General features: G+C 56.7%; 100 protein-coding genes, 3 tRNA genes and 1 pseudogene (1 of these 104 running past the window's edge). 64 read left to right on the top strand and 40 right to left on the bottom strand.

All coding sequences use genetic code 11. From position 1 onward, the window contains the following. The coding region (locus JHC09_RS06190) for an IS3 family transposase (protein ID WP_199530998.1) at positions 1-97 on the top strand (97 nt) is incomplete at its 5' end. A gap of 2 nt (positions 98-99) precedes the next feature. Next, a complete protein-coding gene (locus tag JHC09_RS06185; protein WP_199531228.1) occupies positions 100-951 on the top strand; it encodes a DUF3987 domain-containing protein in 852 nt (283 codons plus the stop codon). 37 nt (positions 952-988) lie between these two features. Here JHC09_RS06185 and JHC09_RS06180 read toward each other — a convergent pair whose 3' ends face one another. From JHC09_RS06180 to JHC09_RS06165, 4 genes are all read right to left on the bottom strand, one after another. Continuing rightward, positions 989-1,951 carry a 3'-5' exonuclease gene (locus JHC09_RS06180; protein WP_199531227.1) on the bottom strand — a complete coding sequence of 321 codons (963 nt, stop codon included), beginning with the start codon at positions 1,949-1,951 and terminating at the stop codon, positions 989-991. A 4-nt stretch (positions 1,952-1,955) separates the two neighbouring features. Next, entirely contained in the window at positions 1,956-8,936 is a 6,981-nt protein-coding gene (locus JHC09_RS06175; RefSeq protein WP_248308901.1) for a reverse transcriptase domain-containing protein, read from the bottom strand. 1,197 nt (positions 8,937-10,133) lie between these two features. Beyond that, positions 10,134-13,274: an SIR2 family protein gene (locus JHC09_RS06170; protein ID WP_199531225.1), complete on the bottom strand. Its 3,141-nt coding sequence runs from the start codon at positions 13,272-13,274 to the stop codon at positions 10,134-10,136. Positions 13,275-13,391: 117 nt separating this feature from the next. Beyond that, on the bottom strand, positions 13,392-14,015 hold the full coding sequence (locus tag JHC09_RS06165) for a recombinase family protein (RefSeq protein ID WP_199531224.1): 624 nt from the start codon (positions 14,013-14,015) through the stop codon (positions 13,392-13,394). Between the two features lie 307 nt (positions 14,016-14,322). On the opposite strand from JHC09_RS06165, the gene JHC09_RS06160 reads away from it, so the two are divergent. Next, entirely contained in the window at positions 14,323-15,093 is a 771-nt protein-coding gene (locus JHC09_RS06160; protein ID WP_199531223.1) for a hypothetical protein, read from the top strand. Between the two features lie 298 nt (positions 15,094-15,391). Here the strand turns inward: JHC09_RS06160 and JHC09_RS06155 are convergent, their stop codons facing one another. Beyond that, entirely contained in the window at positions 15,392-17,143 is a 1,752-nt protein-coding gene (locus JHC09_RS06155) for a site-specific integrase (protein WP_199531222.1), read from the bottom strand. A 90-nt stretch (positions 17,144-17,233) separates the two neighbouring features. Continuing rightward, a tRNA-Ser gene (locus tag JHC09_RS06150) sits at positions 17,234-17,323 on the bottom strand. Positions 17,324-17,548: 225 nt separating this feature from the next. On the opposite strand from JHC09_RS06150, the gene JHC09_RS06145 reads away from it, so the two are divergent. The 3 genes from JHC09_RS06145 to JHC09_RS06135 all read left to right on the top strand — a co-directional run bounded on the left by JHC09_RS06145 (position 17,549) and on the right by JHC09_RS06135 (position 19,049). Next, complete coding sequence (locus JHC09_RS06145) at positions 17,549-17,872, top strand: hypothetical protein (RefSeq protein ID WP_169194203.1); 324 nt, start codon at positions 17,549-17,551, stop codon at positions 17,870-17,872. Positions 17,873-17,948: 76 nt separating this feature from the next. Beyond that, the gene (gene msrA, locus JHC09_RS06140) at positions 17,949-18,599 is read left to right on the top strand and encodes a peptide-methionine (S)-S-oxide reductase MsrA (protein ID WP_199531221.1); all 651 of its coding nucleotides are present in this window, start codon (positions 17,949-17,951) and stop codon (positions 18,597-18,599) included. A 78-nt stretch (positions 18,600-18,677) separates the two neighbouring features. Further along, entirely contained in the window at positions 18,678-19,049 is a 372-nt protein-coding gene (locus tag JHC09_RS06135; protein ID WP_199531220.1) for an MmcQ/YjbR family DNA-binding protein, read from the top strand. Here JHC09_RS06135 and JHC09_RS06130 read toward each other — a convergent pair. Then, positions 19,033-20,820, bottom strand: a complete 1,788-nt coding sequence (locus tag JHC09_RS06130) for a hypothetical protein (RefSeq protein WP_199531219.1) — start codon at positions 20,818-20,820, stop codon at positions 19,033-19,035. The two genes, JHC09_RS06135 and JHC09_RS06130, sit on opposite strands and share 17 nt — an antisense overlap. Positions 20,821-20,944: 124 nt before the next feature. Further along, positions 20,945-22,009: a nucleotidyltransferase family protein gene (locus JHC09_RS06125; RefSeq protein WP_199531218.1), complete on the bottom strand. Its 1,065-nt coding sequence runs from the start codon at positions 22,007-22,009 to the stop codon at positions 20,945-20,947. A gap of 174 nt (positions 22,010-22,183) precedes the next feature. On the opposite strand from JHC09_RS06125, the gene JHC09_RS06120 reads away from it, so the two are divergent. Beyond that, positions 22,184-23,434 (top strand): glycosyltransferase family A protein, encoded by a 1,251-nt coding sequence (locus JHC09_RS06120; RefSeq protein WP_199531217.1) that lies wholly within the window; start codon positions 22,184-22,186, stop codon positions 23,432-23,434. On the opposite strand, the gene JHC09_RS06115 is transcribed toward JHC09_RS06120, so the two are convergent. Next, complete coding sequence (locus JHC09_RS06115) at positions 23,424-24,533, bottom strand: hypothetical protein (protein ID WP_199531216.1); 1,110 nt, start codon at positions 24,531-24,533, stop codon at positions 23,424-23,426. The two genes, JHC09_RS06120 and JHC09_RS06115, sit on opposite strands and share 11 nt — an antisense overlap. Before the next feature lie 178 nt (positions 24,534-24,711). Here JHC09_RS06115 and JHC09_RS06110 point away from each other — a divergent pair, with 178 nt between their 5' ends. From JHC09_RS06110 to JHC09_RS06090, 5 genes are read left to right on the top strand one after another with little or no spacing between them, the layout of a single operon-like run. Then, the gene (locus tag JHC09_RS06110) at positions 24,712-25,554 is read left to right on the top strand and encodes a hypothetical protein (RefSeq protein ID WP_210338112.1); all 843 of its coding nucleotides are present in this window, start codon (positions 24,712-24,714) and stop codon (positions 25,552-25,554) included. Positions 25,555-25,607: 53 nt separating this feature from the next. After that, entirely contained in the window at positions 25,608-26,303 is a 696-nt protein-coding gene (locus JHC09_RS06105) for a glycosyltransferase (protein WP_199531214.1), read from the top strand. Next, positions 26,300-27,019 carry a glycosyltransferase family 2 protein gene (locus tag JHC09_RS06100; protein ID WP_199531213.1) on the top strand — a complete coding sequence of 240 codons (720 nt, stop codon included), beginning with the start codon at positions 26,300-26,302 and terminating at the stop codon, positions 27,017-27,019. The genes JHC09_RS06105 and JHC09_RS06100 overlap by 4 nt, the downstream gene beginning before the upstream one ends. Positions 27,020-27,062: 43 nt before the next feature. Then, on the top strand, positions 27,063-27,482 hold the full coding sequence (locus JHC09_RS06095) for a PqqD family protein (protein WP_199531212.1): 420 nt from the start codon (positions 27,063-27,065) through the stop codon (positions 27,480-27,482). Beyond that, entirely contained in the window at positions 27,436-28,557 is a 1,122-nt protein-coding gene (locus tag JHC09_RS06090; RefSeq protein WP_199531211.1) for a nucleotidyltransferase family protein, read from the top strand. The genes JHC09_RS06095 and JHC09_RS06090 overlap by 47 nt, the downstream gene beginning before the upstream one ends. 27 nt (positions 28,558-28,584) lie before the next feature. Here JHC09_RS06090 and JHC09_RS06085 read toward each other — a convergent pair whose 3' ends face one another. Beyond that, positions 28,585-29,250 carry a TetR family transcriptional regulator C-terminal domain-containing protein gene (locus tag JHC09_RS06085; protein WP_199531243.1) on the bottom strand — a complete coding sequence of 222 codons (666 nt, stop codon included), beginning with the start codon at positions 29,248-29,250 and terminating at the stop codon, positions 28,585-28,587. A 230-nt stretch (positions 29,251-29,480) separates the two neighbouring features. Here JHC09_RS06085 and JHC09_RS06080 point away from each other — a divergent pair, with 230 nt between their 5' ends. From JHC09_RS06080 to JHC09_RS06035, 10 genes are all read left to right on the top strand, one after another. Beyond that, positions 29,481-30,761, top strand: a complete 1,281-nt coding sequence (locus JHC09_RS06080; protein ID WP_169194505.1) for an aspartate aminotransferase family protein — start codon at positions 29,481-29,483, stop codon at positions 30,759-30,761. Between the two features lie 59 nt (positions 30,762-30,820). Then, complete coding sequence (locus JHC09_RS06075) at positions 30,821-32,317, top strand: CoA-acylating methylmalonate-semialdehyde dehydrogenase (protein ID WP_199531210.1); 1,497 nt, start codon at positions 30,821-30,823, stop codon at positions 32,315-32,317. Between the two features lie 157 nt (positions 32,318-32,474). After that, complete coding sequence (locus JHC09_RS06070) at positions 32,475-33,725, top strand: Zn-dependent hydrolase (RefSeq protein WP_199531209.1); 1,251 nt, start codon at positions 32,475-32,477, stop codon at positions 33,723-33,725. Between the two features lie 82 nt (positions 33,726-33,807). After that, the gene (locus JHC09_RS06065; RefSeq protein ID WP_199531208.1) at positions 33,808-34,224 is read left to right on the top strand and encodes an endonuclease domain-containing protein; all 417 of its coding nucleotides are present in this window, start codon (positions 33,808-33,810) and stop codon (positions 34,222-34,224) included. A gap of 63 nt (positions 34,225-34,287) precedes the next feature. Beyond that, positions 34,288-35,739: a dihydropyrimidinase gene (hydA, locus tag JHC09_RS06060; RefSeq protein WP_199531207.1), complete on the top strand. Its 1,452-nt coding sequence runs from the start codon at positions 34,288-34,290 to the stop codon at positions 35,737-35,739. A gap of 154 nt (positions 35,740-35,893) precedes the next feature. Continuing rightward, the gene (locus JHC09_RS06055) at positions 35,894-36,682 is read left to right on the top strand and encodes an ABC transporter ATP-binding protein (protein WP_199531206.1); all 789 of its coding nucleotides are present in this window, start codon (positions 35,894-35,896) and stop codon (positions 36,680-36,682) included. A 151-nt stretch (positions 36,683-36,833) separates the two neighbouring features. Continuing rightward, positions 36,834-37,703 (top strand): ABC transporter permease, encoded by an 870-nt coding sequence (locus JHC09_RS06050; RefSeq protein WP_199531205.1) that lies wholly within the window; start codon positions 36,834-36,836, stop codon positions 37,701-37,703. 20 nt (positions 37,704-37,723) lie between these two features. Beyond that, positions 37,724-38,812 (top strand): ABC transporter permease, encoded by a 1,089-nt coding sequence (locus JHC09_RS06045; RefSeq protein WP_248308910.1) that lies wholly within the window; start codon positions 37,724-37,726, stop codon positions 38,810-38,812. Positions 38,813-38,833: 21 nt separating this feature from the next. Beyond that, positions 38,834-39,811 carry an ABC transporter substrate-binding protein gene (locus tag JHC09_RS06040; protein ID WP_169194220.1) on the top strand — a complete coding sequence of 326 codons (978 nt, stop codon included), beginning with the start codon at positions 38,834-38,836 and terminating at the stop codon, positions 39,809-39,811. 240 nt (positions 39,812-40,051) lie between these two features. Beyond that, the gene (locus JHC09_RS06035; protein WP_199531203.1) at positions 40,052-40,927 is read left to right on the top strand and encodes a hypothetical protein; all 876 of its coding nucleotides are present in this window, start codon (positions 40,052-40,054) and stop codon (positions 40,925-40,927) included. 133 nt (positions 40,928-41,060) lie between these two features. On the opposite strand, the gene JHC09_RS06030 is transcribed toward JHC09_RS06035, so the two are convergent. Beyond that, a complete protein-coding gene (locus JHC09_RS06030) occupies positions 41,061-42,125 on the bottom strand; it encodes a DUF4037 domain-containing protein (RefSeq protein ID WP_199531202.1) in 1,065 nt (354 codons plus the stop codon). Positions 42,126-42,310: 185 nt separating this feature from the next. Here JHC09_RS06030 and JHC09_RS06025 point away from each other — a divergent pair, with 185 nt between their 5' ends. From JHC09_RS06025 to JHC09_RS06015, 3 genes are all read left to right on the top strand, one after another. Then, positions 42,311-43,438, top strand: coding sequence for a Gfo/Idh/MocA family oxidoreductase (locus JHC09_RS06025; RefSeq protein ID WP_199531201.1), 1,128 nt, complete (start codon positions 42,311-42,313; stop codon positions 43,436-43,438). Between the two features lie 110 nt (positions 43,439-43,548). Further along, positions 43,549-43,983: an Rrf2 family transcriptional regulator gene (locus tag JHC09_RS06020; protein ID WP_169194224.1), complete on the top strand. Its 435-nt coding sequence runs from the start codon at positions 43,549-43,551 to the stop codon at positions 43,981-43,983. Positions 43,984-44,012: 29 nt separating this feature from the next. Beyond that, positions 44,013-44,909: an NAD(P)/FAD-dependent oxidoreductase gene (locus JHC09_RS06015; RefSeq protein ID WP_199531200.1), complete on the top strand. Its 897-nt coding sequence runs from the start codon at positions 44,013-44,015 to the stop codon at positions 44,907-44,909. Between the two features lie 12 nt (positions 44,910-44,921). Here the strand turns inward: JHC09_RS06015 and JHC09_RS06010 are convergent, their stop codons facing one another. Next, positions 44,922-45,833, bottom strand: a complete 912-nt coding sequence (locus JHC09_RS06010) for an HNH endonuclease (RefSeq protein ID WP_199531199.1) — start codon at positions 45,831-45,833, stop codon at positions 44,922-44,924. Positions 45,834-45,962: 129 nt separating this feature from the next. Here JHC09_RS06010 and JHC09_RS06005 point away from each other — a divergent pair, with 129 nt between their 5' ends. The 6 genes and pseudogenes from JHC09_RS06005 to JHC09_RS05985 all read left to right on the top strand — a co-directional run bounded on the left by JHC09_RS06005 (position 45,963) and on the right by JHC09_RS05985 (position 48,758). Next, on the top strand, positions 45,963-46,265 hold the full coding sequence (locus JHC09_RS06005; RefSeq protein ID WP_199531198.1) for a SelT/SelW/SelH family protein: 303 nt from the start codon (positions 45,963-45,965) through the stop codon (positions 46,263-46,265). A gap of 58 nt (positions 46,266-46,323) precedes the next feature. Then, positions 46,324-46,506: pseudogene (locus tag JHC09_RS16875) on the top strand (DUF1508 domain-containing protein); the annotation flags it as partial. Then, complete coding sequence (locus tag JHC09_RS16870; protein WP_248305898.1) at positions 46,492-46,689, top strand: DUF1508 domain-containing protein; 198 nt, start codon at positions 46,492-46,494, stop codon at positions 46,687-46,689. The pseudogene JHC09_RS16875 and the gene JHC09_RS16870, both read left to right, overlap by 15 nt. Positions 46,690-46,885: 196 nt before the next feature. Next, positions 46,886-48,139 carry an FAD-binding oxidoreductase gene (locus JHC09_RS05995; RefSeq protein WP_199531242.1) on the top strand — a complete coding sequence of 418 codons (1,254 nt, stop codon included), beginning with the start codon at positions 46,886-46,888 and terminating at the stop codon, positions 48,137-48,139. Positions 48,140-48,192: 53 nt separating this feature from the next. Then, entirely contained in the window at positions 48,193-48,450 is a 258-nt protein-coding gene (locus JHC09_RS05990; protein ID WP_199531197.1) for a ribbon-helix-helix protein, CopG family, read from the top strand. Then, positions 48,450-48,758, top strand: a complete 309-nt coding sequence (locus tag JHC09_RS05985) for a type II toxin-antitoxin system RelE/ParE family toxin (RefSeq protein ID WP_199531196.1) — start codon at positions 48,450-48,452, stop codon at positions 48,756-48,758. The genes JHC09_RS05990 and JHC09_RS05985 overlap by 1 nt, the downstream gene beginning before the upstream one ends. 35 nt (positions 48,759-48,793) lie before the next feature. Here JHC09_RS05985 and JHC09_RS05980 read toward each other — a convergent pair whose 3' ends face one another. From JHC09_RS05980 to JHC09_RS05970, 3 genes are read right to left on the bottom strand one after another with little or no spacing between them, the layout of a single operon-like run. After that, a complete protein-coding gene (locus JHC09_RS05980) occupies positions 48,794-49,387 on the bottom strand; it encodes an SCO family protein (protein ID WP_199531195.1) in 594 nt (197 codons plus the stop codon). Then, a complete protein-coding gene (locus JHC09_RS05975; RefSeq protein ID WP_199531194.1) occupies positions 49,387-49,929 on the bottom strand; it encodes a copper chaperone PCu(A)C in 543 nt (180 codons plus the stop codon). Before JHC09_RS05975 ends, JHC09_RS05980 begins: the two co-directional genes overlap by 1 nt. 48 nt (positions 49,930-49,977) lie before the next feature. After that, complete coding sequence (locus tag JHC09_RS05970; protein WP_199531193.1) at positions 49,978-50,412, bottom strand: hypothetical protein; 435 nt, start codon at positions 50,410-50,412, stop codon at positions 49,978-49,980. Positions 50,413-50,483: 71 nt separating this feature from the next. Between JHC09_RS05970 and mbfA the strand changes: the two genes are divergently transcribed. Further along, the gene (gene mbfA / locus JHC09_RS05965; protein WP_199531192.1) at positions 50,484-51,464 is read left to right on the top strand and encodes an iron exporter MbfA; all 981 of its coding nucleotides are present in this window, start codon (positions 50,484-50,486) and stop codon (positions 51,462-51,464) included. Here mbfA and JHC09_RS05960 read toward each other — a convergent pair. Next, the gene (locus tag JHC09_RS05960; RefSeq protein WP_199531191.1) at positions 51,461-51,964 is read right to left on the bottom strand and encodes a DUF2306 domain-containing protein; all 504 of its coding nucleotides are present in this window, start codon (positions 51,962-51,964) and stop codon (positions 51,461-51,463) included. The genes mbfA and JHC09_RS05960 overlap by 4 nt on opposite strands. An 88-nt stretch (positions 51,965-52,052) precedes the next feature. Between JHC09_RS05960 and JHC09_RS17165 the strand changes: the two genes are divergently transcribed. Continuing rightward, positions 52,053-52,817: a LytTR family DNA-binding domain-containing protein gene (locus JHC09_RS17165; protein ID WP_199531190.1), complete on the top strand. Its 765-nt coding sequence runs from the start codon at positions 52,053-52,055 to the stop codon at positions 52,815-52,817. A 53-nt stretch (positions 52,818-52,870) separates the two neighbouring features. Here JHC09_RS17165 and JHC09_RS05950 read toward each other — a convergent pair whose 3' ends face one another. After that, positions 52,871-53,896 carry a rhodanese-related sulfurtransferase gene (locus JHC09_RS05950; RefSeq protein ID WP_349236513.1) on the bottom strand — a complete coding sequence of 342 codons (1,026 nt, stop codon included), beginning with the start codon at positions 53,894-53,896 and terminating at the stop codon, positions 52,871-52,873. 99 nt (positions 53,897-53,995) lie between these two features. Between JHC09_RS05950 and JHC09_RS05945 the strand changes: the two genes are divergently transcribed. Further along, the gene (locus JHC09_RS05945) at positions 53,996-55,018 is read left to right on the top strand and encodes an aldo/keto reductase (protein ID WP_199531188.1); all 1,023 of its coding nucleotides are present in this window, start codon (positions 53,996-53,998) and stop codon (positions 55,016-55,018) included. Between the two features lie 582 nt (positions 55,019-55,600). Further along, on the top strand, positions 55,601-56,155 hold the full coding sequence (locus tag JHC09_RS05940; RefSeq protein WP_199531187.1) for a transglutaminase-like cysteine peptidase: 555 nt from the start codon (positions 55,601-55,603) through the stop codon (positions 56,153-56,155). A gap of 87 nt (positions 56,156-56,242) precedes the next feature. Here the strand turns inward: JHC09_RS05940 and lepA are convergent, their stop codons facing one another. Continuing rightward, positions 56,243-58,048 (bottom strand): translation elongation factor 4, encoded by a 1,806-nt coding sequence (gene lepA, locus JHC09_RS05935; protein ID WP_182394656.1) that lies wholly within the window; start codon positions 58,046-58,048, stop codon positions 56,243-56,245. A 102-nt stretch (positions 58,049-58,150) separates the two neighbouring features. Here lepA and JHC09_RS05930 point away from each other — a divergent pair, with 102 nt between their 5' ends. Next, complete coding sequence (locus JHC09_RS05930; protein ID WP_199531186.1) at positions 58,151-58,945, top strand: extensin family protein; 795 nt, start codon at positions 58,151-58,153, stop codon at positions 58,943-58,945. A 1-nt stretch (position 58,946) separates the two neighbouring features. Here the strand turns inward: JHC09_RS05930 and JHC09_RS17055 are convergent, their stop codons facing one another. After that, positions 58,947-59,078 carry a hypothetical protein gene (locus tag JHC09_RS17055; protein ID WP_282567661.1) on the bottom strand — a complete coding sequence of 44 codons (132 nt, stop codon included), beginning with the start codon at positions 59,076-59,078 and terminating at the stop codon, positions 58,947-58,949. A 95-nt stretch (positions 59,079-59,173) separates the two neighbouring features. Here JHC09_RS17055 and JHC09_RS05925 point away from each other — a divergent pair, with 95 nt between their 5' ends. The 9 genes from JHC09_RS05925 to JHC09_RS05885 all read left to right on the top strand — a co-directional run bounded on the left by JHC09_RS05925 (position 59,174) and on the right by JHC09_RS05885 (position 67,083). Further along, a complete protein-coding gene (locus JHC09_RS05925) occupies positions 59,174-60,055 on the top strand; it encodes a LysR substrate-binding domain-containing protein (RefSeq protein WP_199531185.1) in 882 nt (293 codons plus the stop codon). Positions 60,056-60,200: 145 nt separating this feature from the next. Next, the gene (locus tag JHC09_RS05920) at positions 60,201-60,995 is read left to right on the top strand and encodes a transporter substrate-binding domain-containing protein (protein WP_169194243.1); all 795 of its coding nucleotides are present in this window, start codon (positions 60,201-60,203) and stop codon (positions 60,993-60,995) included. A gap of 102 nt (positions 60,996-61,097) precedes the next feature. After that, the gene (locus tag JHC09_RS05915) at positions 61,098-61,916 is read left to right on the top strand and encodes an amino acid ABC transporter permease (protein WP_199531184.1); all 819 of its coding nucleotides are present in this window, start codon (positions 61,098-61,100) and stop codon (positions 61,914-61,916) included. A gap of 76 nt (positions 61,917-61,992) precedes the next feature. Continuing rightward, a complete protein-coding gene (locus JHC09_RS05910; RefSeq protein WP_349236517.1) occupies positions 61,993-62,514 on the top strand; it encodes a CreA family protein in 522 nt (173 codons plus the stop codon). A 159-nt stretch (positions 62,515-62,673) separates the two neighbouring features. Continuing rightward, a complete protein-coding gene (locus JHC09_RS05905) occupies positions 62,674-63,309 on the top strand; it encodes a peroxiredoxin (RefSeq protein WP_169194245.1) in 636 nt (211 codons plus the stop codon). A 459-nt stretch (positions 63,310-63,768) separates the two neighbouring features. Continuing rightward, the gene (locus tag JHC09_RS05900) at positions 63,769-64,122 is read left to right on the top strand and encodes a septal ring lytic transglycosylase RlpA family protein (protein ID WP_169194246.1); all 354 of its coding nucleotides are present in this window, start codon (positions 63,769-63,771) and stop codon (positions 64,120-64,122) included. A gap of 148 nt (positions 64,123-64,270) precedes the next feature. After that, positions 64,271-65,440 (top strand): MFS transporter, encoded by a 1,170-nt coding sequence (locus JHC09_RS05895; protein ID WP_199531241.1) that lies wholly within the window; start codon positions 64,271-64,273, stop codon positions 65,438-65,440. Beyond that, positions 65,437-66,597 (top strand): MFS transporter, encoded by a 1,161-nt coding sequence (locus JHC09_RS05890; protein ID WP_199531182.1) that lies wholly within the window; start codon positions 65,437-65,439, stop codon positions 66,595-66,597. Before JHC09_RS05895 ends, JHC09_RS05890 begins: the two co-directional genes overlap by 4 nt. A gap of 9 nt (positions 66,598-66,606) precedes the next feature. Next, positions 66,607-67,083, top strand: a complete 477-nt coding sequence (locus JHC09_RS05885; protein ID WP_199531181.1) for an MmcB family DNA repair protein — start codon at positions 66,607-66,609, stop codon at positions 67,081-67,083. Here the strand turns inward: JHC09_RS05885 and truB are convergent. The 4 genes from truB to JHC09_RS05865 all read right to left on the bottom strand — a co-directional run bounded on the left by truB (position 67,080) and on the right by JHC09_RS05865 (position 70,273). Then, on the bottom strand, positions 67,080-67,988 hold the full coding sequence (gene truB, locus JHC09_RS05880) for a tRNA pseudouridine(55) synthase TruB (protein ID WP_169194249.1): 909 nt from the start codon (positions 67,986-67,988) through the stop codon (positions 67,080-67,082). The two genes, JHC09_RS05885 and truB, sit on opposite strands and share 4 nt — an antisense overlap. A 3-nt stretch (positions 67,989-67,991) precedes the next feature. Continuing rightward, on the bottom strand, positions 67,992-68,402 hold the full coding sequence (gene rbfA / locus JHC09_RS05875; protein ID WP_169194250.1) for a 30S ribosome-binding factor RbfA: 411 nt from the start codon (positions 68,400-68,402) through the stop codon (positions 67,992-67,994). Positions 68,403-68,434: 32 nt separating this feature from the next. After that, complete coding sequence (locus JHC09_RS05870) at positions 68,435-69,085, bottom strand: hypothetical protein (protein WP_199531180.1); 651 nt, start codon at positions 69,083-69,085, stop codon at positions 68,435-68,437. Positions 69,086-69,250: 165 nt separating this feature from the next. Further along, positions 69,251-70,273, bottom strand: a complete 1,023-nt coding sequence (locus JHC09_RS05865) for a D-glycerate dehydrogenase (protein WP_199531179.1) — start codon at positions 70,271-70,273, stop codon at positions 69,251-69,253. A gap of 184 nt (positions 70,274-70,457) precedes the next feature. On the opposite strand from JHC09_RS05865, the gene JHC09_RS05860 reads away from it, so the two are divergent. Continuing rightward, on the top strand, positions 70,458-70,937 hold the full coding sequence (locus tag JHC09_RS05860) for an SH3 domain-containing protein (RefSeq protein ID WP_248305889.1): 480 nt from the start codon (positions 70,458-70,460) through the stop codon (positions 70,935-70,937). Here JHC09_RS05860 and JHC09_RS05855 read toward each other — a convergent pair. Beyond that, entirely contained in the window at positions 70,934-71,728 is a 795-nt protein-coding gene (locus JHC09_RS05855; RefSeq protein WP_199531178.1) for a siderophore ferric iron reductase, read from the bottom strand. The two genes, JHC09_RS05860 and JHC09_RS05855, sit on opposite strands and share 4 nt — an antisense overlap. A gap of 173 nt (positions 71,729-71,901) precedes the next feature. Between JHC09_RS05855 and JHC09_RS05850 the strand changes: the two genes are divergently transcribed. The 5 genes from JHC09_RS05850 (at position 71,902) to JHC09_RS05830 (ending at position 76,787) form a co-directional block, all read left to right on the top strand. Further along, on the top strand, positions 71,902-72,330 hold the full coding sequence (locus tag JHC09_RS05850) for a TadE/TadG family type IV pilus assembly protein (protein WP_169194254.1): 429 nt from the start codon (positions 71,902-71,904) through the stop codon (positions 72,328-72,330). Continuing rightward, complete coding sequence (locus JHC09_RS05845; protein ID WP_199531177.1) at positions 72,331-73,983, top strand: pilus assembly protein TadG-related protein; 1,653 nt, start codon at positions 72,331-72,333, stop codon at positions 73,981-73,983. A 122-nt stretch (positions 73,984-74,105) separates the two neighbouring features. Continuing rightward, positions 74,106-75,005, top strand: a complete 900-nt coding sequence (locus JHC09_RS05840) for an ABC transporter ATP-binding protein (RefSeq protein WP_199531176.1) — start codon at positions 74,106-74,108, stop codon at positions 75,003-75,005. After that, positions 75,002-75,892 carry a hypothetical protein gene (locus JHC09_RS05835; RefSeq protein ID WP_182394648.1) on the top strand — a complete coding sequence of 297 codons (891 nt, stop codon included), beginning with the start codon at positions 75,002-75,004 and terminating at the stop codon, positions 75,890-75,892. The genes JHC09_RS05840 and JHC09_RS05835 overlap by 4 nt, the downstream gene beginning before the upstream one ends. Positions 75,893-75,980: 88 nt before the next feature. Further along, positions 75,981-76,787, top strand: coding sequence for a hypothetical protein (locus JHC09_RS05830; RefSeq protein WP_199531175.1), 807 nt, complete (start codon positions 75,981-75,983; stop codon positions 76,785-76,787). 3 nt (positions 76,788-76,790) lie between these two features. Here JHC09_RS05830 and JHC09_RS05825 read toward each other — a convergent pair whose 3' ends face one another. The 4 genes from JHC09_RS05825 to JHC09_RS05810 form a co-directional block, all read right to left on the bottom strand. Further along, positions 76,791-77,660 (bottom strand): glycosyltransferase family 8 protein, encoded by an 870-nt coding sequence (locus JHC09_RS05825; protein WP_199531174.1) that lies wholly within the window; start codon positions 77,658-77,660, stop codon positions 76,791-76,793. Between the two features lie 70 nt (positions 77,661-77,730). Then, the gene (locus JHC09_RS05820) at positions 77,731-78,609 is read right to left on the bottom strand and encodes a glycosyltransferase family 8 protein (RefSeq protein WP_199531173.1); all 879 of its coding nucleotides are present in this window, start codon (positions 78,607-78,609) and stop codon (positions 77,731-77,733) included. A 230-nt stretch (positions 78,610-78,839) separates the two neighbouring features. After that, a tRNA-Glu gene (locus JHC09_RS05815) sits at positions 78,840-78,914 on the bottom strand. A 58-nt stretch (positions 78,915-78,972) separates the two neighbouring features. Next, positions 78,973-79,047: transfer RNA gene (locus JHC09_RS05810), tRNA-Glu, on the bottom strand. 155 nt (positions 79,048-79,202) lie between these two features. Here JHC09_RS05810 and JHC09_RS05805 point away from each other — a divergent pair. From JHC09_RS05805 to JHC09_RS05790, 4 genes are read left to right on the top strand one after another with little or no spacing between them, the layout of a single operon-like run. After that, positions 79,203-80,093 carry a metal ABC transporter substrate-binding protein gene (locus tag JHC09_RS05805; RefSeq protein ID WP_248308899.1) on the top strand — a complete coding sequence of 297 codons (891 nt, stop codon included), beginning with the start codon at positions 79,203-79,205 and terminating at the stop codon, positions 80,091-80,093. Beyond that, the gene (locus JHC09_RS05800; protein ID WP_199531171.1) at positions 80,090-80,959 is read left to right on the top strand and encodes a manganese/iron ABC transporter ATP-binding protein; all 870 of its coding nucleotides are present in this window, start codon (positions 80,090-80,092) and stop codon (positions 80,957-80,959) included. The genes JHC09_RS05805 and JHC09_RS05800 overlap by 4 nt, the downstream gene beginning before the upstream one ends. Then, the gene (locus JHC09_RS05795) at positions 80,956-81,807 is read left to right on the top strand and encodes a metal ABC transporter permease (protein ID WP_199531170.1); all 852 of its coding nucleotides are present in this window, start codon (positions 80,956-80,958) and stop codon (positions 81,805-81,807) included. The genes JHC09_RS05800 and JHC09_RS05795 overlap by 4 nt, the downstream gene beginning before the upstream one ends. Next, positions 81,807-82,637, top strand: a complete 831-nt coding sequence (locus tag JHC09_RS05790; RefSeq protein WP_199531169.1) for a metal ABC transporter permease — start codon at positions 81,807-81,809, stop codon at positions 82,635-82,637. Before JHC09_RS05795 ends, JHC09_RS05790 begins: the two co-directional genes overlap by 1 nt. 53 nt (positions 82,638-82,690) lie before the next feature. Here JHC09_RS05790 and JHC09_RS05785 read toward each other — a convergent pair whose 3' ends face one another. Together JHC09_RS05785 and JHC09_RS05780 are read right to left on the bottom strand one after the other, a co-directional pair. Beyond that, entirely contained in the window at positions 82,691-83,242 is a 552-nt protein-coding gene (locus JHC09_RS05785) for an ActR/PrrA/RegA family redox response regulator transcription factor (RefSeq protein WP_169194266.1), read from the bottom strand. A gap of 47 nt (positions 83,243-83,289) precedes the next feature. Further along, positions 83,290-84,603, bottom strand: coding sequence for an ActS/PrrB/RegB family redox-sensitive histidine kinase (locus tag JHC09_RS05780; RefSeq protein ID WP_169194267.1), 1,314 nt, complete (start codon positions 84,601-84,603; stop codon positions 83,290-83,292). Positions 84,604-84,738: 135 nt separating this feature from the next. On the opposite strand from JHC09_RS05780, the gene JHC09_RS05775 reads away from it, so the two are divergent. From JHC09_RS05775 to JHC09_RS05760, 4 genes are all read left to right on the top strand, one after another. After that, positions 84,739-85,164 carry a DUF2852 domain-containing protein gene (locus tag JHC09_RS05775; RefSeq protein WP_169194268.1) on the top strand — a complete coding sequence of 142 codons (426 nt, stop codon included), beginning with the start codon at positions 84,739-84,741 and terminating at the stop codon, positions 85,162-85,164. A gap of 112 nt (positions 85,165-85,276) precedes the next feature. Next, entirely contained in the window at positions 85,277-86,008 is a 732-nt protein-coding gene (locus JHC09_RS05770; protein ID WP_199531168.1) for a SprT family zinc-dependent metalloprotease, read from the top strand. Positions 86,009-86,069: 61 nt separating this feature from the next. Beyond that, on the top strand, positions 86,070-86,420 hold the full coding sequence (locus JHC09_RS05765; RefSeq protein ID WP_169194270.1) for a hypothetical protein: 351 nt from the start codon (positions 86,070-86,072) through the stop codon (positions 86,418-86,420). Positions 86,421-86,479: 59 nt separating this feature from the next. Next, positions 86,480-87,160, top strand: coding sequence for a L,D-transpeptidase (locus JHC09_RS05760; protein WP_169194271.1), 681 nt, complete (start codon positions 86,480-86,482; stop codon positions 87,158-87,160). Between the two features lie 73 nt (positions 87,161-87,233). Here the strand turns inward: JHC09_RS05760 and JHC09_RS05755 are convergent, their stop codons facing one another. Beyond that, the gene (locus tag JHC09_RS05755; protein ID WP_199531167.1) at positions 87,234-89,978 is read right to left on the bottom strand and encodes a PBP1A family penicillin-binding protein; all 2,745 of its coding nucleotides are present in this window, start codon (positions 89,976-89,978) and stop codon (positions 87,234-87,236) included. Between the two features lie 280 nt (positions 89,979-90,258). Here JHC09_RS05755 and JHC09_RS05750 point away from each other — a divergent pair, with 280 nt between their 5' ends. After that, complete coding sequence (locus JHC09_RS05750; protein WP_199531166.1) at positions 90,259-91,077, top strand: alpha/beta hydrolase; 819 nt, start codon at positions 90,259-90,261, stop codon at positions 91,075-91,077. Between the two features lie 37 nt (positions 91,078-91,114). Then, on the top strand, positions 91,115-91,636 hold the full coding sequence (locus JHC09_RS05745; protein ID WP_199531165.1) for a hypothetical protein: 522 nt from the start codon (positions 91,115-91,117) through the stop codon (positions 91,634-91,636). Between the two features lie 4 nt (positions 91,637-91,640). Here the strand turns inward: JHC09_RS05745 and JHC09_RS05740 are convergent, their stop codons facing one another. From JHC09_RS05740 to mutM, 9 genes are all read right to left on the bottom strand, one after another. Then, entirely contained in the window at positions 91,641-91,934 is a 294-nt protein-coding gene (locus tag JHC09_RS05740; protein WP_199531164.1) for a type II toxin-antitoxin system HicB family antitoxin, read from the bottom strand. Next, a complete protein-coding gene (locus JHC09_RS05735) occupies positions 91,921-92,121 on the bottom strand; it encodes a type II toxin-antitoxin system HicA family toxin (RefSeq protein ID WP_199531240.1) in 201 nt (66 codons plus the stop codon). The genes JHC09_RS05740 and JHC09_RS05735 overlap by 14 nt, the downstream gene beginning before the upstream one ends. A gap of 107 nt (positions 92,122-92,228) precedes the next feature. Further along, positions 92,229-93,251, bottom strand: a complete 1,023-nt coding sequence (locus JHC09_RS05730) for an LLM class flavin-dependent oxidoreductase (RefSeq protein ID WP_199531163.1) — start codon at positions 93,249-93,251, stop codon at positions 92,229-92,231. Positions 93,252-93,428: 177 nt separating this feature from the next. Next, a complete protein-coding gene (gene gyrB / locus JHC09_RS05725; protein ID WP_182394634.1) occupies positions 93,429-95,858 on the bottom strand; it encodes a DNA topoisomerase (ATP-hydrolyzing) subunit B in 2,430 nt (809 codons plus the stop codon). A gap of 128 nt (positions 95,859-95,986) precedes the next feature. Next, positions 95,987-97,105: a DNA replication/repair protein RecF gene (recF, locus tag JHC09_RS05720; RefSeq protein WP_199531162.1), complete on the bottom strand. Its 1,119-nt coding sequence runs from the start codon at positions 97,103-97,105 to the stop codon at positions 95,987-95,989. Positions 97,106-97,202: 97 nt separating this feature from the next. Further along, the gene (dnaN, locus tag JHC09_RS05715; RefSeq protein ID WP_199531161.1) at positions 97,203-98,324 is read right to left on the bottom strand and encodes a DNA polymerase III subunit beta; all 1,122 of its coding nucleotides are present in this window, start codon (positions 98,322-98,324) and stop codon (positions 97,203-97,205) included. Positions 98,325-98,526: 202 nt separating this feature from the next. Beyond that, positions 98,527-99,999, bottom strand: a complete 1,473-nt coding sequence (gene dnaA / locus JHC09_RS05710; RefSeq protein WP_169194279.1) for a chromosomal replication initiator protein DnaA — start codon at positions 99,997-99,999, stop codon at positions 98,527-98,529. Between the two features lie 892 nt (positions 100,000-100,891). Then, positions 100,892-101,158, bottom strand: coding sequence for a 30S ribosomal protein S20 (gene rpsT, locus JHC09_RS05705; protein WP_169194280.1), 267 nt, complete (start codon positions 101,156-101,158; stop codon positions 100,892-100,894). A 177-nt stretch (positions 101,159-101,335) separates the two neighbouring features. Continuing rightward, a complete protein-coding gene (gene mutM, locus JHC09_RS05700) occupies positions 101,336-102,223 on the bottom strand; it encodes a bifunctional DNA-formamidopyrimidine glycosylase/DNA-(apurinic or apyrimidinic site) lyase (RefSeq protein WP_199531160.1) in 888 nt (295 codons plus the stop codon). A 96-nt stretch (positions 102,224-102,319) separates the two neighbouring features. Here mutM and ubiE point away from each other — a divergent pair, with 96 nt between their 5' ends. The 3 genes from ubiE to JHC09_RS05685 form a co-directional block, all read left to right on the top strand. Then, a complete protein-coding gene (gene ubiE / locus JHC09_RS05695) occupies positions 102,320-103,084 on the top strand; it encodes a bifunctional demethylmenaquinone methyltransferase/2-methoxy-6-polyprenyl-1,4-benzoquinol methylase UbiE (RefSeq protein ID WP_199531159.1) in 765 nt (254 codons plus the stop codon). A gap of 2 nt (positions 103,085-103,086) precedes the next feature. Continuing rightward, the gene (ubiB, locus tag JHC09_RS05690) at positions 103,087-104,625 is read left to right on the top strand and encodes a 2-polyprenylphenol 6-hydroxylase (RefSeq protein ID WP_199531158.1); all 1,539 of its coding nucleotides are present in this window, start codon (positions 103,087-103,089) and stop codon (positions 104,623-104,625) included. An 84-nt stretch (positions 104,626-104,709) separates the two neighbouring features. Then, positions 104,710-104,993: the start of a hypothetical protein gene (locus JHC09_RS05685; protein WP_199531157.1), read on the top strand. It continues 343 nt past the right edge of the window; 284 of the gene's 627 nt are visible here — the first part of the coding sequence; it begins with the start codon at positions 104,710-104,712; its stop codon lies beyond the right edge, outside the window.

Below are 104,993 nucleotides of genomic sequence, written 5' to 3'. Positions count from 1 at the left end.
CGACTATATCGAGCGCTTCTATAACCCGAGGCGCCGGCACTCTACACTGGGTTATCTGAGCCCCGTAGACTACGAAGAAAAAGCTAAGTTAGCCTAACCGTGGGTCCACCGAACCGGCAGCAGCTCATATCTCAGCTATGGAACGGTGATCCGATAAACAGAATTCGTGCTGGAGATGGTATTTCGAGTTACTTCGGGCGACGCCTATCTATGCACCTAATGGCCCAGCCAGCGGTACTAGCAAACTTGCTAGAAGATGGACTTGCTGTTGAGCAGGGGTTTCTCGCGAGAGCTCTAATCTGTCAGCCCACGAGCACGATCGGCACGCGGCTATACCGGCTCGCCGGGCCCGAAAGTCATGCCGCTCTTGGCCTTTTCAACGCGCAACTGAGGCGAACCCTAGCGCAGCCATTGCCGACAGATGGAGATCGTCAACAGTTAGAGCCCCGAACCCTCACGTTATCGCATAGGGCGGAAGTTAGTTTGAGGGCTTTTCACGACGAGCTTGAGTTCGACCAAGCTCCAGGTGGTAAATTCGAACTTGTGCGCAGCTTTGCGTCAAAGGCCCCGGAACAGGCTGTACGAATTGCAGCGGTACTCACACTGTGGAGCGATATCAAGGCCCAAAGAGTTGGCGATCAAGCCATGGAATGGGGCATCGAGCTGGCCAGATACTACATGGGTGAGGCGGCTAGAGTAGTAGCGCCTGCGCGTGTGTCGATAGGGATCAAGAATGCAGAAAAACTAAGCCAATGGCTCAACGTCGAGTGGCAACACACCACGATAACCCCGCGTGAGATCCAACAAAGCGGGCCAAATGCTCTACGTAATTCTGCGACAATCCAAAAAACGATCCAGATTTTGGAAGAATATGGTCACTTAAGCCTGTTGCCAGAAGGGACCATGGTCCGCGGCGTACGAAGAAAAACGGCCTACCAGATTGTAAAATAGCTCTCAGCACAGCAGCTACTTCCGCTACAAAGAGACCTCACGGTAGCGGAAGTAGCGGGGTTGCGTGCTCTGGGAAGATGTCACTGCGTTCTGAATAGCGAGCAGTAAATCGATCAAGGGCGCTCAACCGCCGCACATCAAGTTGAACTGAGTTACACAATAGCTGCGCTTCCATAAATTCTCTCTCTGAGTTGAGTGCCTCCTCGCGCAGCTCTATCCACCACCCCTTAGGACCGAATGTTGTGTCCGCATTCCAGCGATAGCCACGATCCACGAACGTCGTCCTGTTCGAATATGGCACTCCCATGGCAAAGACACGCCAGGTAGCTTGCCGAGCGTTCTCTAGCGCGAGGCTGAGGAGACATTCGTTCGACGAGTTAGCCTTTTGAGCAAGGAGCGCAACTCCTGCCTCGCAATCATCTATAGCTCGGTGGGCATCAAAAAACAGTTTGTAAGCCGCAAGAAGATCGCTCAGCCGGCGGCTAGTAAGCCCCTCTCTATTCCAATCGATATCAGTCATGGAGCAAACCCAGGGCATCACTGAAAACTTTGCGCAATACCGTTCTGCCATTGGTCGATCAAACGCTGCATTGTGCGCGATAACTACGGCGGCCTCATCTAGAATTGATGTCAAGATTTCAGGGTCTAAGCGGTGGCCCTTGACCATTTCGTTGGTGATACCCGTTAATTGGGTAATCTTTGTTGATATAGGGCTATCGGGCTCATTCAAATATGATTGTGGCTCGCCTATCGCAACGATTGTGCCATCAATCTGATACTCAAACGGCAAGATCCCAATTTCGATCAGCTCTGACTGTCCAACATCCAATCCTGTACTCTCGATATCGACAAAGACCGCCTTTCGCGTGGGCAGGGCGGCGCGCGGTAGAAGGCAGCGGCTCAAGTCGACCCGCCGATAAATCCGGTAACGCCCACTCTCTTCCAGCTCTCGAACAGCGGCTTCTTCATCCGAAACGGAGATCAGATTCGTTCTCGACATAGGTTCAGCGCGAAAATTTCGTAGTTGAGCTATCCCGAGGAACGGCAATCACAGCTTGATCAATCGTAAGCGGGTGACTGTCAGAAGGCAACTCAGCACTGTGCCGCCACTCATCGTCGATGTATAACCAGTCAACAAGCGCAGGTAAAACATCAGGCGCCACAAATCGCCACCGATTGTTCTTAAAGGCCTCCGTACGCTTATTAAGCCAATGCCGGTTATCTGCGAAATCCTCGAGAACTTTCAGCGCTTCAACTGTTAGCTGTACCGCCTCCTGTCGCTCCGCCTCGACATCATCTGAACTATGGCGATAGGCAAGTTCGTCTCTCCAACTATTTTTGCGCTGCAAAACTCTGTCAAATATTTCAGCTGCCTCTGCAAAGCTTTTAGAGCTCGGATCATCTGAACGTTTTCTTTGAATTCTCCTCCCACCGCGCGATGACGGCTTAGTCGAAAATATGAGTGGTAGATGCGCCACTAGCTCTAATGACCTACCTTGATAGTGCGGACGAGGCTTCAAATCCGTTGTGTGTAGGGGATCTACGTCGGCGATAACCATCGCCGCCTCATTCGGCTTCAGGGGGCCAGTGTGGTCCGAAGACACGATGAATATTCCAGGCGCAATAGAGCCGTACGGTGTGTCCGCCTCTCCAGCTTGTTTCCAGCCATCAAGGCCAATGAACGCACTACCTCCACAACCGTATCCCGGCTCAACTGCGTTACAAAAGACAGTGACTAACCCGGCAGCAAGATACTGGTTTTGGCCAAAAATGTGGTAATCCGCAGATCTAGAAGTCATAGCAGGCAAAATGATGATACTGCGTTGCATCGCTTCTGACCGATACAATTCTTTAGCCGCAGCAATATTTCTATAAGAGGTCCACTTCGCGAAATCACGTATATCTGCGTACAGATCTTTCACTGCGCGATCCATAGAAAATTGCAACGCATATTTGGAACAAAGCTCCCCAACTTCGTCCAGAATACCCATAAAGTTAGCACTGCTCGCGTGAGCAAACATCTCAGAGCACACAAGGTCAACTGTGTAGGCCCCCAACCGAAACGGATTTCGCTCATTGTGAAGTAGAGGCACCCATGGCTCCCCTGGATGGGGGACGATAGCTTCTTTCGATGCTGCAGACGGGTAGCGTTTGGGCCGCAAATAAACGTCGACCTTTGCCTTATCACCAACATTACTGGCATCCAGACAGGTTAATAGCGCAGCATGTGCGCGCCACGGCGTAAGCCCGACAGCATCGTCACCGTCAGCCCGATGGAGAAAAGGCTCATTCCCAGAAGATGTGTCCGAGTGCAGCATTGAGCCATCAGGCACTCGGAACGTCCCACACCATACGGTCAAGCTCATTTTTTGGTTTCGCAAATAGCGCGCAAGCCAATTTACAGTCTCGGGTCGTACGGAATACTCAGGCAGGACAAGTCCATCAACTCTAAAATTATCGCATGCTCGAAGCACTTGCTTAAGTATGGCTCGACGACGAAACTCTTCGTGTGACTGAAAATAGCCTCCATCATTAATTTGTTCTGGAGTAGCCGGATCGCCGCTTAATGTTACTAACCCTTCTAGTTCACCCGCGCGCGCGCCGGGCGCGTCATAGGTATTTGTAACATCCCACTGAACAAACGCGATCCTTTGTCGGCTCGTGTCTCGCTTCGCTCTCTTGAACCAATTCTTTTCCTGCGCGGAAATCACTGACGGAGGGACGATTGCGCCACCCACGGAGGTCGTGACAGCGGCGAGCTCATCCTCACTAGGAGTGTGATCGCTGGTATTCGGAGCGGCAGCTGCAGGATGGGCGACCAAGGGCTCTACTTCATCCGTGCGCACATCCGCAGCAGAGGGGGAGAGAGCTAATCTGTCGGTTGCTTCAGTTACAGAACTGCCCTGTTCTCTCTCTGCAGCCGATCCGTCAGAAAATGCGACCTTGCCAAACGCCGCAGTAGCAAAGTGGAAGCCAACTACTCGATCGAGATGCTTGGAAACCGAATACCGATAGACTAGTCGGCCATCCTTTACATTTCCCTCGATCGAAAATTGGCGTTCCTGGAATAGAAATGCAGGATCGACCTGAAAGTCACAAAGTGGGTAACTCGTACCATCCGGCATGCGATAGACGGTTCGATTTCCTACGTGTTCTGTCGTACGCGGAGCGACGGAAGAGCTGATGTCTTCAACGACAAGTCGCGCAGCACGTGTGAGATTTGCCAGTTGCCTCCATAAATCCCGGTTCATCCCTGCTTCCATCGCAGCGAATAATCCCCACGGCCAGTTTTCGACTGCTTCAATATCTGGAGCTGCCGCGCTCAGCGGATGTATCAAAGCTTCAATAGCTGATTTGGCACTAGTGCGAGCCTCCGTGCTCATAACCCACAAATTGGGCCGCTCAGTCGTAAATTGTACTCCAAGAGGTGGTGTCACTTGAAGCAAGGTCGACAATGCTAGCAGCCACCCCAGTGGCGTTGTCAGATCTCTAATTTCGTTTGCACCAAGACGCCCGTCGGCCATGTCAGCAAGAGCTTGAAACAAGCCTCTAAGCTGATCATCAATGTCGCTGCTTAAGTTTGGACGCCCGGCGATCAACAAACCACCAGCTGGTAGGCTCGCGGAGAGATCCGACAAGTCTATTGGCACCTCACCTAGGCGGCGAACCGTGCCCGAGGGAAGGGCGGATATGATCTCTAGACAGATTGCTCGCAACTCTGCGCTTATGCCTGTCACGCGATAAGCACAAACTAACGAATTAATCGGTTTTCTAGCATCCTCCGAAATGCCAGCCGACCGCTCCTCGAGGCGCTCCGCAAGGCTAAGCCATGCGGCAGCACTACGCCTGGTAGTGAACAGTGACATTTTGGACGCTGGCCAGATCTTTGCAGCAGCAGGAAGTGCGCGGGTCACCCGTTTTGCAGCTCGTGTAGCTAGATTTCCTAGAGCACCCGGAAGGTTTAGGTTCAGCTTCGATTGGAGGCATTCAGCCATAAAGGCACCCTCCGCTGTGGCCGCCACCAAGTACGTTGCTTGTTCGCTAGGCTCTGCTGTTTGTTCGAATGCGCTGAGAAGCCGGAGCGCGCGTTCTATCCGCGTCGGTATATCCGATGCAGTAGTCCGATGGCCCGGCCCCCACTGATCCCCTGTCAACCGTGGTAACACGCGCGCGAGCAATGCATCTCGACGATGCCCCTCACGTTCAAGCGGTGTGTCCCCATGTTTATCTAGCTGATCTGCATCGTCAGCTGGCCCGGAAGGCCTGCGGCTCACATCCAAAACTGCCCACCCGTAACGCCACAGCTCAGCCCCATTAGCATGGACGGTGCGCGCCTCTAGCGCAGAGCCGACAACAACGAACGCGTGACCATCAACTTCTTCGCGAGGCATGTTCCAACACACCACGCGCAGTGCTTCAGGGTCTACATCTCGATCGCTGCCTACCTTGCCAAAGAAAGAGAACGCTGTTGGAACAGGAACAGCGTTAGCGTTGCCATTGACTAGATCTATGTATTGTTTGAAACCAGCCCTGTAGATCTGGGAGATCAGACCAGGATTCCAATCTATGTCCGCTTCGAATAGCGGCACACACGGATGTCCTAAATTAGCCTCCCACCAAAATACTGGGATTTGGCCAAAGGCTGATTTAGTACCCTCATCGATTACCTGCGCTGTCCAGTCCACGCCCAGAGGTAAAACCGGTTTCGTATTGAGCCCTATAAACACAAGGACACCATTATCGCACCATGCCATGACGCCGGTCGACTTTAGGCCTGGAGGAGCAGGAAGCGCCTTCACGCTTTCACTCTTGAGAAGTGACTTCAAGATTAGAGGCCTAGTGGAGCAAATCTCTTGGAAGCGTTTGTGAGCTACGTTTATTAGCGTCGAAACCGCGTCGAGTTCGATCTCACCAAAGTGTTTAGGAGCATCTTTGTCACTCGGGCACCAAACATCCAAAATTGCCAAAGCTACCGAATTAAGGTCCCCATCGATATCTGGGGCTTGATCCAAGGGCGAGAGATCGCGCCCACCTGCAGCGAAATGCTGAAGATCTACAATTGCCTTCTCTAAGCGGAAAAACACATCTGCCGCTTGTGTCCGAGAAGGAACCAAGAGCGATGTAGTGCCCGGATGGAATGAGCTGCAGTGTCGGTACAGAGATAAGCGGGCATCCTGTGGAATGGCAGGCAAATCAGGCCCCCCTCCAAAATGGTAACCCGCTAGCGCGTCAAACTTTCTGTCATCGCCCAATGTTTTTCCAACATTGTCAGCCAAGCACGCTAAAACTGCCACGTGGCTACGAACATCAAATCTGTTCAAAAAATCGCTAGCAATTGACCCAAGACAGGCCTGTACCACAGCTCTGACCACGTCCTCCAGAACTGCACTGGCTAAGTTTTGTCTGCTACGGCGCCACAGCGCACTTAAATCGTCATCTAATCTATCCGGAATTTGAACTCTAAGCGCGCGCTCAAGAGCCTCAACCGCTGCAAGGACACGCTCCACACGGGCGTCTGCCGTATTCGCGTCTGTCCGATTGCTAGAAAGAAATTTGACAAATTCATCTGCAATAGAATTTGCGTCGCCGCCATTTGTGGCAGCAAGCTGCCAGTATCGGCGATACGCGTTTGCTCGGTCACTGAAACGCACCTCGTTAGCTGACAGTGCCAAATCGAGTTGCTGGAGTATGGCTTTAGGCTGCCGGAGATCATCGAGTAGGGGATCGAATAGGAGCCCCAAAGCAGTTCGACGGTCAATGTCACCCGCATCCGCAAGTGGATCCATTTCTGCGGTAACAGGCATTTCAGATAGAGGCCCGGAGAAACCAAAGCCGCTACGATTATCGGTAAGCCACGCCCTAGCCTGAGCTCTGGTCATCAATGGAGGCGTTGCATTCTTCCTGTTGAGCGACAAGCCGCGGACTTGTAAGTGGCTTTCGATTTTGCGCCGCAACATTAGCGCTATTTCCGTAGTCGGACAGACAATAACGATGTCGTCCACGTAGCGGGCATACGCCGCACTGCAACCGACGTCACCGTCGCCGGCCTCGCGCGAAGCATTTATGTGCGCAACCTCCGCGCGCATCATCTCATCAAGGCTGAAGAGCGATAGATTAGCTAAATAAGATGATAAATCAGCGCCCTGAGCCAGTCCCTTTAACGCATTCTGGGCGCCGGTGATTGGATCCGAATGTACATTATGAAAAGCATGCAGGGTTAGCCAGTCAGCAACAGCGTGCCCTCGAGCTTTGGCACTTTTCTCCATCGTTGGCTTAAATAATGATGCGAAGGCTAAGCAGCCGCCATCCGCCTCTTTAAAAAGTGCCAGCGCAGGTTCAAGTGCTGCTTCAAGTAGCTCATGCACATGATCGCTTCTGACATTTTCATAAAAACTGGAAATGTCGAGCCGTAGTATCTGCATATCGTCATGACGATAGGTGCGGATTTTATTCTCGAGAAAGTCAATGAAGCTACGCCAGCATTCGTAGTATGGCCGAAACATACCTTCGCGAGCAGGTGGTGCTCGTCCGTTCACAACTGCGTCGTCAACCTGATATGCGAAGCTAAGCGCTTCAGCCTCTCGTGACGCACCAGTTTGATATATACCACTGCCGTCACCTGACCGATCATACCTCACAGCAGGTATCAGGCTAGAGAAACCCACGGCGGCCGAATGTTCACGGAGCAACTCAAGAAGCATATACTGCTGCAACAAAGCGTCCGCCGCTACAGGACCGGCCTTTAACCTTACTGCGCCGCCGCCTTTAGGGATGTAACGAGATAGCAGCCACGAGCTTGGACCGTCTCCATCCGACAACCTCTTCTTATGGATGTTATAGAGAGGTGTCGCCGCAACGTTCAGTCGCTCCCAAGCCTCGTCGTCGATTGGGTACTCTCGCCGCATGGCCGAAGATCGCCCAATGTTCAGAGCCGAGATAAGCTGCGCTCTGGGTGACGTGGCTCTCTCACCAGCGTCAAATACTGGTGTTGCTCCTTTCGGTTCTGAGTAAGCGCGAATTGCGCCCACAAAGCTGTGAACTCGGTCAGGAAAAACAAACGGAGTGAGCAGTAGTTGCCAGCGAACACTGGGCAGGCTTCTAACCACACGGTGAGCGATAGTTGCGAGCTCTAAGGGTGGAATTTCGTCGAAGTTATCGGATAATTCTTTGTCCGCTCGATATGCCAACAAGTATTCAAAGACATTAAAAGTGTGCGACGAGAGAAGTTTATCAGCATCTTTAATATCGACTGACCGCAACCAGGTATCGGGATCGCTCTTTGCTCCTTCGCGCGAAAGCGACGTAACTTCAGGTGTAAAAACTACGCCGGCATCCAAAAGGCGGAATAGGTCAATGGAAAGATCGTATGCCCCCCTCCTGCCGGCAGCATCCGAATCTAGAAAAATCCTGATGCGGAGCCGCTTATCTAGTTCAGCTGCCGTTTCTACCAAGCTGCGGATCTGGTTGATTTGACCACCCGAAGCCTTTGCCCCGAGGATTGCAACCGCATTGAAACCTAAACTCTCAAGCCGGAGCTGATCAAACAAGCCCTCCACGATGTAAAGGGTCGTCTCTCCCGCCGCCTTCGCGCTTTTCCAACCATGAACGACCCTTTCAGCGCCATACAATGTGTCGCGACGAGGGAATCCAAACGAGTACAGGTATTTGGGCTCCTCGCCTGCCAACGCCCTAGCCGCGTAGCCTGCGGGAGCCCCTCCCTTCTCACCAAGTGGGAATACAATTCGTTTTCCAGAATAGAACCCCTTGAGCCAACTTCTTTTAGACCCATCGATACTATCGACCAGCTCGGGCCGAACCACCCCCGCCGCCCTTAGCTCGTCTTCAAGTTCCCTATCAGCCCGCGCTTTCGACCTAAGAGCGTCCAAATCATAAACACCGGCCCCGACAGATGTCAGGAATGATGCCGAAAAACCCCGTTCGTCGGCGATCACAGCTAGCGCAGCTTTATCACCCTCACTAACCAACCGCCGGGCAAAGGTCCTACTACCCGCCGAGCGGGTTAGGTGATCTCTATTTACTAGCCCGCCGATTGGCATCCCAATCTGTTGTGCTAGCCACTGGACCGCATCCAAGAAGTCCACGCCCAATTTCTGCTGAACCAGATCAACAACGTCACCATGGGCGCCACAAGAAAAGCAATGGTAGTTATCCCGACCGTCATCGCGATGATACAAGTACAACGAGGGATTGCGATCATCATGAAACGGACAAATCGCCTTACGGGGCCGACTACTTCCTCGATCAAGAGACACGCCAAGCGCTTCCGCGACCTGCACAATGTCACTTTGCTCCACGACTAGACTTACCACCCCTAAAGACCGACCAGACTTTGCCAATTCCCGCTCCCACAATCAGCTTAACTTGGCGATAACATGCAATTACTCATCTGAACACGGATAATAGCGCAATCAGCAAGGTGCTGGCAGGACAAACGATAAAATCGACACTTAGAGTTTGGGGTACAAATCAAGACTGGATCGAAGTCTATAGAGTTGAGCTGACCGGATGCTTTTCCGCGCAACACAGGACCTGATAAAACCTTAGATTTGATAGTATCTGAGGCGATGCAAAGCATCGCAACGGACCGCAAATATTATGGCGGGCCCTTTGGCGGGTAGATTGCCAAAAACCTGAAATTTCTTAGGAAAATCAAGGGTAAATGGCGGAGAGAAAGGGAAACTCAATCTCTCGAACTTTTTCAAGCAAATTCAATCACTTAGCACGCAATGAATGACGTTCTGTGTACCACAAAAATGTACCAGCTGCCAATAGCATGCGCGATTAGCACAAAACATCGAGAAAATCCCCTAAGGCCTCAGCCCCTCACCTCGTGAATTAGCGCGGGAGTATTATTCACATGACCTGTGACCAAGCACCTCGTTGAGCCCGATTAGACCGTCTCCGCGAGTCCAATAGAGAATAATTCGCGGAGCGGCATAGGAGGAAATGGTGATGGCAGTGGACCTCTATGTCACCTCAGAGGTCGCTCTTTATCAATTCACCTATATCTAACGGCCTCAGCAAAGTAGCTGCACGGGTGGCGGTGCGCCTTTTAACACCCGGACTCTAGTGCCAATGAATCAACACACAGTGCAACTGCCCCGCTCTAAGCACACAGCTCGTCAAGACAGGTATCAAACGGATGTTGGCAGCCTCCTCTGCTACACCCTGACTTCTTTGGCGACAGGCCCACGCAGAGTAAAACCCAGATAGAAGCTGACCGGAGCACCTACGGCAAGGTAGTCGACCTCCTCTTCGGGTAGGTCGGAAAAATGGAAGAATGCGTTTAGCTCGAATTCCTCGCACCGAATGAAACCGTATTCGCCATTCAAGCTCACCACCGAACCTGAAAACCTACGCAAGCTCCCGTTGCCGTCCCTTAAAATTCCCCGAACTGTCGTCTTTTCTGAGAATGGTAGAGGAGCGTTTGCGAGCTCTTCAAACAGAGCACGTGCCTCCTCCGCAGACTTCCGAAGTGCGAGCTGCCTTGCATACCAGAACTGCGCCTGCCGATTGCGGTCGCCCGGCGTGAACGAGCGCTTTAGGTGAAAGAGCAGTTCCTCTGCCAACAAAGTTGGAGCATCAGGATGGTGGTCCATTAGCGCCAAGGCGTAGTCATAATGTAAATCCGCACTTCCGGGGTTGTGATCTAAGCACTCTCTTATAACGTTAGCCGCATCTTCAAATTGCTGCCTAGAACGCTTAATTCTACTTAGTCGCCTTGCGATCAAAATACTTCTTTTATTCGCCGCAAACGCCTTCTCAAATGCCCTCTCAGCTCGGTCAGACTGAGAAAGTACGCCAGACATTTTCCCTTCTTCAGCTAATAAAATCGACTCATTTGGGAAATTTTGAAGTCCTTTTTTCAAGACTTTTTCGGCTTCCTGAATAGCGTCGCCCAAGCTTATAGTTGCTGCTTCACTTTGCTCGGCTTCCAATATGCCAAGGGCATCCTCCACCTCATCAATTGCGGCCTTGAGCAAAGTGTGATGTGGGTATGGGCTGCTACTCTTATTCAATAAGGCGGTAGCACGTTCCACTGAGCTTCGACGCCAAGCGAGTCTCGTGGCTGGTTCTACGGCAGCTCTGGAACGCCTCAGATCCAGTTCAGCAATGGAATGCCGGATAGATCGATTTGACGGCTCAAGTTCTAAAGCTCTCGTGAATAGATCACCGGCAACATCCAACTGATTTAGGTGTGCGGCTTCGTGCATTTCAAACAAACCGCGCTGGTGCAACAGAAACGCTCGAGTGCCGAACGACGCTTCAGCAACGTCATAGACTTGGCGAATACGGTCGGGGCGACTCAAGGAGGTTTCCAACGCTTCAGCTCGAACCATCCTGCCAAGCACCTCTGTGTCGTAAGAGAAGTTGGGATTTAGTTTGCTGACGATGCGTATGATGCTGTCGAACCGAGCATCCTCTGTCTTCAAAACACCATGGTAAACGGTATCTGCGATGTGGGGGTGACGAGCCTCATACACATAGTCGCCAGAACGCTTATCCTCCCTAAGTACAACGATTTGCTCGAGAGGTTTGAAAAAGTTGGTACTGAACTCTTCAAAATCGATGTTGTGAATTCTGGAAATGAGCCCAGCTCTGACTGGGGGACCAAATCGATGCAACGAACAAATATCTAAATAAAGAAGCCTAGCTTCTGGCGTTGCAAGATCGTGATATTCCTTCACAATCAAGTCTTGAAGTGGAACACCGTGCGTCGCCTCAAGTAAGGCAACGAGCAATTGACGGCCGAATTTATGCTGAAGTTCATACACCCGCCGATCAGGAGGGAAATGAATGAGATTTCCCAGTGATTTATTCGCATCGAGCTTGTTTACAAGCTTTTCTATATTCTCTTGGGAGAGATACCGCATCTCCAACACCGCACCCACGAGTGGCTCGAGCTCAGCGCAGTAAGTGTTCCACGTGCTGAAAGTCTCTGTACCAATTATTACCAGATGGGCTTTGCGTTTCTTCGCGCGAGCAATTAGCTCGATAACCTTCCCACGATGGTGAGCGATATTGTCGATAAATACAAAAATTGGGAGGTTGGTGAGATCAAAAATCTCATCAAAACACTCGATATCAATCAAGTGATTTCGCGAAACGTAAAAGCATAACTTTGAATGTTTTCGAGCAGCCTCAAAAGCGGCGCGGCGAAGTGCTACAGATTTACCTGAACCAGCGTGTCCTTTAAGGAGAACTACGGGCTGATTGGATGCTTTAACCGCGTTGAGAATGTGCCCGTTGATGATTTGATCAACGATGGGCTGCCTCACATCCAGATCATCTGCAATCGGTGCCCAACCGAGATCAAATCCGGCGTAGAAACGTTGCGGCACTGCAGTTCCGGGCTCAAGTTCAATGCAGACATGTTCTATGAATGAGCCCAAGTAGCGAATTAGCGCGTCACTCTCTGTGCGTCCATTCACTGTGATGAAGCGCCCAAAAGTGGTGGATGCTGGAGACTGCAGAGCACCTAATTTGCGCTGACCTGCAGGTATTTCGCGGTCTAGAACCCGGAGGAAGTGCTCGAAAGTGCTATCTACGGCGTACACCCGCCTTTCGACCCAATACTGAGCTTCTATGTCCAGCACGTTCTTGTTTATAATGTAGTGCCGCGGACGAGCATCACCTTCCTCAATGATTTCTTGTAGCAAGGCCCTCAAGTTCGCATCATCGAAGCTGTACCCGCAAAACACGACGGTATGACTGCTCGCCCACTCCATGAATGTTTTGAACTGCCCTATGCGACCATCGCTATACTTTATGTATTGCTCGGTGCTGGCGATCATTGGAGGCTTGATCTCTGCATGTCTGGTTATGCATCCATGCAGTTTGATGTAAAGCACGCCGTCTTCACCCAACTGATCGGTCGCACCATCTCCGTCTCTTCGGTTAACGACCAACCGCTGCGCCCGTTCGCGCTGCTGCTCGTATGACTTCTCGACCACCGTGTCGTAGTTGGTACCCGCAATCCCTGCCCATACAAAAGTTGGCAGGAGCAGGTGAAACTCTGCAGGCTCTACAACTTCAAACAGTTGGAACAGAAATTTCTGCACTGAGCGTGTGTCCCGCGCTGTGCAAGCTAGATCATAGGTGCGTTTGAGCCCCAAGCTATCGTACCCTGCTGGCAAAAACTCCTTCGCTATAAGCTCACTCAGTTGCGTTGCATTGGGAACAGCTCCATTCGCGCCACGGAAACCCGACGCGCCAATTGAACAACCCGAGCCCAAAAACAGTACGGCGCGCCCCTCACGCACGGCAGATACAAGCTCAGGCGGAATATCCACATTGGCCATTCAGAATTACTCAGTTCAAGCTAAATAGAACAGCCATCTGAGCTGAGAATCGCAGCAGCTACAACAAAAAAACAGACACCATCATGAAGATATACGCCATTAAGAACCGCCCTTACTTTATTCACCCAAGGACTGCCTTCGCTTGGCCAACCTAGCCAGAGTAGATCTAGAGCATTTTGTAGCTGAAATAATTTCGTTCCAACTACGACCCGTTTCTAACAGGCTGACGATCAAAGAGTTTCGATCAACATCCTCAGGACGACCTTTGTATACCCCTCTTAATTTAGCGGAAGTGATGCCTTGCGACTGACGCTTTCGCCTATCCTCGTAGTCCTTACGGGCGATTGCGGCCAACATATCAAGCAGCATACCGTTGATCGCCTCGGCCATGCGCGAAGTGAAATCGTCCGCGTTCTCGATAGCCAGCTGCCACGAAGTTGGAAGGTCTAGGGCTACGACCCGAACCTTCCGCTCTGCGATCTCAGCTCGGAGACGCCCCCAGTCAGCAGCGTTCAAACGGCTAAGACGGTCCACCTGTTCAACCAGCAGCACATCTCCGGGGTGACAATCGCCAAGCAGCCTAAAAAGCTCAGGGCGAGTCAGTGAGGCCCCGCTTTCGTTCTCGATGTAGGTTGCCGCTATAGCCAGCCCACGGGCCTCTACGAAGGCCTCCAACTCGCTCCTAGCCCGTGTTGCGTCTTGCTCTTGGGTGGAAGCGCGAAGGTAGGCACGTACGAACATAAGGCACCATCAGTTCGATTAGGATGGTTCGCAAATAAACGGTTCGATTTGAGTTATCAAACCGAATTATCGAACCATCAACAGAACTGGTTCGCTTAGGGCATACCCAAAAAGCCAGAACAATCGCCCCGGCGAGCAGCGCTGAACCCTGACTAACGCCGACCATTCAGAAATGTCTGGAACGAGACCACATCAGCCAAATCTGGACGATAGGAGAATTCAAGAACCAGCTCGATTTGTTGCTGACACACTTTGTCGCTGCTAATCATTATCAAGTTGACTGGAAACAGAAACTAACGAGGCAAAGTTGCACCAAAGGTTCCCCGAAGAGGTCTGCCAGAAAATAGGAAACTACGTCTACCGCTTGATTGACCCGCGCAACGGCGAGACCTTTTATGTGGGGAAAGGCAAAAACAATCGAGTTTTTGATCATGCTGAGGGCCTGCAAAGTGTTGACGACGATGCAGACCAAAACATGGGGCCAAAACTTGAGCGCATTCGCGCAATCAAGTCCTCAGGGCTAGAAGTTCTTCACGTCATACATCGTCACGAGGTACCAGACGATGCTATCTTCGAGGTTGAGGCTGCGCTCATAGACGCTTACCCCGGCCTCACCAACATCCAAGGAGGCCATGCGAGTAGCTCTAGGGGCCCAATGAACCACTTGGAACTCATCGATAAGTACAGCCTCCCTGAGTTCCCGGAACATCCTGACCACGCCTTGGTCGTTATCAACATCAACAAGCTTGAGGACAGGTTTGATCGCCGGGCCGTCTATAACCTAGTTAGATTTTGCTGGCGCATTTCGAAGACGAGAGCAGAGAAAGCGGAGTACGTGCTGGCAGTAGTCAGAGGCGTGGTAGTTGGTGCATTCCGCCCTACCCGATGGATGTACGCCACTCCAGAGAACTTCCCTGACGTTCCTCACGCTGACGGTTCAGAGAGACATCGAGTCGGCTTCGTTGGTGAGGATGCCCCCTCAGAAATCTGGGACCTTTACGTCGGAGCGCGTGGAAAACGGATTACCAACCCTAAACTTAAGCACGTTCAGAACCCGATTAGATTTTGGAAGGTCTAGTCCCGTGGGAGGCAATCTCAGTAGAAACGCGCTGCCTATTCTGAAATGAAACTGATTGAGGGGGAGGGACGGGGGACATGCTCAGCGACTGAATCGATTGTGCCGTCTCGCATTTTTAGCTGAAAACTAATGCGACCAGCAGAAGCAATGCCAGACCTAAGCTTCCAAGTATGACCCCTCAAATACGCTCATGCTATGATAGGTAACTACCGGGGGGCCTCCTAATGTGGGGGGTAATCGATTTATGCCAAAACCGTCCAGTTTTGAGGCTGCATCTAGAAAGCCGCGACACCAATAGTCAGCAGCTTTTCAGGTGCGATAGATCAAGCCCCTTGTATTCTATGCGCCTCACCCACTCATCAAGCTTCGGCAACACGTACCCTTTGCCATAGCGAGCTGCCATAGCCTTCTCGCTATGCCCTTGGAGTGTATTCATGATCTCAGTGGGCATCTCGGCGTCTCGGCAAGCATCTTCAAAATTGTGCCGGAAGCTGTGAAAGCTAGTCTTGGCCGTCTTCACATCGCATGTAACAAGAAAGCGGGTGAAGAACTTGGAGAATGGTGAGGAATAATAACCGTCCTCGCCCATTGGCAGATCAGGGAAAAGTCGCTCCTGCTTAACCCTACGCCTGCGCTCGACCAAACGCGCTAGCCCCATCTTCACCAATTCAGGATGGACAGGAATTAGTCGCTGGGCGTTCGCGGTTTTAAGGCGTTGGTCCTCATGCTCATCGACCAACACGAAATGCAGCACACCCTGAGCCTCTTGGACGTCCGCCGTCCTGAGCTGAATTATTTCTCCCAATCGTGCGCCTGAATAAAGGCTTATGAGGGGAACCCAGTATTTACCACTGTCGCTCAGCACCTCGCTACCAGCTCGCGCCCAGAAGCGATTGGACACACAACCCGTGTATATGGGGGCACGAAAAATTCCGTTGAGCTGCGCTATCGTGAATGGGTCTCGTTCATCTCGTGCGCTAGCCTTGATTTTGAGCTTGAGCTTATCGAATGGATTGCCCTTGGCCTCGTCGTAATTCTCGGCTGCCCAATTCCAGAATGACCCCAAAAACATAATGACCTTATTTATGTTTCGGTCGGACATTGGAGGCAGACCCAATTCTGAGGCCTTCTCACTAGCGCTCGCGAAACCCAAACTGGCGAGAGCCGAATGCTTGGACCAGTTGGGAGGCAGTCGCTGCAAAGCTTGCTTGAATGCACGTCCGTCCGACTTGCTATAATCGCCGATGGGACGGTCACCAACCAGACTGAGAAAATGTGCAGACCAGACTTCATGTTCTCGCCGCGTTTTCTCAACCCACGCCGAACGCGACTTTTCTTCAATCCAAGCCTTGCGAACGACAGACGCCAGTGGCCCTGCACCAGAGGCAACCGCAACGCTAGCAGCAATGCCGACTGACGGGCGTTTAGCAACCTCTGCGGTGCGAACAACATCCCCTCGGTTTCTCGCCTCCACGACGCCCTGAGCGCGCACAATCGCAGCCAGAATAGCCCTGACCGCAGGTTTCCAGCTCGGAGAGTCGGGCGCTAGGTTAATCCCTAGTTCGGTCCAAGACAGCACCTCCTCAGCCTCATCCCTATAGAAAGATTCGACCTTGCCCCGCGCATACAGATGGCGAGCAACATCAGCAAACTCTCCGAACTCCTCGGCGTATTCATCAAAAGATTGGACGGGAGTTTTCGGTAGAGGCTCGTCTAACTCGTAAAAGCCTGTGTCTCTCACCTCATCGTCCTCCTCGAGCAGATGACGGAAGTACGCCTCTTCAACGGCCAGCAACTGAGCATCGGTTAAGGCTTGGACGGGAGCGGTGGACTTGACTTCTAGATTTCGACGATGCGCTTCAAACCGCAGATCGATTTCGCGAGAGATCTTCCGAGCCAACACCACCGCTTCGCTGTGATTACCGGTACCGAGGGACACTTTCTCCTCAGACTTCGGATAGGTAGCCTTGATGTCCAAAGGCACAGCGGCGCGCACATAGTATGTTGTGCCGCGTTTAATCAGACGGGGATGTTTGGGCATGTCGCTCATAGCTCCACTGTACCAGTGTAATGGACCTGTGCGAAGCTCAAGCTATTGAATTTGCTGTGTTCCCAAGGAATACGGGCTTCTCGGGAATTATGGCGGAGAGAAAGGGATTCGAACCCTTGAGACGGTTCCCCGCCTACACACTTTCCAGGCGTGCGCCTTCGACCACTCGGCCACCTCTCCGCATCGCTGTTTCGGATGAACCGATAGGGGTTGGAAATCCCTGCGAGCGAGGCGCAATATACTCAGGATCGTTTCGGACGCAAGGGATCGTTCACCCACATTCTTGAGTTTATCACCATCATCCGTTTCAGCTTACCAGCGAGGGTGATAAGATGGGCGACATGAGGGGTGGAAGGGTTGCGCCGACAACTGTGTTTCTCCGCCCCAAGAACGGAAGAGGGTAGTATGCGCGCAGTTTTGAGGTTTTTGGGCACATGGATTATCGCCCTCAGCCTGATTATGCTGATCATCGACGGTACAAAATCCCTCGCCTCCAAGTCAATTACTTGGACTAGCCTTGAAAACTTCTGGACCCAACTGAACCCGTCCACGCTCGAGGCGACATTCTCTTTCGTAGGAAGCCGTTACTTTGCAGACATGCTGCAGACCGGACTCTCGGCTTTGTTGGGCTACCCTGCTTTTGCGGTGTTCGGAATCCTGGGGATAGTTCTTGCGCTGGTGGGGCGTCGCCCGCGCCGCGAACGCTTTTTGCAGCCTGAGTACATCTAACCTCCAGCTCTGGCGCTTCGCCGCTCCAATCCCCATATGGGGTACACAGCCTCAAACGCAGACACAGGACCGGTTCATGTTTTTCCGCAAGCCAGCTACTCTTCCTTCTGCCAGCGAAGCCCTGCCCGGCCGCGCTACCGAGATGCCTATTGCCGTACACCATTTCGTCAATGGCACGAAGCTGAAGGGGCCTTATGCCGACGGGAGCCAGACAATCTATCTCGCACTCGGGTGCTTCTGGGGTGCCGAGCGCCTCTTCTGGCAAGTACCAGGCGTTCTGGTCACTGCAGTGGGGTATCAAGGCGGGCACACGCCGAACCCGAGCTATGAGGAAGCTTGCTCTGGCCTCACCGGTCACACCGAGGCTGTTAAAGTAGTCTATGACCCCACGCAGATCTCGCTTGAGGCACTGCTGAAGACCTTCTGGGAAGAACACGACCCAACGCAGGGCATGCGCCAAGGCAATGATGTGGGCACGCAATACCGGTCCGCCATCTACACGACGACTCCCGAGCAAGCAGCAGTGGTCGACAAAAGCCGCGCTGTCTATCATGAGGCGCTGCTGGCGCGTGGCTTGGGACCTATCACCACGGAGGTCGGCCCTGCCGGCCCCTTCTATTATGCAGAAACCTACCATCAGCAATATCTTGCCAAAAACCCAAATGGCTATTGCGGCCTAGCGGGCACAGGTGTCAGCTGCCCAATAGGCTTGGGCGTCTCGGCCTAGTTGAGGCGCTGTCCCCTCACATGGTAAGCATTTCGCGCTCCGATCCGTCGGGGCGCTTTTTTTCTTTCCGGACCGGCCGTGACTTATCCAGCGATCATGCATCGGGAGCCGTTTGAGAGCTTCGTCTTAAGCCTTCCGGCCGTAACGCTGGTCCGGCAATGGCGCGACGACTCTGTCGCCAAGATTGGCGGTAAGGTGTTTTGCTTGCTCGACAAGGACCCGGGCGAGATCTGGCTCAAAGTGTCGCCTATGAGTTTTTCCCTGATGATTGAGGTGGAAGGCATTCGCCCCGCGCCTTACTTCGCCCGCGCCGGATGGGTGGCGATCTCCCATCGCAGCCCACTGACCGAGCAAGAGATTTCCGCCTATATCGTGGAAGCACGCCGGCTGGTTGCTGCAAACCTCTCCAAACGATTACAAGCCGAGCTCGGGCTTATTCCGGCGCAATAGCGTAGACTTTGAGCGGGCCTGCAGACGGCACCTCATGCAACCATTCGGGCAATTGCCCCGCGGCGATGAGGCGCAAAAGCGATCGACCATCCCCCGATTTTTCGACGCCCATTTCAGGCATGGACGGGCATGTGACCACCAAGCCCAGACCGCGCTTGCGCGCAATCGCTAAAGCGTCGGCTTCGCTGCTTTGGAAAAAGCGGAAAGCGTCCAACACCCCCTGCTCGTTACGGTGATAAGGCGCCGCCACAACATGGTGCGGCGTATACAGCATCATATGCGCGCCCAGATCGATAGGCGTCATGATCCGCTCAACTGGCAAGCCTGCCAGATCGACGAACGCGTCAGGCACTAAGCATTCTTGCTTTGCCCCTACTTCTAAAGAGGCCTCTGCGGAGGGCGCATTGCCCGTCAGGGCCAATACGGCATTGCCGCCAAGGCCCAGCACTGCACCTGCCGATACTAACCAGCTCACAAGCAGCCCCAGCGTGCTCAAAATATTGGTGTTTCGCAGATAGTTCTGCCGAGCCCCCACAATCAGCCATGCTGCCATCGGGACAGATAGGCTGGTGGCAAGACGCGCTCCGCGGATCTGAAACAGCATGGCAAGACTGGCCAGAGCCAGAAAGCACACCAGAGCCAGCCAAAGGTCGATGTTCACGCCACGCCTGAGCGCTACCACACCGATGATAAGCCCCAACACGACAGGCACAGTCACCACCAAAGCATAAACCGGTCCGTCGACGAGGCTCACATGCCATGGTCTTGCCTCGACAATATTATTCAGCCAATTGGCCTGCAGCCAGGGTTCGAGCGTGCTGTAGGGGCCTTGCACGCACTGCGGATAGGCAAAAGCGAGAATGCTCAGTGTTCCCGCCCCGAACAGCGCTAACAAAGCCAAACGGCCGAACGCGTGGTTTTGTTGGGGCAGCAGCGCGACCGCGCAATAGCTCAGCCCAACCAAAGCGGCGGCGAGCACATAGACTGGCGAGATCATATCACATGCCGCTTCCAACCACCGATCCGGCATGCGCGCGGTGGCGAGAAAGAAGGCGCTGCTGAGCGCAAAGCTTATTCCAAAGCGCATCATCGCATGACGCTTTTGTCCATCGAGCACATAGGCAAGGCCAAAGGCCAAGATTGCTCCGGCAACAAGCGGCAGAGCCTCAATCGCCACGGCGATAGAAAAGGCCGCGAAAAATCCCGCGAGCCATGCGCCTGTCGAGCGGCGCTGCCCAATCAGCGTTGCCAAGACCGTCGCCAAGGTCAGCACTGCCACGACATTGTGGTGATCAAGTCGACCCGGTGAGAATTCGGCCATCAGCGCTGGGTTCAGCACAGGCAGAAGCGCAGCGGGAAGCACACCCTCTGGCCCCACCAAGGTTTTGGTGATGCGCACGGTGAGATAAATCAAAACGGCCAAGAGCAACAGCGGCCAGACCACCCCGGTGACAACCACCGCCGTGCTCGCGCCGAAACCCCAAGTCGAAACTGCCAGCAGAGCGGCGATTGGCAGATCGACGAAGCGCGACCAATGCAGTTCCGCGCCAAAAGGCGTATTGAGCCGGTGCGCAATAAAATCAAACCACGGCTGACCGTTCAGAAAGTCGCGCGCAAAAGCCAGCCGCATCGCGTCGTCGGTGTCGGCGAAAAGGGGCTGCGCCTCGCCCGCTGCGAAAACGCGATAGAGCATCACGACTACTGCGCCCAGCCAGACAGCGCCGACCAGCGCCCACTCGCGGCGCTCCAAACTCGATCCGTCCCCCGACACGCCCTGCCCTCCAACGCGAGGCTTAGTTCTGGAACAAGAGTGGTTAAAAGCGGGTGTGTGCTGTGTTCGCCATGGTGACAACAGTCGACCGGACGGCAAGTGCCGAAAACACTCCTGGACTTCCTCAGGCTCTAAAAGAGGCAGTCATGCGTCGCCAAAAAGCACGATCAAACAATTTACCGAAAAATTTCTGGGGCCGTGCATGTTTCCAGAACTGCGGCCGTGTCATGTCGGCGAGCAGATTGAGGCTCGCTGCGATCATCGTTCCGCTGCTGCCGAGGTGCCTTAACTCGATTTCAGCAATCAGCCGTGCTGCACGGACACTCCGCCAGCGCGCTCTGTTATCACCGCGCAACGCCCAGTCTGCAACGACGCGCCAGTCGTCCCACAACCGTGCATTAGTCTTCGTACTCATTGCTCTCTCTAGCGCAATGCGCTCAGAGGCCTCCAGCCCCTCGTACAACAGTTCCAGCTCGATAAAGGAGCGTAGAAACAATCCACCATGCATGCTGTTTCTGTCGGCTCGGAGCGCGTGGATAAGGGTGATAACGATCTGATCGACGCGCGAGGGCATTAGCAGGCTGACAGCTCCGGGAGCGGATATTGCATTGGCCTCAACACTGCCGAGGAAGCTTACATATGCAGGCGGTACGCATAGTACGTGCGGCTCGACCCGCGCCGCATCTCCTTCTCGCCCAATTGGCGCAAGGTGATGCTCACCGATTTTGAGCTCTAGCGTCGTTGGAAACTCGTCTACCGGATCCACGGTGATATAGCCGAGCTTTGCAAAGACTTGCAGGGCCTGGGGGGTGCTCACCCATATATCCAAGTCTGCCATCTGCCTAAGGCCGGGACGCGGATAAATTGGCCGAAAAATCTGGATAGCGCCCTTGAGCAAAATCACCCGCGTTCCAGCATTTTGGAGGGCCCGATCCAGCTCCAATAATTGTTGACGCATATGGAGATGCCGCGCGACGTAATATGCTGGCTTGGGAAGGGCCGTATCCCAATTCACCTCCGAGAGCAGATAGGCAAAAATAGGTTTAAGCCTGTGCCGCGTTGCTAAAGTTTCGATGCTTTGGACGGACACGCCTGCTGCCCGCAAGTGACGCAATTGTGCGAGTGGGAATTGCCCCTTAGCCGCATGGAAGCCGATCTGAGCAAATGTACGCAGGTCTAAATGTGTCATTTAATAAGCAATCCCGTAGCCGCCATGCCTCGACCGTGATGATCTCGGTTCACACAGCATGAACGTCAGCACCACAAGCTCATAAGTCCTCGTGAAAGACAGATTCTATACACATTGGGCTACGTGGTGTTAAGGATTCCGCCGCCGGTTCAATGATGTAAGAAAGTGCTATCGATGGCCTCCGAGACGTGGAAGCGCTGGGTCACCGGGCCATCAGAACATGTATCTCCGACGAACCTGCACCGCGCCGACTTGGCCGTCGTCGTTATTGGTTTCCGCGCGCAACCGGGTTTAGTTGCAGCAGTCGCCTCCCTGCTCCGCCAAGATTGCCCGGCGGAAGTTGCAGTGGTGAATTCCGGAGGCGGAGGGGCGGGGGCGCTTCTAAGCGAATTTAGTGGACGCATCCGAGTCATAGATATCGAGCGACCTTTGCGTGTCGGCGCCGCGCGTAACATTGGCATTGACGCTACGGAAGCACCCTATGTTGGCTTTCTCGCTGGTGACTGCATCGCCAGACCAGGCTGGGTCAGCGCGAGATTGCAACGACATGCCAAGGGTAGTCGCGCTGTCGCTTCGGCCATCGCCTTGCCTGACCTGCGAAATGCCCCCGCTCTCGCTGCCCACTTGCTGCTCTTTGGCCTTCGTTCCCCCCAGATCCATCCCGCATATGCACTACGGTATGGCGCTTCCTATAAGCGCGATGTCTTTGCTGAGTTTGGGTATTTCAACACAGCCGCCCGGATCGCTGAAGACAGTTCCTTTGCTCAGCGGCTGGGACGTCACGTCTTTGCCGCTTGGGCGCCCGAAGTGCAGACTGAGCATGCCAATCCTCAAACAGCGTGGTCGCTCACCCAGGACCTCTATGCACGAGGGTTTCGAGCTGCACGAGGTAAACCTTCCGACAAGGCGTCACCTACCCCATTGGCTCAATTCAAAACCGTCCCTGCAAATGCCCGCCAACGCAGACGCACTGCCAACAAGATAGCGACCGATTTCATCGGTCTGGATCAGTCAGCTCTTGCTGCGGTGAAACCGTTCCTCAGCATTGGGAGCTGGGCCTATAGTGTCGGTGCGGCACGGGGAGCGCGCCAATTGGAGCGCACTTATCGGCTGGCGAGCACTGCAGAACATGATGGCCCGCTCCAAAACATCAGCCAGCTCGAAAGCGCCGTGTCCATGGACGGCGAAAATATCGCGCTGCGCCTCCTGTGCGCGGATGCGTATCGCAACGTTGACGACGCCAAGAGCCTGGCTCATCTGAACATGGCCATGGAACTATCATGCTTCCACGCTGTCCATGCTGGACGACAGTTGGCTTGGCTCCGAGAACGCAATTTGGTGGCACACGCGGATGCCTTTGACAGGCGCCTGCGCTATTGCCTTCCCGCATTCGCACGGCAAATCGGCGCAGAGCCTATCCCGTAAGTTCGGCCGAGAACCGCATGCCGTCGTGCGGAAAATTCGCCTCGATAAAAGCCTTTAACAGGCGGCCATTCTGTTCGGCGTCAGCTGCGAGGTCGAGATGAAAACACGGGAGTTGTCTGAGAAGCTTGGCGTAAAACGACATACCGCGTTCTTGTTCTGCAGGGAATTGAAAGAGGTTGGACGTCATCAATGCAAGCATGACCTCGCGCGCTTTGGCCGGGCGCAAAGCGGGAACCGCAGCGTGCGCAATATGGGGCAAAACCACGGCACCGAGCCGGAGTTCACTCACAAAGGGTTCAAGAAAATACTGGTCGGGGTTAAACATGACCTTGCCGCGCCAATTGTCGGCCAAATCGGCCGTGCCCTGCTGCAAATGAGGTAGGCGCGCCAAACCTGCTCGATCTTGTTTGACAACCCTGTACAGTGCTCGCGCTATACCGGACCCCTCCATGTCTAAGGCAATATAGTCATCGCCGACGGTCTTGAGACCCACGGACAAGCCCGCAAGAGTAGTTCCGGACTTCCCTGCGCCTCCGGCCCCGAACATCACTATGCCAGCGCCGTTAAGCCCTAGGGTTGCGGCATGGGCGAGCCGCTGCTCATGCTCATCGAATATCCAGTGCAAGTGCTGGCGCAACGGCGCTGTCGCGTCCCAAAGCGGCAGAGTTTCTCTGCGTTCTGTCAGCTGGACGCCAATGCGTCGCTCCGTATCGTAGAACTTCCAAGTCCCTTCCTGAAACGGATAGGCCGCACGCAATCCTGCCGCGCGAGCTAAGTGTTGAAAAGCCTCGGGGGAGCATGTCGACTGATCCAGTCGCGGCACCCCAAATTCCGGCGTCTGTGTTCCCGTCAGAATGAAAATACGGTGCTCACCGAGGTCTTCCACTGCGCGCGACGACAAGATGCCGACATAGTGATCGGCCAACGAGGCATCATCAAAAACAAGCTCAAGCTGAAGGTCCGCGAGAAAAATTTTGCGACGATGCCAAACGGGTTGCGGCGCCGTAGCCAAATGGCTGATCACCTGGCGCATCCATTGAACTGCAGTGGCGCCGTCTACTGTTAGACAGGAGGTGGAAAATTCAGTTAGTCCTGCCATCTGCATGCTCTTTTTGCTTGTGCACAAGGACGATTTGCTAGCTTAACCGTCTGATAAAATACATTTCTCAGAAATGCTATTCACTCCGATGACCGTCAGTTCAATAGAAGTTCGCCATGCACCCCCGGCAATATCCCAACGGGTACGGGCTTGGTTCGAAAAACCGTCTCGGATTGCCTTGGTTGATGGCGGCAGATCGATCCATCTACCCCACCCCGATAAACGCGGTTATTCGCTAAAGATCAAAGGGGCAGGTTATCGTGGCGGTGGTGTAAAATTTGGGACGCACGTAGCGTCTGGACCGACCGCACCGCGCTTTGATTTCGATGGACGGATGATGGTGGATGTGGCCAGCGGCCACAACACTGCTTTCGTGGGAGGCGCATCGTTTCAGCAGGCTGCCACCGAGTTTTTCATGGCGCAAGAATTTGCAAGGCTCAGCATAGAGGTCGTCGCCTGCGTCGGCTACGGGCGTATCGCGCATGGTGAGCATGTCTCATGGTTCTCGATACATGAATGGCCGACCGGCTACCACGACATCGGCGCGGACGAGACGGAAACCTACCGCTTAGTCAATATAAACGTCAGCCGGATCATTCTGGAGCTTGCTCAACACCACAACAAAATTGGCTATTTTTGGATGGCTCAGAACGCGGCGGGCCATCAAGTCGCCTTCGATCTTCACCCGTTCATTTCGGTTGATCCGCTGAATTGCTCGCAGCTGAGTTGGGTCATGCAATTAGCCTTTGCCTATTCAGTTCGGTGTTATGCCTGTGAAATATTTTCAAAACTTTCAGGCAACCAAAATCAGCATGCAGAAACCGCTGCGTATCCGCTCCTCGCGGTCTTGCCGAATGCGACACAAGAAGACTATAACGACTTAAAAATTGGATTATTGAAGCCGGCCAAGAAGATGGTCACTACTGATTTTACCGCAAAGAAATTGGTTGATTTGATTAATGGCACTCGCATTGGTCAAGCTCTAATGTATCAGTGCCCAGATAACTACACCCGCTTTTAAGCACTACGCTGCCTGCGTAGTGCGCATGAGACTTTGACATCAGGTGATTCGGCTTGAATAAGACGCCCCCCGCCAACACAACCGTCGTCATACCGGCTTACAATGCGGAAAAATACTTGCGCGAAGCCATCAACAGTGTTGTGCGGCAAACGCGGCCTGCTGCCGCGATCATGATCGTCGACGATGGCTCAACCGACGGCACACCAGAGATTGCGCAGTCCTACCAGGGCGTCACCTATGTGCACCAGGCCAATGCCGGCGTTGCTGCAGCTCTCAATCATGGCGTGCGACTGACTAATACCAACACTATTGCGTTTCTCAGTGCCGATGACGTGTGGGCGCCCGAAAAGCTTGAACTCCAGCATATCGCGCTCGCTGGCCAGTCCAGGACATTGGTGTTCGGCCACATGCACCATTTTCTATCGCCTGAACTGCCCCCTGAATTGACCAGAACCCTAGCCTGTCCTCCCGAGCCAATGCCGGCTTTTTCCGCAGGTACTCTGCTCGCCGCTGTAGAGGACATCCGAGCGGTCGGGCCGTTCAATGAGACATTTCAAGTCGGCGAGTTCATGGACTGGTACGGCAGAGCGAAAGATGCGGGCCTGGTTACAACTATGCTCGACGCGACAGTATCGATGCGCCGTGTCCACAGCTCTAACCACAGCACGAAAACGCTGCGAAATCAGAGCTATGCGCCTGTTTTAAAAGCGCTTATCGATAGACGCCGCGCGCTGCAGGGAAAATTATGAAAGTTGTGGCTCTGCTGCAAGCACGCAATGAAGAGCGCTACGTCTCCGAATGGCTTGAGAATATCGCTCCAGTCGTTGATGCGATTGTAGCCATCGACGACGGGTCAATTGACAAGACAGCGGATATTTTATCCGCCCACCCAAAGCTTGCTGAGCTGATCAAACGTTCTCCTGGTCAACCCTGGCGAGAACGCGACAACCATATTGAACTCATCAAAGCAGGCCGTCGTCATCAGGCGGACTGGTTTTTATGCATCGATGCCGATGAACGTATCGAACTCAATTTTGGTGCGTCGCTGCCAGCGCTACTGAAAGAAGCAGACGTTCGTGGCGTTGAGGCCTTTTCCCTGCGCCTACGTGAAATGTGGAACGACGACCGCACGTATCGCGTGGACGGGATCTGGGGCCAGAAGGCGCGCTATCGCCTGTTCAAGAACAATCCTTCGCACAACAAATTTGATCCGCGCCAATTGCATCGCCATTGGATGCCGCTGGAGATCGTCATGCGGCTCCATGCTGTCGGCGGGCAATTGCCTTACGCAATTTATCATCTGCGTATGATCGATGCCGCGGATCGTCTCGCCAGATATCACCGCTACAAAGAACTAGACCCGACCAACCGCTTTCAGGCCGAAAACTACGACTATCTGATTGATGAGACAGGGCTCGAACTCGCGACGATTGCCGAAGGCGCAGACTACAAAATCAGATCGTGACGCGGACTGGCCTGCGCCAACACCACTATATGGAGACCTTGAGATGACCGAGACATTCCTTCAAACAGCTGAACCCAATTGCAGCGCCGAGGAATTTGATGGCGAGTTGGTGGCCATCAATCTCGAAACTGGCATCTATTTCAGTATCAAGGCCTCCGGCGCTGCTATTTGGGGTGACCTCAATGCCGGTCACTCGATCGAAACGATCCGAGCTCTCGCCAGCGCGCGCGGCGATCTCGCGGTCACGACAGACAGCTTCATACAGCAGTTGCAGGATCATGGCTTGATGCGACGCGTCGATAGCGCCGCGGTGCCGAGCAAAGCTCCCAGCTTCGCCGCCTTTACAGATGCTGTAGATCTGCCCGAATTGGAATCCTTTGGCGACATGCAGAGCCTTTTGCTGTTGGATCCCGTGCATGAAGTGGACGCTGAAGTCGGTTGGCCGCTTGCAAAGAAGGACTGAGGCGAACTCAGTCACAGCGATGACCGCGTCACCTGCAGAGCGCGCGCTTGCTCCCTACCTTGATCGTTCCTACGCGCTCGTGCTGCGAGCGATTGCGCAGAGCGGGCCGGCCTCTATTGAAGCATACACAGAATGGCGCGCGCGAACCCCTTTGAGCGCCGTTCCCTTTGCGCAACACCGTGCGTTCCCGATGCTCGCCGATTTCGTGACCCGGGAGAATATCGAGGAGCGTGAATACGAGCGCCTGCGCGGCGTGGGCCGAAATCTCTTTACCAGAAGCGCGGCAAACCTGCACCACTTACGGCAGGTTCTGGATCTAATGGCCCAGCAGACCATCGCGCCCATCCTGCTGTCAGGGTTGGCTTTGCACGCGCACAAGGCGGTGCGTTTGGATGGGATGGCTCTCGGCGCACTGGAACTGCTGGTCCCGGCCGCACAATTTCATGTGGCCCAAGACCTCTTCAAAGCAAATGCCTATCGCCCCGTGAGCGAAAGGCCCGCGCCAGACAACGCTTCTTGGCACCCGCCGAGCAGCGACTGTTTGATCATTCTCAGAACGAGCCCGTTACCCAGTCTGACCAATCGGCATTTCGTACAAGAGTGCATCGCAGCGTCTCACATACACCAATTCCAAGACAGGCATGTGCGGGTGCTATCTCCGACCGAGCTACTGTTTTGTGCCTGCGTGCAGCCCGCGATCCATGACGATATCGCCTGTTTCACAGCGATGCTTCAGGGCCATGCGCTACTCGCCACTGTGCCTAACGCGATTGACTGGGTGGCGCTTCAAGCCCGCATTCGACGTCACGAATTGCAGGCCTATGCTCTGGCCTATTTTCAGTTTTTGACACAACACACCGCGCATGACGTTCCAAACACGTTCATGGCCGCGCTCAACGCCAAGGTTCGCCAAGACAATATCGACGAATGGATGGCCGACAGGCAGCGAGCAACAAGACGTTCAATCGGCCAAAAAGCGGGGAAGGCCTATCGGGATCTGCGCTTTTCCCGGCACAGTCCATCGACGGTCGTTGGCAAGATTATACGCAGCATGACGCGACGCCTCGGTCGCTGAGACACCGCGGTTTCCCTGCGCCCGTCGTTATCGGCTACTCGCCGTCCGCAGGATGCCCTGCATGAACAAATGCTCCAGCGTGCGGGCGGCGTCTTCAAAGCGGCCTTCTCCGTTGCGGCCTGGCCCGAGAATAGCGCGAACCTGCACGTCAAAATCGGCGTAGTGCTGGGTGGTCGCCCAGATGGCGAAAATCAAGTGATAGGGGTCGGTGCGCGCCAGCTTGCCCTCGTCCATCCAGCGCAGCAAAATCTGCGCTTTTTCGTCGACGAGATTTTTCAGATCCACCTCGATCATGTCGATGACATGCTCGGCCCCACGCAGCATTTCATTGGCGAAGAGACGACTTTCGCGGGGGAAATCGCGCGCCATCTCCAGTTTGCGGCGGATGTACGAACGGATTTCGCTGGCTGGGTCGCCATCGGCCTTCATTTCATGCAACGGGGCCAGCCAAGTGGTCAGCAGCTCGGAAATCAGACGACGGTGAATCTCCTCCTTGCGTGGGAAGTAATAAAGCAAGTTGGGCTTACTCATTCCCGCCACTTCAGCGATTTGATCAATGGTCGACCCTCGGAAGCCATGGACAGAAAAGACCTCAAGCGCCGCACCAAGGATAAGGTCGTGCTTTTCTTTCTGTATTCGAGTCAGCGCCTTAGGCTTTTTACTAGGCTTCGCGATCACATCCTGACCAGTCATTGCTGAATTTTTACTCACCCCCACAAGTTTCCCGCTCGTCTTTGTATTGTTCGTGCTCATTTTCGCCTTGCGGGAATGGATAGGGATGGTAACATTTTTCCAATTGGTCAAAATTTCCTGACTTCTGGCGTCATCGTCAAGTCTGTTTGACGCAAGACTTAAGTTCAGGGGGGAGTTCTATAGTGTCGCCATCATCCACCGTTGCGCCAAACGACCTCAGCGCGTTCTGGATGCCGTTTACGGCAAATCGCCAGTTTAAGCAGAACCCACGCATGTTCGTGGCTGCCAAAGACATGCACTACACCACCGCTGATGGCCGCCAAGTGCTCGATGGCACCGCAGGCCTGTGGTGCTGCAATGCTGGCCACGCGCGCCCAAAAATTGTTGAGGCCATTGCCAAACAGGCCGCTGAGCTGGATTACGCGCCTGCCTTCCAAATGGGGCATCCCAAGGCGTTCGAGCTCGCAAACCGCCTTGTCGACATCTCCCCTGCCGGGCTCGACCATGTTCTCTTCACCAACTCTGGTTCTGAATCGGTTGAGACCGCGCTCAAAGTTGCGCTCGCCTATCAGAAGGTTATCGGCCAAGGCTCACGAACACGTCTGATCGGTCGCGAACGCGGCTATCACGGGGTCAATTTCGGCGGCATTTCCGTTGGCGGCATTGTCACCAATCGCAAAATGTTCGGCACGCTGCTCACCGGCGTCGACCACCTGCCACATACCCATAACCTCGCCAAAAATGCCTTCTCGCGCGGCGAACCGGAACACGGCCTAGATCTGGCTGACGAGCTCGAACGCATCGTGACCCTGCACGACGCATCCACCATCGCAGCGGTTATTGTTGAGCCCGTGGCCGGGTCCACCGGCGTGCTCATTCCACCGCCAGGCTATTTGAAGCGCCTACGCGAGATCACCAAGAAGCACGGTATTCTTCTTATTTTCGACGAGGTCATCACTGGCTACGGCCGTCTCGGCACACCATTTGCCGCCGACTATTTTGGCGTTGTGCCTGACATGATGGTCACGGCGAAGGGTCTCACCAATGGCGTCATCCCAATGGGCGCTGTCATGGTCTCCAAGGAAATCCACGACGCCTTCATGACCGGGCCGGAGAACATGATCGAGTTCTTCCACGGCTATACTTACTCGGGCAATCCTATTGCCTCGGCGGCGGGTCTCGCCACGCTCGAAACCTACAAGGATGAAGGTCTGCTCACGCGCGGCGCCGAACTGGCCAAAGTTTGGGAAGATGGTCTGCACAGCCTTAAGGGGCTGCCGCATGTCATAGACATTCGCAATATCGGCCTCGTTGGCGCTATCGAGCTGAAACCCATCGACGGCGCACCGACCAAGCGCGCCTTCTCGGCGTTCCTAAAAGCCTATGAACAGGGCGTCCTCATTCGCACCACCGGCGACATCATTGCGCTGTCGCCACCGCTGATCGTTTCTGAAAGCCAGATCGATCAGATCGTCACCACACTGTCCGACATTCTCAAGACGCTGGACTAAACCGGGACGGCGCAGAGCGGCTGAGGGGCCGCACTGCCCGCCTACTCTAGGAGGGAAAATTGCAGGTCATTGAGAACGCCGTCGCAGGCAAACGTTATGTCTCCACATCCTCTCGCCGCGTCCCGGTTTTTAATCCGGCAACAGGCGAACAATCGGCTGAGCTGCCGCTCTCGACGCTCGATGAGTTGAACGCCGCTGTCGCCAATGCCAAACACGCTCAAGTGGCTTGGGGCAATACCCCGCCGATGAAGCGCGCCCGCGTCATGTTCAAGTTCAAGGCGCTGCTCGATCAATATTCTGATGATCTGGCCCGCGAAATCTCCAAAGAGCACGGCAAGGTGCATGACGATGCCTTGGGCGAAGTCGCCCGTGGCATTGACTGCGTCGACTTTGCTTGTGGCATTCCGCATCTCTTGAAGGGCGAGTTCAGCCGCAATGTCGGCCCGTCCATCGACAGCTATTCGGATCGGCAGCCGCTGGGCGTTGTTGCCGGGATTACCCCGTTCAACTTCCCGGCCATGGTGCCGATGTGGATGTATCCAGCCGCTATCGCTTGCGGCAATGCCTTTATCCTAAAACCGTCGGAACGCGATCCATCCGCTCCAATGCTGGCCTGGAACCTCTTTATGGAAGCAGGCCTTCCCGAAGGCATTCTTAATATCGTCCATGGCGATAAGGAAATGGTCGACGGGATTTTGGACCATGACGACATCAAGGCTGTGTCCTTCGTTGGCTCGACCCCGATTGCCGAATATGTCTACCAGCGCGGCACCAAAGCCGGCAAACGCGTGCAGGCCCTCGGCGGCGCCAAAAACCACATGATCATCATGCCAGACGCGGACCTCGATCAGGCCGCCGATGCGCTGATGGGCGCAGGCTATGGCTCAGCGGGCGAACGTTGTATGGCGATCTCGGTGGCTGTGCCCGTTGGCAAGCAGACAGCGGATACGCTGGTGGCAAAGCTGAAACCACGCGTTGAAGCCCTGAAAATTGGCCCTGCGACCGATAAGGACGCCGAAATGGGTCCGGTCGTCACCAAAATGCACCGCGATAAGATCGTCGGCTATATCGATAGCGGCGTTGAAGACGGCGCTGACCTCGTCGTTGATGGCCGCGGTTTCAGCCTACAGGGCTATGAAAATGGCTATTATGTCGGCGGCACTCTGTTCGACAATGTCGAGCCCGAGATGAAGATTTATAAGGAAGAAATTTTTGGACCGGTGCTCTCGGTTGTGCGCCGGGACAGTTTCCAAGACGCGGTCGATCTCATCCACGGGCACGAATATGCCAATGGCACGGCCATCTTCACCCGCGACGGCGACGCCGCTCGTGAATTTGCCGACAAGATCGAAGTGGGCATGGTGGGCATTAACGTGCCCCTCCCCGTGCCGGTGGCCTACCACTCCTTCGGCGGATGGAAGCGCAGCCTATTTGGCGATCATTCCATCTACGGGCCTGAAGGCATTCACTTCTATACGCGGCTCAAAACCGTCACCACCCGCTGGCCAGCCGGCATCAAGGGTGGTGCCGAATTTAGCTTCCCAAGTGTGAAGTAGGCAAAGATGAGGAGCAGGATCGAACATAAGTTGATCTCTGCGACCCCGCTCCGGCGGCCCAGCGCCGCACATAATGCTATTGAAGGTAAGCCCTGCCGCTCGCGCACCGCGACGGCAGGGCTTTTTATTTCGACCTTAAGAATGACGAGACACACGCATGACCGCACCCGGTGAAAACCTCAAGATCAATGGCGACCGGCTTTGGGATAGCCTGATGGAGATGGCCAAGATTGGCCCCGGTGTGGCTGGCGGCAATAACCGTCAAACCCTCACCGACAGCGACAAAGCAGGACGCGAGCTTTTTAAGCGATGGTGCGACGAAGCCGGGCTCACGATGGGCGTCGATCAAATGGGCACAATGTTCATGACCCGCGCGGGCACCGATCCTGATGCCTTGCCCGTCTACATTGGCTCGCACCTCGATACGCAACCAACCGGCGGTAAATACGACGGTGTGCTTGGCGTTCTCGCAGGCCTAGAGGTCGTCCGCTCAATGAACGATCTCGGCATTCAAACCAAGCACCCGATCGTCGTGACGAACTGGACCAACGAAGAGGGCGCGCGCTTTGCCCCCGCCATGCTGGCGTCAGGCGTATTTGCTGGTGTCATTAGCCAGGACCACGCCTATGGCCGCAAAGACCAAGACGGCAAAAGCTTTGGCGATGAGCTCAAGCGTATTGGCTGGCTGGGCGACGAAGAGGTCGGCGCGCGCAAAATGCACGCCTATTTCGAATATCACATCGAGCAGGGCCCGATCCTTGAAGCCGAAGAAAAGCAGATCGGCGTCGTCACCCATTGCCAAGGCCTGTGGTGGCTCGAGTTCACTCTCACCGGCCGCGAGGCGCACACCGGTTCCACCCCGATGAACATGCGCGTCAATGCTGGGCTCGCCATGGCCCGCATTTTCGAGATGGTGCAGGACGTGGCAATGGGCGAACAGCCGGGCGCTGTTGGCGGCGTGGGGCAGGTCAAATTCTCACCAAACTCGCGCAATGTGCTCCCCAGCACTGTCATCTTCACGGTCGACATCCGCACGCCAGACCTCGCCAAGCTCAATCGCATGCGCGCCGAAATCGAAAAGCGCGCTGCCGCGATCTGCGACGAAATCGGCGTTAAATGCGCAGTTGAAGCCATTGGTCATTTTGATCCGGTCACCTTTGACCCAACGCTTGTTGGCCGTGTGCGCGCAGCCGCCGAACGCCTTGGCTACAGCCATATGAATGTCATCTCTGGCGCGGGCCATGACGCGTGCTGGGCGGCAAAGGTCGCTCCATCGACCATGATCATGTGCCCCTGTGTCGGTGGGCTATCGCACAATGAAGCGGAAGAGATTTCCCCCGAATGGGCCGCAGCCGGAGCCGACGTGTTGCTGCACGCCGTTCTCGAAACAGCGGAGATCGTGGGGTGAAGACAGTGCTCCTGCATAAGCACCCTCTTTACCTCTTCCTTTGGGGGAGAGGTCGACGCGTTGCGTCGGGTGAGGGGGCCTTATGAGCACGCTCAAAACCAAGTTTGCCGCCCAAGCCGCCAAACGCCTCCGCGCCAATTTGACTGACGCGGAGATAAAACTCTGGGAGCACATCCGCGACAGGCAATTGAACGGGTTCAAATTCGTTCGGCAGTTGCCAGTGGGCGCTTATATCGTCGACTTCGCCTGTCGAGAAGCTGAACTTATTGTGGAGCTTGATGGCGGCCAACACGCCGAGAATGCCAACGACGCAGCGAGAACGAGGGATCTCGCTGCCCACGGCTATTCGGTCCTACGCTTCTGGAACCACGACGTTTTGGAGAACACCGAAGGGGTGCTCACTGCCATTGCCGAGCATTTGAGCAAGGCCCCCTCACCCGGACTTCGTTTCACGAAGACCGACCTCTCCCCCAAAGGGAGAGGTGAAGAGAGGGTGTAAATAGACATCGCCGATCCGCGCGAGGGGAAAGCGCGGATCGGGCAGACTTTAGAGGGAACGACAATGAGTAAAGTTATCAAGAACGGCACGGTGGTCACGGCCGACCTGACCTACAAAGCCGACGTGAAAATCGAAGGCGATGTGATCGTTGAGATCGGCGACAACCTCTCCGGCGATGAGGTTTTGGACGCGACCGGCTGTTACATCATGCCCGGCGGAATTGATCCGCATACCCACCTCGAAATGCCCTTTATGGGCACGTATTCTGCCGATGATTTTGAAAGTGGTACGCGCGCTGGCCTTATGGGCGGCACCACAATGGTCATCGATTTTTGCCTGCCCAATCCCAACCAGAGCCTCTTAGAAGCGCTCAAAATGTGGGACAATAAAACCGGCAAAGCCTATGCCGACTATTCCTTCCACATGGCCGTCACCTGGTGGGGCGAGCAGGTTTTTGACGAAATGGCCGAGGTGGTCGATCGGGGCATCACCTCGTTCAAGCATTTCATGGCCTATAAGGGCAGCCTGATGGTGAACGACGATGAGATGTTCTCCTCGTTCCAGCGCTGCGCCGACCTTGGTGCACTGCCCCTCGTTCATGCTGAAAACGGCGATATTGTCGCTGCGATGACGGCAAAGCTTCTCGCAGAAGGCAATACCGGCCCTGAAGGCCACGCCTATTCTCGCCCGCCAGAAGTGGAAGGGGAAGCCACCAACCGCGCCATTATGCTGGCCGATATGGCGGGTGTGCCGCTCTATGTCGTTCACACTTCTTGCGAGCAGGCCCACGAAGCCATCCGCCGCGCCCGCGCCAAGGGCATGCGCGTTTATGGCGAGCCGCTGATCCAACACCTGACGCTGGATGAAAGTGAATATTTCAATCCCGATTGGGACCACGCCGCCCGCCGCGTCATGTCTCCTCCGTTCCGCAATAAACAGCACCAGGACTCGCTCTGGGCAGGCTTGCAATCCGGCTCGCTCTCCTGCGTTGCCACCGACCACTGCGCCTTTACCTCCGAGCAGAAGCGCAATGGCATTGGCAATTTCTCAAAAATACCAAACGGCACTGGCGGTCTCGAAGATCGCCTGCCTGTGCTGTGGACCGCTGGCGTCAATACCGGTCGTCTGACCATGAATGAGTTCGTCGCCGTAACCTCGACCAATATCGCCAAAATCCTCAACATGTATCCGAAAAAGGGGGCTGTGCTGGTTGGCGCCGATGCCGATCTCATCGTCTGGGACCCGGAACGCACAAAGACCATTTCGGCCAAGAGCCAGCAATCGGTCATCGAATACAACGTGTTTGAAGGCTTTGAATGCAAGGGGATGCCGCGCTTTGTGCTGACCCGTGGCCATCTCTCGGTCGTCGAAGACAAGTTCCAGGGCGAGCAAGGCCACGGCAAGTTTGTGGCGCGTGACGCCAAGAACCCGGTCAACCGCGCGCTCAGCACGTGGAAGGACATCGTCTCTCCTCGCAAGATCGAACGCGCTGGCATCCCAGCGACGGGGGTTTGATGACTTTTTTGACTAGTTTTCTACCGAAGGCCCCCTCACCCGGCCCAATGGGCCGACCTTTCCCCCTAGGGAGAGGTGAAGAGGGTGCACTGGTTAACCTCTCCCCTTGGGGGAGAGGTCGACGCAACGCGTCAGGTGAGGGGGCCTCTGCGCAATGACCACTGTCGTTCACGCTCAAAATCTTGGCCTCACCTTCCCCACCGGCGACGGCGACGTTGTTGCGCTCTCTGACGTCAATTTGACCATCAACAAGGGTGAGTTTGTCTCCTTCATCGGCCCCTCTGGCTGCGGGAAAACGACATTTTTGCGCACCATTGCCGATCTTGAACGCCCCACATCCGGCACGCTGACCGTCAATGGAAAGACTGCCGAACAGGCGCGAAAAGACCGCTCCTATGGCTATGTGTTTCAGGCCGCCGCGCTCTATCCGTGGCGCACCATTGAAAGGAACGTCGCCCTACCCCTCGAGATTATGGGGCATTCTGCCAGTGAGCAGGCCGAACGCATCAAGCGCACCATGGAGCTGGTGAACCTTTCCGGCTTTGAGAAGAAATACCCATGGCAACTGTCGGGTGGCATGCAGCAGCGTGCCTCCATCGCTCGCGCGCTCAGCTTTGACGCCGATCTTCTACTGATGGACGAGCCCTTTGGGGCGCTCGACGAGATCGTCCGAGACCATCTCAATTCCGAGCTTTTGAAACTCTGGGCGCGGACCGAAAAAACCATCTGCTTTGTCACCCACTCCATTCCCGAGGCGGTGTATCTGTCGACAAAAATCGTCGTCATGTCCCCCCGTCCGGGCAGGGTAACCGACATTATTGAGAGCACGCTGCCCAAGGAGCGGCCGCTCGACATTCGCGAAACGCCTAGGTTTTTAGAAATTGCCGCGCGTGTTCGGGACGGGCTGCGGGCCGGACATTCCTATGATGAGGAGCATGTATAGCCATGCTTATTTCTCTTCGTCATGAAGGCCTCCATCTAACCTCCCCCTATGAGGGAGAGCGATCAGCTGGTGTCCTGGGTACGCCGCCAGTAAGATCACCAGCTAACCCCCTCCCCCTCTCAGGGGGAGGTTGGGTGGGGGTATCGCCCCCATGCTGAACCGTATTCTCCCCGTTCTCACCATTCTCATCGCCATTGTCGCCTTTTGGTACGCGATGGCGATCCATATGAACGCGCCCTGGCAGAACACGCTCAACACCCGCGCAAATCTGGAAAATGTGCCCTTCTCCGAGTTTGCTCAGCAAACTTGGGCGCAGGCCAAACCTGTGTTGCCAGCGCCCCATCAGGTGTTTTCCGAGATTTGGAGCGCAACGGTGGCGATGGAGCTCACCTCCAAGCGCTCGCTCGCCTATCACAGCTGGATCACCCTCTCAGCCACGCTTCTCGGCTTTACCTTCGGCACGGTTTTGGGCGTGCTGTTGGCTGTCGCGATCATTCACAATGATGCCACCGACCGCTCTTTGATGCCGTGGATCATTGCCAGCCAGACCATTCCAATTTTGGCGGTTGCGCCGATGATTGTGGTGGGGCTGGGGGCCGTCGGCCTCACGGGCATGATCCCGAAGGCGTTGATCTCCATGTATCTCTCCTTCTTCCCCGTCGTTGTCGGCATGGTGAAGGGGCTGCGCTCGCCGGAAAATATCCAGCTCGATCTGATGCGCACCTATGATGCCAATTCCTGGCAGGTGTTCTGGAAGCTGCGTTGGCCAGCGGCCATGCCCTTCCTGTTTGCCACAATGAAGGTGGGCATTGCTATCTCGCTGATCGGCGCCGTGGTGGCAGAGCTGTCCAATGCCGCCGGTGGTGGCCTTGGCGTGCGTCTGCTCACGGGCTCCTACAACGGTCAAACCGTGCAAATCTGGGCGGCGCTGTTCTTGGCCGCAGGGATTGCCGCCGTCTTGGTGGCGCTGGTCGGTTCGGCTGAAAAATACGTCAACGCTCGCATGGGGGCTCGCGCATGATTTCGCTCGCTTTCACACCCATGCAAAAGCTTCTCGCCTGTGTTGCAGGGGGCAGCGCCGCGCTTGGCTTGGTCTTTTCATTGACCAATCTGAGTGCCGCGCCACTGCTGCTGATCTTCTTTATCGCGGGGGCACTCACGCTCATCCGCTTTAAAAAGCCGCTGCCGATCTGGGTCGACGGCCTGCTGATGGTGTTTGGCGCCTATGCCCTCATCGCTTCCTTGCCTGCTGAAGGCACGATGCCCGGCCACCATTGGTTAGCGCTGATCTCGGCTTGGGCGTTTTCTTGGTTGTTCGTTGAAGAGCTCTCCACCGCCATTCGCTTGGGAAAACTGCCGCACACCGGCACGGGGCTGGTCATTCCAACCATATTTGGCCTGGCCCTGCTCATTGTTTGGGAAGTCATCACGCGCGGCGCTGGCGTGCCGCCCGTGCTTCTGCCCTCCCCTTCAGCCATCGCCGCCCGCATGGCGGCCGAGACCTATATTCTAACTCAGGACTTCATTCAGACTTTCATCAAATCCGTGCTGCCCGGCTATGTCATTGGCTGTCTTGCCGGTCTCCTTGTTGCCATTGCGGTTGATCGCTCGCCCTTCTTGAAGGCGGGCATCATGCCGATTGGCAATTTCATGTCGGCGCTTCCAATCATCGGGATCGCGCCGATTATGGTCATGTGGTTCGGTTTCGATTGGCAGAGTAAAGCTGCGGTCGTGGTCGCCATGACCTTCTTCCCCATGTTGATCAACACGGTGGCCGGGCTCAACGCAGCCTCGTCCATCGAGCGCGATCTCATGCACACCTATGCCGCCAACTATTGGCAAACCCTTATGAAGCTCAGGCTCCCCGCTGCGGGCCCCTTCATATTCAACGCCCTCAAGATCAATTCGACCTTGGCCTTGATCGGCGCAATCGTAGCGGAGTTTTTCGGGACGCCCGTCGTGGGAATGGGCTTCCGAATTTCGACCGGTGTTGGCCGTTTGGCCATTGATCTGGTCTGGGCGGAGATCGCTGTTGCGGCGGTCGCGGGGTCCGCCTTCTACGGTGTCATCGCTCTCATCGAGAGAGGTGTCACCTTCTGGCATCCGTCTGTCCGTGGTGGACGGGCGTAAAAGGGAAACGGGAACGCAAAAATGAAGAAAATTCTTGGAGGCCTTGTCGCAACCGCAATGGTTATGTCGGCAAGTTCAGCACTGTCAGCAGACGCACTCACCCTGCAGCTGAAGTGGGTCACGCAAGCCCAGTTTGCGGGCTATCTCGTTGCAGAAGCCAAAGGCTTTTATGACGAGGAAGATCTCGACATCACCATTCTTCCCGGCGGTCCCAACATCGCCCCAGAACAGGTGATCGCTGGCGGCGGCGCCGACATTATTGTCACCTGGATGGCAGCCGGCATGGCCGCGCGCGAAAGCGGCGTGCCGCTCGTCAACATCGCCCAGCCCTATAAGCGCGCTGGCCTGATGATGATCTGCCCGACTGAAACCGGCGTCAAAACCGAAGCCGACTTTCCCGGAAAGACGCTCGGCGTTTGGTTCTTCGGCAATGAATATCCGTTCTTTGCTTGGATGAATAAGCTCGGTCTGGCCACCGATGGTTCGGCAGGCGGCGTCACCGTGCTGCAGCAGAGCTTTGACGTCCAGCCGATGATCCAGGGTCAGGCAGATTGTATCTCGGTAATGACCTATAACGAATATGGTCAGGCGCTGGATGCAGGCTACAGCCCAGACAATCTCACCATCTTCAACTACACCGAAATGGGTAATGACCTTCTCGAAGATGGTCTCTACGTCATGGAAGACAGCCTCAAGGATCCGGCCAAGGTTGACGCCTATGCCCGCTTCGTTCGCGCTTCGATGAAGGGCTGGGGCTATGCGCTCGAGAACCCAGATGAGGCCGCACAGATCGTTGTCGACGCCGACGAAACCGGCGCCGCCGAACTGGCGCACCAGCTCTACATGGTCAAGGAAGTGACCAAGCTCGTCGACCCAGATGACGCTGCGCTCGACATGGCGACCTATGATCGTACCGTCAAGGCGCTCCTTGACCAGAAGATCGTCAAGGCCCTGCCAGAAGGCGCCTACACCACTGTCGTCACCGACGCACTGAAGTAAGCTTTCTACCCAATCAGCTTTGCAGAGCGGGGGCCTTCGGGCTCCCGCTTTTGTTTATCTTGCGGCAGCTTTACGCCGACCCCCGGAACCATCCGGCCTGACAATGGATTACCTCTTACATACAAATCCAAAGAGAGGCTTTTCGATGAACTCCATTATCTACCTCGTTGGTCTGGTCGTAATCGTCCTCGCCATTCTTTCCTTCATCGGCTTGGCTTGAGCGAAAGGGAGGAGCATCTCATGGCACTCAACACGCCCCCCGGTGTTACCGTCATAGACACCGCTCCCGCGCCTGTAGCAGAAAGCAGCTATGTCGATTGGCCCGCGATTATTGCGGGGATCGTTCTGGCCACCGCTATCTCGCTGGTCCTGATTAGCTTTGGTGCTGCCATTGGACTTAACTTTGTCGACTTTCATGGTCGCGACGGCGCGCCTGTCTGGCTCGTCGGCATAGGCGCCGCCCTCTGGTTTCTCTGGATCCAGATCTCCAGCTTTATGGCCGGAGGCTATCTCACCGGCAGATTGCGTCGCCGCAAATTCGACGCCACCGCCGATGAATCCGACCTGCGTGATGGTGCCCATGGCCTCTTGGTCTGGGGCGGCGCGATGATTTTTGGTGCAGCGCTGGCTGTCGGCGGCATTGGGGCCCTTGGCTCCGCTGTGGGGAGTGCCGCAACAACTGCGGCCACAGCAATGGCTGCCGATGACTCAAGCCCCAATGATTATTTTGTCGACACTCTGTTCCGTGCCAGCATTCCGGTCGATCCCGGCGTCGCCCGTGACGAAGCTCTACGGATCTATGCGCAATCAGCCCTCACCGATGCTGAGATCAGCGCCGAAGACCGCAGCTATCTTGTTGGCCTTGTCGCTTCGACCACCGCACTGCCCCCTGCAGAAGCTGAAGCACGTGTTGATCAAGTGAACGCAACGATTGCCGAGGCCCGCGCCACAGCACTTGAAGCGGCCCGTATAGCCCGCAACACGGGCATTCTTGCCGCCTTCCTGATCGCAGCATCGTCTTTGGTTTCGGCCATTGGCGCGTTCTGGGCGGCCCAGAAGGGTGGCAATCACCGCGACGAAAACACCGTTCACGCTGGCGTCTTCCGCCGCTTCTAGCGCTTAAGGAAACAAGGAGAACACCATGTTCAAAGGTCTCGCTCTCTGGCTTCTCGGCGTGCCGATTTGGCTAATCATTATTATTTTTCTCGTGACCTAGCCTTTTTAACGGCCCTCCCAACGGAGGGCCGTTTTAGTTTTCGGCCGCCGAGTTCACCCTTCGAGCAACAGCGGCACGTTCCAGCACTGGGGTGGCATCGGAAAGCTGATCGATCCCTCCAAAGGGAAAGCGCGCCAGAAGGGTGCTATCGCCAATCTTGGCAAGCGCCGCCTCGACGGCTGTTTCCACATTGATCGTTTGAAATCCGCGCTCGTGATAGGGCCCAATCTTTCCGTCAAACGGGGCGATGTTGAGGGATTTTTGCATTTGCGCCATCAGCAGATACGCGTCCGCCAAGGCACTTTCGCGCTCGCCCCAATATTTTGCGCCCAACACGCGCTCCAGCACAGGTCGAAGCTTGTCAGAGACTGTCAGTTGGGCAAAGCCAGTGCCGAACCATTTGGCATAGGGCGCATACTGCCGTTCCAGCAGATAGGCCAAGCGCATCACGTCCCGCACCAAACGCGCCGCAATGATGCGCGAGCCCAGATCATCGCCATTCATCCCGGTGCGCCCGACAAAGGCCTGCTCTTCCCCGATCCGCGCCCATTGCGCGGCGATTTTATAGTGCCACACATCATCGGGCAGATAGGCCAACGCGTCACGCGCAGCAGTGAGCGTGCCAGCGTCGTCTCGAAACACTGCGCCGCCGCAAAACTCCAAGAGCTTTTGTTCAGGCACGCCCAACCAGTCACTAGTGGTCCAATTGATATCGCCACGCGCAAAATGATCCTCTAAGCGTCCCGCAACTGTGTGTATCTCCAGCCCATGACCCATATCACCAGCAGCCCAGCGACGGTTGGCGGGCGGGTGCGGGCGTGATCGCCACGCGATCGGCTCGCCATGTAGGCTCTGCGGCGCGTGGGCGATGAAACCGACAACCAGCGCGCGTGCATACGCGTCAAAATCGGCCTCACTCACGATAATATGGACGCGCGGGCCCCAATTGTGGTCGCGCGACATCTCATCGTCATAGCCCAAGACGTCGGAGCCAAATCCCAACAGCGCCGCGGCATAGGGCATGTTCGGCACTCGCTCCGCCAGAAACGGAGCCACCAAGTCCTCATAGAACCGGCGCGATAATGTAATCCCTTGCATGGCGTCTCCCTCACCTCGCCCAAGCGTCGCCCAGTTCTTCGCGGCCGTAAACTGCCAAAAGCACGGCCTCATTTTCTCTCTGCTCGAACGGGTGATGAAAACGATACAAAAATCATACAATACCCCTTCCCGAACACATTGCGCTTGGTTAGGTTGACGTACGTACATCTGGGAGGAGTGCGCTTATGTCGGGCAAGAGCCTGGGTATCGGAATTATCGGTACCGGCAATATTTCGTCGGCCTATTTGAAGGCAATCTTGGGCAAAGATGGCCTATCCGGTTTTCCGGTATTGAACGTGAAGGCCTTGGCTGACGTGCGTCCAGAAGCGGCTCAAGCGCGCGCCAACGAGTTTGGGCTCGCAGCGAAAAGCATTGAAGCGCTGCTCGCCGATCCCGAGATCCAGCTCGTCATCAACCTCACCATTCCAAGGGCCCATGTCGATGTGGGGCTAAAATGCCTTTTCGCTGGCAAGCATGTGTATTCCGAAAAACCCTTCGGCATTAATTTTGAAGAAGGGCAGACCCTTCTCAACGCTGCCAAGAAGGCCGGTCTTCGTATCGGCTCTGCTCCGGATACCTTCTTGGGCGGTTCGCATCAGCAGGCGCGTGCCGTAGTCGATAGCGGCGCGCTTGGCACCATCATTGGCGGCACAGCCTATTTCCAATGCCCAGGCCACGAAAGCTGGCATCCAGATCCGGCTTTTTATTATGACATCGGCGGCGGCCCTATGCTCGACATGGGCCCCTATTACATCACCGATCTCGTCAATCTCTTGGGGCCGGTCGAGCGTGTCGTGGGGATGAGTTCGCGCCTTCGCAACGAACGCACAATCACCTCAGCTCCCAAGAAGGGTCAGAAAATGCCCGTCTTGGTCGACACTCACGTAACCGGTTCTTTGGGTTTTGCCAGTGGCGCTATTGTGCAGGTCGCCATGTCCTTTGACGTCGCCGCTCAAAAGCATGTGCCGCTCGAAATCTACGGCACCGAACAGACGATGATTGTCCCCGACCCGAATTTCTTCGGCGGCGAGGTTGAACTGCGCAAACGCGGTCGCGACGAAACCTGGACCAGCGTTGCTGTCGAGCAACCTTATGCCGACGGCAATTATCGCTCGCTCGGCGTCGCCGATATGGCGCAAGCCATTTTGGACAATCGCCCACACCGCGCCAATGGCGATCTGGCCCTCCATGTTCTTGAAGTCATGGAAGCCTTTGAAATTTCGGCTCGTGAAAACCGTACCGTCTTCATCAAGACGCCGGTCGAGCGGCCGGAACCTCTAGCGTCCAGCTTGACGAATGGACGGTTAGGGTAGGCAGACTTTTCGTCACTTCACTCCATCTCTCCCAGCCTCAACCCCGGGTTCGCCCGGGGTCTTCTTTTTGACCCTTGACGCTAGCCCTTATATGTAACTATAAAAGTTACATGAAGCGTTCCAGTCGTCTCTCCACCGCCCTCCATGCCTTGGTGCATTTGCAGGCGCAGCCAGACAAAACCGTCTCCTCGGCGGATCTGGCGACATGCCTACAAACCAACCCGGTGGTAGTACGCCGCATTTTGGGAGAGCTGCGGGACGCCGATATCGTGAAGGCCAGCAAGGGACCGACCGGTGGCTGGAGCCTCTCCCGCCCCGCAGGCGAGATCACCTTGCGCGACATTTATCAAGCTTTGGGCGAGCGTCTTCTCGTCCGCACCGAAAGCGATCCGGGCGACTGCTCTTGCGCGATTGTGCGCTCCGTTGACCGGGTCATGCACGAATTTCTTGAAGACGCCGAAACGCTGCTGTCAGCGCGGCTTGCCCGCACCCGTCTCAGCGATTTGGCGACAGAAGCGATAAGCGCCGGGTTCAAGACCCTCTAGCGCTGCCACATTCAACTCTGGAGTTTATCATGGAAGATGTCACCATCATCGGGGGCAGCTTTGCGGGGCTTGCTGCCGCCTTGCAGCTGGGTCGCGGTCGTCGCCAAGTCACCGTGCTCGACTCTGGTCTTAATCGCAATCGATACGCCCACGAGGCGCATAATATTTTTGGCTTCGATGGCGTGCCACCGTCGCAGATTCTCGCGACAGCACGGGCTCAGATCGCCACCTATCCCATGGTCAAACTGATTGCTGCCAAGGCCAAAACGGCTTCCGGCGTGCCCGACGCATTCACCGTGACCACGGACGCGGGCGAGACAATCACCAGCCGTCGCCTGCTGCTCGCCTATGGCATTACCGACGAATTCCCAGCCATTCCCGGCTTTGCCGAAGCTTGGGGCAAAACTGTCATCCACTGCCCCTTCTGCCACGGCTATGAAGTGGCCGGGCAGCGTTGGGCGCTACTCTATGCTGGCGCGCCCGCGCTGCATGCTCTGGCGCTGTACCGCGATTGGACTGACCAGTTGACCCTCATTCTCGATGGGCATCAGCTCGAGCCCGAAATACGCTCCAAGATCTTGGCATCCGGGATTGCGATAGAAGATGGCAAGTTGACCGCTATCGATCAGGTCAATGGCATGGTCAAAGCCGTGACGCTGGACAATGGCAAGACGCTCGCTCTTGACGCCCTCTTCGCCCATCCGCGCAACCGCCCCTCAGCCAATCTTCATGAGCAATTGGGTCTGGTCACCAGCGAAACATTTACCGGCTCAATGATCACGGTAGAAGGCATGCAGCAAAGCTCCCGCCCGGGCATCTTTGCAGCCGGCGACCTCGCCACCGGCATGCATTCCGTAACCATCTCCACCCACGCCGGCTCCATGGCCGCAATCGGCCTCCAACAATCCATGCTCAAGGGGTTTTAGGGGGAGGGGCGCCTAGCACTTAAAACGATGCTCTCTGTGCCACGCGAGATAGGCCGGGTGCGGCCTATCTCGGCCAAGCGCAGGGCCAACCAAACGACCTGTACGATTGATAAGGCCTTCGACACTATCGCGGTCATTCACATGACGGGAGATGACAATCGACAAGTCATCTTCCACCGCGATGAGCCCTCGGTCGAACATCCAGTGGACGGTTCCAGATAGTGCCATGCCGTTATTGACACTGTCGGGACCTTTTTGATCGACCGACCTGATATGAGCGGCTTGCACCTCCGCACGACCGCCGCCATTGATCAATTTCATTCCCGTAATGGCGCAGCGCTTGTCATAGGCTTTCAGGATCAACTGCCTGAATATCTTATCGCGGCGCCATTTTTTGCCTGAAACAATGACCTGCTCGCGGTCAAACTCTCCAGCAAACGGCGCCTGGTACACTTCTGCAAATTCGTTCTCGTCCACACTGGCGTAATCTCCGTCATTACGCGGAAGTTCATCGCCTACGCCCCAGAGGCCGCGCTCTCGGATCGCGTCGAAATCAGATTTTGACATTGGACGGACGGCAGACTGCGCGCGACCAGAAATACGTCCTGCATCATTGAGCACCCCGCTCTCGACCACCCCATTAGCGTCCGCAAACGGGACCGAGTTTGGGAACTCCCAATAGCTCCCCGGTTCAATCAGCGCGAGATACATTCCCTCTGCGCTCGGGTCGGAGACAATCTTACTAACTCGAGCAATAGCAAAATAGCCGCGCGAATTGCGCACTTTGGTCGGCTCATAATAGACGATCCAATCGCCTTCAAATTGGGCCGCGCGCTTTAAATAGATAGCGGGAAACTGATACTTCTCCGCTGGCAGGTCATCATATACCGAGTCAGCTCTATGTATGAACACCCCAAATGCCATGCACGCCTCCCCGCGAGGCCCACTACACCCTAAGTATTCATACCAAGCAAGATTTTTGCGACCCGAATTTGCTCCTACCCAGCCCGACCCCGATTTGGCATGTTTCACCCAAACAGCACCGAGCACACCATGTCTGAAAAACTTGCGATCACCATCACCTACTGCACACAATGCAATTGGATGCTGCGGTCGGCCTGGATGGCGCAGGAACTGCTCTCGACCTTTAGTGACACGCTGGGCTCGGTAACGCTTATCCCCGGCACCGGCGGCATATTTGATATCCACTTCGGGGAAGATCTCGTCTGGGAACGCAAGGCGAATGGCGGATTTCCCGATAGTCGCGTGCTCAAGCAAATGGTGCGCGATCGGATTGATCCGGAACGCAGCCTTGGCCATACCGACGGCGTTCGCGCGCCCACAATCGAGGGCTGACCAACAACTTAGCCTACGCTAGTCTTACGAGGCCGACTCACGGAGGGGACATTTCGTCATGCCACATCGTTTCAATATTACCGGCGCTGCCAACGACCAGTTCAAATTTGATTTCTCCTATAATTCGGAAAAAATCTTCTGGTCCGAAAACTACAAGCAAAAGGCCTCGGCCAAGAGCGCCATTGAAAGCCTGAAGAAAAACGCGCCAGCCGCACCAACGGTCGATCTGTCCAAAGACGAGACCGGCTCGGGCTATCGCTTTGAAATCGTGGCCTCCAAGGACGGCCAGCATTTCGTGCGCTTCGTCGCCTCCAATGGCGAGACCATGGTCCGCACCGAGACCTACACCTCGAAAGCCTCTGCTAAAAACGCGATCAAATCGCTGCAAGAACGCGGCCCAGACGCCGACGTGGCTGAAGCATAGGCTCGCAACTGTCACGAACAGAACACTTCTCAGCCCGTGGTAATCGCCACGGGCTTTTCTTTTGGTCAACTTCGGCCCGCGCCTTATTCTTCTCCAAACCCGGTAAGATCAGCCGCGGAGCGATAGTCTTTTTCTACGCCCTCCGAGTGGCAGAAGAGAAAAATTTGCTCTAGCCTTGGGCTATTGAAAGGCGGTCATTATGAACGACGTCATTATCCTTGGTGCTGGTATTGTTGGTATTTCAACTGGGATCCATCTGCTGCGTCGCGGCCGAAGCGTCACCATCATTGATAAAAATGACCCGGGCCGCGAGACTTCATTTGGCAATGCCGGCATCATCCAGCGTGAGGGCGTTCGCCCGCACCCTTTCCCACGTGATCTGCACACATTGGCTCAAGTGGGCCTTCATCTCTCCGTTGCGGCTCGCTATGCCCCTCTTGCCTTGCCCAAGCTGGCGCCACCATTGCTCCGCTATTGGTGGGAATCCTCCCCCGAACACTATCGCCGTGTGGTGGAAAACTATGCGCCGCTCATCGGTCGCTCGATTGAGGCCCATTCCGATCTAATCAATGCTGCCGGGCCCGATGCCGAAAAGCTCATCAAGCGCGAGGGTTGGTATTTGGCCTTCCGCACGCCCGAAAAACTTCAGGCAGAAGCGGCCAAAGCCAAGCGCGATCTCGAGCTGTTTGGCGTCGGATATAAAGTCGTCGATCACGCCGCTCTCAGCGCCATCGAACCTTATGTCACGAGCAAAATCGTCGGCGCTATTCATTGGACAGACCCGTGGACGGTGAGCGACCCGGGTGCCCTCGTGACAGCTTATTTTGAGCTCTTCCGCGCGATGGGTGGCACCTTCATCAAGGGCGCGGCCTCCGACCTTTCCGAGAGTGCAGGCGTGTGGTCGACCAAGGTCAACGGCACGACCGTCACCGGCAAGCAGGCTGTCGTCACGCTCGGCCCATGGGCACCCGATGTGCTCGAGCCCTTAGGCTATCGCCTGCCGCTCTTTGTTAAGCGCGGCTATCACATGCATTATACGCTTGAGGGCAATGCCACCCTTGGTCACACACTGCTCGACCCCGAGGTCGGCTACGCTATGGCGCCCATGGCGCGCGGCGTGCGCATCACGACGGGTGCGGAGTTTGCGCTGCGCGATGCAGCACCAACGCCCGTTCAGCTCGCCAAAGCCGAGGCCAAAGCGCGCGAAATCTTCCCACTCGGCGAGCGCGTTGATCCTCAACCTTGGAAGGGCGCGCGCCCCTGCACGCCCGATATGATGCCCATTATTGGCAAAGCCCCACGCCACAACGGGCTTTATGTCGGCATTGGCCACGCCCACCACGGGTTCACCCTTGGCCCGGCAACGGGCGAACTTCTGGCGCAAGCGATGACCGGTGAGCCTACTGCGATCAACATCGCGCCATTCCGCATGGAGCGCTTCCTGCATTAATTGCCGATCCGGTGGGGGCGGTGTAAACTCTCCCCACCCCGTTGGAGGTGAGCATGTCGAACACCAACACGACTTTTATCATCAGCCTTTCGTCAGCGACCAAGGCGAAGCTCGAGCACGCCGCAAGCTTGAATGAGCGCAGCGAAAGCGCCCTTATCGAAGAAGCACTAACGGCCTATCTCGATCATGAGGACGAGATCGTACGCAGCATAAAGCAAGCGCTGGACGACGCGGCGCATGGCCGGGTTGTCGACCATAATGTTGCAATGACCGAATTAGAACGCGCCTTGCGGCCTAGCTCGGGCCACTAATGCGACGGATCGTTTGGACGCAAACCGCCCTAGACGATCTGCAAAATCAACTCCGCTACCTTGCAACGGCAGACGACCGCTTGCCCCTCAGAATTGTCGCCCAACTGCGCGCCGACATAGACAAGCTCAGCGCGCTCCCCTCTGGGCGGCCGGGACGTGTGCGGGGAACATTTGAAAAATCACTGATCCACCTGCCCTACATCGTCGCCTATGCTCTCGACACGGATCATTCGGGAGACAGGCTGGTGATCTTGCGGGTGATCCACAAGTCACGACTATGGCCAAAACAAACATGGCCGAAGCCGTAAGTGGAGGCGAGAACCCCGCCTCCACGAGAAAAGGCTTAGCCCTTTGCGAGCAGTTTTTTCAGCTTACCGATGGCGGTTGCGCCGCCTTCTTCATAGGCAATCGTGCCTTCAAACTCGCCATTGGCATTGATGAGATACACCGATGCTGTGTGGTTCATCGTGTAGTCACCGTTATCGAGCGGCGACTTTTCGTAGAATGCACCCCAGGCCTTGGCGAACGTGTCGATCTCTTCGAGCGAGCCGCTCAAGCCAACAACAGGCTCAGCCCAGGACACATAGTCAGCGACCACTTGAGGCGTATCGCGCTCTGGGTCAACGGTAACGAAATAGGCCTTCAAATCCTTCGCCTCTGGGCCAAGAACTTCGTACCAGCTGGTCATTTCCGCCAGAGTTGTCGGGCAGACATCCGGACAATGGGTGAAGCCAAAGAACAGCATCGATGGATTGCCGCTGAGGGAGGCATAAGTGAACTTATCTCCATTCCCGGCTTCGAGCGTATAGTCCCCGGCACCAAAGCTCGCGGTAACGGCAGGCCGATTGGCGTTGTAGACATAAAGGCCGGTCGCGGTCAGAGCCGCCGTGCCAACCAAAGCCCACAGAAGGACGCGGATGTTTTTCATGCGGGACATTATTCGTGGCTCATATGGCAAGGCGCGCCAGAGGCGGCAGTCGCTGCGATCGGCAGATCAATGGTGATCTCGCCAGCATTTTCAAAAGTCAGGGTAAGTGGGATGGTTTCGCCTTCCACCAATTGTTCGCTCAGGCCCATCAGCATCAGGTGATAGCCACCTGGCTTAAGCTCGACAGTTTCACCTGCCGGAATAACCAGTCCATCGGACAGCTGCTGCATTTTCATGACATCGCCAACCATAGCCATTTCATGGATCTGGCCTTCCTTGGCAACGGGCGAAGAGACCGAAATCAGGCGGTCATCGGCGTCGCCAGAATTCTGGACGGTGAAGTAGCCACCACCAACGGGTGCCTTGGGCAAGGTCGCGCGGGTAAATGCGCCGGTGATAGTCAGATCGCCGATTTTGGTTTCAGCGTGGGCTTCTGCCGGGGTGGACGTTTCAGCGTCCTTGCTGTGGTCAACGCCATTATGAGCAAAGGTAGGGCCTGCAACGACAAGCGGCAAAGCAAAAAGGGTCGCGCGGAGGGCGGAACGGAACATGGAACTCTCCAGATCAAAGGGGGCTAGTCGGGCACTTGGCCCAAGACGTCAGACCAGAGCTGGAGGCGCGCGCGATTGCCCGAAGTGCGCTGGCAAGGAGCCTGCCGCAACAAGGATTGAAGGAACGAAATTGCCAAGCGCGTGGGCTTCAGGCACCTCGATCGTGATTGCCGGCGGCAATACGGCCGTCAGCTGCGATTTGGCTACGCCCGTTGCAGGACAGGTCAGCGCTGCCGGGTCAGTTGGATCAGTGTCCCGATCATTGGCGATGGACGAGCAGACCGACCAACTGGCGAGGTTGGAAAAGCCGAGCGCATTGAGATCGCGTTGCAAACCAGCGGCGCTGTGCAGTGGCAGCAGCAGCGTCAGTACATACATCGCCAGCACCGCCAGAGCGATGCCAGTTTCACGCGCCAATGTATGTCTGCGGTTTGCCATGGCGCCAGCCATAGCCGGAACTGGCGCAAGGCTCAAGCGCGACACGCGATCACGCTTGCGCTAAGTTTAGAAACATTCTAAACAATGATTAGAACCATTCTAAACAGTGAACAAAGATGCTGAAGCTCTGGCCTGATGCCCGCCGCGATTTTTCATCCCTTTCCGAACGCGAAATTCTCGCACTAGCGATTGCTGCGGAAGAGGAAGATGGGCGTATCTATCTGGAGTTTGCTAGCCGTCTGGGCGAGACCTATCCAGGCTCTGGCGCGCTGTTTGAAGGCATGGCCGCTGAGGAGAACGAACATAGGCGTCGCCTGCTCGATCTGTATCTGACCAAGTTCGGCGAGCATCTGGTGCCCATTCGCCGCGAACACGTTCGTGGCTTTCTCACCCGCAAGCCGATCTGGCTTTTGAAAACCCTCACCCTTGAGCAGGCGCGTCAGCAGGTTTGGGAGATGGAAGAAGCGGCATTCCGCTTCTACCTCGCCGCTGCCGCGCAGGTGAGCGATGTGTCGACCCGCAAGCTGCTGAGCGATCTGGCGCAGGCCGAAAAGGGCCACGCCAAACGCGCCACTGACCTTGACGAGACCCATCTCGGCGCCGACGGGCACGAGAGCGAGAAGAACGAAACCCATCGTCAGTTCCTGCTCACCTATGTCCAGCCCGGCCTTGCTGGCCTGATGGATGGTTCGGTCTCGACCCTTGCCCCGGTCTTTGCCGCCGCCTTCGCCACGGGCGACACGCATCAGACATTTTTGGTTGGTCTTGCCGCAGCCGTTGGCGCGGGCATTTCCATGGGCTTTACCGAGGCAGCGTCTGACGACGGTAAGCTGACCGGGCGTGGCTCGCCGATCAAGCGCGGCTTTGCTGCAGGGATCATGACTGCTGTCGGCGGCTTGGGCCATGCCCTGCCCTATCTCATCGCTGACTTCTGGGTTGCGACGTGGGCGGCAGCAGCCGTCGTTATTCTCGAGCTCTGGGCCATCGCTTACATTCAAAAGCGCTATATGCAGACCCCGTTCTGGCGCGCCGTATTGCAGGTGGTGCTCGGCGGCGCCTTGGTTTTCGCTGCCGGCATTCTCATCGGCAACGCCTAGCGCTGGACAGAATGTGCGCCGCGCAGCAGTCGCCACCACGACAGCGCGGCCACACTCAGCGCCAGAGCGATAATCACGAGACACGGGGTCCACCCCGCCTCTGCGCCAAACAAGACCGCGTGCATGCGACGACCCGGCAAGAAGGTGAATGCGCCCGCAAGCAACAGCGCGCCAATATAGGTGCCCTGCATGCCAGCACGGTGTGCCACCACGTCGCGCTGCACCTTGATCGCCCATAGGGCTTGGCCAATCCCGATATAGGTAACAAGCGTCAGAATGTGGATCGGGCTGAACGGCCCGAACAACCGGCCCTCATGGATGAACAACGAACTGGTGGCCACCACCAGCATCAGCACAACCCAGACCTTGCCCAAGGCCTTGTGCAGCCGCGTCCCCTTGCGACGCCACAGCACCAAGGCGCCCAGCAGGAATGCGGCAATGGCCGCGATGACATGAATTTGGATCACGAGACCAGCATTGAGCAGAGGAGTGAGCGACATGGGAGACCTTGATCTTGCTTGCCTCTTCGCCATGGCTCTATAAGCTCGCCCCGTACAACCTCCATTTCGCCAATGGCCGCTCCCCTACGTGAACCACACCATCCTGCAGTCTACGCTTCGTGAAATGCGCACCCTTGCGGGTGATGCGCGCAGTTGGATAACGCTCACGATCATCGCCTTACTGGTGGGGATGATTGGGCCTTTCGGCTCCTTCGATTTACCGCTTCATATTCGCCTGCCCTATTGGGCGGCAGTGGTCATCGTCACCGCAATCATTGGCACCGCGACCGCAAGTTTTTTTGAGCTATTGCTCGGCACCCGCTTGCCGCCCGTGCCGCGAGCCCTTGTCGCTGGAAGCATTGCCGGGCTGCCCGGCGTCGCCTGCGTCATTGGAGTCAATCAACTCGCTTTTGGCTGGTCCTTCCCGACCAGAGAAGCTGCGAGTTTAACGCTCTATTGCATAGCAATTTCGGCCGCTGTCACAGTGCTGAGTGCAGTATTCACACCGCGCGAAGCGCCCACTGCCTTGGCCGATGCGACGCCAGCCCTACTCAGCCGCATGCCGCTGCACCAGAGAGGTCGGTTGCTTCACTTGGCTGTGGCTGACCACTATGTTGAGGTCTCCACCGATCGCGGCACAGCCTTGCTGCTGTTGCGCCTGTCGGATGCCATGCGAGAAACCGCCCCAATCGCCGGGCTACAGGTACACCGCTCCCATTGGGTAGCGTTGGATGCTGTCCGCGGGTGCGTCCGGGAGAATGGTAAGCTGCTGCTCGAACTTGAAACGGGGAAGCGCGTGCCGGTCAGCCGCAGCTATACTGACGCTGTCAAAGCGGCAGGCCTCACGCTCTAAATCGCAAAAGGGGACCACCGGCCCCCTCCTGAATTCAAATTAGTGCGACGGCCTTAGTGAGCCGCTTTGGCCGCCGCCTTAGCGTTGAGCGCTCGCGATTGCTCAGCACGTTGCTTTTTCGCCTCACGAGCCTTGCGCGCAGCCTCAACGGCCGCGTCACCCATATGCGCCAAGCCACGCTTTGCAGCGAGATCGATCTGGTGCTGACGCTCAGCCGCGGCCTTGCGCTTACCTTCATCGTTGATGCAATGCGAGCAGCTTACGCCTTCAACATAGTGCTCATGCGCGCGGTCCTGTTCGGTCAGCGGATGGCGGCATGAACGGCAGAGCGTTGCCGTACCGATTTCAAGTCCATGACCGACCGACACGCGCTCGTCGAACACGAAGCACTCGCCGTTAAAGCGGCTGTTCTCTTCCGGCACTTTCTCAAGATATTTGAGGATCCCGCCCTTGAGGTGGAACACCTCTTCAAAACCCTGGCTGAGCATATAGCTCGACGCCTTTTCACACCGGATACCGCCGGTGCAGAACATGGCGACTTTCTTGTGCTGCTTGGGGTCGAGGTTATTGGCGACGTAGTCCTTGAACTCGACAAAGCTCTCGGTCTTGGGGTCGATGGCCCGCTGGAAGGTGCCGATATCGACTTCGTAATCGTTGCGCGTATCGATCAGGATGACGTCATTGCGCTCGATCAGCGCATTCCAGTCTTCTGGCTCGACATAGGTGCCAACCTCACGGTTGGGATCAACCTGCGGCGCGCGCAAGGTAACGATCTCGGGCTTGAGCCGCACTTTCATGCGCAGAAACGGCTCGCTGTCAGCGAAGGAATACTTGGCTTCCGCACCGGCCAAACGTGGGCCGAAAGGCCCGGAAGCAAACAAATAATCAGAAAGCGCATCAATCGCGTCCGGCGTACCGGCGACAGTGCCATTGATACCCTCAGGCGCGAGGATCAGCGTCCCCTTAATACCGCGCGCGCAACAAAATTCCGCAAGCGGCGCCTTGATCTCCGCCGCGTCGGGCAGAGAGGCAAACTTGTAGATGGCCAATACCTTGTATGGATGATCTTGCTGGGACACTGTACTATCTGAGCTGGGTGCGGACGTCTTCGTTGACCCGCTCATAGCACCACAAAAGCCCGGCGTCACGGGCAGGCAAGATTTGTTTGGGAGACTGAGATGACCTACCGCGCCGACCCTGCTCGATATGACACGATGCATTATCGTCGTTCGGGCCATTCGGGTCTGAAACTCCCTGTCGTCAGTCTCGGCCTTTGGCAAAATTTTGGCGGCACGCGCGACTATCCGAGCGCCATGGAGATTTTGGGCTACGCTTTTGACCAGGGCATTACCCACTTCGACCTAGCCAATAATTATGGCCCGCCAGCAGGCTCGTCAGAAGAGCTCTTTGGGCAGGTCATGACCCGTGACTTCCGCCCTTATCGCGATGAAATGATCATCTCGACCAAGGCTGGCTATAATATGTGGCCAGGCCCTTACGGCGAATGGGGAAGCCGCAAATATATGCTCGCCAGCCTTGATCAGAGCCTTAAGCGCATGGGGCTCGATTATGTCGACATCTTCTATTCGCACCGCTTCGATCCCGAAACGCCACTTGAAGAAACCATGGGCGCGCTGGCGCATGCTGTGAAATCCGGCAAGGCGCTTTACGTCGGCATCTCCTCCTATCCGGAGAAAGAAACCCGAGAAGCCCATCGCATCCTCAAGGACATGGGCGTCGCCACCACTATTCACCAACCCAGCTATTCGATGATCAATCGCTGGATTGAAAACGACAAAACCATCGACGCTTGCGGCGAGTTGGGCATTGGCGTTATCGCCTTCTCGCCGCTGGCGCAGGGCGTGCTCTCCGGCAAATATAATTCGGGCGCTGTGGCGGGCACGCGCGCAGAAAACCCCAATGGGTCGTTGCGCGCCAATCAGATTGAACCGCGCGTTTTGGATGCCGTCGAGAAACTGGGTGAAATTGCCAAGTCCCGCGGCCAGACCATGGTGCAGCTTGCGCTCAGCTGGGTATTGCGCCGCAAGGAGATGACCTCGGCCCTGATCGGCGTGCGTTCGCTTGAGCAGCTCAAGGACAATCTGGGTGTGCTCAATAATATCGACCTGAGCGCCGACGAGATCGCGGCGATTGATGACGCCACCAAGGGTGGGCAGTTGCAGCACCATCCGCGTCCATAAGAGGAGCCAGCGATAAGCCACCGGAGACCGCCTTGCCTGAACCATCAGCAAGGCCATCCTCCGGTGCTATCGCGCAAACCCATGCCTCTCGCCCGCAGAGGAAGACACAGATTTAGCAGCAACTGGCTTTACTAAAACACAGTTCTCCCACCTCGCCCCCAGCCTGCGCCGTTGAAATGCAAAATCTACCGCTCGTTCACAGCGAACGGACGCAGTCAGCGATCACAAAGCCGACAGCGACATGTCGGCCAATGATCTATTTAGACTTCAATCTGGCCAATCGATTATTGCGCCCCAAAGCGTTCAAATTGCCAACTACAGGCAATCCTAAACCACTAGCTTAGCGATATATACAAAAGCTTGATCCGGATAACGGCAAGTTTAATTGCGCCGAGATTTGCGCCGCTACCGGCACAGCTAACCACTTATAACAACTTGGTTATTTACGTTCTCGTGAGCGGTATTAACCCAGCCAACATCACCCTCTATGTGAGCGGTCAACGCACCCCTAGATCCATGTTGTGACCCGCAGAATCGCCTGCTTGGCGAGGCCACGCGTCCGCTCGTTTTCGGTGATGAACCATGCAGATTTTTACTTCGCTTCGCCGCGTCGCTGGCATCGCATTGGCTGCCCTAACCTTCGCTCAGCCACTGTCCGCTTATGCCGTAGATTATTCCTCCGTTCGGCAGGCCGGTTGGGAAGACATGTGCATGCGCGGTGACCAGCCCATGAACTTTTGCAGCTCTTTTGCGGGCCCTTCGTCTATCGCCTATTCGCGCGAACTCGAAGCGACACTGCAGAGCATCAGCCAGCAGATCAACTCCCGCTACCGCTTTTCGTCCGATAGCCGCGCCTATGGGGTGAGCGACCACTGGACTGTACCGATGCGAGGCGTCGCCGATTGCGAAGACTATGTGCTCGCTAAAATCATGGCACTGAGCGAAGCGGGATATCCGGTTTCGGCAATGCGCATCAAGATTGGCCAGCTGCGTTCGGGCGAATGGCATGCGGTGCTCGGCGTTAAGACCGACAATGGCATCATCACGCTCGATAGCCTCAATGGCTTCTCCAACGGCTACCGCACCATGTTCTATCTCGACATGAATAACACCAGCAGCTGGCGCGTCGCGGGGTAAGTCAAAGCACAACAAAAGTGCGACAAAAGAAAAACCCCGATGCTCGCACCGGGGTTTTGTTATCCGAGGACCAAAGGCCCCAAATAACTATTCGTCGCCCATCTTGAGGGCCTTGATGAAGGCTTCCTGCGGGATGTTGACGTTGCCGTATTGGCGCATCTTGGCCTTACCCTTTTTCTGCTTATCCAGCAGTTTGCGCTTACGGGTCGCGTCACCGCCATAGCACTTCGCCGTCACGTCCTTACGCATGGCGCGAACGGTTTCGCGGGCAATAACCTTGCCGCCGATGGCCGCCTGGATCGGGATAACGAACAGGTGCTGCGGGATCAGTTCCTTGAGCTTTTCGCACATCTGACGACCGCGCGATTCAGCCACCGTGCGGTGAACGAGCATGGACAGCGCATCGACCGGTTCGGAATTGACGAGGATCGAAAGCTTTACCAGATCGCCTTCGCGATGGTTGTCGAGGTGGTAATCGAAGCTCGCATAGCCCTTCGAGATCGACTTGAGGCGATCGTAGAAGTCGAACACCACTTCGTTGAGCGGCAGGTCATATTCGACCATGGCGCGCGAACCAACGTAGGACAGATTGGTCTGAATGCCGCGACGATCCTGGCAAAGCTTGAGGATCGAGCCGAGGTATTCGTCAGGCGTTAGAATAGTCGCCTTGATCCATGGCTCGCGGATTTCTGTGATCTTCATCACGTCCGGCATGTCTGCCGGGTTGTGCAGCAGCATAGAGGTGCCGTCGGTCAGCTCCATCTCGTAAACCACAGATGGCGCCGTCGCGATCAGATCGAGATCGAACTCGCGGCTGAGGCGTTCCTGAATGATTTCGAGGTGCAGAAGCCCAAGGAAACCACAGCGGAAGCCGAAACCGAGCGCGGCCGAGGTTTCCATTTCAAACGAGAAGGACGCATCGTTGAGGCGCAGCTTGCCCATGGCAGAGCGCAGCTCGTCAAAGTCCGAAGCATCAACCGGGAAGAGACCGCAGAACACCACGGGCTGTGCTGGACGGAAGTCTGGCAGCGGCTCAGCGGTCGGCTTACGGTCGTCGGTGATGGTATCACCAACGTTGGTGTCCGCCACTTCCTTGATGGAAGCGGTGAAAACGCCAAGTTCGCCTGGGGTCAGTTCTTTGACTTCAACCAGCTTAGGCGTGTTCACGCCAACGCGGTCGAGATCATAGACGGCGCCGGAGGCCATCATGCGGATGCGCTGGCCCTTCTTCATCACACCATCAATGATGCGAACCAGAACGACAACGCCGAGATAGGTGTCGTACCAGCTATCAACCAGCAGGGCCTTCAGCGGCGCGTCGATATCGCCCTTCGGTGCTGGCAGACGGGTAACGATGGCTTCCAGAACGCCCTCAATGTTGAGGCCGGTCTTTGCCGAAATTTCAATCGCGTCCGAAGCATCAATGCCGATAACGTCTTCAATCTGCGTCTTTACGCGCGGAATATCCGCTGCGGGCAGATCGACCTTGTTCAGGACAGGGACGATTTCGTGGTTGGCTTCTAACGCATGATAGACGTTGGCGAGCGTCTGCGCTTCCACACCTTGGGAGGCGTCAACGACGAGCAGCGAACCTTCAACCGCCGACATGGAGCGCGAGACTTCATAAGCAAAGTCAACGTGTCCGGGCGTGTCGATAAGGTTGAGAACATAGTCCTCACCATCCTGCGCCTTATAGTTGAGGCGCACGGTCTGTGCCTTGATGGTGATCCCGCGCTCGCGCTCAATCTCCATATTGTCAAGCACCTGCTCCTTCATCTCGCGGGCTTCTAGGCCCCCGGTGAACTGGATCAGGCGATCAGCAAGAGTCGACTTCCCATGGTCGATGTGCGCGACGATGGAGAAATTGCGGATGTTTTTGAGCGGCGTTGTCATGAGCGCGCTGATAGCAGATGCAAACAAGGGCGAGAAGATGGTTTCAGCGCAGTAAAGGTGGGTTTTGCGGCAACTCTTTCGTTAAGTCGACGTTAGCGAGCGATGCAAAGCCCCAGTCTCGCCCTTGTAACGCTCATTCTTCTCTCCGCCGCCAGTGCGGCTCAAGACAATGCGCAAACTGCGCCGGACCCCTTCGCGTCCCAAATCACTATTCTCAACAACGGCAAGAGCGAACCCATGGCGCCCGCAATGCCGACGCCAAGACCAGAGGTTCGGCCCGTCGCGCCGACCAGCGACCAGCCCACTAAAAAGCCCGAACAAGCAGCGCCCGCCCCCGTAGCCGAACAAGCCTCCTGCCCCGCTTTGAAAAATGGCACGGTGATCGGCGAGATGATCGCCCCGATCTCCGAAGGCCGCTGCGGCACCGCCTCGCCCATTCTGATGACAGGGGTGAAAGTGGGACGGCGCGATATTCCGCTGGCCATGCCAGCAACCGTTACCTGCGGCGTCGCCACCGCCGTCGCCGATTGGGTCGCAGTGCTGGACGCGCAGGCGCAAGAACTCACGGACAGCCCGCTCGCCAGCGTCACCTCAGGCGGGTCTATGGTGTGTCGCGCCCGTATTGGCACACGCTCTGGCGGCGTATCGGAGCACAGCTTTGCTAATGCGCTCGACATCCACGGCTTTATCCTCGGCGATGGCCGGGTGATAGACGTCTTAAAAGATTGGCGCCCGAGCGATGCGCTTAAGGGTCAGTTCCTGAGGTTTGCGCAGCAAGCAGCCTGCGAACGCTTCAACACCGTTCTTGGCCCCGATGCCAATGCCGCCCACGCCAATCACTTCCACGTCGATGCGAAATGCCGTGGCGACGATTGCGCGGGCAGATATTGTCAATAAGTCACTCGCACTTGGGGTGGTGCGGCGGCAGATCGGCCCAGTCGCGTGGTTCAGGCTCATCGCAATTAAGCGGCGTCACAAACTTTTTGAAAAGCAGTTTGAGGCGGCGCAGCGCGGAAAACAGAATAGACATTTTGTATCCTTTCACAAAATGAATGGCCTTCACTTTGCGCCAACGACTGCACCTATCCAATCGACAAGACCTGCCGCCGAGTATAGAAAAACTATATGAGTGCGCAATTTCCTATTCCGCTGAACGCGCTACGGGCCATTGAAATCGTGGCCCGCCTCGGTGCGCTCGCGCCTGCAGCAAATGAGTTGGGCGTCACCGTTGGGGCGGTGAGCCAACATATACGCCGCGCCGAAGAGCGATTAGGCTTAACGCTGTTTGCACGCACCAGTGACGGCCTACGCCCATTGCCAGTCTTGATGGAGATCATGCCGCAACTAAGCTCGGGCTTTGCTGCGCTCGGCGATGCTTTGGCGCAAGTCACGGGCGACGACGATAGCGTGCTCAATCTCACGGTCGGCAGCGTTTTTGCGTCTCGCTGGCTCATCTGGCACATGGGCAATTTTGCGCAAGCGCATTCTGACATCGAGCTGCGCTTGTGCGTCACTGCCGCGATGACCGATCTCAACCGACGCGACATTGATTGCGGGGTGCGATTTGGCTCGGGGCACTGGCCTGGTGTCAACGCCACCAAAATCGGCGGCCAGAGTTTCCAGCCGGTCTGTTCCCCGGACTTCTGGGCAACACATAAAGATCGGCCCTACGCCGAACTGCCGGTCATTATCGATACGACCAGCATGCTCGATTGGCCCAGCTGGTCCAAAGCTGCGGGCAAATCTCCGCTCGCGCATGGGCACGGCCCGGTCATTTCCGACGCCTCGCTGGCCTTTGATGCTGCCCTATCGGGTCAAGGATTATTGCTCGCCGTCGACATGATGACGGATGAATTGGTGGAAATGGGGCGCTTGGTTCGCCCCTTCCACCGTGCGACCACCGGCAACAATGCCTATTATCTGGTCACCGCCAAAGGGCGTCGCGAAACACCCAAACTTCGCGCCTTCCGCCAATGGCTCCTGCATGAGATGGGACCGGTGCGCTAGCGCCACGCCTTTGCTCAAACCCACTGAGGGCGAGCGAATTTTCTGAATTCAAGCGGCTCCTGAGCCAAGCGTTTCCTCGCCACATATTTGCAGATTTCGCGCACTCAGCTAGTCTCTCTCCCAGAGACTTGGGAGACACAATTCCATGAAGACGATTTTGACCGGCGCAGCGGTATCTGCACTGGCTTTGGCGCTGAGCGCGCAGAGCTTTGCGGCCGAGCTGCCGAACCTTGATGGCCGCACCATCCATGCGGTGACCGAGAACGCTTATTACCCGCTCAACTTTGCGGATCCGAAGACCGGCGACGGCATTGGCCTTGAATATGATGTCATCAACGAAGTGGCCAAGCGCCTCAATGCCAAGATCGAGTGGGATCTGTCGGCTTGGGACGTGATGATCGAAGCGGTCCGCTCCGGCCAGTTTGACATCGGTGCCGATGGCATCACCATCACCGAAGAGCGTGATGAGGTGATCGACTTCACCGATCCATTCATCACCGTTGAACAATATCTGCTCGTCCGCGCTGATGAAGAGCGCATCACAGGTGCTGAGAGCTTTGCCGAAAACGCCGATCTCCTCTTTGGCGCGCAGGCAGGTACTTCTTCCTTCTATACCGCGATCTATGACGTGCTTGATGGCGACGAAGCCAATCCGCGCGTCAAAACCTTCGATAGCTTTGGCGCTGCCGTTCAAGCCGTAAAGGCTGGCGACGTCGACGCCATTATCGCCGATCAGGCCGCGGCGACCGGCTATATGGGCGCTGATCCCGGCGCCTTTAAGCAGATTGATGAAACGCTCAAATCCGACCCTCTGGGCTTCATTCTGACCCCGGGCTCCGATCTCGTTGAGCCGTTCAATGCCGCCCTCGACAGCATGCGCGAGGATGGCTGGCTCGATGAGCGCATCAACTACTGGTTCTTCGAATACGCCGCCGAATAGTCTGCACGCTCAAGACAGAGCTTTGACTGAAAAAGGCCCACTCCGGCTTGCCGAGTGGGCCTTTGCTATGCCCTATAGGGCGAAAGAAAATACTGGCGTCTGATGACTTATAAACCCCGCCGCCCCTCTCTTATGAGCCGCACGCCTTGGTGGCTGGTAACCCTTGCCCTGATCTTCGTTCTTGGCTTCTGGGCGATATCGGCCGATCAAACCTATTCGAAAATCTTCGACACGGTGTCGGGTGGCGTGGTCACGACGCTCTGGGTAACGCTGCTCGCCTTTGCCGCAGCAATCGTGCTCGGCCTTTTGGTGGCCTTAGCGCGCACCTCAGGCATTCGGGTCTTGAGCGAGATCGCAACATTTTACGTTGAGTTGATCCGCGGCATTCCCATCCTCGTCTTCCTCTTTTACATCGCCTTCGTTGCCGCCCCAGCTATGGTGTCCGGCTTTAATTGGCTCTTCTCGCCTGTGATCGAGCTGGGCTGGCTGGCTCCGGCCAGTGTGCGCGGCTTTGATTTCGTCTGGCGCGCCATCTTCGCGCTCACGGTCTGCTACTCGGCCTTCATCGCCGAGATTTTCCGCGCAGGCATAGAGTCCGTCGACAAGGGCCAGATCGAGGCCGCGCGCGCGCTTGGTCTGTCGCGCTGGAATTGCTTCCGACACATCATCTTCCCGCAGGCGTTCCGCACGGTCCTGCCACCGCTCGGCAATGACTTTGTCTCTATGGTCAAAGATTCCGCGCTGGTCTCGGCCCTCGGCGTTCAGGACATTACCCAGCTGGGCAAGCTGTCCGCCTCGAACAGCTTCCTATTCTTCGAGACCTATAACGTTGTGGCCTTTCTCTATCTGACCATGACGCTGTCGCTTTCGCTGCTGGTGCGATGGCTCGAAAAAGTCATGGACCGACAAAACTTGCGCTAAGGCTCCGCGAAACCTTGTAGCGCGGCAGATCGTTCCCAATCTCATAGAGACACGAATGGAGAAGTTGATGAACGCTATTGCCCGAGTTGCCGTTCTCGCCACTGCTGCGCTTGCCCTTGTCGCCTGTGGGCGTCAATCCGAAGTGGGCAGTGTTGGCGTCGACTGGACAGGCAATGACATCTCGATTGAGGCTGTCGCCGATCCCAATGTGCAAGGCATTGTCTGCCACCTCTCCTATTTCAACCGCTCGTTCATTGACCGCGTGAGTCAGGGCAATTGGTTTGAAGACCCCTCCCATTCCGCTCTCGACTGCAATGCTGTGGGCCCAATCAACATTGGCAACATCCGCACCAGCTCGGGTGGAGAAGAGATTTTCAAGCAGAACCGCTCTCTGATTTGGAAGTCGCTCCGCGTCACCCGCATTTACGACAGCGCCAATAATGCCCTCATCTATCTCGCCCACGCGCGCGAAGTGAACCAGGGCTCTGGCAAGATGAGCCTCTCGGTGGTTCCCCTTAACGGGCTTGATGTCACTTGGGAAAATGGCGCTCCAGCCACCACGCCGATGCAGGGCTCAGTCATGGTTTCGGGCGAATAGAACGCTCATTTCCTTTTCACTTTGGCTTGCGCAAGGAACGCATCCAAACCGTCCCGCATTGGCAAAAGCGTTCCCCGCGCCCCCACTTCAATCGGCAATCACGGGCACGATATTCTACAAACAAGCACAGAGCCCATTGCTTGGGCGAAGGAATAGACAATGGCGATCCTGATCGGCGATACCGCACCAGATTTCACCCTCGAAAGCACTGAGGGCACCATCCACTTCCACGACTTCATCGAAGGATCGTGGGCCGTTCTCTTCAGCCACCCGAAAAATTTCACCCCGGTTTGCACCACCGAGCTGGGCTACACCGCCAAGCTCAAGCCTGAATTTGAGAAGCGCGGCGTCAAGGTCTTGGGTCTCTCGGTCGATAAGCTCGAAGACCACGCAGGCTGGGCCAGCGACATTGAGGAAACTCAAGGCGCGGCTCTCAACTTCCCGCTTTTGGCTGACACCAAGGGTGAAGTCGCACGCAAGTACGACATGATCCACCCCAATGCGGACAACACGCTCACCGTGCGTTCGGTATTCGTCATCGGTCCGGACAAGAAGGTGAAGCTGAAAATTGAATACCCAGCGTCAACCGGCCGGAACTTTGATGAAGTCATCCGCGTCATCGACAGTCTCCAGCTCACCGCCAAGCATCAGGTGGCGACGCCGGTCAATTGGAAGAGCGGCGATGACGTGATCATCGTACCTGCTGTCTCCAACGAACAAGCCAAAACCAAATATCCTGAGGGCTGGACGGAACTAAAGCCATATCTGCGCATTGTTCCTCAGCCGAAGAACTAACGGCACCCTGTTTTCTCCCTGACTGACCTTCGGGCGGTGACCTTGTCATCGCCCTTTTTCTTGCGCGTAAAGCCGCGAAAATCGGCCTCTCCCGCCCAAATCACGCCACAAATGCACGGGCTTTGGCGCTTGCAAGGGCTTTTTCCACATTCTCCACGGGCCATATCGGGAGAAAAATGACACCTAATCGGGAACCGTTGCACATTTCCCACAGGGAGAAAATGAATCCGGATTTAGTTCTTCAACTTGCTCCAGATCAGCAATCGCGAAAAAAGCTGAGATTCTGAATCTCTAAATCAGCCGATCGCTAGACTCGCAACTTTGCGTGAAACCCGCGTGAATGCGCCAAATTCGCCCATTCAGGACCCCCAATTACCCAAGTGTGGCAACTTGCCCACAATCTTGTCCGCGGTACGGGGTAGTTAGTCGTCAACGACAACTACTGTGAGCTCTAGATCATTGACTAAGAAAGTCCTCATTGTTGCTGCCTCGGCTGCGGCACTCTTCGCTTTCGTCCCTGCAGCCTACGCCCAATGTGGCGGTGCCTCCTGGTACGGACCTGGCTTCCACGGCAAAACTGCCGCTTCTGGCCAAGTGTTCAACGAAAATGCAATGACCGCTGCGCACCGCACGCTTCCATTTGGGACCGTCGTGGAAGTTGAAGATCAGCGCACCGGCAAATCAATCGAAGTCACCATCAATGACCGTGGTCCATTCCATGGCAAGCGCATCATCGATCTGTCCAAGGCTGCAGCAAGCGCCCTTGGGTTCAAGAACGCTGGCGTCACTTCGGTTTGCATCGCGCAAAAATGACCGTCTCTGAGGGCTGAGACGTTCAGGCCGCCTCCGGGCGGCCTTTTTCTTGCGCGCCTCGAAATCGATATAATTTCGGCCGCCAACTATTCTCTCAATGAACTGCTTGGCCTAGCTTAGCTCAACTTCGAGTTCGAGCACTTTGACCATGCGATTCGGCCTAAGCCTGCCGCCCCAGATTTCCGTCTTCGGGGCGTTTTTTGTATATTCCTTTTGCATGGGCAGCATGTTCCCCCGACTGCCCGATATTCGCTCCGCAATGGACGTCGCTGAGGGCATGCTCGGCTTGGCCCTCATCGGCTCTGCTGTTGGCACGCTGATCTCGCTGACCTTCGCAGGCCCGGTCATCGAAAAATATGGCCATAAGCGCGTGCTCTTGATCGCCATTCCCCTGCTCTCGGTGCTCTACGCCGCGTCAATGTGGGCTCAGACACCACTGGCGTTCTTCTTGTTGCTCGTGCCGGTGGGCCTCACCATTGGCGCCATTGAGATCATCATCAATATCGAGGCGGATCGCGTCGAGCATCTGATCGGCCGTCGGATTATGAACCGCGCGCACGGCTTTTGGAGCCTTGGGTTCTTTGCCGCTGGCATTGTCGGTGCCACCGTTGCGCAAACCGGCCTATCGCCTCAGCTGCATCTGATGCTGATGGTACCCGTAGTGCTGGTCGCGACCTTGCTGCTCTTGGGTCAATTCAAGGCCGCTCCCCATCGCCAGACCAGCGCGGAGAGCGGACCAAAATTTGCCCGTCCGACGATGACGATTATGACGCTCGTGGGCGTCTGCCTTTCGGCTATGCTGATGGAAGGCGCGGGCATTGATTGGTCTGCGATCTATATGAAGGACCTGTTTGGCGCTGAGCCGTTCTGGGCCGGCATTGCCGTTGCCTTTGTGGCGGGCAGCCAAGCCGCCACCCGTTTCGTCGCCGATAGCTTTGTTGAACGCTATAGCCCGGTTCGGGTCGCCCGCGTTCTGCTGACCATTTTGCTCATCGGCACCCTTATCGTCTTCTGGGCTCCATCGGCAATCGCCTCCTATCTCGGCTTTGCTCTGATTGGTGTCGGCTCCTCGGCGCTGTTCCCGCTGGCCATGTCGGCCGCCGCGCAGCAAACCGACCGCCCCGCGGCAATCAATGTCGCAGCTCTCGCCCAGTTCTCCTTTACAGCCTTCTTGCTTGGCCCACCGCTTCTCGGCTTCATCGCCGAGCATTGGGGCATTCAGTGGACGTTCGGTGTGGGCCTGCCCCTAATCCTGATCAGCCTCCTGACCTCCCACGTTCTGGCGCCCAAGCCCGTTTCTACGACTGTTCCCCGATGATCGCTCCACAACACCGCATCTACGCCAGCTTCTTCTTCTTTGCTCTGACAACGGGCGCGCTTATGGCGCGCCTGCCAGACCTTCAAACTCAGTTCGGCCTTTCCGAGGGCCAGCTCGGCTTGACCATGATCGGCATGGCAATCGGCTCGCTCCTATCCTTGACCTTTGGAGCGCCGATCATCGAGAAAATGGGCTTCCGCACCACGGCCTTCATCACGGTGTTGGGACCATCATTGCTGTTCGCAACCATTCCTTGGTTGCCCTCCGCGCCCTTCATGTTTGCGGTTCTGTTCTTGGCCGGCATTTGTTCAGGCGCGCTGGAGATAAACCTCAACGTCGAAATCGACCGCCTCGAAACGCAAACCGGCGGGCGGTTTATGAACCGGGCCCACGGCTTCTGGAGCGTCGGGTTTTTCGTCACCGCACTGTTTGGCGCGATGATCCGTCAATCGGGTCTCACCACCAATTGGCACCTGCTGGCGATTGCCATCATCGTTGTCGCCATTGCTGGCTGGTTGATCTACGGCGCAACAAACGCCCCAAAGCCGGTCCGCGCTACCGATGGCGACACCCACAAGTTCGCCTTCCCAACCCTTGGCCTGCTGCCCCTTTGCCTCATCGGCTTTGCCGCCTTCTTGGTTGAAGGCGCGGGCATCGATTGGTCGGCGATCTATATGCGCGACGTCTTTGCTGTTGAGCCATTCGTCGGCGGCATGAGCCTCACCATCTTCGCATTCTTTATGGCCCTCGTCCGCCTTACCGCTGACCCCGTCGTCGCGCGTTATGGTCCACGCAATGTCGCCATGGTCATGCTGGCAGTCGCAAGCCTTGGCGCAACTTTGGTTTGGCTCGCACCAAACTCCGAGCTCGCCCTCCTTGGCTTTGCGCTCATGGGTGCAGGCTGCTCGTCTGTTTATCCACTCGCTGTGTCCGCTGCCGCGCAGCGCACCGATCGTCCGGCGGCCGTCAACGTAGCGGCGCTTGGTCAGGTGAGCTTTGTGGTGTTCTTCCTCGCGCCGCCGCTGCTCGGCTTTGTTGCGGAATTCTTCGGCATTCGCGCCTCCTACATGGTCTGCCTACCGCTCCTCATGGCAGGTCTTTGGGCGTCGAGCTTTGCGCTCGGCGGCAAACACAGTTCTGCCAAAGCGGCGGGGTAAGCGCAGGTCATGAGTGACGAGCTGCCCGCCATTATTGACCTCCGGCAATCAGCAACAGCCCTGCGCGTCCAGCGCGGGGTGATGCGGATGCTGCGGGAGCGACACGATATGGCGTGTTATGCTGAGGTCGCACTCAACAATGGGCGGCGCGCCGATGTGCTCGCCGTCGGTCCCAAAGGCGAGATTTGGATCATCGAGATCAAATCGAGCCTGATCGATTTTCAGGTCGACCGGAAATGGCCCGAGTACCGCGAATTTTCTGATAAATTCTTCTTCGCCAAGCCACCGGAACTCGACAGCGAGATTTTTCCCGAGAGCGAAGGTCTCATCGTGGCCGATGGCCATGATGGCGCAATTCTGCGGGACAGCCCGGATACCCCGCTTCCGCCCGCACGCCGTAAGGCAATGATGCTCAAACTGGCGCGCTTGGGCGCGAACCGGATCCATGCCTTGATGGACCCGGGTCCGCGATTGGATGGGGTCTAGAGGTTAAAGACGCGCCGGGGCTGGAACTGACCAAAGGCCACTCCGCCCGTAGCGATAACCTTGCCCTTAAAGCTGACCCAGCATTCGTCCATGTTGACCGGCGCATTAGCGCCCGTCAGCAGAACCGCATTGCCATGCTGCACAGCTGTTGCTTGCAGAGCATCAAGACGGATCTCGGGAACATCAACCAGCGCCGCATGCACAGGCTTGAGCAGCGCATCGCGCACCTCGCCCGCTTCCGCAGCTTCCAGCTCTTCGAGCGTCACCGCGTCAGCGTCGGTGAAAGGACCAACCTGCGCACGATGGAGCGTTGTCACATGGCCGACGGTGCCGAGTGCTTCGGCAATGTCACGCGCCAAAGAGCGCACATAAGTACCCTTGCCGCAGGTGACTTCCAGAACCGTTTCGCTATCGCCATGCGACACGATGTTGATCGCGTCCACTTCGATCGGGCGAGCGGCTAGTTCGACCTCTTCACCTGCGCGCGCAAGATCATAGGCACGCTCGCCATCGACCTTAATCGCCGAAAAGATCGGCGGGCGCTGCATGATGAGGCCGGTGAACTGCGGCAGCACCGCTTCAAGCGCAGCCTGGTCGGCGCGCACATCCGAGGTGGCGATCACTTCGCCTTCAGTGTCATCCGTAGTTGTGGCTTTGCCCCAACCGATGGTGAACCGATAGACTTTGGTCCCGTCCTGCACCTGAGGCACAGCCTTGGTGGCTTCACCCAAGGCAATCGGCAGAATGCCGGTCGCGAGCGGATCAAGGGTTCCGGCGTGGCCGCCCTTGGCTGCAGACAGTAACCAACGCACCTTGCCAACGGCCTGGGTGGAGGTGAAGTCATATGGCTTGTTGAGCACGATCCACCCGGAGATGGCACGCTTCTTCGACTTGGCTTGCGTCAAGGCTTAGTCTTCGCTGTCGTCAGAATTGTCTTCGAGATCGCGCTTTACGCGGTCAGAGCGCAGCAGCGCATCGATGCGCCCGGCTTCTTCGAAGGTCTCGTCCACGTGGAAACGAATGTCCGGAGCGAACTTGAGGTTCAGCTGCGGCGCGATGCGTCCGCGGACAAATTTCTTGTGGCGGTTGAGTGCGTCAACGATTTCTTGCGCGTGCAAGCCACCGAGCGGCATGACATAGGCGTTCGCGAGCTTGAGATCGTTCGACATACGCACTTCTGGCACGGTCACGACTGTGCCAACCAGAGCTTCGTCTTCAATCTCGCCGCGCGCGAGCACGTCCGCCATTGCGTGGCGCACCAGTTCCCCAACGCGCAGCTGGCGCTGGCTCGGGCCTGAGGGCTTGTTGTCTTTCTTCATAAGCGTTGCGATAGGCCCTTGCGGGCTTCTCGTCAATCCGCTCGCAGCAGCGATACCTGTTCCTTGAGCTGGGCAATTCGTGCTTCAATCTCGTCGGGCGAGATCGGCCAAGTATCGCTCTTGCTCGCATCAAAGCGCGGCGTGCGCCACTCTTGATAGACCATGCCGATGCCCACTTCAGAGCGATAAAACCCCATGATCATCACTTCGCCTTCGCCGACAAAGTCGATGATGTGATCGGCATAGGCGCCGCAGACATAGCCCAGGGGCGGCAGAACATCGCCTTCGTCCGGCTCCAGCTGAAACAGCGCAATCGTGTCCGGATCGCACCCTTGCGCATACACATTGATCACCGAGGTGCGAAAATCCTGCAGGCTCATGCTGGCGCGCGTGCTCAGGCGCGCCCCATACATAGTGGTCCAGAATTTTTCATTCTCGCCCGCGCGATAGAGTTCCAACTGCGCTTGGCTGTCGTCCTCGGAATAGCGTGCGAGGGCCTTATCGCTCAATTCGACGAGGCTTTTGGTTTCCGCCGCCCAATCCGGCATGGGCATGACCAAGCGTTGCCCCAAAGCATCCAGCGCCAGCTGGCCGTCGACTTCGCTGAGAGGGGCATCACCCAGACCCTGCGCATAAACGGGCGCAACAAACAGCAAACACACGGCAATTAAGGGGCGTCTCAACGGCATACTCCTCGCCTACGCAGCAGTTCCAAGCGCGGCTCTTGAGTAGTCAACGAGCCACTAGCGTAGTCGTTGCAGAGTTATGGCCCCGCGAACTTGCATGCAAGCAGCAGAACAAATTCTGATTGACGCAAAGTTAGTGCTGCGTCCGATGCGCAACAGTTTTCAAGCGCCGCGCGACAATCGCGGGCCTAAGCTTTCGGGCAAAAGGCGATGGGGAGGTTGATGCCCGTCCATGAAGGTGCGGATATTGACGATCACGGCCTCGCCCATTTCGACCCGGGCTTCGAGCGTTGCTGACGCCATGTGGCCGGTGAGCACAACACGATTGTCCTGCGCCAACTCCAGCAGTCGCGGGTTGATGCCAAAACGGTTGTCGAACACATCGAGCGCCGCGCCTGCCAAATGCCCGGCCTCAAGCCGCTCGATCAGCGCGGTTTCTTCGATCAATTCGGGGCGGCTGACATTGACCACATAGGCTCCCGGCTTCATCGCCGCGAGACGTTGCTCGGACAAAATCCCATTGGTGCCCCGTGTTAAGGGCGTGTGCAGGGAGACAATGTCCACCTCGGCCAACATGGCATCCAGATCATCCCAATAGGTCGCATCGAGCGGCGCTTCCACCGCTGGAGGACGCCGATCGCGGGAATAATAATGGATCGACAGGCCAAAGGCCTTGGCCCGCTGCGCCACCGCCGTGCCAATGCGCCCCATGCCGACGATACCCAAGGCTTTGCCGCGCAAGCGATGGCCAAGCATGGATGTTGGGGACCAGCCCGCCCAGGCGCGGTCGCGCAGAAGGATTTGAGTGCCCTCGACCAAGCGCCGCGGCAGCGCCAGCATCAGCGCCATCGCCATATCGGCCGTATCTTCAGTCAAAACGCTGGGCGTATTGGTCACCGTAATGCCAGCGGCCCAAGCGGCCTCAAGGTCAATATTGTCCACCCCATTGCCAAACTGGGCGATCAGCCGAACGCTGGCTGGGAGTTGGGCAATGAGCGACGCGTCAATTCGGTCGGTGATGGTGGACACCAACACATCCTTACCCGCGAGGCCGAATACGATGTCCGCCCCGCTCAAGGCGTCATCCGCTTCGTTGACATCGGTCTCAAACAAGGTGGCCATGCGCGCTTCAATCGTCGCAGGCAGCCGCCGAGTGACCAAAATCTTGGGTTTTGTTGATGTCATTCGTACCAGTCGGGCCCGATCACGTCTGCTTGGATTGAGCCAAGGTTCAGTGACCATTAAGGATCATGGGCTAGTGATAGGGCAATTCCGAACTGTCTGCAAAGTGATGTTGTTAGTGTCAGCCCTCGCGGGTCGCCTGCGCCCTATTCTTTTTACCGTCCTATCGCTGTGTGCAGTCCCCGTATTGTCCCCTGTCCCAAGCTTGGCGCAGGACAATCCGAGCGGTCTACCACTGCCCCGTTTCGTCACCACGCGCTCTAACCCGATCAACGTGCGCGTTGGCCCCGGCACCAAATACGAAGTCGCGTGGAATTATCTGGTATCGGGCGTTCCGGTCGAGATCATCCAAGAGTTCGACACGTGGCGTAAAATCCGCGATGCCGACGGCGAAGAGGGCTGGATCCACCAGAACCTGTTGTCCGGCAATCGTGCGGGCTACGCGCAGCCTCTGCTGGCCAATGGCGACGTGCTGATGCGCGCCAATCGCTCAGCCGAATCGGCTCCGCGCGCGCACCTCAAGGCGGGCGTGCGCGTCTCGGTCAGTGAGTGTGATGGGCAATGGTGTCAGGTGTCGGCCGGGCACCCCGGCGAACGCGCCAGCTATAATGGTTGGGTCAAACAGGAAGAACTTTGGGGCGTTTATCCCAACGAAGTCTTCGACTAATCCCGCGCATCAAGCTCGGCCACCGCATCATTGCGTTGGCGACGCAGGCGCAATTCGTCCTCTTGCTTCGGGCAAGAGGCGCAATAGGCGTCAGGGAAAGCCAGATAATCAAGGCAGCACCCCTTGCGGGCGGTAATCACCACCTGCCGCCCGTCAGCCAGATCGAGCGTTTCCAGCCCGCCCTGGCCCTTGAGCCCCATGGCCTCAAACCATAACGCGCAATAGCGATACTGCTCGGCAATGTTGGTTTCGGGCCGATAGTCGCCGAGCCGGATCATCAGGGAGAGCATGCGATCGGCCAAGAGGCGCAGCGCGGGCACGCGCTTAAGCTTGGTCACCGTATTGATCTCAGCCAAGGCGACATCGGCTAAGCCGCGCAGCTGTCGCCCGGCGTGCTCGATCATTTCTTCAAGACCACCCGAGAATTGTGGCGCTGGCACCAAGCGATAGCCATTGATGTCGTTGTTTTGGCGCGCCTGCGACAGCAGAGCCATATTGGGCACCGAGCCCACCACATGAGCGCCCAGCACAGCGAGATAGGCGGGTTGCCACATGACATTGGTCCAAAGCCGCACCGCGTAGAAGGGCTGTCCGGCGTTCGGGAACGAAAGCGCCAATTGCGCGTTCATATGCTGGAGGAAATCTACGTTATTGCCGCCCATCTGATACCAATTCGGTAAAGGGCCACCCGGTGCGCCTTTTAAAAATCCCGAGACTGTACCAGCGGTCGAGATAAAGCGCGTCAGCGCAATATCATCGGCGGAGGGGGCAAAAAGAAAGTTGCGCGTCAAGTCAGACTCTCCTGTTGGCTCTACCTAGCCTTTGATGGTGGCCTTGGAAAGGCACGTTGTGCGCGAATTTTAATACGTAGAAATCCCAATAGTATTTGGACGTTTGCTTTAACGGTTCAGTAGCGTGAGCGGATCAACCTAATGTTTTTAGGGTGTTAGCTGCGGAGGCATGCGTGTTTAGAGCCTATGCAAAACTACGTAGAAACTCTGATGGCGCGGCGGCGGTTGAGTTCGCCATCCTCACGCCGGTGTTTTTACTACTGCTCACTGGCATGCTCGCCTACGGAATTTACTTCGGCGCATCGCTGAGCCTGCAACAATTGGCAGCCGACGCGGCACGCACCTCAATTGCAGGGATCAACGATACCGAGCGGCGCAATCTGGTTGAGCGCTTTTTGATCAAAAATGCTGGGGCCTATATCCTTCTGAACACCTCCACAATCGCGCATGATTTTGAGATCACCCGCAAGGACGCCAACCAGTTTGCCGTCACCCTGACCTATGACGCTTCCGATCTACCGATCTGGAACCTCTACGTTCCGCTCCCCTTGCCGAGCAAAATAATCGAGCATCAAGCGACTATCCGGAATGGCGGCATTTAAATGCTCCCCCGATTTTGGCGCGACAGTTCTGCGAACATGGGCATCATGTTTGCTGTCGCCATTACCCTAGGCCTGCTCGTCTCAACCGTGGTGGTCGATGCTGGCTCACTCTATTATGACCGCCGCCAAATGCAGTCGGCCGTTGATCTAGCAGCCATCGCGGCCGCATCCGACCTGACCAAAGCTCAGTTTCTCGCGCATCAAACCCTCGTCGATGCCGGCCAACTGGCCCCCGGCGTGACCACTGGGCTGACAGTGACCCTCGGGCGCTATGACACGACCATAACCGATCCTGCCAAGCGCTTTGTCGCAGGCACTCAGCCCCACAATGCGGTCGATGTCGCTTTTACCAAGACAGGAACGCTCTACTTCGGCCAAAGCCTCATCGAGCCGCCTGCGCTCGCGGTTTCCGGGGCAGCGACACGCGTTCCAGAGGCGTCCTTTTACGTCGGGTCGCGCTTGGCAAGCCTGAATGATGGTCTCGCAAACTCGCTGTTGGGCGGTTTACTGGGCACGACGGTTTCCCTCAAGATTGCCGACTATAATTCGCTGATCGGCGCGCAGCTGGAATTGCTCAATTTCCTTGATGCTCTGGCCCAGGAGATGGACGTCAGTGTCGGCACCTATTCAGACCTCCTCACCATGGAGGCGACAGCTGGCCAAATTTCTCGAGCTTTGACGCAAACCACCTCGGGTCTCACCAAGTCGGTTCTCGACCTTCTGAACCAACAACCCCGATCCTCCGGCGCAGACGGCAGCACTGTCCCGTTGAACAATCTGATTTCGGTTGGGCGCATCGCCAACATGGCGCTCGGCGACGCGCGTGGCGTCGCTGGCCTGAAACTGTCGGCAATGGAACTGCTGGCAGCCGCGGCCTCCGTCAGCAATGGCGCTCGCATGATCGACCTCGGGCTCAATGCAGGTGTACCGGGCCTTGCCTCACTCCATCTCGCCTTGGCTGTTGGCGAACCGCCCAACAGAGTTGCGTGGTTTCAATTGGGGCCAACCAACACGATTGCCCGTACGGCACAAATCCGGCTCTATCTGAAGGCAGAGCTTTTGGGGGGGCTGGGCCTTCTGGGGGCCACTGTTACGCTCCCACTATGGATCGACGTTGCCTATGCCGAAGCCAAATTAACCGCGCTAACCTGCCCCAGCGCCGCAACGCCCAGAGGTTCCGCCGTGGTCCATGTCACCCCCGGCATCGCCCATGTCGGCATGTCGGACCTGCCACAAAGTCAGATATTGGACCTCACCAAAAAACCGGTCGGAAAATGGACCAAGATGATCGACGTCCTCTTGCTCAGCGTCAGCGGCCGGATCGATTTAGCGATCGGCCAAACCAAGGCGATACCGCTGAGTTTTTCATCTGCTGAGATTGCCGCTGGCACGGTTAAATCCGCCAAGACCAGCACCATTGTTGGCTCCGTGGGCACGGCCATTCTCACCGGCTTAGAATTGCGCATCGATCAACTGCCGCTTTTGGGCGTTGTCGATGTCATCACCGGCCTTGTGAGAGCACTGATCATGCCTTTAGCACCCACACTGGACATGACCATCGATGGGCTTCTATCTTTACTCGGTGTCAAACTGGGTGAGGCAGATGTGAAAGTGCTCGGCGTGCGGTGCGCCGCACCAACCTTGATCCGCTAAAAGCCCCTTCCGATTTCGCATCCTCTGCCACCATTGCTCATGCATCAGATGACGATGGTCACGCGTTAGGAACACCATTAGACCGCTGCATTAGGCAGCTCTGAGCCGAAAGGCATTTCTAGATGACCACGACGACTGCCGCCCCCGTGCCAATCGTGTCTGCGCGCGGCCTGAAAAAATCCTTCGGCGGGCGAGAAATTCTGCACAGTCTCGATTTCGATATCCCGCCCGGTCGCATCTACGGCCTGATCGGGCACAACGGCGCGGGTAAGACGACGACGCTCAATGCCATGCTGGGTCTGACCAGCTATCAAGGAAAAATGACGGTGTTGGGCCTCGACCCCTTCGCCCATCGCGCCCGTCTGATGCAGGACGTCGCCTTCATCTCCGATGTTGCCAGCCTGCCGCGCTTCATGCGCGTGCGCGAGCTCTTCGCCATGCTGCGCGACATCCACCCCAAGTTCAGCGTTGAGAAAGCCAAAAGCTTTCTCGAAGGCACAGACGTCAAGCCGGACGCCAAAATCAAAGCGCTTTCCAAGGGCATGCTGGCCCAACTGCACCTCGCCGTGGTCATGGCCATTGATGCCAAGCTCTTGGTGCTCGACGAGCCGACCCTTGGCCTCGACATCACCTACCGTAAGCGGTTCTACAAGCGTCTGCTCGAAGACTATATGACCGGCGAGCGCACCTTGATCATCACCACGCACCAAGTGGACGAGATCGAGTTTATGCTCACCGACCTGATCTTTATCCGCGACGGCTCCATCATTTTGGATGCCCCGATGGACGCCGTCTCAACCCGTTTTGCGCAGCTGGTGCTCAGCGATCCAGCCCATCAAGACGCCGCCCGCGCGCTCAATCCTGTGTATGAAGAAACCCGCTTTGGCCAGACTGTCATGATTTTCGACGGTATCGGTGCCGATCGTCTTGAGCCCTATGGCCGACTGTCTGCCCCAACCATTTCCGATCTCTTCGTTGCCATGATGGAACGACCGACCACCAGTGTGGGAGGCGCAAAATGAAGAGTTTTGTAGCCCTCATCCGTCGCGAATTTTTGGAACACAAAGGCGCGTTCTTCTACGCCCCGCTCGGGCTCGTGGCCGTTGTTTTGGCGCTCGCGCTTTTTGCCTTTGGCGTTAATCGCGTCGACTTTACCACCACCGGCCAATTGGCCACGGTCGTGCCCACTTGGGTGTTTGAAGCCAGCTATGCAGGCCTAGCTGGCGCTTGGCTGCTGTACCTCGCATTCGTACTGTTCTTCTATTGCGCTGATGGCTTTGCGGCCGACAAGCGCAACAATGCCATGTTGTTTTGGAAATCCATGCCGGTATCGGACTTCAAAGTTTTGATGTCCAAGCTGACCGCAGCCATCACGCTCTTGCCCGGTACGGTCTTTGCTGTCGCGCTCATCAGCCTCGCGCTTCTCTACGGCGTCGCCTATGTCGCCAGTATGGCCGCAGGCTTGGGCTCTGGGGAATTGCTGAGCGCGATTGTCGGCAGTTTTGGCCAGATGAGCCTCCTGTTCCTCGCCGTCGTCGCAGCAGGCCTCCTTTGGTATCTACCCTATATGGCTCTCGTTGGGTCGATGGCGACCGCCGTCGGGCGCTGGGCGATCCCTCTGTCGTTCTTTGTGCCGGCCCTCATCTCATCGGTTGAATGGGTCGCCTTGGGCGGGCCCCATCCCTTTGCGACGCGCACTTGGGAATTCCTCAATGCGCGTTCGCAATTGCCCATCGACACCGACTATGTCGGCTCAGTGCTAGATGGGGCATCCAATTGGAACACGGGTGAATTCACCACCCACTTCCTCTCCACCTATGATTGGCTGCAAGCGGGCATTGGTGTCGTTGTTGCCATCGTTCTCATGGTGGCGGCGTCCGAATATCGCCGACGCTCTGCAGCGAACTAAACCAGCATCACCGGGCGGAGATCATCTGCCCGGTTCAACCGCTCCATCAAACATGCTAGAGCGCGGCAAACAAACTTGCTGAGGCGCTATGACCCTGCCCACGATCGTCAGTTTTTGGCATGGCCCGCTCAGCTGGCTGGAGCACCTCTCCATCATCTCCTTCCGCCGCCGCGGCCATCCGGTTTCGGTCTATTCCTATGAGCGGATCGAGAACCTGCCCGAGGGCGCGGTGTGGCACGACGCCAATGAAGTCCTGCCGCAAGAAAAGCTGGTGTTCTACAAAGGCCGCGGCACGCCGGGGGTCTTCTCCGATCATTTTCGCTACGCCGCTCTCAAAGCGGGCCTTGGCATCTATTCAGATCTCGACATCTATTGCGTCCGCGCCATAGAGGGGCCGCCAGACTATCTCTTCGCTTGGGAGCGCCCGGGCTCGATCAATGGCGCGGTGTTGCACATCCTTGCCGACGCGCCGCTGCTGGCCGATCTGATGACCATCTTCACGCAGGAAAAGCGCCCACTCTTGGAGCCACACCTGCCGCCCCTGCGTCGTTACGAAGTGGCCATTCGCCGCCTTTTAGGCGATCGGGTCCCCCCTGAGCACATGCAGTATGGCGCGACCGGCCCGATGGCCCTGACCTACTATGTGCAAAAGCACGGGTTCAAGAACGCCGTCCGCTCCGCGGCAACTTTCTATCCCGTGCCCTATGAAGGCATTCCCGAGCTGATCAAAGCGGGGTCGAGCCTCGCATCGTCAGTAACAGCCGAAACCTTGGGCATTCATATCTGGCGCAGTCAGCTGACCAATCGCGGTCGCGGCGACATGCCCCTTCCTGAAGCAGGAAGCGCCCTTGCGCAGCTTTGCGCGGCCGAGAACTTCGACCCCACCAGCGTCTAAACCTTAGCCAATCCGCAGCGTCTTCTTCCACCACCGCTTCCAACGGTGCTTGGCAAAGCGATAAAACAGCTCATTGGTCATCACATGGCGATAGAGGCGGGCAAAGGCGACAGTGCGGAATAGACCCGCAAGCGTGCCCCACGGCTTCATATCGCCCGTGTAGTGAACAATGGCAGGGTCGAAGCTTTCGTGGACCACGCGCGCGTCAATAAGGTTCCAACGCCAATTGAGGCGATGCCACTTGCCCTTAAAAATGAGGTTGAGCAAATCCTGGTCGTAGTAGATGCGCTGCATAACCCCAGTCGCATAAGCCTCTTCCATCCGCGCAAGAATGTCCGCCTCACGCCATTTGGTAATGTCGATCAGGACCATGCCCGCGTTGAAGTAGTAATCCGCCGGATTAAAAATGTCGCGATTGCCCAAAAGATCGCGGCCGCCGGTGATCAGTGCACCCGCGGTATCGCGCACTGCAGCGATGGAATTGCCCTCTAGATCAATATCAAAGAGGTAGCGTACGTCATCGCGTACCATCATATCGCAATCGAGATACAGAATGCGCTCGACGTCCGGGCCAACGAGCTTATCGATCATCAATCGAGCATAGACGATGTTGGAGAGACGCTTGTTTTCCGGCATGCGGGTCGCAATGTCTCGGAAAAGGTCGGATTGATCGAGATCATACCAGCGCAGCTCGACGGCAAACTCTTTTCGTATTGCCTCAAGGTCGGCCTTATGGCGCGGGCTCAGCGTCCGGTGGCAGAGGTGAAAAACCAGCTCTTCAGGTGTCTGTGTAAATAAACAAACCGAACGCATGGTTGCGAAGGCTGGGGCCCAGAAATTCTCGTCAAATGTCAGGGCAATGTGCATAGCCATCGTTCATTCCATCCGCTTTTGCGCTTGCTTATGGCTGTTCACCAATAGCTATTCCGCTGTCAACTGCGCCTTAACGCCCAATACCCAATCGCTTTAGCCACCAACGCTTCCAGCGATGGCGCGCGAAACGATAGAAAAGCTCATTGGTCATGACGTGGCGATACCAACGCGCATAAGCCGTCGAGCGCATGATGCCGGCTCGCAGTGCCCAAGGCTTCGTCGCGTAAGTGAAATGCAAAATTGCCGGATCGAGGGCCTCGTGTGCCGGGTGAGCGTCGATCGTGTTCCAGCGCCATTCAAGCTGTGCCCAGCGACCACGGAAGATCAGGTTGAGCATATCCTGATCAAAATAGAGGCGAGACAGTACGCCGCTCGAGGCTAGCGCGGCGATCTCCGCAGGAAAGTCAATTCTGCGCCAAGCAACCAGATCAATCAGCAGAACCCCAGAATTAAAGTAAGGCTCAGCCCCGTCAAAGATATCAGCGTTTTGGCGTATGTCAGTACGCAAAGGAATGAAAGGAGACAAAGCCTCCTTCACGGCGCCTAAGTCAGCGCCGGCCAGATCCGTCTCATACAACTTCTCGATCGGCCAGCGGACCAGAACGTCAGTATCAAGATAAATGACCCGGCTGATGTCCGCTGGCAGCAGCTTTGTCAGCGCGAGACGCGCATAAACGATGGCAGGCCATCGCGCACTGGTGGGCAAGTTCTGAACCAGAGCCAGAAAATCTGGTTGGCTCTCCAGTGGATAGAAGTTGAGCTTGGCGCCATATTCAGAGGTGATCTTTTCCAAGTCCGCACGGTGCTCATCGCTGAGTGGGAAATGGAGCAGATGAAAGACCAAATCTTTCCGTCGCTGCGTCGAGATACAGATTGACCGCATCGTCGCATAGGCCGGCGCCCAAAAATTATCGTCGAATGCCAGCGCGATGTCGATTTGATCTGTCACGTATTAGCTGCCGAGGGCTGCGGCGGCCCCAGCGCAAACAGGACCGCTGCGAGCATCACCAAAATGAACTTTGTCATCTGTAGCATAAAGATTGAACCCTTCGCACCAATCTGCGCGGGTCTCACACCAAGTTCGCGTGGGAATGCTACCAAACCGTAATAGGCAATTCTCACACTGACCTGTTCCTAAGAACACAGCTCATGTTGCCAAACATATAAATGGGATGAAAATGGTACGCCCTAGGGGAATCGAACCCCTCTCTGCACCGTGAAAGGGTGCCGTCCTAACCGATAGACGAAGGGCGCATACCGTGATCCGAAGATCATCATAAGCCTTCGCTTCACGTGTTTTGTGAAGCACGAGTGGTACGCCCTAGGGGAATCGAACCCCTCTCTGCACCGTGAAAGGGTGCCGTCCTAACCGATAGACGAAGGGCGCATCAGTTCGTTGACCCGCATATGCCCCATCCCTTCCGCTTTGAGCAAGTGCCTTTTTTCATTCTCAAAAAACTTTCCACACGTGTGTTGACATACAAGTTGCTTCTTGCAAATGATTTGCAACTGCAACCTATTCATCTCCTCCTAGGAACATTCATGCGTCGTCGAAGTTTTCTTGTCGCCACCCTGCTCGCCACCGCTGCCTTCACCATGCCTGCCATTGCCCAGGAGCGCATAAAGGCCGTCACGAGCTTCACCATTCTCGCGGATATGGCGCGCAATGTTGCGGGTGACGCCGCCGATGTCGTCTCGATCACCAAGCCTGGCGCTGAAATACATAACTACCAGCCGACCCCCGGCGACCTCTTGGCAGCGCAGGACGCCGATGTCGTCTTGTGGAACGGCCTCAATCTCGAACAATGGTTCGAGCAATTCCTGGGCAATCTTCCCGATGTCCCAAGCTATGTGCTGACCGATGGCATCGCGCCTATCGGCATTGGCAAAGGCCCCTACGAAGGCAAGCCCAACCCCCATGCATGGATGTCGCCGACCGACGCGCTCATTTATGTCGAAAACATTCGCAAGGCCTTCGCTGAGGTGGACCCCGCCAATGCGGAAATCTACGCCGCCAACGCGCAAGCCTACAGCGCGCAGATCACAGCCACTGCCGAACCCATCCGCCAAGCCCTCGCTGGCGTGCCAGAAGACAAGCGCTGGCTCGTCAGCTCGGAAGGTGCGTTTTCTTATCTAACGCGCGATTTTGGTCTCAAAGAGCTTTATCTCTGGCCAATGAATTCTGATCAGCAAGGCTCGCCGCGTCAGGTGCGCGATGTGATCGATGCCGTCCGCGAAAATTCTATTCCGGTGATCTTCTCCGAATCGACCATTTCCTCGAGCCCTGCGGAACAAGTGGCGCGCGAGACCGGAATAGCCTATGGCGGCGTTCTCTATGTCGATTCACTCTCAGAACCTGATGGTCCAGTGCCGACCTATTTGGACCTTCTGCGCGTGACGACGACAACGATCGCACAAGGCTTGACGAAATGACCGACGCTGATGGGATTCTGGTCGACAATATCACCGTAGCCTATCGCAACGGCACAACGGCGCTCAAACAGGCCAGTTTCTCTAGCCCGCGCGGCTCCATCACCGCTTTGGTTGGCGTCAATGGCGCGGGCAAGTCGACCATTTTTAAGGCGATCATGGGCTTCGTGCCCGTGGTCTCCGGCCGCATTTCGATTTTGGGCCTTGATGGCAAAAACGCCCAGCGCCAAAACAAGGTCGCCTATGTGCCTCAGTCCGAAGACGTTGACTGGAATTTCCCAGTGCTCGTTGAAGACGTGGTGATGATGGGCCGCTTTGGTCACATGAACATGCTGCGCATACCCCGCCCTGTCGACCGTGAAAAAGTCGCGTCCGCTTTGGCGCGCGTGGATATGACCGCCTATGCCAAGCGGCAAATCGGCGAGCTTTCCGGCGGCCAAAAGAAGCGTGTGTTTCTTGCACGTGCCCTCGCACAGGAAGGCGAAGTCATCCTCCTCGACGAACCCTTCACCGGCGTCGATGTCAAAACCGAGGATGCCATTATTGCCCTGCTGCGCGACCTTCGCGACGAGGGCAAGGTGATCCTTGTCTCCACCCATAATCTGGGCTCTGTGCCGGAGTTCTGCGACCGCACGGTTTTGGTCAAAGGCACTGTCCTGGCCTATGGCCCCACGCCGGAAATTTTCACTCGCGAAAAGCTCGAAGTCGCGTTTGGCGGCGTCTTGCGCCATTTCGTTCTGTCTGGTGCAGGCCTGCATGACGATGACGATCCGCGCCACCTCTCGGTGCTGACGGACGATGAGCGCCCGCTTGTCCTTTACGGCGAGAAGGGCAATGAAACGCACCAGCAATCGAGCGACAAGCAATGATCGACGTCCTGCTTGAGCCGTTCGGCTACAATTACATGGTTAATGCCATGTGGGTTTCCGCCCTCGTCGGCGGGGTCTGCGCCTTTCTCTCGGCCTATCTCATGCTCAAGGGATGGTCGCTGATTGGCGACGCCCTTTCGCACTCCATTGTGCCCGGCGTTGCTGGCGCTTATATGCTGGGCCTGCCGTTCTCGCTCGGCGCTTTTCTCTCCGGGGGTCTGGCAGCTGGCGCCATGCTGTTTCTTACGCAGCGCACCAAGCTGCGCGAAGACGCGGTGATCGGGCTCATTTTTTCGAGTTTTTTCGGCTTGGGGCTGTTCATGGTTTCGGTCTCACCCACCGCGGTCGACGTACAGTCGATTGTGCTGGGCAATATCTTGGCCATCACCCCGAGCGACACGCTGCAGCTGGTCGTCATTTGCGCGATTACACTTCTGGTCATGGCCGTCATCTGGAAAGACCTTATGGTCACCTTCTTTGATGAAAACCATGCGCGATCGATCGGCATTCGCACCACGCTTTTGAAGCTGGTGTTCTTTGCGCTGCTCAGCGCTGCAACCGTTGCTGCCATGCAAACGGTTGGCGCGTTTCTCGTCATCGCCATGGTCGTCACGCCCGGCGCAACGGCCTATCTGCTCGCCGATCGCTTCCCTCGGCTGATCCTCATCGCCATCACACTGGGCGTGCTCACGAGCTTTTTGGGCGCGTATTTGAGTTATTTCCTCGATGGCGCCACGGGCGGCATCATTGTTGTGCTGCAAACGTTGGTCTTCCTCACAGCCTTTGTCTTCGCACCAAAGCATGGCTATCTCGCCGCGCGCCGCCGCATAGCCGAGGAGAACGCCTGATGGCTTGGTATGAATTAGCCCTGTGGCCGTTCCAACTGCCCTTCATGGTTCAAGCGATGGTCATTGCTGTTCTGGTGGCCATTCCAGCGGCACTGCTCTCGTGCTTTCTGGTGCTCAAGGGCTGGTCGCTCATGGGTGACGCGATCTCTCACGCTGTGCTTCCGGGCGTGGTTTTGGCCTATGTCGTGGGCCTACCCCTTGGTGTCGGCGCCTTTATCGCAGGCATGGTTTGCGCGCTTTCGGTTGGTTTTCTCAAGGAAAACAGCCGGATAAAGGAAGACACGGTCATGGGCGTGGTCTTTGCTGGCCTCTTTGGCCTCGGCATCGTTCTTTTCACCGCCATCGAGACCGATGTTCACCTCACCCATATTCTCTTCGGCAATATTTTGGGGACCAGCACCTTTGATCTCGTCCAGTCAGGGGTCATTGCTTTGGTCGTTACCCTGATCATCGGCGCGAAATGGCGAGACCTGATGCTCTTCATCTTCGATCCGCAGCAGGCCGGTGCCATCGGCCTGCGGACGAGGGTGCTGCACTACGGCCTTCTGGCGCTGATTTCACTCACCGTGGTGGGTGCATTGCAAGCCGTTGGCATTGTGCTCGTCATCGCCTTGCTGATTGCCCCGGGCGCTATAGCGTTTCTCATCACCAAGCGCTTCGGGACAATGCTGATCATCTCCGTGGTGGTCGCCACGGTGTGCAGCCTGCTTGGCGTCTATATCAGCTTCTTTCTCGACAGCGCTCCAGCCCCGACAATCGTCTTGCTCATGAGCGTGGTGTTCATCGTCGCCATGATCGGATCACGCCGAGCCAGCGTTGCAGCGGTCTAAAACAAAAATGGCGGGCCAAGGCCCGCCATTTTCTTGTTCAGTTTGCGTGTCGCTTAGCGCGGAGCGCGCTTGGCCAGAATGCGCTGGAGCGTCCGGCGGTGCATGTTGAGGCGACGAGCGGTTTCCGACACATTGCGATCACACAGCTCATAAACGCGCTGGATATGTTCCCAACGGACGCGATCGGCCGACATTGGGTTTTCCGGAGGTTCTGGCTTTTCTTCGCCGGTCGCCAACAGTGCGTTGATCACGTCGTCTGCGTCGGCAGGCTTAGACAAATAGTCCGTCGCCCCGAGCTTAACAGCGGTCACAGCCGTGGCGATATTGCCGTAGCCGGTCAGCACAACAGCCCGCGCATCGGCGCGCTTCTGATGCAGAGCCGAAACCACTTCCAGGCCATTGCCGTCTTCAAGGCGCATATCCACGACCGCATAGGCCGGCGCGCGCTCGTTGACGGCCGCAAGGCCTTCAGCAACCGAATTGGCAACACGTACTTCAAAACCACGGCGCGCCATGGCACGTTCGAGGCGGGTCAGAAAGGCGGCATCGTCATCCACAAGCAATAAGCTCGGGTCTCCTGCCAAAAGATCTTCTATCGTATCCATTGTTCTTCCTTAGGCGCTCGCAGCCTTTCCGTCAAAAGCCGGAGCTACTAACGCGACGACTGGCCATTCCGCTGCCACACGATATGTACGCGCGCATGACCATGTAGTTCAGCATTATCGAACGTGAGGCGAGCCCCGGTTCGTTCCAGAAGCGTCTTCGCGATGAAAATACCCAGCCCAAGTCCGCCGGGTTTATGCGCATCGCTACCGGCGGGGTCGCGCGGTCTGGTGGTTAGATAAGGCTCTCCGAGCCGTGCGGCAAGTTCTGGAGCAAAACCGGGACCATCGTCAATAATGCTGACGCTAATTCTTTCGTCATCCCACTTGGTCTCGATCCGAACCGTTTGCTTGGCGAAGTCGGTAGCGTTTTCAATAAGGTTACCAAGGCCGTAGAGCAATCCGACACTGCGCGGGAACACCGGAATGTCGCCTGTAACATCCTCTGAGTAAAAGAGGATGACCTTGCCCCGGCTTTCATGCGGACGGGCCACTTCATCTAGGATTTCGAGCAGTGGCGCCTCTGCGAACATCTCAGCAGGTTCGGACCCAAGATTGCGCAACTTCGCCAAGATTGCCCGACAGCGTGCGGCCTGTTCAATGATCAGTTCGATATCTTCGGCCAGTTGCGTCTTGGGCTCGACGTCGGCACGCATCTCTTTGGCAGCCAAAACAATTGTTGAAAGCGGTGTCCCCAGCTCATGGGCCGCCGCCGCCGCCAAACCATCGAGCGCGGAAAGCTGCTCGCGACGGGACAAAGCCAGTTCCGTCGCCGCCAGCGCATCGCCAATTTGGCGCGCGTCATAAGCAACCCGATTGGTGTAGGCGGTGATGAAAACCGCCCCACACACGATCGACACCCAAATCCCGATCACAAATATGCGATCAAAGACCAAATCCTCACCCGGCATCCATGGCAGGGGCAGGTGCAGGATGGAAATCACCGATGCACAGGCCGAAACCATGAAGGCGATGAGAAAGGCCTGCTTGGCCGGGAGCGTCGTCGCTGCAACCGAAACCGGCGCGAGAAGAAGAATACAGAAGGGATTGGTTAGCCCCCCGGTGAGCGCCAGCAATCCCGCCAATTGGCAGACGTCAAAGGCCAGCAGCCAGCCAGCGGCGCGGGCCGTCAACCGGCCCATGGAGCCGAAGCGCAGCACCATCAAGATATTGAGGAGCGCCGAAAAAGCGATAAGGCCCAGGCAGCTCCACAAGGGCAATGGGAAGCCCAGCCCCCAATGCACAAACAGCACCGCCCCCGTCTGACCCGCCACAGCGAGCCAGCGCAACAGCACTAGGGTCTGCATTCGCAATGGGCGCCAAGGCTCTGGCGCTAATGGGGAAACACTCGTGAATTCGCTCATCTAATGTCCTCGTTCGCTTCCGCGCTTAGGGACGTGCCGTGGCGATTTCAAGAGTAAAATACCGGTAGGCACACGCTTGATCCTGTCCCAAAACAGAACCACCTCCTGTGCAGTGACACAGGAGAGTGCAACAACATGAGCACAGCAATTATCAAACCGCAATGGTCGCCCCTCACCATCACGTTGATGGTGCTGGGCTTTATCTTCTTCTTCCCCGCCGGCTTGGCCATGCTGGCCTATATTTTGTGGGGCGAAAACTTTGGCGGCTCTGCCGAAAAGGCACAGCGCTATGTGAACAAGGGAACAGACTTCGTGCGCAATATGACCAAGAAATCCTCGGGCCCAGTATTCACCGCTGGCGGCTCGGGCAACGCCGCTTTTGACGACTACCGAGCCGAACAACTCCGTCGCCTCGACGAAGAGCGCGCCCGTCTCGACGCCGAAGTTGGAGCGTTCCAGGAATATATGGCGAACCTGCATAAGGCGCGCGACCGTGAAGAGTTCGATCGCTTCATGTCTGAGCACCGCGGCTCCCGCCAAGGTTATAGCGACAACACCTAAGCCCCATCATCATCCCTCCCCACTAGCGCCCTTCGGGGCGCTTTTTCTTTGCCTTTTGCCCGCTCTGTTTGGCTAAACTGGCACCACCGACTCACCCCTCCTGAAAGTGCCCATGCTGTCGTTCCTGCGTGCTCGTGCCAACAAACCTCCCAGCGAAACCAAGGTCGAGTTCGCAGGGCGGGTTGTCACTGTGAGCGTAAAGACCAGCGCGCGCGCCAAAAGCTTTCGCCTCTCGCTGCCGCCTGCCGGGCCGCTGCTGACCATTCCGGTTAAATCGCGCTGGGCGGACGCTGAAGCCTTTCTCCATCGCCACACCGATTGGCTGGCCGAACGCCTGCCCATTGGCGCTGGGCCACAAATCTTGGCGCCCGGGGTTGAGCTGCCGGTGCGTGGGCTCGCCTATCAGATCATCGCCTCGGGCCAAGTGCGCGGGCGGGTAGAAGTCCTCCCAGACCGGCGGATCAGCGTGCCCGGTGCGCCCGAACACCTGCCGCGCCGTCTCTATGATTGGCTCAAGGCTGAAGCCCTCCACGACCTCACGGCCCAAAGCGCCTTTCACGCCCAACGGCTCGGGGTCAAAGTGGAAAGCGTCCGCCTGCGCAGCCAAGCAAGCCGCTGGGGCTCGTGCTCCTCAACGGGCTCGATCAATTACAATTGGCGGTTGATCCTAGCGCCGCCCCATGTGCTCGATTATGTGGCCGCCCATGAGGTTGCCCATCTCGTTGAGATGAACCACTCACCAGCCTTCTGGGCGACGGTGGAGCGCACCCTGCCCGATATGGAGCGCGGACGAGCGTGGCTAAAAACACACGGCCGCCAACTCATGTCGTGGCAAGCTCCTTAAAAACCACGTCTTTCCGCGTTCGGTCTTGTTTGCGCCGCATTGTCTCGGTTAGGAGCGAGCTATGAAACGCCTGCTCGTGCTCATCGCCATGCTGTTCACCTTCGCCAATATGGCGGGGAGTGTCTTGGCGCATTCGCATCGCTATGTGGTCGATGTCGCGCAGCCGCTCGTGGTTCTCAACCACGTCGATGAGGACAATCGCCCGATCCCCGTCGTGGTCAAAATCCAGCCCTGTGGGCATATCGACCTCGGCAATGGCTTGGTTCTCTCCTGTGGTTCGCACCTCGCAATTGCGCCCGATGTGCCGCAATTGCCTAAGACCGAAGGCGAAGATCATCATGTTCTGATGGTTGATGAGACCGCCCCTGCAGGCACGCGTTTGAGTATTTTGCGGCCACCGCGGCACGGCTAGTTCGCCGTCACGCCCTCTTCCCGCACATACTCTCGGCCCCTTGGGCCCAAGGATTTCATATGACTATCGCTCTCGACGCGACGCTGTCGCGCCGCACCTTGCTGGCAGGCCTCGCCAGCACCAGCGCTTTGCTTCTGGCCGGTTGCGCCACCACCGCGCGCCCAAGCGCTCCCGTTGAGCCACTGCGCCCCATCGTGCCACCCGATGTCGCCATGATGTACGGCCCATTGCCGCTCGAAGAATTCCCTATTCCGGCGGCTGATGTGTCCCTCATGGACCCGCGCTTCTGGCGTCAGGAAGTCGAAAACATCACCGGTCAGCCACAGCATACCGTTGTCGTCGATACGGCCAATTTCGTTCTCTACTGGACCATGCCGAACGGCCGCGCCATGCGCTATGGCGTCGGTCTCGGCCGCGCTGGCTTTGAGTGGTCCGGCGAAGGTCACATTGCTTACAAGCGCAAATGGCCAGTGTGGACCCCGCCTGCCGAAATGATCCTGCGTCAGCCCGAGATCGAAAAGTACCGTCACGGTCAGCCGCCTGGCCTCGACAATGCTCTGGGCGCGCGCGCGCTCTATATCCATCAGGGCCAGAAGGACACGCTCTACCGTATCCACGGCACCATGGACGTCCCCACCATTGGCAAGGCCGTATCGAGCGGCTGTGTGCGCTTGCTCTTCCACGATGTCATCGATCTGCATGATCGCGTCATTCCGGGCTCAAAGATCGTCGTTATCTAATCGGCCCATGCCACCAAACAAAAAGGCCCCGGACACGTGTCCGGGGCCTTTTGTATGATGATGTGTGTGGTCCTCAGTTGCCGAAGATCATGTCCATCAGGGTGCGCTGGCTGTTCTCGTTCTGATAGACAGGCTGCTGTCCCAGATCGGCCGGTGGCGCAAATTGCTGACCACCATTGGGCACTTGCTGGATCACCTGATCACCCCAAATGGTTGTGGGCTGCTGCTGTTGGATCGGCTGGTTCTGTGACACTGGTGCACTTGGCACCCAAACCTGCTGCCCCGTCTGAGGGTCAACAATGAGCGTCATCGGCATCCCGGTTTCCGGATCAATCGGCGCCTGCCCAAACCCCTGATCAATCGGCGCTTGGCCGAAGCCCTGATCAACGCCCTGCTGGCCCATAGGCATGCCGGTGTTCGGGTCAATCTGGCTCGACAAGGGTAGACCGGTGTTGGGATCAATCTGCATGCCAGATGCAGGATCTGTACCCACGCCCGGCTGCATCATGCCGCCGCCCGCTTGCGGGTTCGCCAAGGGCTGCAGACCTTCAATGGGCTGTCCGGTGTTCGGATCAACGCCAAAAATCTGCCCGGTGTTCGGGTCCTGCACGGTCTGAACCGGCTGGCCTGTACCACCATCGACATATTGAACCATCGGCATGCCGGTATTGGGGTCAATCGCGACCTGTCCGGTGTTTGGATCGATCATCTGCTGGGCCACCAATTGGCCGGCGTAGCTGCCACCGGGAATTGGATTTGGCGATTTGCCTTCCAGCGCCTTGGTCATGAAATCACGCCAGATGGTGGCCGGAACATTGCCGCCCGAAAGCTTGGTGCCCTTATTGTCGTCATTACCCAACCACACGCCGGTGATCATGGCCGAGGTGTAGCCCACAAAGAGCGCGTCTCGGCTTTCCTGCGATGTGCCGGTCTTGCCGCCAACCTGCCAGCCGCCAAGGTTCGCCCCACGACCGGTGCCCACTTCAACAGCGGTTTCCATCATGTCGTTCATATAGGCGAGCGTTGTTGGGTCGATCACACGGCCCGGACCAGCTGTAGAGGCTTCATAGAGCACATTGCCTTCCATATCGGAAATCTTGGTGATCACGTTTGGAATAACGCCATTACCCCCGTTAGCGAACGGCACATAGGCATTGGTCAACTCAAGCAGATTCACTTCCTGCGTGCCCAGCGAGATCGAAGGCACGGCCGTGAGATTGGACGAGATGCCCAAACGCATCGCCACTTCCACGACCTTTTCAGGGGTCACGTCAATCGCCAGACGCGCTGCAATCGTGTTGAGCGAGTAAGCCAACCCCTGACGCAGCGTCACCGTGCCTGAATACTTGCCAGTCGCATTTCGCGGGCTCCAGCCATTGTAGTCAAACTGGGCATCCTCAGCCAAGGTCTCGGGCGTATAGCCCTTTTCCATAGCTGCGAGGAACACGAATGGCTTGAAGGCCGAACCGGGTTGGCGCTTTGCCGTCACAGCGCGGTTGTACTGGCTCTGCTGATAATCAACACCGCCCACCATAGCGCGGACCGAACCATCAATATCCATCGCCACCAAAGCGCCCTGCGTAAAGCCGCGCTTTGGCCCTTCACTGGCAACAGCTTCCTTGACGATAAACTCGGCGTCGCGCTGCAGCTTGTAATCGATGGTTGTCTGCACAACCACGTCACCAGAAATATCGCCGATATAGGCGGTCATCAGGCTTTCAACCCAGTCCGCAACATAGCTTTCTGCGCCGGCCACGACGGTGCGAACCTGTTGGTCAGGGTTGATCTGGGCCGCCGAGGCTTCAGCGGTCGAGATATAGCCCTCTTGCGCCATGGCATTGAGCACAAGGCGTTGACGGTTCTTGGCCGTTTCAGGGTTTGTCTTCGGATTATAGGCCGACGGCGCAGGCAGAATACCCACCAGCATCGCAGCCTGTCCGAGCGAGAGATTGCGCGCCGACACACCAAAATAGGTCTGTGCCGCCGCTTCGATCCCATAGGCACCAGCGCCGAAATAGACGCGGTTCATATAGAGTTCGAGAATTTCTTCCTTGGTAAAGCTCTGTTCGAGCCAGACCGCCAAAATGGCTTCCTGCACCTTTCGACCAAGCGTTTGGTCTGGGGTCAGGAATAGGTTCTTTGCCACCTGCTGGGTCAGGGTCGATGCACCACGGGTCACACCGCGCGCTTGGATGGATTCCACCGCCACAGCCATCAGACCGATCGGATCGACACCAAAATGGCTCATAAAGCGACGGTCTTCCGAAGCGATGAACGCAGCCGGGACATAGCTTGGCAATTCGCGGAAGGTGATCGCTTCACCCCCGGTCTGACCGCGGTTGGAAATCAGGCTGCCATCTGCCGCCAGAATACGAATATTGGGCGGACGCTCTGGGATCGCCCAAGTGTCGGACGACGGCAGCTGCGCGCCGTAATAAACGATGACGCCAATAACGGCCAAGCCGCCCCATAGGCAGGCCACAAAGCCCCACCACACAAGGCCGAGCAGGAAACCGCCTGAACGTTTCTTACGCTTTTTCTGACGCGCTGGCTGTGCTTTGCCGCGACGCGCGGGCTTTTCGCCTCTCGGAGGCTTGCCGCCACCCGAACCGCCACGACCGCCATTGCCCCCGCGCCCTGACCCACCGCCGACGCGCGGCGGTTCGGCATCAACCGAGAAGCTCATGCTCTCGCCCATGCTGGCACCAGACAGGGACGGCTCTTGACGCTGCCCCTTAGGCGCGGTGCGGCTTTGAGCTTTACCCTGCGATTTGGCTGGGGCACCAACGCGGTCATCGGCCGAAATGCGGAAGTCCATCAAGCAGTCCTGTCCAGAAGTGGATTACGCAGCTTCTACCTCTTTCCCAAGCTGAGGGAAACCACGGCCGAGCGAATGGAGAAGATGAACGCACCCTTCCCCATTGCTTCGCAGCGCGATTGCGCCTTATCGCCCCAAAATGTGGCACTTTGTAGAGCGTTTAGCGGCTCACCGATCCGTGTAGAAACAAGGGTGTAGGCTTAACCCATGCGCGCAAGAGCCGACACTTGGGAACAATTTGGGGCCACCACCCTTCTCAGGAAAACCCCTGGAGGCTGATATGCCCTATCTCAACACCCGTGACGGCACCGCGCTCTATTACAAGGATTGGGGCACAGGACGCCCTGTGATCCTGCTTCATGGCTGGCCCCTCTCATCCGACAGCTGGGACGATGGCGCTCTGGCGCTAGCCGAGGCGGGCTTCCGCGCCATCAGCTATGACCGCCGGGGATTTGGCCGATCTGAACAGCCTTGGGACGGCTATGATTACGACACGCTGGCCGATGATCTCGCCGATGTTATTGCCCATACCGGGGCAGACGATGTGGCCCTCGTTGGCTTTTCCATGGGCGGGGGCGAAGTCGCCCGCTATATGTCCCGCCACGGTGGCGCTAAAATCAGCCAAGCAGCGCTAGTCGCCTCCGTCGTTCCCTATATGCTCAAGACCGAGGACAATCCCAACGGCACGCCGCAATCGGTTTTCGACGACATGACCGCAGGCATGAAAGAGGATCGTGCCAAGTTCTTTGCCAGCTTCTTTCAGGACTTTTTCGGGATTGGCCTGTTCGGCAACGCCACCTCTGACGAAGAAGTCCATCACGCTTGGACCGTTGCCATGCAGGCAGGGCTAAAACCAACTCTAGCCTGCGCTGCGGCGTTTGCCACGACCGATTTCCGGCCCGATCTTGCAGCCTTTAAAGTGCCAACCCTCATCATTCACGGCACCAAGGACAAGACAGTGCCGATTGAAGCCTCCGCGCATGCCGCTGCCGCCGGGATCAAGGATGCGACCCTGATCGAATACGATGGCCCGCACGGGCTCTTTGCGACCCACAAAACCGAGTTGGTCGCAGACCTGATCCGCTTCCTCAAAACCTAGGCTTGTCACTGCCACAATTTGCGGCGAGAACAACCAAATGCGTCTTTGGCTTTCGGTTCTTTTCGCCGTGTTCTCCTGCGTTGTCCCAACGCAAGCAGACCCTATTGGCCGCGCGCTCGACGATGCGAAAGCTTATTTTCGCTCTGCTGCGCCCGCACTGAACGGCGCTGCCTTCGACATCGATCTGCGCGCCTATAGCGACGCCCTCGAGCACCGCCGTTTTACCTCACCCTATTGGGGCAAAACCGTCGAGCTCATCATTTTCGATCAGCCCGACACCAGCGGCCTCTGCGGTAAGTTTGCGGCATTTGTCACCACCCCGCCGCGCGATGGTACAATCACGCTAACCCTCTGCCCGCAGTTTTCGCGGCAAGGCTCCGATGGGTTACGCACCCTCACCATTTTACATGAGCTTGTTCACGTCGTCGCCGGACCAGACGAATGCCGCGCTATGGCCTTCGCTGCGCAGGTAGAATTTTTGGCCTCAGGCTCTTTTTCGCGCGTAGATGCCTATTGGGAGGCCAATAAATGCCAGCACTCTGCCCATAAAATGCCATAGCGGGCTACTCCGCTGCGGCGTAGTATTGCGCAGACGGTTTAACCAGCGCCACGACGGCATCTTGCGACGCTAATCGAAAGGCAGGATCGGCCCGCAAGGCATCGAGATCGCGTGGTTTGGGCAAGTCGCCATCCCAGTCATCAAATGCGAACTCCAGCACGGCGGCAGCTTCGGCGACAGCTTCGTCCAAGGTCGAAGCAACAGCAGTTACGCCGGGGACATCGGGAAATGACGCACCATAACCCGAGCCCTCGTCCTTGTGGATCAGAACCACATAGTGAGCACTAGCTGTTGTCATCTAACCAACCCGCCTGTCGATAAATCGAACGCGCCGTTCCCGTCGGAATGTCCCGCCTAGGATGCGTTACAATAACGAGTTTTCCGGTCATTGGATGCTTAAATTTGTGATGGGACCCGCGCACCGAAATCAACACAAAACCATCGTGTTCAAGCCGCTTGATGATCAACCGGCTGTCTTTCAACAGGTGCTCCATAGCGCCACTGAACACGGCACGTACAGGGCAGACAAGCTGGCAATTCTCCGCCGTAAAAAAGCCGACCAGTCGAAAATCGAGAGGTCGGCTTTATTCTGTTAGCGCCAGCCTAGCGCCGGGGCCACGTGCTTGAGAATGTTCTCGATCACGTGAGCATTATAGTCGACGCCCAATTGGTTCGGCACCGTGATGAGCAGGGTGTCCGCTTCAGTAATCGCCTCATCCTGCCGCAGCTCCTCAATAATCCGCTCCGGCGCGCCAGTATACCCGCGCCCAAACACAGCGCGTTTTTCTGGCTCAATATAGCCGAACTGATCTTCCTCACGCTGACCTGCCCCAAAGTAGGCTCGGTCCTCGTCAGAGGTGATCGCAAAGATCGAACGGCTCACAGAAACACGCGGCTCCCGCTCATGTCCCGCTTCCTTCCATGCAGCCCGATAGGCCCGAATTTGCTCGGCTTGCTGAACATGGAAGGGCTTGCCGCTCTCATCAAATTTGAGCGTCGAAGACTGCAAATTCATGCCAAGCTGCGCAGCCCAAATCGCCGTCGCGTCACTCGCTGCACCCCACCAAATTCGGTCACGAAGACCTTCAGAATGTGGCTCGAGACGCAGGAGACCCGGAGGATTAGGGAACATCGGCCGTGGGTTAGGCTGCGCGAACCCGCGCCCCTTCAACACCTCCCAGAAGATCTCGGCGTTTTGGCGCGCCATGTCCTGATCGGTCTTTCCTTCTTCCGGGTTGTAGCCGAAATAGCGATAGCCATCGATCACCTGCTCCGGCGAGCCGCGGCTAATACCAAGCTGCAAACGTCCACCGGCAATGAGATCGGCTGCGCCAGCGTCCTCCGCCATATAGAGCGGGTTCTCATAGCGCATATCGATAACGGCCGTGCCGATTTCGATCTTTTTGGTTTTCGCGCCGATCGCGGCCAAAAGGGGGAAAGGCGAAGCCAGTTGGCGGGCAAAATGGTGCACGCGGAAATACGCGCCATCAGCGCCAAGTTCTTCTGCGGCAACAGCTAAATCAATCGACTGCAGCAAAACGTCCGAAGCGCTTCGCGCTTGGGAATTGGGTGCAGCACTCCAATGTCCAAAGGACAAAAAGCCAATCTTTTTCATGGCAAACCTTTCAGCGCTATGACGCAACATTGACAGCCAATCTAGGCGCTGTCGGCCCCCGAGATAACCCCCGCGCAGGGAACAGTGATGTTCGATTTCCTGAACAATTTCGGCTCGCCCAAAACAAAAAAGCGGCCCCCGAAGGAGCCGCTTTTATCGTCAAACTTATCCCCGGCCTTACACGTCCAGGTTAGAAACGTTCAGTGCGTTTTCCTGAATAAATTCACGGCGAGGTTCAACCAGGTCACCCATCAACTGAGTGAAAATCTGATCGGCCTCACCGGCCGTTTCATTGAGCTGAACGCGCAAGAGAGTACGAGCATTTGGATCGAGCGTCGTTTCCCATAGCTGCTCGGCGTTCATCTCGCCAAGACCTTTATAACGCTGCAGCGACAGGCCCTTACGGCCAAAGTCCGTGACAGCCTTAAACAGCGAACCGGGACCATAGACGGGAATGGTATCGCCCTTACGCGTCAGGGTCGGAACGCCGCCGTAGAGATCATCGAGACGCTCGGCCATCTGGCGCAGCTTGCGCGCATCGGCGGACTGAAGCAGCGCCCGGTCAATCGCATGGTTCTCGGTCACGCCGCGAACAGTGCGCGAGAAGACAAGGGCGTCCTCGTCATTGACCGCACCCGTCCAACCGCGCTCAAGCTCGTCCGAAATGCGATCCAGACGGTTTGATACGCGGGTCAGCGTCTCCTGCATCTTTGCAGGTTCTGTCAGCCCTTCCATATCCAAACCGCCAACAATTGCGGCCTGCTCAACCAGACTACGGTTGTATCGCAGGTTCAGATTGTTGATGGCGTGGGTGATGTCACGGGCCTGCTGCAGAATGGAAAGCAGGTCAGCGCCAGCATGGCTTGAGCCGTTGCGGGTGTTAAAGACAGCGTCTTCAATACCATTTTCAAGCAGGTAATCTTCAAGCGCGCGTTCGTTCTTGAGGTAAAGCTCGGAACGGCCACGGGTTGCCTTATAGAGCGGCGGCTGCGCGATATAGATATGACCACGTTCCAGCAGAGCTGGGGTCTGGCGGTAGAAGAAGGTCAACAACAGGGTGCGAATATGCGCGCCGTCGACGTCCGCGTCGGTCATGATGATGATCTTGTGATAGCGCAGCTTATCAGGATCAAACTCTTCGCGACCAATACCGGTGCCCAGCGCCGTGATGAGCGTGCCGACCTGATCGGACGAGATCATACGGTCAAAGCGTGCGCGTTCGACGTTGAGGATTTTACCACGCAGGGGAAGCACAGCCTGATTGGAGCGATCACGCCCCTGCTTGGCCGAACCACCCGCGGAGTCACCTTCCACGATGAAGATTTCAGACTTTGTCGGGTCGCGTTCCTGGCAGTCTGCAAGCTTGCCGGGGAGCGAGGAAATTTCGAGCGCGCCCTTACGACGGGTCAACTCGCGTGCCTTGCGCGCCGCTTCACGCGCCGACGCCGCTTCCACCACCTTCATGACGATGGCTTTGGCTTCCGCCGGGTGCTCTTCAAACCATTGGCCGAGCTTCTCGTTGACGATGTTTTCAACGACCGGGCGAACTTCGGAAGAAACCAGCTTGTCCTTGGTCTGGGACGAGAACTTGGGATCTGGCACTTTCACCGAAAGAACGCAGGTCAAGCCTTCACGGGTGTCATCACCAGTGAGATTGACCTTTTCCTTCTTGGTGATGCCAGAGCTTTCGGCATAGCCCGTCACCTGACGGGTCAGCGCACCGCGCAGACCTGCAAGGTGGGTGCCGCCATCGCGCTGGGGGATGTTATTGGTGAAACACAGCACGTTTTCGTGGTAGCTGTCGTTCCACTGCAGCGCCACTTCCACTGTGATCCCGTCTTTTTCCGAGATCATGTAGATGGGCTTGTCGATGCCGGGCGTCTTACCCTTATCGAGATAGGACACGAAGGCCTCAAGACCACCTTCGTAGAAAAGCTCGGTGGTGATCGGCTCGGACGGACGATTGTCCGCCAAATTGATGCGAACGCCAGAATTCAAGAACGCGAGCTCGCGCAGGCGATGCTCCAGCGTCTTGTAATCAAACTCCACCATGGTGAAGGTGTCGGTGCTTGGCAAGAAGGTGACTTCAGTGCCCGAGCGACCTTCATATTCGCCCACGACCGCCAACGGCTCGTTGGCGTCACCATGGGTGAAGCTCATCTCGTGGATCTGACCATCGCGACGAATACGCAGCTTCAGGAAGACGGACAGCGCGTTCACCACCGACACGCCCACGCCGTGCAAGCCACCGGAAACCTTGTAGGAGTTCTGGTCGAACTTACCGCCAGCGTGCAGCTGGGTCATGATCACTTCGGCCGCCGAAACGCCTTCTTCCTTATGGATGCCCACAGGAATACCACGACCATTGTCGGTCACGGTGCAAGAACCGTCTGCGTTCAGCGTTACCGTCACAAGGTCGGCGTGCCCGGCCAGAGCTTCGTCGATGGCGTTATCGACCACCTCATAGACCATGTGGTGCAGGCCAGAACCGTCGTCCGTGTCCCCGATGTACATGCCGGGGCGTTTACGCACCGCGTCGAGGCCTTTCAGCACGCGAATGCTGTCGGCACCATACTCATTCGGGGTCGGGTTTTCGCTATCGCTCATGAGGTCCGAATCGCTCGATTTCAGATATCTTTAGTACTAGCCCAAAGGGGCGCAAACCCCAAGGAAATTGGCACTTTGACGGTGTTTGACCGGGGATTGAGCCCGGTATTGCCGCACCCTCGCGCGGCTTAGTGCGAATGAAGGCTCAAGCGCCCATCACGCACGGTAATTCTTTGTGCCCGATCTTCGAGCGCCTCGAAGAGAATAGGGTCTGTACCCGTCAAAAAACACTGCGTTTCGAGCCCATCAAGGGCTGCAAAAAGGGCCCGGCGCCGATCTGGGTCGAGATGGGCGGCAATTTCGTCAAGAAGCAGGAAAGGGACAATCCCGGTGCGCAGTCGCACCAAACGGGCGTGAGCCAAAATGAGCCCGATCAGGAGCGCCTTTTGCTCCCCTGTTGAGCCCAATGCAGCGGGCATCGCCTTTTGGCTGTGGACGACATCGAGATCCACCCTATGCGGTCCTGATGTGGTGCGTCCTGCAGCACGATCAAGCCCCCGCAAATCATGCCAGCGTTGCGCCAGCAGACCTTCAAGATCAGCAGACGTCTCAGGCACAGCCACATCGTCAAACAAGGGCGTCAGCGACAACAGTGCTGCCGGGAAACTGCCCTCTTCAACACTTTCGACGATCAGCGCCTGAAGATGCTGTAGGCTGTCGGCCCGATTGAGATAGACCGATGCGCCGAATTGAGCCATCTGCGCCTCGACCGCCGAAAGCCAACGCGCGTCCCCGCCCTCTTCAAGCAGCTTATTGCGTTGCCGCATGGCTTTTTCAAAGTCAGTTACAGCGGAGGAGTGGGAAGGGATGAGTGTCGTGACCAAGCGATCGAGAAACCGCCGCCGTTCGCCTGCGGGCCCCGAGAAAAGCCCATCCATGGCCGGGGTGAGCCAGAGCACGCGCATATAGTCACTCATGGCCTCAATGGATCGCGCATTGGCCCCATTGATCCGCACGCGACGACCGCCGTCGGCCAAGGCGCCAGTGCCGATATCTGTGGGACCCAGCTCGGTCTCAATTGTCGCGGCGACGGCCCACGGCAGATCCGATCCGTAACCCTGGAGCGTGTCAAAGCTGGCCCCGCGCAATCCGCGACCGGGTGATAAAACAGACACCGCTTCCAATAGATTGGTTTTACCCGAGCCGTTTGCGCCTGTGAGCACGACATGGCGCTCATCAATGTCGAGCGCGGCGCTCGCATAATTCCGGAAGGCGGTAAGGCGAATACGAGAAAGATGGCGGATCAAATTCTAGCCCCTTTCCCACTAGGCCTTTGAATCGGAAGACCTCCCCCGACGGGAGAGGTCCTGTTAGTCAAGATATAGGCTTTAGCGCAGAAGCCTCTTAGACGCGCATCGGCATGAGGACATAAAGCGCATTGGCTTCGCCCTCTTCCTTCACCAGCGTTGGCGAGTTCGCATCGTTAAACAAGAACTCTGCGCTTTCAGAGCGGATCTGGGTGATGATGTCGAGAAGGTAACGGGCATTGAAGCCAATCTCAAAACCTTCGACGTCGAACTCAACCGCCACTTCTTCGCTTGCTGTTCCGTGATCCGGATTGGTCACAGTGAGTTCGAGAAGGCCATTAGAGGCCTGAAGCTTTACAGCCTTACCGCCGCGATCCGAAGCAATGGTCGACACACGGTCAACTGCAGTCGCGAAGCCCGCCTTATCAACGGTCATCAGCTTGTCGTTGTTCTTGGGCGTAACGCGATCGTAATCCGGGAAGGTGCCTTCGATGAGCTTGGAGAGCAGCACCACAGGACCGACCGTGAAGCGGATCTTGGTGTCCGACACTTCAACGTGGATGTCACCATCAACGCCATCGAGAAGTTTTTGAACTTCGCCAACGGTCTTCTTCGGGACGATAATGCCGCTCATGCCTTCGGCGCCATTTGGCGCTGGGATTTCAGCACGGGCCATACGGTGACCGTCCGTCGCAACGGCGCGGAAGAGGCTGCCGGTCGCCGAGTTTTCAATGGCATGGAAGTAGATGCCGTTGAGATAATAACGGGTTTCTTCGTTTGAGATCGCAAACTGTGTGCGTTCGATCAATTCACGCAGCGAAGACGCTGCGATTTCGAATTCATGCGCGAATGTGCCCGACTTGAGATCGGGGAAGCTGTCAGGCGAAAGACACGCCAAGTTAAAGCGCGAACGACCAGAGGTCAGGACCATATTGTCCCCACCGTCGGTTTCGAGCTTCACTTCTGAACCATCGGCGAGCTTGCGCACGATTTCATAAAGGGTGTGAGCCGGAACGGTGGTCGACCCTGGGGTCGAGACCATGGCAGGCACGCTTTCGGTGACCTCGATATCAAGGTCGGTCGCGCGCAACTCGATGTGGTCTTCACTGGCCTTGAATAGCACGTTGGCCAAGATGGGGTAGGTATTACGGCGCTCGACCACCCGATGCACATGGCTCAGCGACTTGAGCAGGTGATTGCGTTCGAGGGTAACTTTCATATCCGGCTAATCCTGGCGGTACGCTGCTGCAAACACCGGCCGATGGCCGGGTCTGGGACGTTTACAGTTTCGCCGCAAATTGGCAAGACCACTCCTCTGCAAGCTGTGGATCAGGGCTTCATTTTCCCGCCATCCACAACCCACATTTACGAAAAAAGGCGACCCTAGGGCCGCCTTTTGATTGCGTGTCAGACGAGGAGGCTTATTCCTCAAGCATGCGCTTCAAGAGCTCGATTTCCTGACCCAATTCCACATCGTCCTTGATCATCTGCTCGACCTTACGAACCGAGTGAAGAACGGTGGTGTGATCGCGACCGCCGAAGCGCCGGCCGATTTCAGGCAGCGAACGCTGGGTGAGCGCCTTGGCCAAGAACATGGCGATCTGGCGCGGACGCACAACGTCACGCGAACGACGGGCAGACAAAAGCTCGTTACGTGGCACCTTGTAGTGGCGCGAGACGATCTTGAGAATGTCTTCGATACGGACGCGCTTGGCATCACGAGCACGAATGAGATCGGCGAGAGTCTTTTCGGCCAGCGGTACGGTGATCAACTCACCGGTCAGCTGATTTGCAGCCACGAGACGGTTCACGGCGCCATCGAGGTCACGACCATGGCTATTCACAGCGCGTGCGATGTAGTCGATGACCGCCGTTGGGAACTGCATGCCAAAGCGCGAATTGACCTGATCAGCACGACGCTGAACGATGGCGCGGCGCAGCTCGACATCAAAATTCTGGATTGGAACGACCAAGCCGCCCGACAGACGCGACTTAACGCGATCATCAAGCATCTCGAGATCGCGCGGCGGGCTGTCGGCCGCCACAACAACCTGCTTGGCGCCGGTGAGCAGAGTGCCCAACGTGTGACCGAACTCGGTCGCCGACTTGCCCTGCAGGAACTGCATGTCATCGATCAGCAACAGATCAACACGGCGCAACCATTCCTTAAAGCCGAGCGCGGACTGGCGCTGAACGGCAGTAATGAAGTGGTACATGAAGTGGTCTGCGGTCAGATAGACGATGTTCTTGGACGGATCGGCTTCTGAAACAGCATGCGCAATTGCATTGAGAAGGTGCGATTTACCCAGACCGACCGAGGAATGAATAAACACCGGATTGAAGGTTACGGTATTGTTGATCGCAGCGTTGGCAATCTGCTTGGCCACACCGAAGGCCATGTCATTGGCTTCGCCTGAGACAAACGTCTCGAAGGTCATGCGCGGATCGATCGCGCTCCCCGAAAGGGCGTCACCATTCTTTGCTGTGCTCTGCGGCACAAGACGCGGCTGGGCAGCAGCGGATGCCGAAGGCGATGCGGCAGCGCTTGAGCTGTGGGCGATTTCCAGCACTGGCGCTTCTGGAGCAGGCGCTTCAACGACAGGCATGATGCGCTTGACCTGACCATTGACGCGCATGGTCACCTGGATGCGGGCAACATCAGGCAGATCATTGCGGAAAGCCTCAACGATACGATCCGAATAATTGGACTGAACCCACGAGCACAAGAAACGCGTCGGCGCGCTCAAGTGGACCAGATCTTCGACGATTTCTTCAAGTTCGAGACGCGCAAACCAGGAGGTAAAGACGTCTTCACCGACAGATGCCTTCAGACGGGCACGCACACGAACCCAAAGTTCGCGCTGATTTTCGGAAGAGTCTTGGGTGCCCGACATAACAGAATCGCCGCCTTTGTTCAAAATAGTAGAGGAGGGGTCGCTAGCTAAAGCCAAGTCATCCCTGCCCGCGGTCGCCTGTCGCATCATTGGTCGTGACCCCATGGTTGTTCTGCCGGATCCGCAAAGCCCGGCAGTAGTGTTCAAATTCACATCGCTCCAGCTTTCCGCCAGACGCAATGCTTCGCCGTTGCGCCCGAATTCGGGCACAAATCAAATCCCCGGCCGACAGAAGTCGCCGTTATCCTATTGACCTTTTATTGATCCGGCCTACCCGGCCGAAGGTCTACGCTCTGCCAACCTCGAATGACCCGACGGCGTTACGCTACGCTGCCGCCAAAACAATCTAACTCTGGCATTCCTTCTGACGAGGCCGTCAAAAGTACCACCCCAAACCCTCACCCAAACTGGGCTTATCTTTGGGTCGGCTCCTGTATTCAGGTTCCGTTTTCTCCCGCTGACCAAGGTACATTAGAGTGACGGTTTTCATGCCGCAACACGTGAATCGTTGAAATAGGGGCTTGACTCCGAACCTCATTTTTTCACGTCACCCGCCTCTCAAAAGCCCCTCTCAGCAAGGGCTTGTGACTCAAAGCAGATTCCAAACCTTAGCTGAACGATAAAGGTGAAAAATTTATTCGGCCTAGCTCTGAAAGTCGCTTTGCCGCAGCATTCTCTGCGCAACCCCTAACCGCATCAACCCGCTGCCCTAAAGGAATAAAACAGCCTGTGCCCGATCCGTTCCGGATCGTGCAGTCGTGTCCGTAGATCGACACATTACAGATTGATGACAGAAAAGCGTTCCCGGGACTCACCAACAAAAAGGGCTCCCTAAGGAGCCCAATTTTCTGACGTCCCGCGTCTGCCGAGTGGCGCCGCGGAGCCTCGCGTCTTAGACTGCGAGAGCCTTAACGCGGCTGTTCAGGCGGGAAACCTTACGAGCTGCCAAGTTGGCATGAACGATGCCCTTGGTCGCAGCGCGATTGATTTCTGGTTCCGCAACCTTGAGAGCGGCAAATGCTACTGCGTGATCACCAGCGGTGATTGCTTCTTCAACCTTACGGATGAAGGTACGTACGCGGCTGCGACGCGACTTGTTGATCGCGGTGCGAGCAGCAATCTTGCGGGTCGCCTTCTTGGCTGACGGCGTATTGGCCATGTCGGTCCTCTTGATCGTCCAGCCGGCAAACTCAGCGCGAATTGCTCGCGTCCGGCCCACCGGGAAAAATGAATGCGGCAGCAAGATGCCGCCAAGTTCGGGGTGCTATAGGGGATTGGCAGTGGAGCGTCAACTGGATTCAAACCCTGAGAGCTGCTCTGCCGCATACCAAATGCGCTAATGGCTCTTCTGGCACGAAGGGCAGAAAAAAGTCGAGCGCCCTGATTGCACAATGCGTTGAACTTGACCCGCACAATTGGCGCTCCGGCAGGGCTCCCCTTCGCGATCGTAGACGGCAAAATTATGCTGGAAATAGCCAGTTCCACCTTCAGCATTGCGGAAATCCTGCAAGGTCGAGCCCCCGGAATGGATCGCTTCCGTCAACACCTGACGGACAGCAATGGTGAGATCCTCTAGTGCTTTTTTGGGCTTTCCTTTGGGTGTCACCAAAGATCTCGCCTCAACAGTTGGCAAGATATGAGCGCGGTAAAGGGCTTCCGCCACATAGATGTTACCCAGGCCCGCCACGACTCGTTGATCGAGCAGCGCGGCTTTGACTGGAGCTTTTTTACCGAAAAAGCCTTTGGCTAATGCTTCAGCATTGAAATCATTGCCTAAAGGCTCGGGACCGATTCCCAAAAGATAGGCATTGTCGGCGCCGGTCTCAAAGAGATCGAGAAAGCCGAACCTCCGCGGGTCTGCATAAATGAGATGGCTCGATCCATGCTCGGGATGAGAGATCTCTGCGACAAAGTGATCATGCTTGGGTTCTGTGCCCGGTTCGTAATAGCGCGGAGGCTTATCGATTCCATGTTCGGCAAAGCGCCATGACCCGGTCATGCCCAAATGGCTCAGCAAGGTCTGGCCGTTTGAGAGCGCAATAAGAAGGTATTTTGCGCGCCGCCCAACATTGAGCACCCTCGACCCTTCGAGCTGTTCTTTCAGACTGACCGGAAAGGGAAAGCGCAGGTTCGGGCGGTTGAGCGTGACGGCCTCAAAGCGCGCGCCCGTCAGCCAAGGCTCCAAGCCCCTGCGAACAGTCTCTACCTCTGGCAATTCCGGCATCGTCTCTGAACTCCTTCACCCTCTTGCCGAACAGGCATGGGCATTTTGTTGGGCTTTATATATGGTGCGCGCAAAACCGACTATCGAGGCCAAGCCATGACAGAGCCACGCGAAACCACACATTTTGGCGAGCAGACAGTCCCGCTGGAAGAAAAGCAGGGCCTCGTCAACAAAGTGTTCCATGACGTAGCGGACCGCTACGATTTGATGAATGATCTGATGAGTGTCGGCGTCCACCGCCTCTGGAAAAGCGCTATGGTCGCCGAATTGGCGCCGCCCAAGTCCGGCTCGCGCCCCTATCGTGTGCTCGATATGGCGGGCGGCACAGGCGACATTGGCGAGCGCATCATCAATTCATCGCTCGGCCACGCTTCTGTCGTTGTTTCTGACATTAATTCGGACATGCTGCGCGTCGGCGCTGAGCGTGCCAAAACGTGGCGTTATCCCGATCAGGTGAGCTTTGTTGAGGCCAATGCCGAAGAGCTGCCCTTCGAGAGCAATAGCTTTGACGCCTATACAATCGCTTTTGGCATTCGCAATGTGCCGCGTATCCAGCGGGCACTCGACGAAGCCCATCGCGTTTTGAAGCGTGGCGGACGCCTTTTGGTGCTCGAATTTAGCCAAGTGGATGTCCCGGGCTTTGACGCGGTCTACAAATTCTATTCCGACACGGTCATTCCGCCGATGGGCAAGCTCGTCACGGGCGACGCGCAGCCCTACCAGTATTTCATCGAATCGATTCGGAAGTTCCCGAACCCGCCCGCTTTTGAAGCGATGATGACCCAAGCAGAGTTCAAACGCGTCAAGCACACCTCTATGACAGGCAATATCGCCACCCTCTTCTCCGGGTGGAAACTCTAAGCATGGCTTTGACGTCGTATTTCCGTCTGCTCAACGCTGGCTGGGTTCTGGCGCGCGAAGGCGCCCTATCGGTGCTCCCAAGCGAATCGTTGCCGCCAATTATGAAGCTGGGGATTCGCATGGGGCGCATCGTCGAGCGTCCCTCTGTGCGCAAAACGGGGAGCGTCGAGCGTCTCAACGCGGCACTCCACAAGCTGGGCCCCAGCTTTGTGAAGTTTGGTCAGACTCTAGCAACGCGTCCTGACATTGTCGGCGCACAGGCGGCGGCCGAACTTTCCGGATTGCAGGACCGCATGCCGGCTTTTGACGAAAAGCTGGTGCCCGGCATTTTGTCTGATGCGCTCGGCTCCAAGGCCAACCAACTGACCGAAATGAGCGGCCCCATTGCTGCGGCCTCGATTGCGCAGGTGCATAGGGCAAAGCTCGTCGAACCCGGTGAACTGCCCAAAACTGTCGCCGTCAAAATGCTCCGCCCCGGCGTCTCTGAGCGTTTTCATGCCGACACTGACGCACTCTACGCCGGTGCGCGCCTTGCTGAGACTTTCTCCTCCAAGAGCAGACGTCTACGCCCGACAGAAGTGGTCAAAACACTCGACCATTCGATGCGCCTTGAGCTGGACCTGCGCCTTGAGGCTGCGGCCATCTCGGAAATGGCCGAGAACATTAAAGACGACGCTGGCTTCCAAATCCCGGACGTACAATGGGACCATGTCGCGCAAAATGTGCTGACCACCACCTGGGTCGACGGCATTCCCATTCGCGATCACGCGGCGATAGACGCCGCTGGCATCGACCGCAAAAAACTCGCCTCCAACGTGCTGCAGTCGTTCTTGCGCCACGCTATTCGTGACGGCTTCTTCCATGCCGACATGCATCCGGGCAATCTGTTTGCCGACCCAAAGAGCGGCGATGTCATCGCTGTCGACTTCGGCATTATGGGACGCCTGTCGATGCGCGAGCGTCGCTTCCTGGCCGATATTCTTTATGGCTTCATCACCCGCGACTATCGTCTCGTAGCGCAGCGCCATTTCGACATTGGCTATGTTCCACCGAGCCAATCGGTGGATGATTTCACTCTTGCCATTCGCTCCATCGGCGAGCCGCTGCACGGGCGCACTGCCGAGAACATTTCCATGGCACGTGTCCTCGGCCAGCTTTTCACCATCACCGACCTCTTCCAAATGCAGACGCGGCCGGAGCTGGTGCTGCTGCAAAAGTCGATGGTGCTGGTCGAAGGGGTCGCTCGTACACTTGATCCAGAGCTCGATATCTGGACCGTGGCCGAGCCTGTGGTTGGCGAATGGTTGCGCCGTGAACAAGGCCCGATCGGGCGCTTAGAAGATCTCTATGGTCACTTCACCCGCGCTTATGAAGCGGCGGGGCGTGTGCCCAATTTGATCGCGCAAGCTGAAGCGACGCTGGAAGAGCACCGCGCCTTCCTCAATCGCCCGCACAACCCTCTCTCGCAAGCGCTCTCGCTCGGGCTACAAATGGGTGGGTTCATTCTTATTCTTGTGCTGATTGGCCACTTCATAAACTAAGAAATTGGCTTGGCGGCGCATCGTCTTGCGCAAAATGCGCGCCCACAATAATTTGCCCGCTAATTTCAATATGGGGGGATACCCATGACTTCGAACATTGTTGGCAAATTCGCCGCGGTCCTGCTGCTTGGCGCTGGCTTGGCTGGCTGCATGGACGCCGACGTAGAAGTGTCGTTCATGGATAGCGAAACCGCCCATGTGATGACCACGACGACTATGGGTGCGGACTTCTACGGCATGATCAAGGCCGCCGAGGCCGAAGCGCCAGCCGACGGCGACGACGCCATGGGCGAATTCAGCGAGTCCTTCTGCGCTGAAGGCGATTTGACTGAAAACGCCGATGGCAGCGCTGTTTGCGTTGAAATGAT

The sequence above is a fragment of the Devosia sp. MC532 genome, assembly GCF_016461625.1.
GTDB lineage: Bacteria > Pseudomonadota > Alphaproteobacteria > Rhizobiales > Devosiaceae > Devosia.
This window is presented reverse-complemented; position numbering and strand designations above follow the sequence as displayed.

What these genes read in the sequence shown, in the direction of transcription:
- JHC09_RS06155 (WP_199531222.1), bottom strand. Translation starts at nt 17,143, where the DNA reads ATGAGCGACATGCCCAAACATCCCCGTCTGATTAAACGCGGCACAACA.
- JHC09_RS05795 (WP_199531170.1), top strand. Translation starts at nt 80,956, where the DNA reads ATGATCGACGTCCTGCTTGAGCCGTTCGGCTACAATTACATGGTTAAT.
- JHC09_RS05775 (WP_169194268.1), top strand. Translation starts at nt 84,739, where the DNA reads ATGAGCACAGCAATTATCAAACCGCAATGGTCGCCCCTCACCATCACG.
- JHC09_RS05885 (WP_199531181.1), top strand. Translation starts at nt 66,607, where the DNA reads ATGAGTGACGAGCTGCCCGCCATTATTGACCTCCGGCAATCAGCAACA.
- JHC09_RS06080 (WP_169194505.1), top strand. Translation starts at nt 29,481, where the DNA reads ATGCCGTTTACGGCAAATCGCCAGTTTAAGCAGAACCCACGCATGTTC.
- JHC09_RS05760 (WP_169194271.1), top strand. Translation starts at nt 86,480, where the DNA reads ATGACTATCGCTCTCGACGCGACGCTGTCGCGCCGCACCTTGCTGGCA.
- JHC09_RS05980 (WP_199531195.1), bottom strand. Translation starts at nt 49,387, where the DNA reads ATGTCCCGCATGAAAAACATCCGCGTCCTTCTGTGGGCTTTGGTTGGC.
- JHC09_RS05770 (WP_199531168.1), top strand. Translation starts at nt 85,277, where the DNA reads ATGCTGTCGTTCCTGCGTGCTCGTGCCAACAAACCTCCCAGCGAAACC.
- JHC09_RS06065 (WP_199531208.1), top strand. Translation starts at nt 33,808, where the DNA reads ATGAGCACGCTCAAAACCAAGTTTGCCGCCCAAGCCGCCAAACGCCTC.
- JHC09_RS05865 (WP_199531179.1), bottom strand. Translation starts at nt 70,273, where the DNA reads ATGACATCAACAAAACCCAAGATTTTGGTCACTCGGCGGCTGCCTGCG.
- JHC09_RS06090 (WP_199531211.1), top strand. Translation starts at nt 27,436, where the DNA reads ATGAAGTGGACGCTGAAGTCGGTTGGCCGCTTGCAAAGAAGGACTGAG.
- mbfA (WP_199531192.1), top strand. Translation starts at nt 50,484, where the DNA reads ATGCTGAAGCTCTGGCCTGATGCCCGCCGCGATTTTTCATCCCTTTCC.
- JHC09_RS05930 (WP_199531186.1), top strand. Translation starts at nt 58,151, where the DNA reads ATGCAAAGCCCCAGTCTCGCCCTTGTAACGCTCATTCTTCTCTCCGCC.
- JHC09_RS06115 (WP_199531216.1), bottom strand. Translation starts at nt 24,533, where the DNA reads ATGGCAGGACTAACTGAATTTTCCACCTCCTGTCTAACAGTAGACGGC.
- JHC09_RS06035 (WP_199531203.1), top strand. Translation starts at nt 40,052, where the DNA reads ATGGCACTCAACACGCCCCCCGGTGTTACCGTCATAGACACCGCTCCC.
- ubiB (WP_199531158.1), top strand. Translation starts at nt 103,087, where the DNA reads ATGGCTTTGACGTCGTATTTCCGTCTGCTCAACGCTGGCTGGGTTCTG.
- dnaA (WP_169194279.1), bottom strand. Translation starts at nt 99,999, where the DNA reads ATGTCGGGCACCCAAGACTCTTCCGAAAATCAGCGCGAACTTTGGGTT.
- JHC09_RS05765 (WP_169194270.1), top strand. Translation starts at nt 86,070, where the DNA reads ATGAAACGCCTGCTCGTGCTCATCGCCATGCTGTTCACCTTCGCCAAT.
- JHC09_RS06055 (WP_199531206.1), top strand. Translation starts at nt 35,894, where the DNA reads ATGACCACTGTCGTTCACGCTCAAAATCTTGGCCTCACCTTCCCCACC.
- JHC09_RS06145 (WP_169194203.1), top strand. Translation starts at nt 17,549, where the DNA reads ATGCGCGCAGTTTTGAGGTTTTTGGGCACATGGATTATCGCCCTCAGC.
- JHC09_RS05985 (WP_199531196.1), top strand. Translation starts at nt 48,450, where the DNA reads ATGCGACGGATCGTTTGGACGCAAACCGCCCTAGACGATCTGCAAAAT.
- ubiE (WP_199531159.1), top strand. Translation starts at nt 102,320, where the DNA reads ATGACAGAGCCACGCGAAACCACACATTTTGGCGAGCAGACAGTCCCG.
- JHC09_RS06180 (WP_199531227.1), bottom strand. Translation starts at nt 1,951, where the DNA reads ATGTCGAGAACGAATCTGATCTCCGTTTCGGATGAAGAAGCCGCTGTT.
- JHC09_RS05780 (WP_169194267.1), bottom strand. Translation starts at nt 84,603, where the DNA reads ATGAGCGAATTCACGAGTGTTTCCCCATTAGCGCCAGAGCCTTGGCGC.
- rbfA (WP_169194250.1), bottom strand. Translation starts at nt 68,402, where the DNA reads ATGAAGAAAGACAACAAGCCCTCAGGCCCGAGCCAGCGCCAGCTGCGC.
- JHC09_RS06020 (WP_169194224.1), top strand. Translation starts at nt 43,549, where the DNA reads ATGAAGCGTTCCAGTCGTCTCTCCACCGCCCTCCATGCCTTGGTGCAT.
- rpsT (WP_169194280.1), bottom strand. Translation starts at nt 101,158, where the DNA reads ATGGCCAATACGCCGTCAGCCAAGAAGGCGACCCGCAAGATTGCTGCT.
- JHC09_RS06025 (WP_199531201.1), top strand. Translation starts at nt 42,311, where the DNA reads ATGTCGGGCAAGAGCCTGGGTATCGGAATTATCGGTACCGGCAATATT.
- JHC09_RS05830 (WP_199531175.1), top strand. Translation starts at nt 75,981, where the DNA reads ATGACCCTGCCCACGATCGTCAGTTTTTGGCATGGCCCGCTCAGCTGG.
- JHC09_RS06100 (WP_199531213.1), top strand. Translation starts at nt 26,300, where the DNA reads ATGAAAGTTGTGGCTCTGCTGCAAGCACGCAATGAAGAGCGCTACGTC.
- JHC09_RS06045 (WP_248308910.1), top strand. Translation starts at nt 37,724, where the DNA reads ATGCAAAAGCTTCTCGCCTGTGTTGCAGGGGGCAGCGCCGCGCTTGGC.
- JHC09_RS05755 (WP_199531167.1), bottom strand. Translation starts at nt 89,978, where the DNA reads ATGGACTTCCGCATTTCGGCCGATGACCGCGTTGGTGCCCCAGCCAAA.
- JHC09_RS06040 (WP_169194220.1), top strand. Translation starts at nt 38,834, where the DNA reads ATGAAGAAAATTCTTGGAGGCCTTGTCGCAACCGCAATGGTTATGTCG.
- JHC09_RS05890 (WP_199531182.1), top strand. Translation starts at nt 65,437, where the DNA reads ATGATCGCTCCACAACACCGCATCTACGCCAGCTTCTTCTTCTTTGCT.
- JHC09_RS05785 (WP_169194266.1), bottom strand. Translation starts at nt 83,242, where the DNA reads ATGGATACGATAGAAGATCTTTTGGCAGGAGACCCGAGCTTATTGCTT.
- JHC09_RS05845 (WP_199531177.1), top strand. Translation starts at nt 72,331, where the DNA reads ATGCTCCCCCGATTTTGGCGCGACAGTTCTGCGAACATGGGCATCATG.
- JHC09_RS06010 (WP_199531199.1), bottom strand. Translation starts at nt 45,833, where the DNA reads ATGGCATTTGGGGTGTTCATACATAGAGCTGACTCGGTATATGATGAC.
- JHC09_RS05825 (WP_199531174.1), bottom strand. Translation starts at nt 77,660, where the DNA reads ATGGCTATGCACATTGCCCTGACATTTGACGAGAATTTCTGGGCCCCA.
- JHC09_RS17055 (WP_282567661.1), bottom strand. Translation starts at nt 59,078, where the DNA reads ATGTCTATTCTGTTTTCCGCGCTGCGCCGCCTCAAACTGCTTTTCAAA.
- JHC09_RS05805 (WP_248308899.1), top strand. Translation starts at nt 79,203, where the DNA reads ATGCGTCGTCGAAGTTTTCTTGTCGCCACCCTGCTCGCCACCGCTGCC.
- gyrB (WP_182394634.1), bottom strand. Translation starts at nt 95,858, where the DNA reads ATGAGCGATAGCGAAAACCCGACCCCGAATGAGTATGGTGCCGACAGC.
- msrA (WP_199531221.1), top strand. Translation starts at nt 17,949, where the DNA reads ATGTTTTTCCGCAAGCCAGCTACTCTTCCTTCTGCCAGCGAAGCCCTG.
- hydA (WP_199531207.1), top strand. Translation starts at nt 34,288, where the DNA reads ATGAGTAAAGTTATCAAGAACGGCACGGTGGTCACGGCCGACCTGACC.
- JHC09_RS06005 (WP_199531198.1), top strand. Translation starts at nt 45,963, where the DNA reads ATGTCTGAAAAACTTGCGATCACCATCACCTACTGCACACAATGCAAT.
- JHC09_RS05990 (WP_199531197.1), top strand. Translation starts at nt 48,193, where the DNA reads ATGTCGAACACCAACACGACTTTTATCATCAGCCTTTCGTCAGCGACC.
- JHC09_RS06030 (WP_199531202.1), bottom strand. Translation starts at nt 42,125, where the DNA reads ATGCAAGGGATTACATTATCGCGCCGGTTCTATGAGGACTTGGTGGCT.
- dnaN (WP_199531161.1), bottom strand. Translation starts at nt 98,324, where the DNA reads ATGAAAGTTACCCTCGAACGCAATCACCTGCTCAAGTCGCTGAGCCAT.
- JHC09_RS06050 (WP_199531205.1), top strand. Translation starts at nt 36,834, where the DNA reads ATGCTGAACCGTATTCTCCCCGTTCTCACCATTCTCATCGCCATTGTC.
- JHC09_RS06165 (WP_199531224.1), bottom strand. Translation starts at nt 14,015, where the DNA reads ATGTTCGTACGTGCCTACCTTCGCGCTTCCACCCAAGAGCAAGACGCA.
- JHC09_RS05940 (WP_199531187.1), top strand. Translation starts at nt 55,601, where the DNA reads ATGCAGATTTTTACTTCGCTTCGCCGCGTCGCTGGCATCGCATTGGCT.
- JHC09_RS05895 (WP_199531241.1), top strand. Translation starts at nt 64,271, where the DNA reads ATGCGATTCGGCCTAAGCCTGCCGCCCCAGATTTCCGTCTTCGGGGCG.
- JHC09_RS06095 (WP_199531212.1), top strand. Translation starts at nt 27,063, where the DNA reads ATGACCGAGACATTCCTTCAAACAGCTGAACCCAATTGCAGCGCCGAG.
- JHC09_RS05915 (WP_199531184.1), top strand. Translation starts at nt 61,098, where the DNA reads ATGACTTATAAACCCCGCCGCCCCTCTCTTATGAGCCGCACGCCTTGG.
- JHC09_RS05835 (WP_182394648.1), top strand. Translation starts at nt 75,002, where the DNA reads ATGAAGAGTTTTGTAGCCCTCATCCGTCGCGAATTTTTGGAACACAAA.
- JHC09_RS05740 (WP_199531164.1), bottom strand. Translation starts at nt 91,934, where the DNA reads ATGACAACAGCTAGTGCTCACTATGTGGTTCTGATCCACAAGGACGAG.
- JHC09_RS05945 (WP_199531188.1), top strand. Translation starts at nt 53,996, where the DNA reads ATGACCTACCGCGCCGACCCTGCTCGATATGACACGATGCATTATCGT.
- JHC09_RS06170 (WP_199531225.1), bottom strand. Translation starts at nt 13,274, where the DNA reads ATGGCCAATGTGGATATTCCGCCTGAGCTTGTATCTGCCGTGCGTGAG.
- JHC09_RS05905 (WP_169194245.1), top strand. Translation starts at nt 62,674, where the DNA reads ATGGCGATCCTGATCGGCGATACCGCACCAGATTTCACCCTCGAAAGC.
- JHC09_RS06085 (WP_199531243.1), bottom strand. Translation starts at nt 29,250, where the DNA reads ATGACTGGTCAGGATGTGATCGCGAAGCCTAGTAAAAAGCCTAAGGCG.
- JHC09_RS05800 (WP_199531171.1), top strand. Translation starts at nt 80,090, where the DNA reads ATGACCGACGCTGATGGGATTCTGGTCGACAATATCACCGTAGCCTAT.
- JHC09_RS05960 (WP_199531191.1), bottom strand. Translation starts at nt 51,964, where the DNA reads ATGTCGCTCACTCCTCTGCTCAATGCTGGTCTCGTGATCCAAATTCAT.
- JHC09_RS05975 (WP_199531194.1), bottom strand. Translation starts at nt 49,929, where the DNA reads ATGTTCCGTTCCGCCCTCCGCGCGACCCTTTTTGCTTTGCCGCTTGTC.
- JHC09_RS05840 (WP_199531176.1), top strand. Translation starts at nt 74,106, where the DNA reads ATGACCACGACGACTGCCGCCCCCGTGCCAATCGTGTCTGCGCGCGGC.
- JHC09_RS06120 (WP_199531217.1), top strand. Translation starts at nt 22,184, where the DNA reads ATGGCCTCCGAGACGTGGAAGCGCTGGGTCACCGGGCCATCAGAACAT.
- mutM (WP_199531160.1), bottom strand. Translation starts at nt 102,223, where the DNA reads ATGCCGGAATTGCCAGAGGTAGAGACTGTTCGCAGGGGCTTGGAGCCT.
- JHC09_RS06125 (WP_199531218.1), bottom strand. Translation starts at nt 22,009, where the DNA reads ATGACACATTTAGACCTGCGTACATTTGCTCAGATCGGCTTCCATGCG.
- JHC09_RS05745 (WP_199531165.1), top strand. Translation starts at nt 91,115, where the DNA reads ATGCGTCTTTGGCTTTCGGTTCTTTTCGCCGTGTTCTCCTGCGTTGTC.
- JHC09_RS05790 (WP_199531169.1), top strand. Translation starts at nt 81,807, where the DNA reads ATGGCTTGGTATGAATTAGCCCTGTGGCCGTTCCAACTGCCCTTCATG.
- lepA (WP_182394656.1), bottom strand. Translation starts at nt 58,048, where the DNA reads ATGACAACGCCGCTCAAAAACATCCGCAATTTCTCCATCGTCGCGCAC.
- JHC09_RS06015 (WP_199531200.1), top strand. Translation starts at nt 44,013, where the DNA reads ATGGAAGATGTCACCATCATCGGGGGCAGCTTTGCGGGGCTTGCTGCC.
- JHC09_RS05920 (WP_169194243.1), top strand. Translation starts at nt 60,201, where the DNA reads ATGAAGACGATTTTGACCGGCGCAGCGGTATCTGCACTGGCTTTGGCG.
- JHC09_RS06070 (WP_199531209.1), top strand. Translation starts at nt 32,475, where the DNA reads ATGACCGCACCCGGTGAAAACCTCAAGATCAATGGCGACCGGCTTTGG.
- JHC09_RS05730 (WP_199531163.1), bottom strand. Translation starts at nt 93,251, where the DNA reads ATGAAAAAGATTGGCTTTTTGTCCTTTGGACATTGGAGTGCTGCACCC.
- JHC09_RS05750 (WP_199531166.1), top strand. Translation starts at nt 90,259, where the DNA reads ATGCCCTATCTCAACACCCGTGACGGCACCGCGCTCTATTACAAGGAT.
- JHC09_RS05925 (WP_199531185.1), top strand. Translation starts at nt 59,174, where the DNA reads ATGAGTGCGCAATTTCCTATTCCGCTGAACGCGCTACGGGCCATTGAA.